Here is a 99,016-nt window from a genome sequence, read left to right as displayed (position 1 = left end):
ACACGGTCTACTCCTATGTCGACTACACCCTGGGGGCTAACGTCGAGGTGCTCAATCTGGTCGGCAACGCCGTAAACGGCACCGGCAACGCCTTGAACAACTCGCTGTACGGCAATGACGGCAACAACCGGCTCGATGGCGGCGCTGGGCTCGACACCATGGTCGGCGGCAAGGGCGATGATGAGTATGTCCTGGACCAGGCTGGAGAATTGGCGCTCGTCAGCGAAAGTGCAAATCAGGGTACGGACAGACTTCTCATCAGTTATGCGGCTGCGGCAACGGGCAGCCTGATTGATCTCAATCTAAGCAACCTGCAACAGATCGAGAACGTCACCGTACTGGCCGGCGGCGATTTCACTTTCGCCGGCAACGACCTGAACAACAATCTCGCCGGTGGCAGCGGTAATGACTTCATCAACGGCGGCAAAGGTGCCGACACCATGAGCGGTGCCGCCGGTAACGACACGTATATTGTCGACAACGTCGGCGACGTGGTGATTGAAAGCAGCATCTCGCTCTCTGAAATCGATACGGTGTATTCCTACATCGACTACACGCTGGGAGCGAATCTAGAAGTATTGAATCTGGTCGGAAGCGCTTTGAGTGCGACCGGTAACGCGCTGAACAACTCACTGTACGGTACCGCAGGCAACAACATCCTCGACGGGGGCACCGGCGCCGACTTCATGGCTGGCGGCACCGGTAACGACACCTACATTGTCGATAATATTGGCGATGTCGTTAGCGAAACCAGCACCCTCGCGAGCGAAATCGATACTGTTCGCGCATCCGTCAACTACACCCTAGGGGCCAACCTGGAGAACCTGATTCTTACTGGCAGCGGCAATATCTATGGCGTCGGTAACAGCCAGAACAACGTCATTACCGGCAACGAGGGGAACAACCAACTGATTGGTGGTGCTGGGCTCGACACCATGATTGGTGGCAAGGGCAACGATATCTACAGCATCGATCAGGCGGGTGAGCTCGCATTGGTTCAGGAGCTCGCCAGCGAAGGCACTGACTCTCTTTTCATTGAATACACAGCGACTGCACAGACCGGGACCGTCGACCTCAACCTCAACAATCTGAAGAATGTCGAGAACGTGGTAGTGACGGGCGCGGGCGACTTCACGCTGGCTGGCAACGATCTCGGCAACAGCCTGACCGGCAGCAGCGGAAATGATTTCATCAACGGTGGCAAAGGCGCTGACACCATGACCGGCGGCGGTGGCAACGACACGTATATCGTCGACAACATCGGCGATGTGGTCAGCGAAACCGGCACGTCGCTCTCGGAAATCGACAGCGTCTATTCGTACGTCGATTACACCTTGGGGGCCAACCTGGAGATTCTGAATCTTGTCGGGTCTGCCAGCAAAGGTACCGGCAACGGGTTGAACAACTCCATTTACGGCAACGACGCAGACAATATCCTGGATGGCGGCGCGGGGACGGACTCGCTCACAGGCGGTGCTGGCGCCGACACCTTCGTGTTCAGCTCGCGTACCGACATGGGCCTGGGCGCCAGCCGTGACGTGATCACCGATTTCAGCAGCCTGCAGGGCGACAAAATCGACCTGACGAAATTCGATGCGAACCTGCTGCAAGGTGGCATGGACGGTTTCACCTTCATCGGCGCCAATGACTTCACCGGTGCCGGGCAACTGCGCTTCGTCGACCACGTACTGTCGGGCAATGTCAGCGGCAATGCCGGCGCGGACTTCGAAATCCAGCTGGTCGGTGTGAATAGCTTCAGCGCCAACGATCTGGTGGCCTGACGCTCTGTTCACTTGCCAGGCCAGCAACCCCGGCCGGTGAACTGAAGACAAACGCCCCGACTGGTTCGGGGCGTTTGTTTTTCAGCATGCTGCGCTTTTGTTCAACTCAGTACGCCCAACTCCTTGGCGCGCGCCACGGCCTGCGTGCGCCGCTCGACTCCCAGTTTGCTGTTGATATGGCTGGCGTGGGTTTTCACCGTGTGCAGCGAAATGAACAATTGCTCGCTGATTTCCTGATTCGAACACCCCTGAGCAATCAACCGCAGGACTGCCAGCTCTCGACTGCTCAACTGCTCTGTGGCTGAACACTCGACGGTGGGGCGTACCTCGGTCACCGGAAAGCGCTCCAGCATTTGTTGCCCGACCGGATGTTGCGAGACCTGCATCAGTTGTCCGCGCACCCAATGCGGATGATCTTTGAACAAACCCTCAAAAGGTTGCAGCACGCCGCCATTGGCAGCCTCCAGCGCCAGAGCCAGCGCTTTGCGCGCTTCAGGCTCTCGTCCACTCGCCAGCAATAACGCCACCTTCTGCGTCAGTGCCATCACGCTGAGCAACTGCCGCCCGGTTCGCTGACCGTTTTCATGCAACACATTCAAGCGCCCTTCGGCGAGCATCGGTTGCCCTTGGATTAAATCGAGCAGTGCCTGTTGCAGCTCCACATGCAGTGGTAGCTGTGGATGAAACTCCGGCGGTGCGGCAGCATGCTCGCCGGTGTACGTCTGGCCCAGGCGCGCGAGCCACGCCTCGGCGAGATCGATACGCCCCTGCGCCAGCCACAGTTCGCATTTGACCAGCGTGATCATCGCCAGATAGTAGATCGGCGGCACGTCCCAGATGTGCATCAGGCGTTCGGCTTCGGCGAGTTCGGCAAAGGCCTTGGCGAACTCGCCGCTGGCCCCGTCCAGGCGGGCGATCACGCAGTGGCCGATCAGCACGCTGATGTCGCGACAGGCCCGCGCTTCGCCAATCCCGGCGAGCAGGCGTACGCGCGCGGCCTGAGATTGCAAACGCATCGCCAGCAGAAAACCTTCGTACAACGTGAGCCGCGCGCGTACGGCGTACAGTCGTTGCGGCGACAGACCACGCAAGCGCTCCAGCCCCTGATGCACTTCATCCAGCGCGCGCAGGATCTCGCCCCGCGATTGCAGAACCCGGGCCCGATCGTAATGCGCCAGGGCTTCGAATAATGGATTGCCGACCCGTTGCGCCAGTTCGAGGGATTCACGGTTCAGCCCGCGTGCGCGCCACAGATCGCCGTCGGCGATCGCCAGATTGGACAGGGTCGAGAGGCACATCAGCCGCTGGCCGTAACGCTTGGCCGGCAGGCTCTCCAGCGCCTCGCCGCAATAGCGCAGGGTCAGCTCGCGATGGCCGCGTCCGCGAGCGATGATCCCGCTCAACGCCAGCCACTGCGCCAGCATCGATTTCTGCGCGGTGGCCGAGGGCGCTGGCAGAAAGCGGCTCAAATGGCTGGCCAGCTCTTCGGCGGCATCGAGTTGGCAGGCCAGCCCCAGTGCCCAGCTGTAGAGCACGATCAGCCGTGGCGTGCTGATCAGCAGGCTGTCGGGCAAGTCCATCTTCCAGCGCAGCAGCATGCCGACGTTCTGCTCGGCGAGCAGTTGTTCTTCGGACAGGTTCTGTACCAGGTTCGCCGCGACATCGAGATGCCCGGCACGCAACGCCTGCTCCACCGCTTCATCGAGCAAGCCCTGCGCATTGAACCAGCGACAGGCGCGCAAATGCAGGGTGGCAGTCGGCACCATCGCCTGGGCGATCGGCCGGCTGCGCAACAAGTCGGAGAACAAATGGTGATAGCGATACCAGTGACCGTGCTCGTCCAGCGGTACCAGAAATACCTGGTGAGCGAGCAGAAAGCGCAGGATCTCGGCGCTGTCATGGGCTTCGCGGACGGCGTCGCACAGCTCGCTGCAAAAGCGTTCCTGCGGTGCGGTTTCGTAGAGAAAGGATTGCACGTCGGCGGGCAGGCAATCGATGACTTCTTCGAGCAGATAGTCGCGAATGAGCCCTTCCCCGCCGTTCAGCGCTTGCGGCAGCGCGGCATCGCTGCCCGCCTCGGCCACCGCCAGCAACCAGAAGCGCAGGCCGGCGACCCAGCCTTCGCTGCGCTGGATCAGGCTTTCCAGTGCCTCGCCGCGCAGTGAGCTGCTGTGCCGATCGAGCAGAGTCAGCGCTTCATCGTGGGTCAGGCGCAAATCCTGTTCGTGCAGCTCGAGCAACTGCCGCGACAGGCGCAGACGCGCCAGATGCCAGTCCGGGCGCTGCCGACTGGTAACCATCACCAGCAATCCATCGGGCAGATGATTGAGGAAAAATTGCAGGCAACGATCCAGCACCGGCCCTTGGGCGAGGTGGTAATCGTCGAGCACCAGCAGCAGCGGTGCAGCGGGATCGAGATGCAGCGCGAGCTCGTCGAGCAGTCCGTCGAGCCATTCTTCGAAGGCGAACGGCTGATGACGCTGACGCATTTTCAGCAGGCCAAGAGCACCGGCGCCCAAGGCCGGAAAATAGTCCTGCAGACCTTCGAGCAGGCGCTCGAGAAAACGCCCGGGATCACTGTCACGCGGACTCAAGCCCAACCACAGACTTTGCCAGTGCGCGGGCAGACTCTGACAGAACTCCACCGCCAGCGAGCTCTTGCCGAACCCTGCCGGGGCGCTGACCAACAGCAACCGGCCACCCAGCCCGGCCTGCAGACGCTGGCAGAGGCGCGGTCGCAGGACATAGCCGTCAGGCAGCGGCGGGCGGAAAAAACGCCCGTCCAGTGCTGCGACGGTGATGCTTGCGGGACCCGGAAGTGGGGACAGATCAGTCATGGCCGGCTCTTGTTCGAAGGCGATTGGCGGCGTTGCAGATGTCCGCAGCCTAGCCTTAATCGAACCGGTTATGAAGGTTGCTGCTACAAATGGCTACAAAAAGCCTACATCCACTGCGACCCTCCCCTGCAGGAGCTGCCGAAGGCTGCGATCTTTTGATCTCGCTTTTGCTGTTACAAAGGCAAAGTCAAAAGATCGCAGCCTTCGGCAGCTCCTACATGAGTGGTGCGGCGTAAACCCGCACGCAAAAAAACGCCCCGAACCAGTCGGGGCGTTTTCATGAGGATGCGGCCTCGGGTTCAAACAGCTTTAGCGCACACCGTCCTGACGCAGAGCGGCCGGGGTGAAGTCGCTGGTGGTGGCGGTGAAACCGAAGTCATACGCCTGCTTCTCTTCGTTCTTCATGCCCAGCGCCAGATAACGGCCGGACTGCAGGTCGTAGAGGGTTTCGAGGGCGTACCACGGCACTTGCTTGTCGTAGTAGTTTTCGGCATGCGCCTCGGCCACACGCCACAGTTGACCACGACCGTCGTAATGGTCGATCACCGCGGCTTGCCAGGTGTCCTCGTCGATGTAGAAGTCACGTTTGGCGTAGATGTGGCGCTGACCTTCCTTCAGGGTCGCTGTGACATGCCAGACGCGGCGCAGCTCGTAACGTGCCAGGTCCTGGTTGATGTGACCGGCCTTGATGATGTCCGAGTACTTCAGTTTCGGATCGTCGAGCTTGTAGCTGTCGGAGGCGATGTACATCTCCTTCTTGCCTTCGAGCTTCCAGTCGTAGCGATCCGGCGCGCCGTTGTACATATCGAGGTTGTCGGAAGTACGCAGGCCGTCGGCGGCGGTACCCGGGCCGTCATACGACACTTGCGGTGCACGACGCACCCGACGCTGACCGGCGTTGTAGACCCACGCTGAACGCGGCTCCTTGACCTGATCGAGAGTCTCGTGCACCAGCAGTACGCCACCGGCCAGACGCGCCGGCGCGGTCACTTTCTGCTTGAAGTAGAACAGGATGTTGCCCGGGTTCGCCGGATCGTAGTCCTTCATCTTGTCGCGGAACACGAACTGATCCTGGAAGTACACCAGGCTGTACGAGCCGTTCGGTTGCGGCGTGGCCTGGGTCACCAGACGGGTCACGCTGCCGCCGCGATAGCGGGTGATGTGGTTCCAGATCACTTCCACACCGGTTTTCGGGATCGGGAACGGCACGGCGGTATCGAAGTTTTCCAGGCCGTTGCCGCCGGACACCAGATTAGTGCTGGTCGCGTTCTTCTTGATGGCAGCGAATACGTCATCGGGCACGGTGGCGCCGCGATGGGACGGATAGACCGGCATCTTGAAGGTTTCCGGGTAGCGCTTGAACATCGCGTACTGGCCCGGGGCAAGCTTGTCCTTGTACTTGTCGACATCCTTGGCAGTGATGGTGAACAGCGGCTGCTCACTGGCGTAAGGGTTGGACAGGAAGCCTTTGCTGTCGACGCTGCCGGCATTTTTCGGCAGCGGTTTCCAGGCCGGGATCGAACCGTCGGCGTTACCGGCCATCTCCGCGCCCATCGGCGTCAGGCTCTTGCCCAGTTTATCCGCTTCGGCAGCAGGCACCGCCGCCATGACGCCGGTCGCCAGCAGCGACAGGCCCAGAACACCGGCGTGGAACAGACTCTTTGTTATTTTCATAAATTCGTTCGTCCTGAAATGCAGTGCTTAGAAGTTCACGCCGAAGCTGAGCGCCACGAAGTCGCGGTCATCCACGGTGGTGTACTTGCCGTCGAAGAAATTGGTGTAGGCCAGGCTCGCGGTGTAGGTGTTCTGGTATTCGGCATCGACGCCCAGGCTGACCGCTTTGCGACCTTCTTCGAAGTTGCCGCCAGGGCCTGGCGAGTAACCGCTGACGTCGTGGGACCAGGCCACGTTCGGCTTGAGGTTTACCCCGGCGAACACGTCGTTGTATTCCCAGATGGCACGACCACGGTAGCCCCAGGACATCGAGGTGGTGAAACCGTCGTTGTCGCAATTGCGGCTGCGGTTGTTCTGCGGCGAACCCGGGCCGGCGCCGTTGATGGTGCTGGCGTTGAGGATGTTGGCGCAGGTATTGGTGGTGCCAGTGGCCGGCAATTCGCCCGGGCCGTAGACCGGATCGCGGCCATAACGCATGTCGGAACGGCTTTCCAGCCCGCCGACGTAGGTCGCGCCGACTTCACCGACGAGGGTCAGACGGCTGGCGCCCATGACCTGATCGAAGAAGTGCGTGAAGGTCGTCTGGATCTGAGTGATTTCCTTGCGCTCATAGCCGTGCAGGTCCTGACCCGGTACGCCAGTGAGCAGCGAAGCGTTGGTCAGCGCGCCGCCCAGTGGACGCACGCCGGCAAACAGGATGTCGGTGGAGTTCAGTTGCACCGGCGCGTTCGGACGATAGCTGATCTCACCGCTCCACGCCGTACCGGTAGGCAGGGTGGTGGAGAAGCTCAGGCCGTAGAGACGAATGTCTTCCGGGTATTCGATGAAGTAATTGGAGTTGCCCGCAACCAGCAGCGGTGCGAGCGCGGCGAACGGCCCCGGCAGCGCGGCGGCGGTGTTGTACACCGACTGCGGCGCACCGGTGGCGCTGAAGATCGGCGCACGGCTGTGGTAGTTCATGAAGTAGGCGCCGAACTCGGTGTCGAGTGGCTCGAACATGTATTTGAGGGACGCGCCCCACTGGCCGCTGTCGCGGGCATCACGGTCCGGCCCACGGCGCACCAGTACGCCTTCTTCGTTGACATCCACGCCTGCGCCCGCCAACGGCCCGAGGGCGATGGCCGGAATCTGCGAACGCTTGTTCAGCACGCGCAGATTGCTGTCGCAACCGTCGGCAACGATGTCCGGCTGGGAGAAGAAGGTGCCGCAGTTGTCGACGACGGTCTGGTCCCATTCCAGTTGATAGAACGCTTCGGCCGAGAGGTTATCGGTGAGGCTCTGGGACACGTAGAACATGTTGACCGGAATCAGGCCTTCCTTGATCTCGGCGCCCGGACGACGGAACGCGGAGACGTCGATCGGGTTGATCGAGTTGATGCCGCCGCCGATGAAGGTACTTTCACCCCAGCTCACCACTTGCTTGCCCAGACGCACGGAACCCGGCTGATCGGCAATCGCGTAGTTGTGGTAGACGAAGGCGTCGAGGATCTGCCCGCCCGAGGACTTGGCGCCCTCTTTGCGGTTGCTGTCGCTGATGTCCTTGAACTGGCGGCTTTCGTCTTTGAGTTCAAAGTCGTACCAGTATTTGCCACGGACGAACACGCCGGTGTCGCCGTATTTCAGTTCAAGGTCATGGATGCCCTTGAAGATCTTCGAGAAGGTTTCGCCGCTCTTGAAGTTGGCGTGACCGTCATCGGAAGTCTGCGACAGGCCATGGCCGCCATTGTTGACGCCGATGAGGTTCTTGTTCGGGCTCTGCGTGGACCAACTGGCACCGATCGACAGGGACGAGTCGAACTGCCCTTCGATTTCACCGACGTTGAAACTGACGCCGAATGCAGGCCCGGCGAGCGAGGAGGCAAGACTGACCGCCAGAGGCAGTTTCGCCCGGCGCCAGAACTGGTTTGCTGAGGTCATCGACGCTACTCCATGTGCATTATTGTTATGGCAGTGAGTACTTTTAAAAACGCTGTGGAGGACCGGGCGCCAGGGCTGCCCGAAATCGTTCCAGAGTTGCTCGCCCCGATCAGTGCGTGTGCTCCGTTTTCAAAAAGTCCTTGAGCGGACTATAGCCAGCGGGTGGTAGTGCTTGATCCCTCTAAAGTGTGATTTGCAGCCGCCAACCACTCTGGAACAGTCCTTTCGCCAGTCCGACACAAGTCGGCACGGCAAGGATGGCTGATTTTTTCGATTTCACAAGCCAAGCGCTTGCTTGGTGGGTCTGGCGCGCCGGTTTCGGCGCGCCAGCAGGCACTCAAAGTGTCGAAAGGAAGGTGCTGTTATTGGCCTGCCACTCGGTGATGTCGAGGCGGATACGCTTCTTGTCGAGTTTGCCGACACTGGTCTTGGGAATTTCGGTAACAAGGGCGATCTGGCTGGGGATCGCCCACTTGCTCAGGTGCCCCAGCTCGACGAACGGCTTGAGGTGTTCCTTGAGCTCACGCGCGCCGATCACCTGCCCTTCGCGCACTACCAGCAAGGCAAACGGACGCTCGCCCCACTGCGGGTCGGCAATGCCCACCACTGCTACTTCGCGTACCGCCGCATGCCGACTGATCAGGTCTTCGAGGTCGAGGGAGGAGATCCACTCGCCGCCGGTCTTGATCACGTCCTTGATGCGGTCACGAATGTCGATCACGCCCATGCTGTCGAGCGTGGCGACGTCGCCGGTGTGCAGCCAGCCGCCGGCCCAGAGCTCAGCGCCCTTCTGCGGTTCATTGAAGTAGCCTTCGGTCAGCCATGGCGCGCGCAGCACCAGTTCGCCCTGGGTTTCGCCGTCGGCCGGAAGGAAGTTGCCCTCGCCGTCGACAATCGCCGCTTCGACCAATGGCCCCGGCACACCGGCCTTGATCCGGTAAGTGGTGCGCTCGTCTTCAGTCCCGGCCATCAATTCATCGTTGAGGTGCGCGCAGGACACCAGCGGCCCGGTTTCCGACATCCCGTATGCGGCCGTCAGCTGAATGCCGCGCGCCTTGGCGTTTTCATACAGGCTGCGATTGAGCGCGCTGCCGCCGATGACGATCTTCCAGCCGCCGAAGTCGGCATCCTGCGCGGCTTTGGCGTTGAGCAGCATCTGCAGGATGGTCGGCACACAGTGGGAAAAAGTCACCTTCTCCTTGCGCCACAACTCCACCAGATATTCCGGATCGTAACGCCCGGGATAGACCTGCTTGAGCCCGAGCATGGTCGCCACGTAGGGCAATCCCCAGGCGTGGACGTGGAACATTGGCGTGATCGGCATGTACACATCGTTGGTGCCGAGCAGGCGCACGCTGTCGATCGACCCCATGATCGTCGCCACGCCGATGGTGTGCAGCACCAGTTGCCGGTGGGTGAAATACACGCCTTTCGGATTGCCCGTGGTGCCGGTGGTGTAGAACGTGGTGGCGACCGAGTTTTCGTCGAAGTCCTGGAAATCGTATTGCGCACTTGCAGCGGCCAGCAGTTGCTCGTATTCACCGACGAGGTTGGGCAGCTCTGCGGTTTTCTCCGGAAGATCGGTCAGCAGCAGGGTTTTCTCGACGGTGGTCAGCTGCGGCGCGATGGCCTGGTAGAGCCCGACGAACTCGCTGTTGACCAGCACGAAGCGGTCCTCGGCGTGATTCATGGTGTAGAGGATCTGCTCCGGTGACAGTCGCACGTTGATGGTGTGGATCACCGCGCCGATCATCGGAATGGCGAACATGCATTCCAGGTAACGATGGCTGTCCCAGTCCATCACCGCCACCGTGTCGCCGGCCTTCACGCCAGCAGCGGTGAGCACATTGGCCAGCCGCGCAACACGTTCGATCAGGGTCGGATAGCTGTAGCGCAACTGGTCACGGTAGATGATTTCGCGGGTTTTCTCGTAACGGGCGCCGGACATCAGCAGCCGTTTGATCAGCAATGGATACTGGTAGGCCCCATCGGCCGGCGGAATGACCCGAGTCTGCAACATAAGAATCCCTTTTCTGACTGCACGGTGTTGGCGGAGAGATTCGTACTCTAGTGCGCCTGCAAGACAGTCAAATCAGCCAAAGGAATGATTTGCAGAACCGCACAAATGCTAGCTTTGCGCCAGCATTTCGGGCTGATCCGGAAGAAAACACTACTTGTGGGAGCGAGCCTGCTCGCGAAGGCGTCGGGTCAGTCGACATCTTTGGTGGCTGGACTAGCGCTTTCGCGAGCAGGCTCGCTCCCACAGGGATTAATGTGTTCCAGTTCTCAGTGCATCTCGGTAAACGCGATTTTCACGCCGAGCGCGATCAGCACCGCGCCCATGGTGCGGTCGAACCAGTGGCCCATGCGGGCGAAGCCGGCGCGCACGCGGTGTTGGCTGAACAGCATCGCCACCAGACAGAACCAGATCGCCGTCGCCACCGCCAGGTACACGCCGTAACCGGCCTGCACGGCCAGCGGCGTGTGCGGGTTGATCACCACGGTAAACAGCGAGAGGAAAAACAGCGTGGCTTTCGGATTCAGGCCGTTAGTGACGAAGCCCGAGGTGAACGCACCCCGCGCGGTACGCACGCCGGCTTCCTTGTGCAAGTCATCGGTGACGGTTTTCGCCGGTTGCGCGCGCAAGGCCTTGAAGCCGATGTACAGCAAGTAAGCTGCTGCCGCCCACTTCAGCGCGTTGAACAGCACGATCGATTGCGACACGATCAGACCGATGCCAAGCAACGAATAGCCGACATGCAGGAAAATCGCCGAGCCTACGCCCAGCGCGGTCCAGGTGCCGGCGCGACGCCCATGGGTGACGCTCTCGCGCACCACCACGGCAAAGTCCGGTCCGGGGCTGGCCACGGCGAGCAGATGGATCAGGGCAACGGTCAAGAACTCGGTCCAGTACATGGGGGCTCCTATTTTTCAGGGGTAAACATCCAATCGGCAGTCACCACCCATTTGTGGCGAGGGAGCTTGCTCCCGCTCGGCTGCGCAGCAGTAGTAAAACCGGTACACCGGATAGTGCTAAGACAACCTCATTGGGCTTGGGTCTGCTTCGCAGCCCAGGGGGAGCAAGCTCCCTCGCCACAGGTATTACAGCGGCTCATGCTGTCGAGTAACCAATTGTTTCATCTGGTAGGCTCGGCAGAGTACGCCCTCCGCTCACAGCACAAAAGGTACAGTTGATGACGAACACGCGCCGCGCGGTATTCCTGGATCACCCTTCGCTGGACCTCGGCGATCTGGACCTCGGTCCGTTGCGTGAATGCTTCAGCGATCTGCAGCTGTTCGCCCAGACTTCGCCGGAACAGGTCAGCGAACGCCTGCAAGGCGCCAGCGTGGCGATCACCAACAAAGTCGTGATCGATGCGGCGGCGATGACTGCCAATCCGCAACTGAAACTGATCCTGATCAGCGCCACCGGCACCAACAACGTCGACCTCACCGCCGCTCGCGCTCACGGCATCACCGTGTGCAATTGCCAGGCATACGGCACCCCGTCGGTGGCGCAACACACGATCATGCTGTTGCTCAACCTCGCCACCCGCCTGGCCGACTATCAGAAAGCTGTGGGCGAAGGCCGCTGGCAACAGGCGAAACAGTTCTGCCTGCTCGACTACCCGATCGTCGAACTGCAAGGCAAAACCCTCGGCCTGCTTGGGCATGGCGAACTCGGTGGCGCCGTGGCGCGGTTGGCCGAAGCGTTCGGCATGCGCGTGTTGCTCGGGCAGATTCCCGGGCGCCCGGCGCGGCCGGATCGTTTGCCACTGGAGCAACTGCTGCCGCAGATCGACGCCCTGACCCTGCACTGCCCGCTCAACGAGCACACCCGGCATTTCATCGGCGCCCGCGAGCTGGCCTCGATGAAGCCCGGCGCGTTTGTGGTCAATACCGCTCGTGGTGGCCTCATCGATGAGCAGGCGCTGGCCGATGCTTTGCGCAGCGGTCACCTCGGCGGTGCGGCAACCGATGTGTTGAGTGTCGAGCCCCCGACCCAGGGCAATCCGCTGCTCGCCAGCGATATTCCGCGCCTGATCGTCACCCCGCACAACGCCTGGGGCAGTCGCGAGGCACGCCAGCGTATCGTCAGCCAACTGAGCGAAAACGCCGAAGCGTTTTTCAGCGGTGAGGCGCTGCGGGTCGTCAGTTGATAAACTGCGGCACTTTTTTTCAAGGAGCAGTTATGGATCCGCGCAGTGAAGTACTGCTTCGTCAGGCCGAGTTATTCCAGGGGTCGCTGTTGTTGGCGGGCTTGCCTGCCGACGACTTGCTCGGGCGTCTGCCCAACGCGTTCGGCTGGTGCTGGCACGCTGGCGATCAAGCCGCGCTGGACGCACGTTTCGAAGGCCGTAGCCAGTTCGGCGTGAATGTCCCGGAGCGCGAATTCGACAGCGCCGTGGTGTTCCTGCCCAAGTCCAAGGACCTGACCGACTACATCCTCAACGCCGTGGCATCGCGTCTGGCCGGGCGCGAGGTGTTTCTGGTCGGGGAAAAACGCAGCGGCATCGAAGGCGCCTCCAAACAGCTCAATCCGTTCGGCAAGCCGCGCAAACTCGACAGCGCCCGCCACTGCCAGCTCTGGCAAGTCACCGTGGCCAATGCGCCGGAAGCGAAATCCCTGGAAAGCCTGGCGCAGACTTACGAACTGCCGCTGGCCGAAGGGCCGTTGAAGGTCATCAGCTTGCCGGGCGTGTTCAGCCACGGTCGGCTGGATCGCGGCAGCGCACTGCTGCTGGAACATCTGGACAAACTGCCGAGCGGCCATCTGCTCGATTTCGGTTGCGGCGCCGGCGTGCTCGGGGCTGCGGTGAAACGTCGCTATCCGCACAATCAGGTGACCTTGCTCGATGTCGACGCGTTCGCCGCCGCCAGCAGCCGTCTGACCCTGGCCGCCAACGGCCTTGAGGCTGACGTCCTGACCGGTGATGGCATCGACGCCGCACCGATGGGTTTGAGCGCAATTCTGAGCAACCCGCCGTTCCATGTCGGCGTGCACACCGATTATTTCGCCACAGAGAACCTGCTGCGAAAAGCGGCCAAACATCTGAAAAACGGTGGCGAACTGCGCCTCGTGGCCAACAGTTTCCTCAAGTATCAGCCGCTGATCGAGGAGCACTTGGGCGTGTGTGCGATCAAGGCTGAAGGCAATGGTTTCCGGATTTACCGGGCCAAGCGCGGTTGAAAATTTGTGCTTGCCCAATCGGATTTGCCTAGGCAGAATCCGCTCCGTCCTAGGGGAGTAGTCTCCCACGAGCGCCAAGCTCGTCCGGCATACGTCAACATACTTGATCCTCAGATCATGGCGTATGCGACCCAAGCGTCCGCAGCAGACGGATCGCAGGGTTTGACAAGACCTATGACACGCACACCTTACCCGGGGCGGGAAGGCTGTACGTGTCATAGCCGTGTCGACCCGCCCCTTAGGAAATTCCTGATGCTGGACTCGTTACTCGTTCCCACCGCTATCGTTGCCTTGGCCGAAATCGGCGACAAGACGCAACTGCTCGCGCTGATTCTCGCCGCTCGCTTCCGCAAACCCTGGCCGATCATTGCCGGGATTGTCGCCGCGACCCTGGCCAACCACGCAGCAGCCGGTGCGGTAGGTGCCTGGTTCGGCAGTTTCTTCTCCGACGCCGTCCTGCACTGGATCCTCGCCGCCAGCTTCGCGGCCACAGCACTGTGGACTCTGGTCCCGGACAAGATGGATGACGACGAAGCCAGCACGGCGCGCAAGTTCGGGCCGTTCCTGACGACCCTGATCGCGTTCTTCCTCGCCGAAATCGGCGACAAGACCCAGATCGCCACCGTGATGCTCGCCGCGCAATACCCGGAACTGTGGCTGGTGATCATCGGCACTACCGTGGGCATGTTGATTGCCAACGTGCCGGTGGTACTGGCGGGTAATTTCGCCGCGGACAAACTGCCACTGACCCTGATCCGCCGCCTCGCGGCTTCGGCGTTCATGATTCTGGCGATTGTTGCGGTGTACAAGGCCATGCAGAGTAGTGGCTGGGTTTAACCCTACTCCTGATCTGGAATGAACTGTGGCGAGGGAGCTTGCTCCCGCTGGGCTGCGAAGCGGCCCCAAACGCTGCAATCGCGGTGTAACAATGTCACCGCATTGCCTGCATTTACGACTCCTGCGCAGCCGAGCGGGAGCAAGCTCCCTCGCCACAATGGCCCCGTCAATCTCAGGATTTCGGGGCTTTTTCGTACAGCGGCATCACTTTCGGAATGGCTGCCTGCAACGCCGCAATGCGACTGCTCGATGCCGGGTGAGTGCTCATGAATTCCGGTGGCGCGCCCTCGGAAGCCTTGCTCATCTTGTCCCACAGGGTGATCGCCGCGTTCGGGTTGTAACCGGCGCGGGCAGCCAGCTCCAGACCAATCAGGTCGGCTTCGTTTTCGTTGGCGCGGCTGTTGGGCAAGGTCATGCCGTAGTTGGCCACGGTGTCGGCCAGCGCCAGGCTGTCCTGGCCCAAACCGAACAACGCACCGGCGCCCTGCTTGGCCATTTCCATGCCATAGGCCTTCGACATCGCCTCACGACCGTGCTCGCGCAGGGCGTGGGCGATCTCATGGCCCATGACCGCGGCAATTTCGTCGTCGGTGAGTTTCAGGCTGTCGATCAGCCCGGTGTAGAAAATGATCTTGCCGCCGGGACCGCAGTTGGCGTTGAGCTCATCGCTCTTGATCAGATTGACTTCCCACTGCCACTGCGCCGCGTCCGGGCGGAAGGTCGGTGCCTGGGCGATCAGCCGGTTGGCGATGGTCTGCACGCGCTTGGCTTCCGGGCTGGTCTTGTCCAGCACACCTTTGCTTGACGCCTCGCCGACGGTCTTCTGATACGACTGCGCGTACATCTGGTCGACCTCTTGCGAGGACAGCATGCTGAACATGTACTGCTTGCGCTCCACGCCCACGGCACCGCCGCTGGTGGTGTTGACCGACTGACAACCGGCCAGCAACAGCGCTGCGCTCAGTGCACTTGTAACCAATGTCTTGTTCATTCAAAAACTCCCTGGAAACCTGAGGCGTATCCTAGGCGGCTAATGGTATCGGCGCCAGATACACCGGACGCATTGCGCGTACATTCACCTATGGCCGCAAGACGCGGTGGAAATTCCTCAACGCGCATTGAATCCGCCGCGCACCGATCCATCCACGACATCGCGCGGCGATTCCGACCAACGTCTCTCATGGCCCTGCACGCGCCGCCGATAAATCCCTCGCAGATTGTCCTCTTGCGTGCGGAGCTCCCATGAAGTTCAAGTCGATCCAGTTTTCCGTCGCCGCCCTGGCCGGCGCCATCGTTCTCAGCGTGGTCGCGGCGCTGGTGCTGTATGCACTGTTCTCCGGCGCTCGCACTCAAGAAATGGTGCAACAGCGCACCCAGGCGCAGTTCGAGCAAGTGATCGAGCAGCGCCTGACCTCGTTGGCCCAGACTCAGGTCAGCCAGATCCAGCGCGAACTCGAAGCGCCGCTGCTGATCGCCGGCGGCCTGGTTCGCGTCAACGCTCTGCTCGGCACAAACGGCACCGATGGCCAGCCGCGCCTGAGCCTCAGCCGCGAACAATTGATCAGCCTGATCAAGGAAAACGTCGAAAAGAATCCGAAGATTCTCGGCACCTACATCGGCTGGGAAAAAAACGCACTGGACCACAATGACGCGGCCTACGTCGGCAGCGCCGTGGTCGGCATCGATCCGGCCAACGGGCGCTTCCTGCCGTGGTGGTTCCGCAATACCGACGGCAGCCTGGGCGTGGACAAACTGGCCGATGTCGACGATCAGAAAACCCTGTCCACGGGCGTGCGCGCCAGCGAGTATTACCTCTGCTCAAAAGAGACGAAAAAACCCTGCGTGATCGACCCGGCACCGTACAAGGTCGGCGACAAAATCGTCATGCTCGCCTCGTTCATTGAACCGATCATGGTCAACGGCGCGTTCCAGGGCATCGTCGGCGCCGACCTGTCGGTGAACTTCATCCAGGACATGCTCCTTGCCGCCAACCAGAAACTCTATAGCGGCGCCGGGGAAATGGCCCTGGTCGGCGGCAATGGTCGGATCGTTGCCTACACCAAGGATTCGAGCAAATTCGGCGAAAAGGTCAGCGACATCCTCGACGCCGAGCAGGCCAGCAACCTCGCAAATCTGAAGCGCGACGAGGTGACCTATTCGGTCAATCAGACCAAGGGCCGCATCGAACTGTACCTGCCGTTCGGCATCGGCCAGACCGACGCGCGCTGGACGCTGATGCTGCAATTGCCGCTCAACGCGGTAATGGCCGACCTGCAAACCCTGCAGGCCGACCTCGATGCTCAACGCAAATCCGACACCTTCGGCATGGCCATGGTCGGCCTGATCATCGCCGGCATCGGTCTGCTGGTGATCTGGCTGGTGGGTCACGGCATTGCCCGGCCACTCAAGCAAATGGTCGCCATGCTCGATGACATCGCTCAGGGCGAAGGTGATCTGACCCGGCGTTTGAGCAGTGACCGCAGCGATGAACTGGGTTCGATTGCCAAAGGCTTCAACACCTTCCTCGCCAAGTTGCAGGCGATGATTACGCAAGTGGTGACCTCGGTGCAGAGCGTCAGCGATTCCTCGGAACACACCGCCGACATCGCCATCCGCACCAACATCGGCGTGCAGAAACAAATGGCCGAGATCGATCAGGTGGCGACCGCCGTGCAGGAAATGACCGCCACCGCCCAGGACGTCGCGCGCAACGCCACGCAGGCGGCACAAGCAGCGAGCCACGCCGATCAAGCCGCCAGCCAGGGCATGCAGATCGTCCGCGACACCTCCAATTCGATCGGCGTACTGGCGGTGGAAATCGGCAAGGCTGTCGACGTGGTGCAGACGCTGGCCAAGGACAGCGAAAACATCAACGCCATCCTCACCGCCATTCGCGGGATCGCTGAACAGACCAACCTGCTGGCTCTGAACGCGGCGATCGAGGCCGCGCGGGCCGGCGAGCAGGGCCGCGGTTTTGCCGTGGTCGCCGACGAAGTGCGCAATCTGGCGCAGAAAACCCAGAAAGCCACCGAAGAAATCCAGGCGATGATCCAGCAATTGCAGCAAGGCACTCGCGATGTGGTGCGCGTGATGGAAGACAGCCAGAGCCGCACCGACGAGAGCGTACAGCACGCGGCGAAAGCGGCCGAGGCGCTGGAGACGATTACCCAGGCGGTGTCGGTGATCAACGACATGAACACGCAGATTGCCAGCGCGGCAGAAGAGCAAAGCGCAGTGGCCGATGACATTAACCGCAACGTGATCAATATCGGTCAGGTGGCGAATGAAGTGGCCGGCGGTGCAGATGAGTCGAGCTCGGCGAGCGCCGGGTTGACCAAACTGGCGGAACAGCAGCGGCGGTTGATCAATCAGTTCAAGGTCTGAAAAATCAAGAGCCCCTCACCCTAGCCCTCTCCTGGAGGGAGAGGGGACCGATTGGGGGATGCTTCAAAAGTCCGTCGACCCGCAGGTCCTCGCTGAATCCATAATCGACTGGTTCTTTCAGGTCGATGTCTGACGCGAGACACCTCGGTCGGCCCCCTCTCCCTCCGGGAGAGGGCTGGGGTGAGGGGCTTTTGATCCACGCAAATCAAGCCGGGGTCAGGCACTCCGGCCCATTCAATTTCGGATCATTCACCAGATTCGCCAGCACCCGCTCGCGCAGCGCCGCCGGCTCGCTGGCGAGCAACCCCTGCAACACATGCAGCGGCGTTGCGGGATCCAGCCATGCAGTCTGCCCGGCCTCATCAAGAATCAACGGCCGCCGCTGGCTCGCCGCCGACTGAGTGATCACCGCCGTGCTCAGCCAGACCTGCTCCTGCACCGGATACGCCTCCCAGATCGCCGCGAAATACAGCGACGAGCCCTCCCCCGGCGTCAGCCAATACGGGCGCTTGCGCTGGGTGCCGCGCCATTCGTAAAAGCCGTTGGCCGGCAGCAGGCAGCGCCGCAGACGCAAGGCCTCGCGAAACATCGGCTGTTCTGCGACGGTTTCAGCGCGGGCATGGGCCGGGGTTTTCGACAGATCGGTCAGCCACGGCGGCGTCAGGCCCCAGCGCGCACGGGCCAATGTGCGCTGGCCGTCTTCGTCGGCACGCAGCATCAACACCGAATCATTGGGGGAAATGTTCCACTGCGCCTGCTGATCGGCGGGAAAACCTGGCAGGGCCGCGAAGTCGCGGTTCCAGCGAAACAGGGCATAACGTCCACACATGGGGCAACACGACTCTTGATCAAACGAACGTCAGCCTAACAGACCAGCGTCCCGGGGAAGCTCTCCGGTTCGTCGCCGGGCAGCGGCAGCGCGGCATTGTACGCGGTGATCAGGTCACGGGCGTATTCGGCCTGATCGTTGTCCACCGACAACCCGAGCAGGCCGAAGATCGGCAGCTCCCCCGTACCGCCCACCAGATCACGGCCGATCAGGTGCGCCTCGATTCCTTCATTGGCGAGCATGCCCTTGAGCATCTCGCCTTCCATCAGGTTCGCCGGTTCGTAGATGCGCTGCATACGCGGCCCTCACTCGTTTTCGCTGAAGACTTCGAGAAACCAGTCTTCACCGTGCACCTGCAGAACAAAGGTGATCGGCCGGCAGCACACCTGACAGTCCTCAATGTAAGTCTGATCGCCACCGGACAGGTCCACGGATGTTTCAACCACTTCCCCACAATACGGACATTCATACTCAGCGGCTTCCAGCATCGCGGTCTCCCAAGTGACTTGTGCGTATAATCGCCGGTCTATTTGCAGGGCTATTTTTGTCTGACTACTTTTCAGACCGTGCCCCGCGGGTTTTCGATCAAAACCTTTACTTACCCTAGCCGTTTCCAACAAGAGAGCATGATGGGCGAATTCGATGCCATCCGACCTTACGACGACAGCGAAGTACCTGCGGTACTGGCAAGGCTGCTCGGCGACAAGGCGTTTCTAGATATCCTCACCCACTTCCGCTTCCCGCGTTTTGCCGGTGCCTTCGGCTGGATGCTCAAACCTCTTATAGCCCATCGGCTGCGTCGTGAGTTTGCCGACGTGAATTCCGTGGCTACCTTACAGGACAAAGTCGAGTTCTACGTCGACCACACCATCGAGCGCGCCACCGACGGCGTGACCTACACCGGTGTCGAGCAGTTCAAGTCCGGCAGCGCCTACCTGTTCATCGCCAACCACCGCGACATCGTCATGGACCCGGCCTTCGTCAACTACGCCGTGTATCACGCCGGCCTGCCGACACCGCGAATCGCGATTGGCGACAATCTGCTGCAGAAGCCGTTTGTCAGCGACCTGATGCGCCTGAACAAGAGCTTCATCGTCCACCGCTCGATCACCGGCCGTCGCGAGAAAATGGCGGCGTACCAACTGCTGTCGGCCTACATCAACCACTCGATCCGCAACGACTGCGCGTCGATCTGGATTGCGCAGGCTGAAGGTCGGGCGAAGGATGGCGACGACCGTACCGAGTCGGCGATCCTCAAGATGTTCCACATGAGCCGCAAGGACGAGCCGTTCGGCGAAGTGATCCGATCGCTGAACGTGACCCCGGTGTCGATCAGCTATGAATACGACCCGTGCGACCAGGCCAAGGCCCGCGAGCTGTACATCCGCGCCACCACCGGCACCTACGCCAAGGCGCCGGGCGAGGATGACGTGAGCATTGCCAAGGGCATCACCGGCTACAAGGGCCGGGTGCACGTGAACTTTGCCGCGCCGATCACCGAGGTGTTCGAGGACACCAAGCAATTGGCGATCGAGATGGACAAGCAGATTCTCGGCGGCTACCGGTTGTTCCCGGTGCATTACCTGGCGTACGCGCAGTGGGCGGATGCCGATCCGCAGTTGAACGTGCCGAAGGCGGCAGAGGTGTTCCCGGCCGACGAACTGGCCAAGGCGCAGGATGAATGGCAGAGCCGACTGGACGCCTGCCCCGCTGAGCATCGCCCGTATCTGGTGCTGCAATACGCGACGCCGGTGCGCAATCAGTATCGGGTCAAGGCTGGGTTGCCGCTTTAATAATTTGCAGCAGGATCAAAAGATCGCAGCCTGCGGTGCTCCTACATGGGAATGATGTACATCCTGTAGGAGCTGCCGAAGGCTGCGATCTTTTGCTTTCAGAAGCGGGTGCTGATCCACGAGACCAGCAGCGCCAGCCCCAGGCAAGCAAAACCAAAACGATAGAAAAACCGGTTCATGCGCAACGTTGCCCAATCGAGCATCGGCTCGGCATTCGGCTGCGCCTGGCGCTGGGCGGCGAGACTGGCCTGGGCACGTTGCTCACGGCGGCGGGTCGCGTGCAGCAGCCAACTGCCCGGAAACGCCAGCAGCAAGGCCAGCAGATTGATCAACTTGGCGGGATGGGCGGTAAACAGCGTCATCAAGTGCAGCGACATCACAGACCTCGAACTTAACCGGTGTGGCAGACGCCAGACCGACGACCGCGGCGCGGATTCTACCCAAACCGGCCCACCCTGCCCCAGCCTTTGCGACAAATAACCTGACAATCGACCGATGGCTGTCCTGTGTCATGGCACCGTCACGTGGATGCTGCACCCTGCGCGCCTCGAAACCCGAATGGAATGCGACATGCTGCACGCGGAAAACCAGGATCGCCTGTACCTCATCACCCCATACGACGACCAGCAAAGCCTGGTCGGCAGCCTTGCCTTCAATGTTCAGGACCGGCACTGGCTGGTGTATTGCGCGCTGGGCGGGCATCAGCATGCGGATTTGCCTGAGACCGATTTGCTCACGGGCGTAAGCGTGCTCGATTTCTATTCCCAGGCTGCCTGAACGTCAAAAGCACCCTCACCCTAGCCCTCTCCCAGAGGGAGAGGGGACTGACCGAGGTGTTTGCGGTAGATACGCCGACTTGAGATACCGAGCCGAACTCAGGTTTTGAACCATACGCGATCGGCTCCCTCTCCCTCGGGAGAGGGCTGGGGTGAGGGGAATCGGTTTCCCATACGACACAAATCTCAGACCTGACAGCCAAAAAAAAGCCCGAAATCATCAATGATCCCGGGCTTTTTCACATCCGCCGAAAATTACTCAGCGAGCACCTGACCCACCGTCGGGTCCTTGAACAGACGGGTCAACGCATCGCTCAATACATCGCTGACCAGTTTGGTATTGGTTTCCTGATTCGGCGCCATGCCGAAGCGCTGGTCCAGCGACGCACCGTAGCGACCGCTGTAACGGCGGTTGGCGTTCTGCACGTCGGAGCGGAAGGTCGCGCCGATGGTTGCTTCGGTCACGTACATGCCTTCTTTCGGCGACTGGTATTTCAGCTCGGCCAGGGTCACGGTCAACTGCGGCGCATTGGGTGCGCTGGTGGTCGGGGTGAAGCCGAGCAGGCGTACGGCGGCTTCGGCCTGGGCCTGCAACTTGGGCAGGATCTGCTCGCGCTGCACGGTGATGGCGCTGGTTTCCGGGTACAGACCGCCACGAGTGCCGAGGGTTGGCGACGGACGACCGTCGACCACACGCACCACGACCGGCTGACCGCGACCGACCGCTGGCAGTTGCGTGGTCAGCTTCGGCTCCGGATTCAGTTGTTGCGGGCTGTGGGCGCAGCCGGCCAGGGTCAAACCGGCGACAGTGATCAAACCGAACAACAGGCGTTGCAACATGCTCTTCTCTCCAGAATCAGGCACAAACAGGCCGGCAGTATAGCGGTGGGCCACTGCGCGTAACCAGCGCCGCACAGTGAATACTGAAATGTCTGACAAACCCCGCCGAAAGCGGTTCCTGTCACACATTCTTCACCGTCCATACACCGCGACGTCACGGCCCACCGGCAAGCTTCACAGCAGTCCTCCTTCAAGGAACTCTGCCATGCGATATCTGATCTCGCTGTTCGCCCCGCGCCCGCTGCATCGCAGCTTTGCCCTGCTCGACCGCAACGGCCACTGCCAGGCCTTCAAGCAGTGCAGCCTGCAACCGATGGGAGACGGCTGGGTGGAAATCGAAGAAATCCGCCTGACCTGGCTGCACCAGCCATTGCCCGCCAGCGCGCGGGTCGTACCGCGACAAATGCGCGCACGGGGTCAGGTGCAGTTGAGCATCTGACCGGATGCCTAATAAAAGTCATTAAACACGAGCAACTGCGCGCATTTCTTCGCTACAATCTCCCCCCGATTATAAGGACGTCTCCTGATCGGGCCCCGCAACAGCGTCAATGCGCATGCATCGACATCAAAATCGCCCACAGAGAGCCGCCCACACAGATCGAGTGAAGTTGGCGCGCTTGCCTGTTCTTCCGGCAAAACCCCGCTTTTCGCGAATCTGCAGAGCTGTCATTCGCTCGGCCACCGCGTTGTTTTGCCCTTGCGGGCAGGTGCCAGGCCAAGGCAGCCCTTTTTGAGGTTCACGTCTTCAAAAGAGCGTGAAAAAAACGGGTTTTCACAACTTCACAAGAGTGTGGCGAGCAAATGAATAGTTTTGCGTCTGAACATGCACCATTAGCGTCTGAAACAGCCCAACGACACAGGACCGGGTATACCTCGAATACCGGAGCCTGAAGCCTGTCCGCTACGGATTTGGTTGCACGAAAACGGATGTCTCGACCATAAGTCGAATTGCCAGCCCTCGGCGAAAATGCGTTCATGGAACGCTTGAAACCAGGCCGCATGCATCCGTCGAAGTTGCGAAAAATTGCGAAGATTCGGACATGGCCAACCTGACCACGGATAGCCCGGGCCCACTGACCTGCCCTGGAACGCCTGGCAGCCATGCCGACAATTTGGTGCTGCAGATTTGGGAGACGCGTTAAATGGCGCATAACGAAGCAGTCGACGTAGTTCTGGTAGGGGCCGGCATCATGAGTGCCACCCTGGCCGTACTGCTCAAAGAGCTCGACCCCGCGATCAAGCTGGAAGTCGTCGAGCTGATGGATTCCGGTGCTGCCGAGAGTTCCAATCCATGGAACAACGCCGGTACCGGCCACGCCGGCCTGTGCGAGCTGAACTACACACCGCAGGCCGCCGACGGCAGCGTCGACATCAAGAAAGCCGTGCACATCAACACCCAGTTCGAGGTGTCGAAGCAGTTCTGGTCGTACCTGACCAAAAAAGGCACGTTCGGCTCGTGCAAATCCTTCATCAGCCCGGTGCCGCACCTGAGTTTCGTTCAGGGCGAGAGCGGTGTGTCGTTCCTCAAGGAACGCTTCAATGTCCTGAGCAAGCACCACGCGTTTGCCGACATGGAGTACACCGAAGACAAAGGCAAGATGGCCGAGTGGATGCCGCTGATGATGCCGGGCCGCTCGCCGGACGAAGTCCTCGCCGCGACCCGCGTGATGAACGGCACCGACGTCAACTTCGGCGCCCTGACCAATCAGTTGCTCAAGCACCTGAGCAGCGCCCCGGACACTCAAGTCAAATACTGCAAGCGCGTAACTGGCCTCAAGCGTAACGGCGCCGGCTGGACCGTCAGCATCAAGGACGTCAACAACGGCAACACCCGCGAAGTCGACGCGAAGTTTGTTTTCCTCGGTGCCGGTGGCGCGGCCCTGCCGTTGCTGCAGGCTTCGGGCATCGAAGAAAGCAAAGGCTTCGGCGGTTTCCCGATCAGTGGCCAGTGGCTGCGTTGCGATAACCCGGAAGTGGTCAAGCACCACCAGGCCAAGGTCTACAGCCAGGCGGCCGTGGGTTCGCCACCGATGTCGGTGCCGCACCTCGACACCCGCGTCGTCGACGGCAAAAAATCCCTGCTGTTCGGGCCATACGCCGGTTTCACCACCAAGTTCCTCAAGCACGGCTCCTTCATGGACCTGCCGATGTCGGTGCGCGCCGGCAACATCGGGCCGATGCTGGCGGTGGCAAAAAACAACATGGACCTGACCAAGTACCTGGTCAGCGAAGTGATGCAGTCGATGGAGCAGCGCCTGGAATCCCTGCGCCGCTTCTACCCGCAGGCGAAAGCCGAAGACTGGCGCCTGGAAGTGGCCGGTCAACGGGTGCAGATCATCAAGAAGGACCCGAAAAAGGGTGGCATTCTGCAGTTCGGTACCGAACTGGTCGCGGCGAAAGACGGCTCCCTCGCCGCCCTGCTTGGCGCATCGCCAGGCGCGTCGGTGACCGTTTCGATCATGCTCGAGCTGATCGAGAAATGCTTCCCGGGCAAGGCGTCCGGCGAGTGGGCCGCTAAACTGGCAGAAATCTTCCCGGCCCGTGAAAAGGTGCTGGAAACCGATGCTGCGCTGTATCGCAAGATCAACACGCAGAACAACATCGCCCTGGAACTGGTTGAGGAAAGCAGCGAGACGCCAAGCTTTGCTTGATCTCCTTGCATAAAAAAACGCCCCATTCGGGGCGTTTTTTTTGCCTGCCAGAATCAAAAGATCGCAGCCTTCGGCAGCTCCTACAGGGTATACATCAACCCCGTGTAGGAGCTGCCGAAGGCTGCGATCTTTTGATCTTGTCTTTTGACCTTAACCGCGCGCCTTCTCGATCAACTCGATGTACTCGGCGGCATTACGCTGATCCTTGATGTGATCAACAAAAGTCTGGCCCTGCTCGTCCTTGCCATCGACGTCATAACCGGCCACGACGAAGAAGCCCAGAAAACGCTCGAAATCATCGATACGCAGGCCACGATAGGCCTTGATCAGTTTGTGCAGCGACGGCGAAGTGGCATCGACCGGTTCAAAATCGAGGAACAGCTTGATCTGCTCATCGCCGATCTCGTCACCAATCACTTGTTTCTTATCTTTACGCATTGCCGACTCCAGCTCGCAGACATGACACGGGGCGGGCAGTTTACCCCTGCCCGACCGCCCGGCTCAACGCGGACGAATCGCACCGGTGTGCAAATCCGCCCAGATATGGCCGTTGGCATAACTAAGGAACTGCACATACACCGTGTCGTTGCGCAGCAGATCCATCACCACACGGTATTGCGCCAGTGGATAGAACAGCGTCAGGGTTTTGCTTTTTTCGTCGTAGGCCGGTTTTTTCAGGCTCTTGCTTTCGCCGTCGAAACTCATCAGCACCTGAGAAATGCTCGCGCCTTTGTTCAGCGATTTGCCCTTGAGGCGGATCAACAAGGACGAGGTGACCGGAATCGGCTGCTGATTGGACTGGCGCTGCGCACCGACCACCACTGAATACTCGCTGACCTGCAGCAGTTGCTGCTGCTCAGGCTCGGCGTCGCGCAGGGTCAGATCGTCCGGCGGCAGGAACTGGCTGTGCATCGGCGCGGCGGACAGTGGCAGGCTGAGAATCAGCAACGAGGCGGCGAGACTGCGAATCAAGAGGCGCATGACGGACTCCGGAGGGCGGGGCCGGGCACTCTAGCATGGGTATCACACAAACAAATGTAGGAGTGAGCCTGCTCGCGATTGCGGTCTGTCAGCAACGTAACTGTTGGCTGGTATGACGCTATCGCGAGCAGGCTCACTCCTACAGGGGATGGTGCTTTGGATTACATGCCTTTAACGGCGTAAATCCCGTTGGCATTGCGCCAGTAGCCTTTGTAGTCCATGCCATAACCGAAGATATAACGGTCGATGCACGGCAGGCCGACGAAATCGGCTTTCAGGTCAGGGCGCGCCTTGCGGTCGTGATCCTTGTCGATCAGCACGGCGGTGTGCACTTTGCGCGCGCCGGCGTGTTTGCAGAAGTCGATGATCGCGCCGAGGGTGTGACCTTCGTCGAGGATGTCGTCGATGATCAGCACGTCACGGTCGATGAACGAGACTTCCGGCTTGGCTTTCCAGAACAGGTCGCCGCCGCTGGTTTCGTTGCGATAACGGGTCGCGTGCAGGTAGGACGCTTCCAGCGGGAATTGCAGATGCGTCAGCAGTTTGCCGGAGAAGATCAGGCCGCCGTTCATCACGCAGAACACCACCGGATTGCTGTCAGCCAGTTGTTCGTTGATTTGTGCACCGACGCGAGCGATGGCCGCCTCGACTTCAGACTCGGTGTACAGGCAGTCAGCCTCTCGCATGATTTGACGGATATGCTCGAGATCAGCGGACATGGCGCTCTCCAGGGGTTGGCGGAATTGGAAAAGCGGGCAAAGGTACGCATCCCGCGAGGTCGAATCAAGCTCTTATGGACTAACGTACAGAATGTCCTATAGGACATCACCCTCGGATAGATTAATCTAGGCCGGTTTTTTTGCCCGCCGCCGGAGCCTTTCCCATGCCCATCCTCGAGATCCGCCATCCGCTGATCCGTCATAAACTCGGCCTGATGCGCCGCGCTGACATCAGCACCAAGAATTTCCGCGAGCTCGCTCAGGAAGTCGGCGCCCTGTTGACCTATGAAGCTACAAAAGATTTGCCGCTCGAATCCTACGACATTGCCGGCTGGTGCGGCACTGTGTCGGTGGAGAAGATCGCCGGCAAGAAGATCACCGTCGTGCCGATCCTGCGTGCCGGCATCGGCATGCTCGAAGGCGTGCTCAGCCTGATTCCGGGTGCCAAGGTCTCCGCCGTGGGCGTGGCCCGCAACGAAGAAACCCTGCAAGCGCACACCTATCTGGAAAAACTGGTACCGGAAATCGACGAACGTCTGGCGATGATCATCGACCCGATGCTCGCCACCGGCAGTTCCATGGTTGCCACCATCGACCTGCTCAAGAAGGCCGGATGCCGCGACATCCGCGCCATGGTTCTGGTCGCCGCGCCGGAAGGCATTGCCGCCGTAGAACAGGCGCACCCGGACGTGACCATCTACACCGCATCCATCGATGAGCGCTTGAACGAGCACGGCTACATCATTCCTGGGCTTGGCGACGCCGGTGACAAGATCTTCGGCACCAAGCAGAAGGACGCGTAACCATGCAGCAAGAGTTCAACGATCCGCTCTGGCGCACGGTGCTGTCCGGCGCGCAGATGCTGTTCGTGGCTTTCGGCGCTTTGGTGCTGATGCCACTGATCACGGGCCTGGACCCGAACGTGGCACTGTTTACCGCAGGTCTGGGGACGATCCTGTTCCAGATCGTCACCGGGCGTCAGGTGCCGGTGTTCCTCGCGTCGAGCTTCGCTTTCATCACACCGATCATCCTCGCCAAGGGCCAGTTCGGCCTCGCCGCGACCATGGGCGGAGTGATGGCGGCCGGTTTCGTCTACACCTTCCTGGGCCTGGCCGTGAAGATCAAAGGCACCGGCTTCATTGACCGGTTGCTGCCACCGGTGGTGATCGGTCCGGTGATCATTTCCATCGGCCTGGCCATGGCGCCGATTGCCGCGAACATGGCGATGGGCAAGGCCGGTGACGGCACCGAGCTGATCCACTATCAGACGGCGATGATGATTTCCATGCCGGCGCTGCTGACCACGTTGATCGTGGCGGTGTTCGGCAAAGGCATCTTCCGGCTGGTGCCGATCATTTCCGGCGTGCTGGTGGGTTTTGCCATGTCGTTCTATTTCGGCGTGGTCGACACGGCGAAAATTGCTGCCGCGCCTTGGTTCGCCCTGCCGCATTTCACCGCGCCGGAGTTCAACTGGCAGGCGATTCTGTTCATCGTTCCGGTGGCACTGGCTCCGGCGATCGAGCACATCGGCGGTGTGATTGCCGTGGGTAGCGTGACCGGTCGCGATTACCTGAAGAAGCCGGGCCTGCATCGCACCCTGCTTGGTGACGGTATCGCCACCACCGCCGCCGGCCTGTTCGGTGGCCCGCCCAACACCACTTACGCCGAAGTCACCGGCGCAGTGATGCTGACCAAGAACTACAACCCGAAAATCATGACCTGGGCGGCGATCTTCGCCATCACCCTGGCCTTCATCGGCAAGTTCGGCGCGCTGCTGCAAAGCATTCCGGTGCCGGTGATGGGCGGGATTCTGTGCTTGTTGTTCGGTTCGATTGCGGCGGTGGGCATGAACACCCTGATCCGCCACAAGATCGACCTGGGCGAAGCGCGCAACCTGGTGATCGTCTCGGTGACGCTGGTGTTTGGCATTGGCGGCGTGCTGGTCGGCACCGGCACCGGTCCGGACGACTTCGGCCTCAAAGGCATCGCGCTGTGCGCGGTGGTGGCGATTGCGCTGAACCTGATCCTGCCGGGTAATGACGGCTGGAAGAACAAGAAAGCGGATGAGCCGCTGATTTAACGCCTGAAGATTTTTACTGCCTGACAGATAGCTATCGCGAGCAGGCTCACTCCTACAAGGTCAACGCAATACCTGTAGGAGTGAGCCTGCTCGCGATTTGCTTTAAAGGGCCAGCGGCGCTCTTTCGCAGAGGGTGGCCAAGGCCTTGGCCCATTGCGCGTCGTCGTTCAGGCACGGCACCAGCACCAGTTCCTCGCCCCCCGCTTCGCGGAATTGTTCCTTGCCGCGATCGCCGATCTCTTCCAGCGTCTCGATGCAATCGGCGACGAACGCCGGGCACATCACCAGAATCTTTTTCACCCCGCTTTTCGCCAGTTCATCCAGCCGCGCTTCGGTGTACGGCTCGATCCATTTCGCCCGGCCCAGGCGGGACTGAAACGACACCGACCACTTGCCGTCCGCCAGGCCCATGGTTTTGGCGAAGGCGGCGGCGGTGCGGAAACACTGCGCGCGATAACAGGTCGCCAATACCGCCGCAGAGGCGGTCTGGCAGCAATCGGCGCCCTTGAGGCAGTGATCGCCTGTCGGGTCGAGTTTGCTCAGATGCCGCTCAGGCAAGCCGTGAAAACTCAGCAGCAGATGGTCGTAATCCTGCTGCAGATGTGGGCGCGCGCTGGCGGCCAGTGCCTCGATGTATTCCGGCTGATCGTAGAACGGTTGCAGGATCGACAGCTGCACGTCGAGTTTCTTCTCGCGCAGCACGCGTCGGGCTTCTTCGATCACCGTGGTCGTGGTGCTGTCGGCGAACTGCGGATACAGCGGCGCCAGCGTGATTTTCCGGTGTCCGGCCTTCACCAGACGCAGCAGACAGGTTTCGATCGACGGCTCGCCATAACGCATCGCCAGATCCACCGGACCGTGTTTCCACGTTCGGGTCATCTGCTCCTGCAAGCGGCGGCTGAGCACCACCAGCGGCGAGCCCTCCTCCCACCAGATCGACGCATAGGCATGGGCCGATTGCTCGGGACGCTTGATCAGGATCAGCGACACCAGCAGCCGCCGCAGCGGCCACGGCAGATCAATCACGTACGGGTCCATCAGAAATTGATTGAGGTAGCTGCGCACATCGGCCACCGAGGTGGAGGCCGGAGAGCCCAGGTTGACCAGAAGCAAAGCGTGATCGGTCATGCAACGTCCTATTTCAGAGGCGGCTGGAGAGATCATCCAGGGCCGCGCGTAAATCCGTGAAGCGGAAGCTGAATCCCGCTTCCAGCAGGCGTGCCGGCGTCGCACGCTGGCCGCCGAGCAATAACAGTGACAACTCGCCGAGCATGACTTTCAGCGCCAGGGTCGGCATCGGCATGAACACCGGGCGGTGCAATACGCTGCCCAGGGTCTTGGCAAATTCGCGGTTGCGCACAGGTTTCGGCGCGCAGGCATTATAAGGACCGCTGGCCTGATTGCGGTGCAGAAGAAAATCAATCAGGGCGATTTGATCGTCGATGTGAATCCATGGCATCCACTGCCGGCCATTGCCCAACGGCCCGCCGAGCCCGAGCTTGAACGGCAGCAACAGCCGCGACAAAAAGCCGCCCTCGGCCGACAGCACCAGACCGGTTCGCACCAGCACCACGCGGATGCCGAGGTTCTCGGCGCGCAGCGCGGTTTCTTCCCAGGCGATGCACAACTGACTGGCGAAGTCGTCGATGCCGGGCGGCGACTCTTCAGTCAATTCGCGCTCGCCACCGTCGCCGTACCAGCCGATCGCCGAGCCGGAAATCAGCAGCGACGGTTTCTGCGCACGAGTTTCCAGCCACGCGAGCAGCGTTTCTGTCAGTGTGATGCGACTGCTCCAGAGCAATGCCTTGCGACGATGGGTCCAGGGGCGATCGGCAATCGGCGCGCCGGCGAGATTGACGATCGCATCCAGCGGCTCTTCGCCGAGGTCCTCCAGCCGCGCAATCCCGCGCACTTGCGGGCCGCAGATCTGCGCGACCTTTTCCGCGCGGCGACTCCACACCGTCAGGCGATGGCCCTGCTCCAGCCAGTGTCGGCAGAGCTGACGTCCGATCAAACCAGTACCGCCGGTCAGCAATATGTGCATGACATCTTCCTCGCGTGGCGTTTAACCCGGATCACTAGTCTATTTTTATAGGCAGGGATCTTTTCTATCGGGCAGGCTCTATGGTTTAACAATAGGCCAAGCTGTCAGAACGAGAACGCTAGAAGTTATACCAAAAAACAGAATTGTACAGGTTTCATCGACGGCGTAGTCTGTACAGAAAGGTAAACGAGGCCCCTATGACTGTACCTATCGCAATCATTGGCACCGGCATCGCCGGGCTCTCCGCCGCCCAGGCTCTGACAGAGACCGGGCATACCGTTCAACTGTTCGATAAAAGCCGTGGCAGCGGCGGGCGCATGTCGAGCAAGCGCAGCGACGCTGGCTCGCTGGACATGGGCGCTCAATACTTCACCGCGCGTGACCGGCGTTTCGTTACCGAAGTGCAGCGCTGGCAGAGCCAGGGCTGGGCCGCCGAGTGGACGCCGCAGCTATACACTTTCCAGGGCGGACAACTGAACATGTCGCCGGACGAGCAGACCCGCTGGGTCGGTACGCCGCGCATGAGCGCCATCACCCGCGGCCTGCTCGATGGTCTGGATGTGCAGTTTGCCTGCCGCATCACCGAGGTCTATCGCGGCGAAGAACACTGGCATCTGCAAGACGCCGACGGCTGTACCCACGGCCCCTTCAGCCATGTGGTGATCGCCACGCCGGCACCGCAAGCCACCGCGCTGCTGGCCGCCGCGCCGAAACTCGCCGGCGTTGCTGCCGGGGTGAAAATGGAGCCGACCTGGGCCGTCGCCCTCGCCTTCGAAACCCCGCTCGATACGCCGATCGAAGGCTGCTTCGTGCAGGACAGCCCGCTTGACTGGCTGGCACGCAACCGCAGCAAACCCGGGCGCGACACCACCCTCGACACTTGGGTGCTGCATGCGACCAGCGCCTGGAGCCGACAGCACATTGATCTGTCCAAGGAAGCGGTCATCGAGCATCTGCATGGCGCTTTCGCCGAACTGCTGCACAGTGCCATGCCTGCGCCAACCTTCAGCCTCGCCCACCGCTGGCTCTACGCGCGCCCCGCGACCGGCCACGAATGGACCACCCTGGCCGACGCCGATCTGGGTTTGTATGCCTGTGGCGACTGGTGTCTGTCGGGTCGCGTCGAAGGCGCCTGGCTCAGCGGTCAGGAGGCTGCACGTCGCTTGCACGAACACCTGCAATGAATCGGATCAATCCACGCAAACTGCTGCTGTCGAAATGGACAGCAGCCCACCCGCAGAATCGCGAAAAGCATTTTCTGGTCACCGAACTGATCCGCGATGAAGAAGGCACGGTACTCGAGGTCGAGTTGCAGGCGGTGCTGACCCAGCGTAGCGAGCGAATGGATTGGCGAACGCTTCAGGACAATGAAAACTGGGTACTGGGCTGGAAATAAATTCCCACTGTAGGAGCGAGCCTGCTCGCGAAAGAGCTGTATCAGATACGAAATCATTGACTGATCCACCGCTTTCGCGAGCAGGCTCACTCCCACAGATTCAGCGCCGCACGAAAAATCTTATACAAAACATTTGACTTGTACATCCATCGATCTATGCTGAGGAAAAGTTGTACAGAGATAACTCTCTGTACAGGTATAGATTCGAGGTGCTCATGTCTACAGCTTCCCTGTCCAAGCCGAAGATTGCGATCAGCGCCTGCCTGTTGGGCGAAGAAGTGCGCTACAACGGTGGGCACAAGGAATCGCGGCTGTGCAGCCGTACCCTCGCGGAATATTTCGATTTCGTCCCGTTGTGCCCGGAAGTCGCCATCGGCATGGGCATTCCCCGCGAGCCGATCCGGCTGGTCGGCGACCCTGAGCAACCCGAAGCCATCGGCACCGTCGACCGGACCATCAACGTCACCAGGCCGCTGGCCGAGTACGGCGAGAAAATGGCCGGCGAGCTGCAGGACCTTTGCGGCTACATCTTCATGCAGCAGTCGCCGTCCTGCGGACTGGAACGGGTCAAGGTCTATCACGCCAACGGCGCCCCGGTGAACGGCGGCGGACGTGGCATCTACGCGCAGGCGTTCTGTGCCCGACACCCGGACTTGCCGGTAGAAGAAGCCGGGCGCCTCAACGATCCGGTGCTGCGGGAAAACTTCATCACCCGCGTGCTCGCCTACAGCGCCTGGCAACAAGTGCTCGCTCAGGGCCTCAGCCGCCGCGCGCTCACCGAATTCCACTCGCGCTACAAGTACCTGCTGATGGCGCACAACCCGCTGCAATACAAAACCCTGGGCAAACTGCTCGGCAACATGGCCGACAGCGATCCCGCCGAACTCGGCCCGCGCTACTTCAGCGAACTGATGGCCGCGCTGAAGAAATGCGCCACTCGCGGCACCCATTGCAATGTGCTGCTGCACCTCAGCGGATATTTGAAACAATCGCTGAGTGCCGAAGACAAACAGGAAATGCAACAGGTCATCGGCCAGTACCGCCAGGGCATCGTGCCGCTGGTGGTGCCTCTGACGCTGCTTAAACACCACTTTCGACTCCATCCGGACCCGTACATCGCGCAACAGGTTTACCTGCAGCCGCATCCGGAAAACCTCAGTCTGCGAAATGCGATCTAATGAACGATAAAACCGACAGCAGCGCCCGGGAAGACCTCGGCGCCGACTTCAAGAAAGCCCTCGACGAGGGCTGGTTGCCGATTCGCGAAGTCGCGCGGCAAACCGGCGTCAACGCCATCACCCTGCGTGCGTGGGAACGTCGCTACGGGCTAGTGGTGCCCCAGCGCACGCCCAAGGGCCATCGACTGTATAGCGCTGAACATGTGCAGCGAATCATGGCCATTCTCACCTGGCTGAACCGTGGGGTGGCGGTCAGTCAGGTCAAGCCATTGCTCGACGCCCCGCAGGCCTTCACCGAGACCGTGGAGAACGACTGGCAGCGCCTGCGACAGACGTTGCTTTCGGCGGTCACCGCACTGAATGAGCGCACGCTGGATGACAGCGTCAATCAGGCCATCGCCCTGTACCCGCCCCGGACCTTGTGCGAGCAATTGCTGATGCCGCTGCTGGCCGAACTCGAACAGCGCTGGCAGGGCCAGTTCGGCGCGCAGATGGAGCGGACGTTTTTCTATTCCTGGCTGCGCAGCAAATTCGGTGCACGCATCTACCATAACAACCGCCAGCTGCATTCGGCGCCGCTGCTGTTGATCAATCATTCCGACCTGCCGCTGGAACCGCACCTGTGGCTGTGCGCATGGCTGATCAGCAGTGCCGACTGCCCGGTGCAAGTCTTCGACTGGCCGCTGCCGGCCGGTGAACTGGCACTCACCGTCGAGCATCTGCAAGCCCGTGGCGTGCTGCTGTATTCGAGCAAAGCCATGCAACTGGCGCAGTTGCCGAAACTGCTGGCGAACGTCAATTGCCCAACCCTGATTGCCGGCCCCGCAGTGCACATCCACCACAGCGAGCTGTCCGCTCGCACCGCTCAGACTGCCGAGCTGTTCCTCGCCGAAGATCCGCTTGCGGCACACCAGGCGCTGCTCGAACGCGGATTGATTTGATGATGGGTCTAATCACATGCAACTGATCTGGCTGCGCAGCGACCTGCGCCAACATGACAACACTGCCCTCGCGGCCGCTGCGGCGCGCGGCCCGACGGTGGCGGTGTATCTGTTGAGCCCCCAGCAGTGGCTGGAACACGACGATGCGCCATGCAAGGTGGATTTCTGGTTGCGCAACCTGCGCGAACTGAGCCAGAGCCTCGGCGCACTGAACATCCCGCTGTTGATTCGCAGCGCGCCGCACTGGGATCAGGCGCCGGCAGAACTGCTCAAGCTCTGCCGGCAATTGAAGATCGAAGCAGTGCACGTCAACGAAGAATACGGCGTTCACGAAAGCCGCCGCGATGATGCCGTCGCCGAAACGTTGCAGGCCGAGGGTATTGAATTCCACAGCTATCTGGATCAATTGCTGTTCAAACCCGGCACAGTGCTGACCAAGACCGGTACCTACTTTCAGGTGTTCAGTCAGTTCCGCAAGGTCTGTTACGAACGCCTGCACCGCTCGATGCCGGCGCTGGTCAAGGCACCCGGCAAACAGGCCGCGCTGGATATCGCCAGCGATGCCATTCCCGAGGCAGTCAAAGGCTTCGCCACGCCGAGTGAATCCCTGCGCACGTTGTGGCCGGCCGGTGAGCAAGAGGCGCAGCGCCGACTCGACACTTTCACCGATGCGCAGATCGATTATTACCGCAGCGAACGCGACTTTCCGGCCAAACCCGGTACCAGCCAATTGTCGGCGTACCTCGCCGCCGGGGTGATCTCGCCACGCCAGTGCCTGCACGCCGCTCTGCAAAGCAATCAGGGCGAGTTCGAAAGCGGCAAGGTCGGCGCGGTGACCTGGATCAACGAGCTGCTCTGGCGCGAATTCTACAAACATATTCTGGTCGGCTATCCACGCGTCTCGCGGCACCGCGCTTTTCGCCCGGAAACCGAGGCGCTGGCCTGGCGCGATGCGCCGGAGGAGCTCAAGGCCTGGCAAGAGGCACGCACCGGCCTGCCGATCATCGACGCGGCGATGCGTCAGTTGCTTGAAACCGGCTGGATGCACAATCGCCTGCGCATGGTCGTGGCGATGTTCCTGACCAAAAACCTGCTGATCGACTGGCGCGAGGGCGAACGCTTTTTCATGCGCCACCTGATCGATGGCGACCTGGCGGCGAACAACGGCGGTTGGCAGTGGAGCTCGTCGACCGGCACCGACTCGGCGCCGTACTTCCGTATTTTCAACCCGTTGAGCCAGTCGGAAAAATTCGACGCCGAGGGCGTGTTCATCAAGCACTGGTTGCCGGAACTGGCCGGGCTCAACAAAAAGGAAGTGCACAATCCGGCGGGCGCCGGAGGGCTGTTCGGCGTGGCGGATTATCCGGCGCCGATCGTCAACCTCAGCGCCTCACGCGAACGTGCGCTGACGGCGTTCAAGAACCTGCCGTCGCGCCAGCATGCGAGTGGCGGCGATGAGTGAATTCCTGCGCAGCTTCGCCCGCGAGTTTTCCGGGTTGAACAAAGACAATCTGCATCGCTTGGGCGAGCTGTACAGCGACGACATTCATTTCACCGATCCACTGCACGAAGTTCAGGGCCTGGCGCAACTGCAGGATTACTTCAAAGAGCTGTACGCCAACGTCAGTGATCTACGCTTCGACTTTCACGGTTTCGACCAGATCGGCGCAGGCGAAGGTTATCTGCGCTGGGTCATGAGCTATCGCCACCCGCGTCTGGCCAAAGGCCGGGAAATCCGGGTTGGCGGCTGTTCGCACCTGCTCTGGCGCGACAAGGTTTATCGCCATCGGGATTATTTCGATGCCGGGGCGCTGCTGTATGAACACTTGCCAATATTGGGCCGGGTGATTGCCTGGCTGAAAAGGAGAATGGGATGAGTCGTACACCTCCACGGCGGTATTGGTTGACCGGCGCCAGCAGTGGCATCGGTGCAGCATTGTGCGAGGACATTCTGAAAAGCGGCGCGCACCTGGCGGTCAGTTCGCGCTCGGTCGCGCCGCTGAAAGTCTTGTCGCAGCGTTATCCGGGCCAGGTACTGGTGGTGCCCGGCGATCTGACCAACAGTCAGACCGTGCGCGAAATCGGCGAGCGGATCGGCGACGCTTGGGGCTCGCTGGACAGCGTGATTCTCAACGCCGGCACCTGTGAATATGTCGACGCGCGCCAGTTCGACTCCTCGATCATCGAGCACGTGGTGCGCACCAATCTGCTCGCCAGCAGCTACTGCATCGAAGCCGCCCTGCCGCTGCTGCGCAAAGGCACCACGCCGCATCTGGTCGGCATGGCCAGCTCGGTGACCTACCTGCCCCTGCCACGGGCCGAAGCCTACGGCGCATCGAAGGCCGGGCTGCGTTACCTGTTCGAATCGCTGCGCATCGATCTGGCGGACGAAGGCATTGACGTCACTATCATCAGCCCGGGTTTTGTCGAGACGCCGCTGACCGAGAGAAACGATTTCCCGATGCCGCTGAGCTGGCCCGCGGATAAAGCGGCGCGGCACATCTTCGCCAAACTCAAGGACCGGCCGCTGGAAATTGCTTTCCCGGGGCTGTTCATGGCGGCGCTTTGGCCACTGTCGAAGCTGCCGGCCCGCGCGCAACTGGCGATCGGCAAACGCATGGTGCGCAAGAACCCACCGCAGCGGGACCCGATATGAAAATCGCCGTGATTGGCAGCGGTATCGCCGGGCTGACCTGCGCTTACCTGCTGAACCGCCGCCACGACATCACCGTCTTCGAAGCGAGTGACTGGGTCGGCGGGCATACCCATACCGTGCCGGTCAGCGTGGCCGGGCAGCCATTCGCCATCGACACCGGCTTCATCGTGTTCAACGACTGGACCTACCCGAACTTCATTCGCTTGCTCAACCAGCTCGGCGTGGCGTTCAAGCCGACCGAAATGAGCTTTTCGGTGACCGACCCGGACACCGGCGTCGAGTACAACGGCAACAACCTCAACAGCCTGTTCGCCCAGCGCAGCAATCTGTTGTCGCCGGGGTTCTGGGGCATGCTGCGCGACATTCTGCGCTTCAACAAGGAAGCCCAGCGTGACCTGATGGAACTGCGCATCGCCGCCGACACTACCCTCGACGATTACCTCAAGGCTGGCGGCTACGGTGAACGCTTCATCCTGCATTACATCGTGCCGATGGGCGCGGCGATCTGGTCGATGCCGATGGCGGAAATGCTTAATTTCCCGCTGCAGTTTTTCCTGCGCTTTTTCAAGAATCATGGCCTGCTGTCGGTCAGTGATCGCCCGCAATGGCAAGTCATCGAAGGCGGTTCCAGTGCCTACATCGCGCCACTGACCGCCTCATTCCACGACAGGATTCGCCTGAACTGCCCGGTCAGCCGCGTCGAGCGCAATCAGCACGGCGTGGTTATCCACAGCCCGGCCGGCCTCGAACATTTCGACAAAGTGGTGTTTGCCTGCCACAGCGATCAGGCCCTGAAGTTGCTGGGCAATCCGAGCGAGGCCGAGCGCTCGATTCTCGGCGCCCTGCTCTACGCCGACAACGACGTGGTGCTGCACACCGACACGCGCCTGTTGCCAGCGCGCAAACTGGCCTGGGCCAGCTGGAACTATCGCCTCGGCGGCGCCGGTCATACTCGCGCGGCGGTCACCTACAACATGAACATCCTGCAGGGCATCGAGAGCGACACTACATTCTGCGTCAGCCTCAACCAGACCGCCGGCATCACCCCGGACAAAGTGCTGGCCCGCTACACCTACGCCCACCCGCAATACACTTTGGCTGCCGCAGCGGCGCAAAACCGCTGGGGCGAACTCGATGGCGAGCAGCACACGCACTATTGCGGCGCCTACTGGGCCAATGGCTTCCATGAGGATGGCGTGGTCAGCGGCTTGCGCGTGGCCGCTGCGTTCGGTGAAACCCTGTGAACAGTGCTCTCTACAGCGGCGTCATCGGCCATCGACGTTTCTCGCCGCGCCGTCACGAATTCCGCTACCGCATCGGTTTGCTCTATCTCGACCTGAGCGAGCAGGACGCCGTATTGGGCTTGTCACCGCTGGCGGGGCGTAGTCGCTTTGCGCCGTTCTCGTTTCGAGAGACCGATTACCTGAAAGCTTTCACCGGCAAGGGCATCCGTCTGATCGACGCGGTGCGCCAGCAGGTGGGCGCGGCCATCGGTCATGAGCCACGGGGCGCGGTGTGCCTTTTGACTCAGCCGCGCAGTTGGGGGCTGTCGTTCAATCCGGTGAGTTTCTTCTATTGCCACGAAGCCGACGGGCAACTCGCGGCCATCGTTTGTGAGGTAACCAATACGCCATGGCGCGAGCGTTATCACTACGTGCTGCCGGCGCAGACACCGACCAGTCTGGTGGACTTTCATCAACATTTCGCCGTGGCCAAGGCCTTTCACGTCTCGCCGTTCCTGCCCCGCGACCTCGAATATCGCATGAGTTTCAGCCCGGCCGCGCAAAGCCTCGGCGTGCACATGGCCGATTGGCAGGGCAGCGAAAAACTGTTCGACGCCACGTTGAATCTGCGCCGCGAACCGCTCGATCGACGCAGCCTGCACCGCTATCTGCGCCGCTTCCCGTGGATGACCGCAAAAACCGCCCTGGCGATCTACTGGCAAGCGCTGCGACTGCTGCTCAAGCGCGCGCCGATTTTCGCTCATCAGCCTGCCGACGGCAGCTTTCAAACCGCCACCGTGCCTCCGAAGGAGCCGCACCATGAAATCCTCTAGCCTGCCGCTCGGTCGCTTCAGCACCAACGGCCTGACCGGCTCGCTGCTGCGCCGTGGCGTGCTGCGACAGCTGGCGCAGCTCAAACACGGACAATTGATGATCGTCGAGGATGGCGAACAGATGCTCTTTGGCACACCGGGCAGCGCCTTGCTCGGCGAGGTCCATGTGCTCGATCCGGCGCTGTGGGGCATGGTTGCCAGCAACGGCTCGATCGGCGCCGGCGAAGCATTCATCCACGGCTATTGGAGTTCGCCGGACCTGACCGCGGTGGTGCGCGTGTTCGTCAGCAATCTCGAGGTGCTCGACGCCATGGAGGGTGGCCTGGCGCGACTCGGCCGGCCCTTCGTGCAAGGCCTGCACTGGCTCAATCGCAACACGCGCAAGGGCTCACAAAAAAACATCGCCGCGCATTACGACCTCGGCAATGAACTGTTCGAACAGTTCCTCGACCCGACCATGATGTATTCCGCCGCCCAGTTCCTCTCCCCAAGCGACACCCTGGAACAGGCGCAACTGAACAAACTCGAACGCATCTGCCAGAAACTCGCGCTCAAGCCCAGCGATCACCTGCTGGAAATCGGCACCGGTTGGGGCAGCATGGCGCTGTACGCGGCGCAGCATTATGGCTGCCGCGTGACCACCACGACCCTGTCCAAAGAGCAGTTCGCGTTCACTGCCAAACGCATCGAACAACTCGGCTTGCAGGATCGCGTCACGCTCCTGCTCAAGGACTACCGCGACCTCAGCGGCGAGTACGACAAACTGGTGTCGATCGAGATGATCGAAGCGGTCGGCCATCGGTTCCTGCCGACCTATTTCAAGCAATGCGCGCAGTTGCTCAAGAGCAACGGCCTGATGCTGCTCCAGGCGATCACCATTCGCGAGCAACGCTACGAACAGGCGAAACGCCGCGTCGACTTCATCCAGCGCTACATCTTCCCCGGCGGCGCCCTGCCCTCGGTGCACAAGATGCTCGATGTGGTCAGTCGCGAGACCGACATGAACCTGCTGCACATGGAAGATTTCGGCCTGCATTACGCCAAGACATTGCGCCTGTGGCACGAGAACTTTCGCCTCGCCCATGGTCGCTTGAACGAATTGGGTTACGACGATTATTTCCTGCGCTTGTGGGAGTTCTACCTTTGCTACTGCGAGGGCGGATTCCTCGAGCGGACTATCGGCACCGCGCAATTGCTGCTGGCGAAACCGGCGGCGATGACCGCGCCGCTGCTCGGTCGCTTCGATGCTTGAGCGCCTCGCCAATGCCGTGCTGTTCCAGCTCGGCTGGCTGGCCTGCGTCATCGGCGGCAACAGTTTGTGGCTGTTGCTCGCACTGGCGGCGCTGGTCATTCATCTGCGCTGGATCAGCAGTTGGGCGGCGGAAGGTCGGCTGATGCTGTCCGTGGTGATTGTCGGCACGGCGGTAGACAGTGTTTTGCGTTACCTCGACGTGTTCCGCTTCGAAGATGCTGCACCGTTGATTCCGTTGTGGCTGATGCTGCTCTGGGCGCTGCTCGCCACCACATTGCGTCATTGTCTGGCCTGGAGCGCACGGCCATGGTGGCTGGCCAGCGCACTTGGCGCGGTGGGCGGTGCGTTGTCGTACTACGGCGGCGGACGCCTGGCCGGCGTGCACTTTCCCTACGGCGAAGTGCCGACGCTGATGGTGATCGGCGTGCTCTGGGCCGGGCTGTTTCCGCTGCTGCACATGATGGCGCGACGGCTGGCGCCATGAGCGTCCGTCAGCGCTTTCACACCCACAGCGATCACTGCCTTACACTGCCGCGATGAAAACCATCCCCCACACACAAATCGACGAACCGGCGGTCACCTGCTCGACCTGCGCCGCGTGCTGCTGCCAGCTCGAAGTCATGCTGATCACCGACACCGGCGTGCCTGATCGCTTTATCGATACCGATGAATGGGGCGGTGAAGTGATGCTGCGTCTGGACGACGGCTGGTGTGCGGCGCTGGATCGCGACAGCATGATGTGCACGATCTACGAACGGCGACCGTTGATCTGCCGCGAGTTTGAAATGGGCGCGCCGGAGTGCATCGAAGAGCGCCGGGGTATTGCAACAGCCTACCGCTGAAACAACTGTAGGAGTGAGCCTGCTCGCGATCGCGGTGTGTCAGTGCCAAATGTTTCGGCTGACACACCACGATCGCGAGCAGGCTCACTCCTACAAGAAGCGTGAAGCGTCGAACAATTACAGCGGCATTGTGTAATGCAGCGCGTAGCTTTCTACACCATCGTTGTCGCTGGACAGGCCAGCGTTGGAGTAGTGCGTGGCGCGGATGCCGACTTCGTGGCCGCCGTTGAAGCGCAGGCCGAAACCGATGCGGTCTTCGAACTGGAAGGAGCCGCCCAGCTTGTTGCTTTCGTATTCGGTGTTGGAGAAGAACGCCGCGCCGATACCCGCTTCAACGTACGGTTTGACGGACTGGCCGGCAAACTCGTAAACGAAGACAGGCGAGAACGACAGGCTGTTGTTGCTGGAAGTCTTGTCACCTTCCCAGTACGTGTAGGCACCGCTCCAGTAGCCGGTCAGGCGACCCACGTCGCTCTGCAGCCAGCTCTTGTCCCAGTCGAAATTCATGCCCAGGCGATACGTCATTGTCGAATCGCTGGTACCGCCGACGGCGAATTCAACGCCAGCGGCTTGTGCAGAAATGCTTTGCCCCATCAGTGCGGCCGCAATCGCGGCCAAGCAGAATAGTCGCTTCACTTTGAAACTTCCTTTTCCGGAACGATCGTTTGGTTTTAAGTTGCTGCTGTCGCTATAGAAATCTGCGCTTGGTCAGAAGTTCAGCGTATTTCGAGTTATTTCACATTTTTTTTACAAGTCGAAGTTTTGCACATTCGACGCAGTTTGGCCCAGCAGCGGTAGGATTTTTCTGAAGGATCGTGCATCGGCACTGGTCCAGAACCTTACAGGCAGGCTCGGACCTTGCGCCAGCAGATCACGCTCGGCGAGCAATCGTTGCAGCTGCCGGGCCACGGCAGCGCCGGTATCGATCAGGCTGACATCGTCGGCGATCATCGACCTAAGCAGCGGCTTGAGGAAAGGATAATGGGTACATCCCAGGATGATCGTATCGCAGCCCTGAGCCAGTAAAGGTGTGACGTAACCCTGCAGCAAAGTGCGCAATTGCGCGCTGTGCAGGTCGCCATTTTCAATCAGTTCGACCAACCCCGGACACGGCTGGGTGATGACTTTGACGTCAGCCGCAAAGCGATCGAGCAACGCGGCGAACTTGGCGCTCTGCAACGTACCTGTCGTTGCCAGCACGCCAACCACGCCACTGCGGGTCGCCGCTGCGGCCGGTTTGACCGCCGGTTCCATGCCGACAATCGGCCAGTCGGGGAAGTCGCGACGCAGATCGGCAACACCGGCCACAGTCGCGGTATTGCACGCCAGCACCAAAGCCTTGGCGCCCTGTTCGCGGAAAAAACCGGCCATCACACTGCAACGCTGACGGATGAATTCCGGGGTCTTTTCGCCGTAGGGAATATGCCCGCAATCGGCGACGTAGAGCAGCGATTCGTTGGGCAGCAAACGCTGGATTTCCGCGAGAACCGACAAGCCGCCGACCCCGGAATCGAACACGCCGATCGGCGCCTCACGCATGGCGCGCGCCACAGACGCTGCAACCCGGATCGCGCTTGACCCGCAGTTCACGGAAGCGCGAACCCAAGGCGTCGATCAGCAGCAGGCGCCCCACCAACGGTTCGCCAAAGCCGACCAGCACCTTCAGCGCTTCCAGCGCCTGCAGGCTGCCAACCAGTCCAACCAGCGGCCCGACGACGCCGGCCTCGCTGCAGGTCAGTTCGGCTTCGCTGCCGTGACCGTACAGACAGTGGTAGCAAGGACTCTCGGCACGCCGTGGGTCGAACACCGACAACTGCCCTTCCAGACGAATCGCTGCGCCGCTCACCAGTGGTTTGCGCGCGACTACACACGCGGCGTTGACCGCCTCACGGGTGGCGAAGTTGTCCGAGCAATCGAGCACCAGATCCACCGCCGCCACCGCTGCGGCAAGAGAATCCTCGTCCAGCGCCCGCCGATGGGCGATGAGTTGGATTTCAGGATTGATCGCGCCCAGGCGTTTGAGCGCCGAGTCGACCTTGGACATGCCGACGCTGTCTGTGTCGTGAATGATCTGCCGTTGCAGGTTGGTCAGATCGACCGTGTCGAAATCCGCCAGATGCAACTCGCCGACGCCCGCTGCCGCCAGGTACAAGGCCACCGGCGCGCCGAGGCCGCCGAGGCCGACGATCAGCACGAGGCTGGCCTTGAGCTTCAGTTGCCCGTCGATGTCGATGTGTTGCAGGAGAATCTGCCGGCTGTAGCGCAGCAATTCCTGATCATTCAGCACGGCAGGCGCCCCAGACTGATGCGTTGATGGCCGCCCAGATCGGTGCGGCTGTGGACTTCTTCAAAGCCACGGGTGAGCAGCAGATCACGCACGGCTTCGGCCTGATCATAGCCGTGTTCGAGCATCAGCCAACCAGCGCTTTCCAGATGATCGGGGGCTTGCGCAACAATCAGGCGCAGATCATCGAGGCCATCTTCACCAGCCACCAAAGCACTGGCCGGTTCGAAGCGCACATCGCCCTCGACCAGATGCGGATCGGCCGCAGCGATGTACGGCGGGTTACTGATGATCAGATGGAAGCGCTGACCTTCCAACGCACTGAACCAATGGCTGCTCAGCACGATGGCGTTGTTCAAATGCAGACGCTGGCGATTGCGCTCGGCCAAGGCCACGGCTTCGAGCACGCGATCGACGGCGGTGACTTTCCACGCCGGGCGTTCGCTGGCCAAGGCCAAAGCAATTGCGCCACTGCCGGTACCGAGATCGAGGACCTTGGCCGGGGTTGCCGGCAGCAGCTCAAGGGCTGCCTCCACCAGCAATTCGGTATCCGGGCGCGGGATCAGCGTGTGCGGCGCGACTTCCAGATCGAGCTTCCAGAAGCCCTGCTGGCCGAGAATGTAGGCCACCGGCTCACCGCTACGCCGCCGTTGCAGGTACTCGGCGAACGTCAGCGCAGCCTCGCTCGGGACGATGCGCTCGGGCCAGGTATGCAGAAAGCTGCGCGACTTGCCCAGCGCGGCGGCGAGGAGCAGTTCAGCGTCCAGGCGCGCAGTGGGCGAGTCCGGCAGTTCGGCGGCGCGCAACAGGCTGGCGATGATGGTCATTTATTCACCTATCGCTGCGAGTTGGTCAGCCTGGTATTCGGCCAGCAACGGCTCGATCACGGCTTCGACGCCACCGGCAAGAATTTCATCCAGCGAATACAGGGTCAGGTTGACGCGATGGTCGGTGACCCGGCCTTGAGCATAGTTGTACGTGCGGATGCGCTCGGAGCGGTCGCCGGAACCGACCAGCAATTTACGCTCACTGGCAATCGCGTTGGCCGCCGCAGCGTTTTGCTGATCGTTGAGCTTGGCCGACAACCAGGCCATCGCCCGGGCACGGTTCTTGTGCTGGGAACGTTCTTCCTGACACTCGACGACAGTGCCGGTGGGTATGTGGGTGATGCGGATCGCCGAGTCCGTGGTGTTGACGTGCTGACCACCGGCCCCGGAGGAGCGGAAGGTGTCGACGCGCAAATCCGCCGGATTGATCTCGATGGCTTCGCGTTCGTCCGGCTCGGGCAATACCGCCACGGTGCAGGCGGAGGTGTGAATCCGGCCCTGGGATTCGGTGGCAGGAACACGCTGGACACGGTGCGCGCCGGACTCGAATTTCAGCTTGCCGTAGACGTTGTCGCCTTCGATACGGGCGATGACTTCTTTATAGCCACCGTGTTCGCCTTCGTTTTCCGAGAGGATCTCGACACGCCAGCCACGCCGCTCGGCATAACGCGAATACATGCGAAACAGGTCGCCGGAGAAGATCGCCGCCTCGTCGCCACCGGTGCCGGCGCGGATTTCGAGGAAGACGTTGCGCCCGTCGTTCGGATCCTTGGGCAGCAACATGCGCTGCAGATCGGATTCCAGCGTGATCAGCAATTCCTTGGCTTCGCGGACTTCTTCCACGGCCATTTCGCGCATGTCCGGGTCGCTGTCCTTGAGCAGCGCCTGTGCGCCTTCAAGATCGCCTTGTACGCTGAGCAGCTTTTTATACGCAGCCACGACAGGCTCGAGTTCGGCGTATTCCTTGGAGTACGCACGAAATTTGGCCTGATCGGCAATGACTTCGCCGTCGCCGAGCAGCGCGGTCAGTTCCTCGAAACGGTCCTGGAGAATGTCCAGCTTGTTGAGCAGTGACGCTTTCATTGCGGTTTTTTATCCGAAAAACTATCCGGTGAGCCCTCGAGGGCGAAGAGTTCCTGGGCCATGGCCAGCGCATCGAGGCGGCCTTCGGCAGACAGCTTTTTCAACTGCACGCTGGGCGCATGCAAGAGTTTGTTGGTCAGGCCACGGGCCAGTTGCCCGAGCACGTCCTCGGCGTTGCCGCCGTTGGCCAGCAGACGCAGGGCCTTTTGCAATTCTTCGTCACGCAGGCGTTCGCTCTGTTGACGATAGGCCTTGAGCACATCGACCGCCGCCAGTTCGCGCAGGCGCACCATGAAATCGTCGGCGCCGACCGAGACCATTTCCTCCGCCGCTTGCGCTGCGCCCTGGCGGCTCTTGAGGTTCTCGGCGACCACTTCGTGGAGATCGTCGACGCTGTACAGGTAAACGTCGTCGAGTTCGCCGACTTCCGGCTCGATATCTCGCGGTACAGCAATGTCGACCATGAAGATCGGCTTGTGCTTGCGCAGCTTCAGTGCACTTTCCACCGCGCCCTTGCCGAGAATCGGCAACTGGCTGGCGGTCGAACTGATGACGATGTCGCTGCGCACCAGTTCCGCCGGAATGTCCGAGAGCAGCACCGCGTGAGCGCCGAACTGCTCAGCCAACTGACTGGCGCGCTCCAGCGTACGGTTGGCAACGACGATGCGCTTGACCCCCAGCTCATGCAAATGGCGCGCGACCAGAGTGATCGTCTCGCCAGCGCCGATCAGCAACGCCTGACTGCGTTGCAGATCACTGAAAATCTGTTTGGCCAGGCTGACTGCGGCAAATGCCACCGACACCGGGTTCTCGCCGATCGCAGTATCGGTGCGCACCTGCTTGGCGGCATTGAAGGTCGCCTGAAACAGCCGCCCCAGCAGCGGGCCGATGGTGCCGGCCTCGCGGGCCACGGCGTAGGCCGATTTCATCTGACCGAGAATCTGTGGTTCGCCCAGCACCAGCGAATCGAGCCCGGAGGCGACGCGCATCATGTGACGAACGGCCGCATCGTCTTCATGCACATAGGCACTGGCGCGCAGCTCGTCCAGGCTCAGATGGTGATAGTCGGCGAGCCAGCGCAGCACGACATCGGCCGAGAGCTGATCCTGTTCTATATAAAGCTCACTGCGATTGCAGGTGGAGAGGATCGCGGCTTCGCGGCTGTCGGTCAGTCGGCAGAGCTGCTGCAAGGCCTCAACCAGCTGCTCAGGGGTAAAGGCCACGCGCTCGCGGACGTCTACTGAAGCAGTCTTGTGGTTAATACCGAGTGCAAGGAAGGCCATTCAAGGTCGCTGGTGGTGACGTGAAGCCGGCAATTGTCCTACTTCGAAAGATCCAGAACAACTACCGCTGACTATTGTCCCAATTGTCAGACCCTATAATGAGCACAATTTGGCTCCTTGTAGGAGCTGCCGCAGGCTGCGATCTTTTGATTGTGGTTTTTCGAATCACCAGCAAGATCAAAAGATCGCAGCCTTCGGCAGCTCCTACGGTTATGTTTGGCCGAAGGCTTGTGTCATGATGATCCGACCGCAGGTTAGTCGTCCTCTTCCTATATGAATAGATCTTCCGCGTTGCTCCTCGCTTTTGTCTTCCTCAGCGGCTGCCAGGCCATGGCGCCCGTTGCGCCGGACGGTACCCCGCCGGTCGAAGACACCACGCCCGCGCCTGAAAAGCCCAAGGTTTACAGCTCGTTCAGCGAGGAAACCGTGTTCAGCCTGCTGAGTGCCGAACTCGCCGGCCAGCGCAATCGTTTCGACATTGCCCTGGACAACTACGTGACCCAGGCCATCAATACCCAGGATCCGGGCGTGTCCGAGCGTGCTTTTCGCATCGCCGAATATCTGGGCGCCGATCAACCGGCCCTCGACACCGCGCTGATCTGGGCCCGCAACGCTCCGGACGATCTCGAAGCGCAACGCGCCGCCGCCGTGCAACTGGCCCGCGCCGGGCGTTACGACGACTCCATGGTCTATATGGAGAAAGTCCTGCAGGGCAAGGGCGACACCCATTTCGATTTCCTCGCACTGTCGGCCGCCGACACCGATCAGGAAACCCGCAACGGTCTGATGAAAAGCTTCGACCGCTTGCTGCAGCGTCACCCGAACAACAATCAGCTGATTTTCGGCAAGGCGCTGCTGTTGCAGCAGGACGGCGACAATCAGGGCGCACTGACCCTGCTTGAAGACCATCCGCCGGAAGATGGCGAGATCGCACCGATTCTGCTGCGCGCGCGCCTGCTTCAGCTGCTCAATCGTGGCGACGAAGCGCTGCCGCTGTTGCAGAAAAACATCAGGAAGTACCCGGAAGACAAACGCCTGCGCCTGACTTACGCGCGCATGCTGGTCGAGCAGGACCGCATGGACGACGCCAAGGCCGAGTTCTCCACGCTTGTTCAGCAATACCCGGAAGACGACGAACTGCGCTATTCGCTGGCGCTGGTGTGCCTGGAAGCCAAGGCGTGGGACGAGGCCAAGGGTTATCTGGAAGACCTCATCGCTCGCGAAAGCCATGTCGATTCGGCGCACCTGAACCTCGGCCGGATTGCCGAAGAACGCAACGATCCGCAGGGCGCACTCATCGAGTACGCCCAAGTCGGCCCGGGCAACGACTATCTGCCGGCACAACTGCGTCAGGCCGATATCCTGATGAGCAACGGCAAAGCCGCCGAAGCGCAAAGCAAACTGGCGGCCGAGCGTGACGAACAGCCCGACTACGCCATCCAGCTTTACCTGATCGAATCGGAAACCCTGTCGGCCAACAAACAGGACGACAAGGCCTGGAAAGTCCTGCAGCAAGCCCTGCAGAAATACCCGGACGATCTCAACCTGCTTTACACCCGCGCCATGCTCGCGGAGAAGCGCAATGACCTGGCGCAAATGGAAAAAGACCTGCGCCTGATCATCAAGCGCGATCCGGACAATGCCATGGCGCTGAATGCGCTGGGCTACACCTTGTCCGACCGCACTACCCGTTACGCCGAAGCGAAAACGCTGATCGAGCAGGCGCATCAGATCAATCCTGAAGACCCGGCGGTTCTCGACAGCCTCGGCTGGGTGAACTACCGCCTGGGCAATCTGGACGACGCAGAGAAATACCTGCGCCAGGCGCTCGAGCGTTTCCCTGATCACGAAGTCGCCGCGCACCTGGGCGAAGTCCTCTGGGCCAAGGGCAATCAACGCGAAGCCAAACAAGTGTGGGGCAAGTTCCTCAAGGACCAGCCCGACAGCACCATTCTGCGCAGCACCATCAAGCGCCTGACCGGATCCGAGACTCTTTAACCCATGTTTTTGCGCCACGTTATTGTTTTCAGTTTCATCGCCCTGCTCGCCGGTTGCTCTGGTTTCGGCACTCGCGAATCCGTCGAGGGCCACGGCAGCCCGGCCCAGTGGGCGGCGAACAAACAGCAGCTCACCGGCCTCGACGGCTGGCAGATAGACGGCAAGATCGGCATTCGCGCACCGAAGGATTCCGGCAGCGGCACGTTGTTCTGGCTGCAGCGTCAGGACTACTACGACATTCGCCTGTCCGGCCCGCTGGGTCGTGGCGCGGCACGCCTGACCGGGCGGCCGGGCAAAGTGTCACTGGAAGTCGCCAACCAGGGCCGCTACGAATCGCAATCGCCCGAAGCCTTGCTCGAAGAACAGCTTGGCTGGAAATTGCCGGTGTCGAATCTGGCCTGGTGGGTTCGTGGCCTGCCGGCTCCGGAGAGCAAAAGTCGCCTGAACCTGGACGCCGACAGCCGTTTGGCCAGTCTTGAGCAGGACGGCTGGAAAGTCGAATACACCGCCTACACCGAACAGAATGGTTATTGGCTGCCCGAACGCATCAAGCTGCACGGCACGGACCTCGACGTGACGCTGGTGATCAAGACCTGGCAACCGCGCAAGTTGGGGCAATAACGCATGACCGCTGCACGCCTGACCCTGCCCTCGCCGGCCAAACTCAATTTGATGCTGCATATTCTCGGTCGCCGTGAAGACGGTTATCACGAGCTGCAGACGCTGTTTCAGTTTCTTGATTACGGCGATGAAATCACTTTCGCCGTGCGCGATGACGGCGCGATCCAGTTGCACACCGAGTTCGCCGGCGTGCCCCACGACAGCAACCTGATCGTGCGCGCGGCGAAAATGCTGCAGCAACAATCCGCGTGCTCGCTTGGCATCGACATCTGGATCGACAAAGTCCTGCCCATGGGCGGCGGCATCGGCGGCGGCAGTTCGAACGCGGCGACGACTTTGCTTGGCCTCAACCATCTCTGGCAGTTGGGCTGGGATGAAGATCGCCTGGCGGCGCTGGGCTTGTCACTGGGTGCCGACGTGCCGGTTTTCGTCCGTGGCCATGCGGCGTTTGCCGAGGGTGTCGGCGAGAAACTGACCCCGGTCGACCCCGAAGAACCGTGGTATCTGGTACTCGTGCCGCAAGTCTCTGTTAGTACGGCAGAAATTTTTTCCGATCCTTTGTTGACACGTAACACACCGCCCATTAAAGTGCGCCCCGTTCCCGAGGGAAACAGTCGAAATGACTGCTTGCCGGTGGTTGCAAGGCGTTATCCAGAGGTACGTAACGCATTGGATTTGTTAGGTAAATTTACCGAAGCAAAGCTCACCGGAACTGGAAGTTGTGTGTTTGGGGGCTTCCCAAGCAAAGCTGAAGCTGATAAAGTCTCGGCCCTTCTGACAGAGACCCTTACAGGGTTTGTAGCGAAAGGAAGCAACGTTTCGATGTTGCATCGCAAGCTGCAAAGTCTGCTCTAAAGGAATCAGGTGCCCGGCACTTGAAAGCAACAGATACAGGGGCGTCGCCAAGCGGTAAGGCAGCAGGTTTTGATCCTGCCATGCGTTGGTTCGAATCCAGCCGCCCCTGCCATTTTCTCTACTCATCCAGGTTACCCTCAGCCTCTAGGTACTGCGCGTGTCCAAGATGATGGTCTTTACGGGGAATGCCAACCCCGATCTGGCTCGGCGTGTCGTACGTCAGCTGCATATCCCTCTCGGTGACATCTCTGTCGGCAAGTTTTCCGACGGCGAAATCACAGCCGAGATCAATGAAAACGTTCGCGGTAAAGACGTCTTCATTATTCAGCCGACCTGCGCTCCGACCAACGATAACCTGATGGAACTGGTAGTGATGGCTGACGCCTTCCGCCGCTCCTCGGCTACTCGTATCACTGCTGTTATTCCTTATTTTGGTTATGCCCGTCAGGATCGCCGTCCGCGTTCCGCACGTGTGGCCATCAGCGCGAAAGTCGTCGCTGACATGCTTACCGTAGTCGGCATCGACCGTGTTCTCACGGTTGATCTGCATGCTGACCAGATTCAGGGCTTCTTCGATATTCCGGTAGATAACATCTACGGCTCCCCGGTTCTGGTGGATGACATTGAAGATCAGCGCTTCGAAAACCTGATGATCGTGTCCCCGGACATTGGTGGCGTCGTGCGTGCACGGGCCGTTGCCAAATCCCTGGGCGTCGATCTCGGGATCATCGACAAACGCCGTGAGAAAGCCAATCACTCTGAAGTGATGCATATCATCGGTGATGTCGAAGGGCGTACCTGTATTCTCGTCGATGACATGGTCGATACCGCCGGCACCCTGTGCCACGCGGCCAAGGCCCTGAAAGAGCATGGCGCAGCCAAGGTCTTTGCCTACTGCACACACCCTGTGCTGTCGGGCCGGGCCATCGAGAATATCGAAAATTCCGTGCTGGACGAGCTGGTGGTCACTAACACCATCCCGCTGTCCGCTGCAGCACAAGCCTGTGCACGTATCCGTCAACTGGATATCGCACCGGTTGTTGCCGAAGCGGTTCGCCGCATCAGCAATGAAGAATCGATCAGCGCGATGTTCCGTTAAGGGCCCTGCCCTTCACGAAATGTCTCGTTGACGAAAAGCGCCCCGCCCCGGCATTCCTGTCGGGGCGGGGCTTTTTTGCCCATACCGTGTTCGGCGCTGGTCGCAAACGCCACTCGGTCATGGCTATTTTGGAGATACAAAATGAACGATTTTACTCTGAATGCTGAAGTGCGTTCCGACCTGGGGAAAGGTGCGAGCCGCCGCCTGCGTCGTCTCGCAAGCCTGGTTCCAGCTGTAGTTTACGGTGGCGATAAAGCCCCTGAATCCATCAGCATGCTGGCCAAGGAAGTTGCCAAACTGCTCGAAAACGAAGCGGCTTACAGCCACATCATCGAGCTGAACGTTGGTGGCACCAAGCAGAACGTCATCATCAAGGCTCTGCAGCGTCACCCGGCCAAAGGCCACGTGATGCACGCTGACTTCGTACGCGTTGTTGCCGGCCAGAAACTGACCGCCATCGTCCCTGTGCACTTTGTTGGCGAAGAAGCTCCAGTCAAGAAAGGCGGCGAAGTTTCGCACGTTATTGCCGAGATCGAAGTTTCCTGCCTGCCAAAAGATCTGCCTGAGTTCATCGAAGTCGACCTGTCGAAAGCAGAAATCGGCACCATCATTCACCTGTCGGACCTCAAAGCTCCTAAAGGTGTTGAGTTCGTTGCTCTGGCACACGGCGATGACAAGGCTGTTGCCAACGTCCACGCTCCACGTGTTGCTCCAGAAGCTACCGAAGAAGGCGCAGCAGAGTAATTCACTCTGTCATGCCTGAGTGAGCAAGTAACATCGCGGACTGGAACGTAGCGAGAAAGCGGGCGAGAACGCGGAGTTTACATCCATGGTAAATGAGCATTTTTCGTCCACTTTCGCCGCTTTCCCTGATCGCGGCGATGTTACTCACCACTCAAAGGAAGGGCCCCTATCGTGACTGCCATCAAACTGATCGTTGGCCTGGGAAATCCAGGCGCCGAATACGACCAGACCCGGCATAACGCAGGGGCCCTTTTTGTTGAGCGCATCGCCCACGCACAGAATGTGAATCTCGTGGCCGATCGCAAATATTTCGGCCTGACCGGGCGCTATTCGCATCAGGGTCAGGATGTTCGTCTGCTGATTCCCACCACTTACATGAACCGCAGCGGCCAGGCCGTGGCGGCACTCGCCGGTTTCTTCCGCATCCAGCCTGAAGAAATCCTCGTGGCGCATGACGAACTCGACCTGCCTCCGGGCGTTGCCAAGCTCAAGCAGGGCGGCGGCCATGGCGGTCACAACGGGTTGCGCGACATCATTGCGCAACTGGGCAATCAGAATACGTTCTACCGCCTGCGGCTTGGCATTGGCCACCCGGGCGTCGCCAGTATGGTTTCAAATTTCGTCCTGGGTCGTGCGCCACGCGCCGAACAGGAAAAACTCGATGCCAGCATCGACTTTGCCCTCGGCGTGCTGCCGGATATCCTCGCCGGGGAATGGAACCGCGCGATGAAAAACCTGCACAGCCAGAAGGCCTGACTTTTACCCGAGGGGAAACACCATGGGATTCAATTGCGGCATCGTCGGCCTGCCTAACGTCGGCAAGTCCACCCTGTTCAACGCCCTGACCAAATCCGGTATCGCGGCGGAGAACTTCCCCTTCTGCACCATCGAGCCGAACAGCGGCATCGTGCCGATGCCGGATCCGCGTCTGGAAGCTTTGGCGGCCATCGTCAATCCAAAACGCATCCTGCCGACCACCATGGAATTCGTCGACATCGCCGGCCTCGTTGCCGGTGCCTCGAAAGGTGAAGGCCTGGGCAACAAGTTCCTCGCCAACATCCGCGAGACTGACGCGATCGCTCACGTCGTGCGCTGCTTCGAAGACGACAACGTGATCCACGTGTCCAACAGCGTCGACCCGAAACGCGACATCGAAATCATCGACCTGGAACTGATCTTCGCCGACCTCGACAGCTGCGAGAAGCAACTGCAGAAAGTCGCGCGCAACGCCAAGGGTGGTGACAAGGACGCCGTGGTTCAGAAGGCTCTGCTCGAACAACTGATCGCGCACTTCACCGAAGCCAAGCCCGCGCGCAGCCTGATGAAGAACATGAGCGCGGATGAAAAAGCCGTGATCAAGGGCTTCCACCTGCTGACCACCAAACCGGTCATGTACATCGCCAACGTTGCCGAAGACGGTTTCGAGAACAACCCGCACCTGGACGTGGTCAAGGCCATCGCCGAAGAAGAAGGCGCCATGGTCGTTCCGGTGTGCAACAAGATCGAAGCGGAAATCGCCGAGCTCGATGACGGCGAAGAGAAGGACATGTTCCTCGAGGCTCTGGGCCTGGAAGAGCCTGGCCTGAACCGCGTGATCCGCGCCGGCTACGAAATGCTCCACCTGCAGACCTACTTCACCGCCGGTGTCGAAGAAGTCCGCGCGTGGACCGTCAAGGTCGGCGCCACCGCACCACAGGCCGCTGGCGTGATTCACACCGACTTCGAAAAAGGCTTCATCCGCGCCGAGGTGATCGCCTACAACGACTTCATTCAGTACAAAGGCGAAGCCGGCGCCAAAGAAGCCGGCAAATGGCGCCTGGAAGGCAAGGATTACATCGTCAAGGACGGCGACGTGATGCACTTCCGCTTCAACGTCTAAGCAACAGCCGCACACGAAAAAGCCGCGTTTGATACGCGGCTTTTTTGTGCCTGAAATATTTTCCGCCACACCACCAATCCCCTGTAGGAGTGAGCCTGCTCGCGATAGCGGAGTGTCAGTGAATTCAACCGTAACTGACACACCACCATCGCGAGCAGGCTCACTCCTACAATGGGAAATGTGTGAATCAGTGCTTTTTGGTACGCGGCAAGAAGATCGCCAACACGCCAAACAACGGCAGGAACGAGCACAGGAAATACACATACTCAATCCCGTGCACATCCGCCAGATGCCCGAGCAGCGCCGCGCCAATCCCGCCGAAACCAAACATCAGGCCGAAGAAAATCCCGGCAATCATCCCGACATTGCCCGGCACCAGTTCCTGCGCGTACACCACGATCGCCGAGAATGCCGAGGCCAGAATGAAGCCGATCACTACGCTGAGAATACTGGTCCAGAACAGATCGACATGCGGCAGGATCAGGGTGAACGGCGCGACGCCGAGGATGGAAAACCAGATCACTGCCTTGCGCCCGATCTTGTCGCCAATCGGTCCGCCGAAGAACGTCCCCGCCGCCACTGCGCCCAAGAAGAGGAACAGGTGCAATTGCGAGCTGGCCACTGACAGGTCGAACTTTTCGATCAGGTAGAAGGTGAAGTAGCTGGTGAAGCTGGCCATGTAGAAATACTTGGAGAACACCAGCAGCCCCAGCACCACCAGCGCACTGGTCACCCTGCCCTTCGACAAGCCGTGCGTTGCCGCTTGACCGGCCTTGAGCTTGAACAGGTTCAGATGGTTGGCGTACCAACGGCTGATGCGGTACAGCACGAACAGCGCAAACACCGCGAACAGACCGAACCACGCCACATTGCCCTGGCCGAACGGAATGATGATCGCCGCCGCCAACAAAGGGCCGAACGCGGAACCGGCATTGCCGCCGACCTGGAACGTCGATTGCGCCAGACCAAAGCGCCCGCCCGAGGCCAGCCGCGCAACCCGCGAGGCTTCCGGGTGAAAGGTCGATGAGCCAATGCCGATCAGCGCCGCTGCCAGCAGAATCAACGGAAAGCTGCCGACCACCGACATCATCAGAATGCCGATCAAGGTACACACGGTGCCCGCCGGCAAAAGCCACGGTTTCGGGTGGCGATCAGTGTGATAGCCAACCCACGGCTGCAACAGCGACGCGGTCAACTGGAAGGTCAAGGTGATCAGGCCGACCTGGGTGAACGTCAGGCCATAGTTGGCCTTGAGCATCGGGTAGATCGACGGTAGCACCGACTGGATCAGGTCGTTGATCAAATGCGCCAGCGCCACCGCGCCAATGATGCGCATCACCAGTGGACTGCTTTGAGGAGCAGCGGTCGCCGAGGCAGCGGCGGTCTGAACGTTGCTGATAGCCATGGAAAATTCCGGACAGCAGATGGGTGCCCGCAGGCAGGTGCGTCAATGTGCCATTTTTCGGTGCGTAAGCGCTATCCCCTTAGCCAGCTAACTAAGTGATTGACGATTGATCACCGTGTAGGAGCTGCCGAAGGCTGCGATCTTTTGATCTTGCTTTTAAAAATCAAAGACAAAAGATCGCAGCCTTCGGCAGCTCCTACAGGGGGCCGTTCTAGGAGAAAGTGATAGCGCAACGCCATGGTCTGAATCTTGCCTTGCTTCTGCCCTTGAACACGATCGCCTTACAAAGGCGCTCGACAATGGGAAGTTTCGCTACAGAGCCGGCCTACAGAGCGGGCGAGGGTGAACTTTCGAGGCCTTTTAGAGGGCACGGGTCGCGGCGCAAAAGCTCGCGATGCACGCCAATGGTGCGTGGTGTCCAGAGGAGTCATGAGGCATGCAGGCTTTCCTTTCACCGGGGATCAAATTGCTGGGGCGGTTTGGCTTCGCTGGTAAATTCCAGTTGTTGTTTCTGCTGTTCATTCTGCCGTTGGCCGGCAGCCTGTTGATGATCGGCCATGATTATCGCGAGAAGCTCAACCTGATCGCCGGCGAGCGTACCGGCGTGGGTCAATTGCTTGCGCTGGATGCGCTGGACAACCTGCTCGCCGCTCAACGTGACCGCGCCGCCCGCTGGCGCGCCACCGAGACCAACCGTCAGCCGACACCGGCCACCCTCGCCGCCATGGCCGCATTCGACGGCGTGCAACCGGCGGTACTGCAAGCCACCACGGAGCTGGGCAATGCGCTGAACCAGCAAGGCGCCGACGGTGAAATTCTCGCTCGCTACCAAGCATTGCAAACCGCGCTCAATGGCCTGGACTCGAAAAGCCTCAGCAGCGTCGGTTGGTGGCCGGACGGTTACGACCGTTTCACCAATGCCCTGGGCGCGCTGCAAGCGTTGCGCGAGCAGATCGTCATGGACAATCGCCTGACCCTCGCGCCGTGGCTGGAAACCTACCTGCTGACGCAGATTTCCACGCAGCACGCGCCGGACCTGATCGAGCGGGTCGGGCGTCTCGCGGCGGTCGGTCAGGCCTCAGTCGTCTCCGGCCAGTTCACCCTGCAGAGCCGCTTGCAGTTGCGCGACCTGCGCAGCCGCATCGGCGACGCCCGCGAGCAACTGGTGAAAACCGCCGGCCTGCTGGAGGCGCGTCTGCCAGTCGAGCTGCAAGCCTGGGCTGACCAGTATCACGACAGCCTGAAACACCTCGACGGTGGCCTGAAAGTCCTCGACGACGGCGTTTTCGGCGGCAGCATCAACCTCAAGCCGGAAGACTTCGAACGCAGCCTCGACGCGTTGCTCAGCGACCTCGCCTCGCTGCGCCAGCAGTCGCTGGTGGCGCTGGATCAACGGCTCGATGCCTATTACAGCTCGGCGATCCGCCAGTTCATCGTTGTCGCGGCAATTTTCGGATGCCTGCTGTTGGCGGCGCTGTACCTGTTCGTCTGCCTGCAAGCCTCGATCCGCCGCAGCGCCAGCGGCATCACCCTGCTCGCCGAAGCTTTGCGCGACGGCAACCTGAGCCTGCAAGTGCCGGTGGTGGGCCGCGATGAGCTGGCGGCGATCAGCACTGCGCTCAACGTCGCCGTGGTGCAACTGCGCAGCAGCATGCTCGGCGTCGACCACGAGACCTCGCAGCTGAGCAACGCGGTGCGTAGCCTCAACCAACACTCCAGCGGCGCCCTAGGTGAAGTCGAGGCGCAGCAGTTGCAGATCAGCCAGATCGCCGCTGCCGCCACGCAATTGGCCGCCACCTCGCAAGGCGTCGCGCAGAGTTGCGAACAGGCCTCCGGCAGCGCCCAGCACACCCGGCGCATCGCCGCCGACAGCAGCCGCGACAGCCAGCGCACCACGGCAAGCATTCAGCAACTCAATCAGCGGCTGAACGACACCGCCGCCGCGCTCGGCCGGGTCAGCGAGCAAGGCCAACAGATTCAACTGGTGGTCGACACCATCCGTGGCGTCGCCGAGCAGACCAACCTGCTCGCACTCAATGCCGCCATCGAAGCCGCCCGCGCCGGGGAACAGGGTCGCGGTTTTGCCGTGGTCGCTGACGAGGTGCGCAGCCTCTCGCAACGCACGCAATCGTCCACCGCGCAAATCGCCGGCACCGTCGACAGCCTGCGCGCCACGGTCAACGAAGCCGTGAGCCTGATGGAGGCCGCCTGCGGCCAGGCCCAGTCGGATGCCGAAGCGGTCACCGGACTCGGCGAACGCCTGGGCGAAATCGCCAGCGCCGTTCAAAGCGTCACCGACACCCTGGCGCAGATCGCCACGGCGGTTGAAGAACAGGCCACCACCGCCGATGAAGTCAGCGGCAATATTCAGCAAGTCGATCAGGCAGCGATGCGTTTGCTTGAAGGCGCACGCGCGGTGAACCTCGCGGCGGATACCTTGAGCCAGGGCAGCGATGCCCTGAGCGCCAATACCGCCAGATTCCAGCTACGCTGACGCCCTCCCCGCCCCCGATTTTCGGGGCCCGAGGATAAGCGGTTGAAAACAGGAAGAAATATTTTCGATTTACGCTTGACGCTTTGCCAATTCAGGGGAATAATGCGCGCCACTTGGCTACATAGCTCAGTTGGTTAGAGCATAGCATTCATAATGCTGGGGTCCGGGGTTCAAGTCCCTGTGTAGCCACCAAGTACCTGTTTACAGATGTCTCCATGAGTCTCTAAACAACATCAAGAAGCCCGCCTAGTGCGGGCTTTCTTGTTTCTGGCTATCTCTCCCTGTATCCCTCTATACCTTCCCTCCGTGTATCCCCCTGTGTATCCTCGACAAATAATTGAACCGAGGGGATACAAGCCCAAATGAAGCGCTCCGAGATAAAACGCCGCCCCCTTTCTGATACCGCATTGGCCGGCCTTGAGCCTGACGCCAAGGAGTATCGCGAGCTCGACGGGAGCGGCCTTTATTTCCGCGTGAAACCTGACGGGCAAAAGTCTTGGCAGCTCCGGTACAAGAAGCCAGACGGCAAATGGTCATGGCTCGGGCTTGGCGGTTACCCAGAGGTGAGCGGATCGGCCGCCAGGCAGAAAGCTGCTGAGCTGCGCACCGATGCCGCCGACGGCAAAAACCCCATCGTCACGAAACAGGCTCGCAAAAAGGCAGATCGGGATATCGCCGGCGAGACGTTCGAGCCATTGGCGCGGGAGTGGTACGCGTCACGCCTGACCAATTGGGATGCCGGAACAGCGAAGCGGATCATCGGCGCCCTGGAGCGTCATGTCTTCCCTGTGTTCGGCAAGCGCCAGTTCGTGGATATCACCCCACTCGAATGGATGGAGTTTCTGCGCGGCATGGAGCAGAAAGGAATCCTTGAGCAAATGAGCCGGGTTCGCTCCTACTGCCGTGACGTTTACGACTTGGCCAGGGTGACTGGTCGCGCGACGCACAATCCGCTGGAAGGCCTGCAGAAGTATCTTCAGTCAGGCAAAGCCGAGAACTACGCGCACGTAACGCAAGACGAGTTGCCCGGCCTGATCCGCGCGATTGCCGCATATCCACATGCCCACGATGTCCGCCTCGGCCTGCGCTTGCTGAGCCTTTTTGCCGTGCGCCCCAGCGAGCTGCGCGAGGCGGAGTGGTCAGAGTTCGACCTTGATAAAAAGATCTGGACTGTCCCGGTGAATCGGAAGGGGCGGAAAAAGGGATTGGAGCATCTGGTCCCCCTCTCCACTCAGGCGATCGAGGCGCTGGAAGAGTTGCGCAAGTACACCGGTGGCAATCCCCTGCTTTTCCCCGGCCGCAGCGACCGCACGAAGCCCCGCAGCGACACGGTGTTCCTGATGGCACTGCGGCGAATGGGTTACGAGGGGCGCCAGACCGGGCACGGGTTCCGACACATCGCGTCGACTGTCCTCAATGAAAACGGGTTCGACGAGAACCACATCGAGGCCCAGCTATCCCACAAGAAGCCCGGCGTCGCTGGCGTATACAACAAAGCGAAGTACCTGCCGCAGCGCACTGTGATGATGCAATGGTATGCGAACTACCTCGACGGTCTCGCGGGCGGTGTTGTGGTTCAGGGACACTTCGGTAAACGCGCATGACACGGCGCTTTCATCTGATAGATAGACAGATATAGACTGGCCGCCATTACTGTTTGAATAGCCAGTATCTGGAGAGCATAGAGTTTTGGCTGATCTAGTCCGACGGGACGAAAAGCGGGATTCCCAACCGCCTGGTCAGCCAATCTAGCCAATTGGGGCTCCTGGGAGGGAGCGGCAGATGAAGCGTGAATACTACAACCACCAGCTCGGCCTTTTTCTTGCGGGCATGGTCGCCGGCATGATCCTGCTGTGCGTGTTTTTGGCTCTGAAACAGTACGGCTATGACACGCTGGGGTGGATAGTCATGGGCAGCACAAGCGGCATGTTGTGCGCAGCGTGGGGTATGTCGTACGTCCTCCGCCAATTCCACGCAATCGACGAGATAGAGGCAGCCGAATCAAGCGACGCGGTAGCGACTGCGCAGCCGGACAGCCCACTGCCGGGAGATAAGCCGCTGCTGATACCCATCACCCATGACAGCAATGGTCCAACCGATACTGGGGCGCTCACATTCCCATATACGACAAGAGCTCTGTCAGCCGCCCAACAGGCCACGATCAAATTCTGGATTGAGTACGATCCAGAGCGTCCGCCCTTGCAGAAAAGCATCCAGAGCTTCATTTCGGAGCGAGGCATCCCAGTGCGCCAGGCCGCGGAATTGGCGAGTGCGATCAAGCCTGACAATGTGTCAGACCGCTCTGACATCGCTGCCGGTAAGTGACAGATTGGTATGACGTGACGGCACGCCGGCATGTCATACATTTTCGACAATAGCCCTGCCGACGCAATGTGTTTCCTGTCTAAATCAGTATCGGGAAACGCAAAATGCACACCATTCATACGCCGCACCAGCCTTCCGCTGTCTCTGCACAGAACTTTGACCCGGCGATCACCCTGATTCGCATGCCGGACCTTGAGGCTATCACCGGCCTCGCTCGCCCCACCGTGTACAAACGCCTCAAAGACGATCCGACCTTTCCGCGCCCGGTGCCCCTGAGCAACAGCAAGTCGCGCGGCTCGCCGGTGGGCTTCGTGCTGGCCGAGGTCCAGGCATGGGTGCGCCAGCGCATCGCTCTGCGTGGAGAGGCCGCATAAATGACCGACCAAAAAAAAGGCCAACCCAAAAAGGCCGGCCCGGAAAAATCTCAAGCCGATATTACCACCAGCACCGGGAAAGCACCGACAAAGATCAGTCGCGTCCTGGGCCACTTCCTCAAAGACCTGAGCCTCAATCGCTTCGAGGCAGAGCGTTTGGGCGACCACTGCCTTCACTCGACCATCAGCAGTCTGTCCAACGGTTACGGGCTGAACTTCAACCGCCTGATGGAGCGTGTGCCGAACCATTGGGGTCTGCCTTGCCTGGTGACCCGCTACAGCCTGCCGGCCTCCGAACACAAGCGCGGGCACAACGTTCTGGCCATGCTTGAGAAGACGGGCGCATCCCGCCAAAAGGTGGCAGCATGAATACTCCCCTCATGATCAGCGATGAACGGTCGATAAGTCTTCTTGCCAGCAGTCACGCCCGCCGGTATGGTTCGCCAGTCGCTGCAAATTCAGCGACCGACCTTGGCGGGTCGAACGATTTCAGGCGCAACAGCGCCCCCATTACGATTGCAGGCGCTTTTTTTATGCCCGCGATCTCGATTTATGGCGGGTTGCGCAGGAGCACCCTCGGGTGCGCCGGGTTCCTGAATCTCCGGTCCGCCAATCCTGTGCAACTCGCCACCCTTCTCTGCTTGGCGGCAGGCCGTGGTGGCTCTCATGATTCGGGAGCTCCATCCATGCAACACGCCCTCATTCCGTCCAAAATTCGCGCATTTGCTCACCGCCGTATGGCGTTGAGCGCACTCCGCGCAAACTCGTCGTTAGCTACTCGCCTCGCCCGTTATAACGCACACATGGACATCGTCCGCGACCTGGAATCTGTCGGGGGTTTCGCATGACTGCCGTCGCCCGTTCCGCGCATCAAGTTGCCAGTGACGCCTTTGAGCACCTGAGGGGCTGTCAGGAAGTTCTGCAGCAGCTAGAAGCGCTGCTGATCGCCCTCAAAGAATCCTCCCCGCAACACTCCAACCAGTCGCACCTCGCCTCACTGGGTGCGTTCGTCGCGATGGACCACGCGAACTCGGTGGATTGCTTCATCGAGGACTATGAGCACCTGCTTGTTACAGGAGGTGCTCAATGAGCCGCGACCTTTGCCTCCTCGTGGACGCCTCCCCAATTGAAGGGGAAATCCTGAGCGAAGCAATGATCGATGCTCGTGATATGTGCTCTATGAATTTCGCCCGCGAAGAGCACAAAAAGCTGGAGAAAATCCTGCTGACGTTCGTGATTCCAGCAATGGGTGGTTACGACAATGAGCTGGCGTGTGACATTGCCCGCCATATTGAGCAGATCCGCACGTTCAGCGGGAATTTCTGCTGGCGCCATCGCCACCTGGGCGCCTCGCACGGCGTGGTAGGCAAGCGAGCCGAAATGGGCGAAGGGGGTGCGCAATGACGAGCAAATCGAAAGCCGGCACCTGCCAGCAGGTGGCCCAAGAGGCGCTTTTCCAGCTCGATTGCTGCCGCGAATTCAGCGACTGGATGCTGGCCCTGATGACTGCCATTCGTGACGACCAAAAACACTCCGATGGGAAGAACGTTCCCGGTCTGTCGAGCCTCGGCGTGTACCTGGCGGAAACGCATCTTGGGGATGTCGAGCAGTCGTTCGAGCTGCTGAGTGACAATTTGTCGAGCCTCGGGGGTGCGGCATGACTGGCGTACTCCAGACCAACACAGGCGTGGTGGACGATCTGCGGGACGCGCAGGACATTCTTGTGCTTCTGGCGATGTCGCTGGCGCTGATCGCCTCGCCCTCGACTCACATCCTTGTGGCCCGCGTGACGGCCGTGTTCGCCCAGCACACAGCCATGGCTTGGGCCGATCTCCTAGGTGATGTCATCGCCGAACAGGAGGCGTCCCAATGATTCAGCCAATGATATTCAAACGCCGCAGAACCCTTCCGGCTCACCGCCTCCCCTACGTCGGCAACACCGTCTATACCGACCCGATGGGGCGCATCGGGTACTGGGATGTTCCCTTGATCGGTGGTTATAGCGGTGGCTGGGCAACTGGCGGCGCGCTGGCGCTGATCGCCTTGAAACACATGAGCAATTACGCCCAGCGAGCTGATGGCGACCACCTCAAATACATCGCCGCTTCGTGGATCGATCGCGCCAGCCAGGCGTCCCCTGAGGAGCTGGAAACGCTCAAGGCCCAAGTCATGGGGTTCATGGCAGAGATCGGCAAGTTCACCGAGGCGTCGGCTGTTGGCTCGCGATGGCGGCTTTCCCAGGTCGACGACAAGGCCGCGCTCAAAAAGGGGAATGAAGGGCTTGGATTTATGGCTGCGGAACGGGCACGCCGGACGCAGACGATCGACGCGCACTCGGCGCGAAACGCTGATTCGATAAAGGGTTAAGACCATGAAATTTCAAAACGGCGCATCTGCGTCGACGGGATCGGCTTGCCTGAAGAAAGCCAACGAACTGTTTTATGTGACCCATCCGAAGGCGCCCAAAGCGCTGCTGGGTCCGTTCCTGACTGAGGCCGACGCCGAGTGCGGGCGCGTAGTTATGCGTAGCGCCGGCGCCCAGGTCACGGCGTGCCTGGTCGACTCCATTGACGACTTCACCCGTTGGCACGGTGTAAACAACGGTCAAGTTTGCCGGGCCTTTGCTGGCGCTGATCGACGGGAGGTCAGCCATGGGTGACGTGACCCCAATCAATCGCAAGAGCAGTGGCGGCCCACCCGCTGCCGGCGCTCATATCGACAGCGCCAGCTATGTGCTGCTGGTGGAAACGCTCGTCGGCTTCCTCGAGCTGGGCATCTCGGAAGGCGACCAAGGCCGTCACTGCGATGAGCTGGAGCGCCTGACTGAGAAACTGGAGAACTTGGCCAAGCGGTTTACCCCACCGAAGGGGGTCGCATGACTGACGCAGCGGTCCTTTTTCGTGATGCGCTTCAGGACGCCTATGGCCCCCTCGACTGGATTCCAGAGCCCGACGGTGAAATCCACCGATTCCGTGTGCCGGAAGATAAGCCTGGTTCGCTCAACGGCTGGTATGTGCTGTACCTGGACGGCATCGCATCCGGTGCTTTCGGGAGTTGGAAAGCCGGTGGCGCCAGCACCTGGTGTAGTCGCGACCCAGTGGACGCCCGCGAAGCGGCGCAAATCCGCGAACGTGTTGAGCTGGCCAGGCGCCAGCGAGAGGCCGAACAGCGCCAGCGCCATGAGCGAGCGGCGGCAAAAGCCAATAACTGGTGGCGCAACGCGCGCCGCGCATCACCCGAGCATCCGTATCTGGTGGCGAAGGGCGTTCGCTCCTACGGCTTGCGCCAGCGTGGGGCGGAACTGCTCGTCCCGCTGTATCTGGACAGTCGTCTGGTCAACCTGCAACGCATTGCACCGGACGGCGGCAAACGCTTCCTCTTCGGCGGGCGCATCAAGGGCACCTATTCCCCGCTGGGCATCATCCAGCCCGGCGCGGTGCTTTGTATCTGCGAAGGGTGGGCAACCGGCGCCAGCCTCCATCAGCACGGCGGATACGCGGTTGCCGCAGCCATGAACGCGGGCAACTTGATGCCGGCCGCTATGGGTCTCCGCTCGCGCTATCCAGCCCAGCCAATTGTGGTAGCTGGCGACGATGATCGCCTTACCGAAGGCAACCCAGGCCGCGCCGCTGCAAACGCAGCAGCCGCAGCCGTGGGTGGTGAGGTCGCTTTCCCTGACTGGCCAGACAACGCACCTGAATCCCTGACTGACTTCAACGACCTTGCAAACTGGAAACTCGCCAATGGCCAAGCCTGACGCCAACGTGATCACCCTTCGGCCGGAAGCCGCCACCATTGCGCCAGCGCGTCCCTGCTGGGCGGTGTACGAGCATTGGGTAACCAACGAGAACGGCCGCAAGCTGCGCCCCGGAGTGTACTGGCACAGCTTCAAGCGCACCGCCGCCGATCAGGACGACGCGGAGAGCGACGCCACGGACCGCCCCATCACCGACGAATGGATCTCCAGCCCTGTCACGGTTGTGGCGCGCACGACCAACAGCGACGACGGCAGCGAAGGGCGTCTGCTCCGCCTGGTCACGGAGGGCGGCATCAAGGAATGGATCATCGCCATGGAGGTGTTCGGCGGGAGCGGCGAGGACGCTCGCCGGGCACTCTTCGGCATGGGCGTAATCATCGCGCTCAAGAAGCGCGGCACGTTCATGGAGTACCTGCTCGACCAGCACCCCGCCGAGGTGTTCGCCACCACCGGCCGGCCTGGCTGGCATGAGTCAGGCGCGTTCGTGCTACCCGGGCGAACGATCGGCACCGCCAACGTGCGATATCAGGCGAGCAACAGAGCTCAGGTTTTGTTCAGTCAGCGCGGCGAGCTGGCGCGGTGGCAGGCCGAAGTGGCAGCCAAATGCGCGGGCAATCCAGTGCTGACGTTGGCGATCGGCTGCTCGCTGGCCGGGCCTCTCCTGAGTCTGGTCGGCGTGCTGGGCGGCGGTGTTCACTTGGTCGGTGACAGCTCGAGCGGCAAGTCGCTGGCTCAACTGATCGGCTCCTCCGTGTGGGGTGACCCTGGCGTGTTCGCCGCCAGTTGGGACATGACCAAAGGCGGCCTTGAGATCGAGGCATCCAGTCGTAACGACACCATCCTGCCCTTGGACGAGATCAAGCGCGCCGACCCGAAGCGGGTACAGGAAATGGCCTACTCCCTCGCCAACGGTCAGGGAAAAGGCACCATGACGCGAGAGCGTGAAGGCCGTGCGAAACTGAGCTGGCGGCTTCTCACCCTCTCCAGCGGCGAGCGATCGCTGTCCGAGCACGCTGCCATATCCGGTAACGCTGCCCATGCTGGCGCCGAACTCCGCATGGTCGACGTGAACGCCGGTACCCGCACCCACCGCGCCTTCGATGAATTGCACGGCCTTGAGGGCGCGGACTTCCACCGGCAGCTGACCGTCGCGGTTGGCGCGCACCACGGACATCTCGGCCCGGCATTCGTCGAGCATCTGGTCGCGGCCGATGACAAGCCTGGACTGCTCAGTGACTTTGACGGCATCCGCGCGCAGTTCGTCGAGGACAATGCCCAGGCCGGCCGGGTGGCTGACCGGTTCGCCGTGATCGCGCTGGCTGGCGAAATGGCCATCGCCTACGGACTGCTCCCGTGGGAGCCCGGTACCGCCCTCGCCGACTGCCGCCTGCTTTACGGCGAATGGCTTTCCCGTGTCGGCGGAGGGAATGCCGAAGACCGCCAGATTCTGGCCGGCATCATCGACTTTATCGACAAGCACGGCAGCAGCCGATTCTCCGACGTGGACGCCCCAGAGGCGGACGCAAAGGTTTTCAACCGCGCCGGGTACTGGGAGGTGGTCGCCAACAAGCGACTGTTCCTATTCAACAAGTCCGCGCTCATCGAAGCCGCCCACGGGTTCGGCCTTACCCGCGTCATCAAGGCGTTGGAGGTTGGCGGAGCCCTGGCCAAGCGCGACACCGATCGGGATAGCCGCAAAACCAAAAAGTACCGAATCCCCGCGGGCGGATCTGCTCGGTTGTACGTCATCGACCCAGAAGCTCTGGATGGCGAAGGCGGTGCCGTATGACCTCCACCAACATCAGAGACGAATGCCCGACTTCACAGGAACCTACAAACGTGGGGAACAGGGGGAACGGGGGAACGACCAGCAAAGACGCGGTCTGTAGCCGTTCCCCCTTATTTGTTGTTTGGGGAACAGGGGGAACACAGACATGTTTTTGAATATAAGCGAGCAACGCTTTCCTGACGTTTGGTTATCACTGTTCCCCACAAAAAAACGTGGGGTACAAAATCCCCCTCTGAAAGCCCCGGAATCATTGGGTGTTCCCACTGTTCCCCCGTTCCCCCGTTTTTTTTTCACAGACACATTTGGGCAATGGTGCAAATCGGGCGAGGTGAAGCCGTGAGCCTCCTTTCCAGTCTGCTCGATCACATGCCGCCAACCATCGCGAATACCTCCACGGAGAACCCGCGACGCCCTGCGCCTCGTCCGTCGCTAGCGCTGATCACCCATGCCGAGCGTCGCCCCCAGTTCGTGACTGAGCCTCACGCAAGCGCCGCGACAGCAACGCCTGAGTGGCGGCGGGCGCGCGACGCATACCTCAACCACATCATGGCCTGCCGATTGTGCTACGCGCCCACCAATCGCTATTGCGGCGCTGGTGCCGAGCTGCGCGCTGATTACGACCGCACGCCCATGGAGACACAGCCATGAAGACCAATATCGTCATAGCCCTGCTGGAAATCGCGCAAAAGCCAGGCGCCAGCATGAGTACGAGCCTGATCACCACCCGCCGGATCTGCCGAATCTTCGGACAGAGGGCGGACGCCATCCGAAACGAGCGCCGGGATATACGGCGGGAGGCCGGGAAACTTCGCGCCTTCCTACCCTTCACCACCAGCAGGATCGACGAACTCCAGCAGCAAGCCACGGAGCATCGGCGGGCCGAGTTGGACGACTTACGCAAGGTGCTCGGCGCCTTTGGCAGATCGTTGATGCTGGACACCGAAGGCCTGATGGATGGCTTGGGATTCGACCGGGTGTGCGATCTGCTGGCGGTAAACACCGTGGAGCGTGAGGCGGCGAGGAAAGACGGCGTGAACGGTTTGGCGGAGTTGGTGTTCGCCCGCTCCCTGGAAGACAGCGCCGCGCGTCGCAGGCAGGAATGGAACGACGCGCCCTTGTTCGACGCCTGTCAGATCGCGACTGCCAATTTCATCAGGGACTGCCCAGCACACTTGCGGCCAGCCCCCTTCGCGCCCGGCGCACCGTTTGGCCCAAAACTCCCGCCCACCCTGAGCATTGTCGGCAAGTAGGTAACCCATACGCGACACGTTTTGCGAATCACGAAAACGTGTCGCGACACGAAGCAACACAACCGGGCATCCACCCCATCAATGGCGCCACGGCGTCGAAGGAGGCAATACATGTCACACCACATACGCTTCGCGGAAGCGTGCAAGGACACAGATTTCACCACTGACCCCGGCATGATCGGCGGGTACATCGTCTGGACGGTAGAGCACGTGCGTGACGGCCAGCGGGTGGAGATTGAGGGGCCTTTCTACACCGAGGAGGAGGCCAGGATCTCAGCCGAACTGATGCGCATCGAATACCCGGGAGCCCGGGCGTACAAATCGACTCACTGCTCGGCCTGGAATCCAGACGTGAAGCGCGAGATCGCAATTCGAAACGACGCATTGGCCGCCCGCATGATCCTCGCCGGCCAGCTCGGCATGGAAATCCCCAAACACAGCGCCCAAGGCGCCCAGGAGTAACAAATGGCGATGGCAACAAATTTTGGCAATAAAACCCTGATCCTGCTCGGCGGTAGCGCTGGGAAACTCTTTGGTCGGGAACACTTGTACGAGCTCTCGACGGGTGACGTTCGCGAAGCGGTGAAGGCCGTCGACGTGAATCACCCTGGCTTTGTGAAGTACCTGGCTAATGCCAAGAGTAAAGGCTTGGAGTTCGCCGTTTTCCGTAATCGGAGGAATATTGGCGAGCGCGACTTGAAGCTGGGAGGGGCACAGGAGATTCGAATTGTTCCTGTAATAGCCGGCAGTAAGCGCGCCGGCGTTCTGCAGACAGTGATCGGAGTTGCGCTTATCGTCATAGCGTCATTCATGACTGCTGGCGCTGCGGCGACCGCGGTCATGGGTGCGGGGATTGGCACGGCCGCCGGCGGCGTTATCCAGATGCTCAGCCCGCAGGCTGCCGGGCTCAAGCAAAGCGCCGGCCCTGAAAACTCCCCGTCCTACGCCTTCGGCAGCGCCAAGAACACCACAGCCAGCGGCAACCCGGTACCGATCTGCATCGGCGAGCGTCGGTGGGGCGGGATGATCATCTCGGCCTCGATCTACGCCGAAGATAAGGCATAACTCGGTTATTGGGCTTTTATTGAGCGCATGGTAGCTTCGCGACTTTATCAGTTACGGATAACGCCACCATGCGCTCTTCAATAGCAGTCATACTCACAGCCTCGACGCTCGTTTTGGCAGGTTGCTACTCTCCAGGCGCCCTCGTCCAAAAAGGACCAGTGTTTTCAGCCCCCTCCAGCAAGACGCCTAAGAATTATGCGCTTTGTGTCTTCCCGCAGTGGCAGGAGCATCGACCAGACGCCACCATGTCCGAAACAGAAATGGGCTATCGACTGGTCAGCGGCAACGACATGAACACGAATGAGATTCTGAGCATCAGTAAAACCGTGTCTGGCAGCTCTGTGAAGTTTTACCAGCGCGCATACCTCGACTTCGGATCAGGCAAAGAGAGCGCGCTGAGATCGACAAAAGAGTGCCTTTGAAAATGTGTCAGAGATAGGAGACAGAGCGCACTACCCAGCAGCCCATATGTTCCGCTCCGCCGGGTGGTAACCAAGCATGGTAACCACCATTGGTAACCACTCCAGTAGCGCCGCCGCAGGCCTACAGGAACCCGACGTGGCTCAATCGATGTCAGGTTTTGGCTTGGTCGAATACACGCTACTCAATGTCTGTTTTAGGAGAGCGTCATGGAACGAACGACATTCGAATTCGCGCTTTGCGGTGTTTGGGCGAGATTCAAACAATCTGACCAAAACCAAGTGATCTTGGAAGACGTTGAAAGCTGGGCGGTGGCGAAAGGGTTAGCAGTATCTAAAGTTGAGCGCAAAGAAGTTGGTAGATTCGGGAAAACGGATTGCGTGGTAATTCATACTGATCATGGAAGCGCTTGCTTCCCGGTTGAGAGCGAGAACAACCAATTAAACTGGAACAAGAGGAATGATGCATATTTAAAAACAGCAGAAACTTGGGCAAAGCTAGAGTGGTTCTCACCATTTTGGGTCTGCAGAAAAGATGTGACAACAATTCTCGCTGACTGCGAACACCGCCCCGCCGAAGATGCGATTAAGTTATTTAACTACCATACATCCACCATTTACACGCTTTCCTACGAGGCCGTATGCATAGAACAAATAATGGGCGGTTCTCCGTGTCTCGCTGACATCCGGCCTCTGGCTCGAGAAGCGTATTTGGCCTTTTATGCCGGGTACAAATCGGCGAGTATCGCGGCGTTAATCCCTGCCATTGAGGGTGCGATCTCTGCGATGCTACCTAAGGAAACGCACTCTCTACCCACGATGGAGAGAGTAAACAGAGCCATCGCTGGCGCTATCAACACAGCCGCAGAGCTTCACTTTGAGGGCATGTGGATTCCTAGCGCGTACAAAACAACTGCATATCTTTTCGGCTTGGACGAGATGGTTTTCGCATTTGAAACGTTTCGCCGATGGTTACAGGACTCGTTCTTCCAAAACTCCGACGTCTACAAGGGCGCTGCTCGTCTGAACAGACACCACTTTGCTCATGGGCTGTCCCCCGAATGGCAGCAAGCCAACTTATCGAGGTTAATAGTCGCTATTGCCACCATCGGCCTTGTCGAAGCGTGGTATCACCAAGATAGCTCCACGTCAGACTTTTTCCCGACCGTGAACAAAGAAAGTACACTTTTATGGGAACAGGCGCTTCTTCATGGATCGGCACAGATGATGATCAAGCTGCTGGAAGAAAAGCAATATCGCCAAAACGGATTATTGGTCCCAAAATTGCCAACCGATGACGGATCTACGCTACGAAAAGCTTTACTGATGGATGAGTGTATAGCGGACTTGGTGCGCCCTCTTAGAAACGCCGGATGGGCCATTGAGTTTATTGATGATTCAAGCGATCTATATCTGAAAGTTAAGGCGACAAGCGGAACTTGCTCATTCAACGTGGCGCTCCTCCACAGCTGTGGGAGCGATAACAGCTTGTACAAGGAACTGGAAAAGGATTGCGCAGCCATCCTGTACAGAGGCGGCCCCTACCTCCAAGAATATTTCGCCAGAGATGTGAAAATCCATGTCGGTCCAGTTACAGGCTGGCAGCCGCCGGCCCCCGTCTCTCATGGCGAGGAAGATTTGGGCACCGAATCTCAATAACTCAGGCCGTCATGGCCGATCCGCTAGGCAACGGTGCCAGCCTCATGGAAGCGCCCTTTTCGTTCAAGTGTGCATATGCGCGCAATTTACGCTCATGACCTCGGATCCTCGCTGAGAATATGTGCCTCGAGGTTGTGAAGCGTATACGAGAGATCCCCAGCGGGGTCGTACAGTTCGCGAACCCACTTATCACTAGTTGGATTCGCATTAACGGCGAGCCTGAAATTGGCCGACGCGGAACGGAGCCCTGGGCCAAAGTACATTTCTTCCAAACGGGTTTGTGCTTGTTTTCGCCGGGACATGGTTCCGTGCTTAGCAGCGGTTTTTATTTCTTCCTTGATCGACTTCAGCCGAGATTGAAGGGAGGCAATCTCATTTGGGGAGAATGACTTTCCAACTCCTCCCTCCCGCATAAGGCCCTCCAACTGATCGTGCAAACGGCGAATCTCGTCGGCCATTTTCCGAGCTTCAACAAGATCGATTGTTTCTGTGGGCATGCGTCGCTTCCTGCTTTGATTGAAGACTACCAATAGCGGCATCCCTCACAGGTTTCAACCATCAAGCAATAGATCCGCCGGTATCCACGCCGGTATCCACCGATTGCGAGGGCGCGCAGCGTCACCCAGGGGCCTCGTCGAGACACGCATCCAGTCAGTGACCATTCACAGTGACCACCAGCAGTGACCACTTCGCCTGCGCACCTCCTCCTGCTTCTACGTCAGCGGTTATTCCTTGAGCAAAGACAATAAGCGGCACCGCCGGACAGCATGTTCGGCTGCTATATTGCGAGCCGCCCCAGCCCTCCTCATACAAGGAATGTGAAAGTGAAGCTCGCTCCTGCCCTACTCCTCGCCCTGTTGACGTCTGGCTGCGCGACCGGCCCCGCCGTCGAATGGGTGACCGTCCGAAATACAGACCAATTCACCGACAAATCGAGTTGCGCCGTGACCGTAGGTGCCTATTACACAAAGCACGGGGTATACACGGTCCGCAATCAATACTACCCATACATCGAGGTAGCTAACGGTGATCTGCGGGTGGGTGTGAAAAGCGGAGGACGATTCTCTATCCCCGTCGGGGATGTCCAATTGAGGATTGATCAGAATAAGGCGTGGACCATCAGCACCAGCGAAACACCGCTGGATTACGTGCCGGAGGGTCAGCTTAAGGCAATGCAAACCTTAACCAATGATCCTCAGCAGCAACAAATCGTCGGGAACGCTTACAAAACAGCCATGGAGGCAACTGCGCGATCAATGTCTCCGTTTACCGCAGCAACGGGTGAAAAAGCTCGTTCAATTCTCAATGAGATGCGTGCCGGGAAAACGGTGATCTATCGCACCGTTGGTTTAAACCAAGCCGCCTCCACGACCGGTGAATATGCTCTCGACAAGTCTCTTGAAACCGCTCTCCACCAGTGCGGCATCAAGTAGCTTTCAGGCAGTATTTCACGCACGATCGTCACGCACTCAGAGGCGCGCGAAATTCCAGTGGGAGCGAGATTTCTAGCGCAGGTACGCAGTAACGGTACCCGCTCGCCGATGCTTGGCGGCAGCAAGTTCGCAGCCGAGGTTCGCACTTTTGGTTCGCACCCTCTTACGCGAAGCTGGCGCGAACCAGGCCAGCGGTTACCACACTCGGTCACCACGGAAAGTTACCAGTGCGAGCAGTTGCCAATCGCTGGTTTCCACTGTGGTTTCCAGGGTTTTGCAGTGTTTTCCACTGGCAACCTAGTCAGTTGCCGAACAAACCCACGGAGGTGGTGTGGCGAGCTTGGAGGTTCTTCACAAAAGTCGGCGGACGCGTAAGATCAGGATGCGCAAATTGGAGGGCGCCCCTATGAAATTGATCATGGATTTCAAGGCCGACTGGCACGACACACTCAAGGAGATCATGAGCAAGGAATGGGGGATGGACACGACCGGACTTACTACAGACGTCCCCGTTCATTACTTCAACGCAGCACAGAGACGAATATCCGCGAGGACTAGGACGCTACGAGTATCGGATACCTTCAAGTGCCCCGAAGAACACCAGGCTGGCTGGGACCTAATTCAGCAAAAAGTGAAAGATGGTCAAGATTTAACTCCACACCTGAGCAAGCTGATCGAAAAAACAACAAAAACAGATCTGATGCTGAACGATTGGGGTGTCTATCACTTACACCTCGGAACTCAGATCAAAAACGGTTTTGTCGAAAGGGCAGGCCCTTTGCTCTTCGCCAGAATCACTGACGAGTACTTTTTTGCGATCGGTGTGTACGACCATGCTTCATGGACTAACGGCGAAATAGTGGAAACTGTTCATCGAAACTGGCCGGAGTCAGTTGCCCGTTGGGTCATACAAGGCGTAAAGGGGAAGAGGCTCACCGGCGAGGAGCGAGCTGCGTTAAGGAAAGTACACATGAACGCATTTTTCCTTACCGAGGATGAGACAACATACGGCCCTTTGGGCGGCGGCACAGTGGCGTCAGGCCACAACGTATTCTCAGTTATCCAAATGGACATCGAGCATGACCGCCTTGAATGCTTGGAGCGTCGCCTGGTTGAAATTACCGACCAAGTGATGCCAGAGCTCAAAAAAGCTGGCTACACAGACGCGGCGGAAGTGACTGCCAAGCTCGTTCTAACAGAAGGGTTTTACGCTGCGTTCTTCCCGGAATACCGGCTCCTGGTGAATTTCTATCCCCGTACCGCTTGAGCGATTCGCCTGCCGGTCCCGAATGTTTGATTGACTGCGAACACTTTGACCACACTTTGACGGAATGTGAGACAGGCATGAGACGGAATCCAGACATGGTGGGCGTCTGAGGCTTATTCCGGACGGGTTCCGTCAAAGTAGGCCGTGTGGTCGTCTCATACCCATGGCAGACCCCAGACGGATTCTGGACAGGCTCTGGACAGCCGGAGAGGCCATAGATCATCCCGTCTCGACCCAGCAGCCAACGCTAGCGCCGGCTGGCGGCAAATCGGGTAGGCGACCGGATAGCTACCGCGTCCAGAACCAGGGAGAACTGCGGACGGTCACTCGCGAGACCAGTGGTCTAGGACCGCACCAGGTAAACGCCTCCAGAATACTTGACTAGCCTTGACGGCACCTTGACGAAATTCTTGACAGGTACTGACAGATTTATCTGACGCCATCAGCAGCTGGAGCGTTGAACGCCACACAGACCAACGCTTTGCTGACATTCACGCAACTTGGCCAGCACCAGGCTCGTCAAAAAATCAGCAGGATGCCGTCAAGGAGATCGCTCAGCATTTGGTAGCCTCTATGAGCGCCGATGCTGGCTCCCCAAGTGCTCGAGAAAGGATTCGCCGAACCGCGATCCAGCGTCTAGCATCAAATCCAGCGATCAGGCGTTTCGAAGCGGCCGGCGATTCAGGTCGGGGAGAGTCAATACAATGGAAGTCTTTACCACAATATTTTCAATATGCCCGGGTACACGGGGAGGTTGATGCGAAATGGCTTTCATCACCCCAATCATCGTAGGATGGGTAGCGCCGTGATATCAGAAAAAAAAACTCAACAGCCCATCCGAGACGGATTTCATGAAAAAACAGAACCTGACACTACCAGCGGTGTCATATGTGTTGTAGAGTCACCGCCGCGATTGAGGACTTACGGTCGCGTAAGGCGAACGTCAGATGCCGTGAAATGCGGGTGATTCTCGAAAGTTTGGGATTCACCATCAAGGAGGGTCGAGCGAACCACAAAATCGTTTTTCACGACGGAATACAGAGTTTTTTGTCGACGAGTTACGACTGTGGGCATGGAAAGGACGCCCTCATCAAGCCCGTTTACGTGGGCAAGATGGCTAGGGTTCTGAGTGATCACACCAGGGACCTTGTGGAATATTTGGAGAGAATGAAATGATCGACGCAAGCAGCTACTCCATTGAAATTCGGAAAGGGAATTTTGAGGGCGAGATTTGCTTCCAAGCTCGAGTTAAAGAAATACCGTATTTAGAGGAGTACGCCGACTCCTATGAAGATGCTTATGCATTGGTGATTGACAGCATTGAAACAACCGCGATGCAAATGGCTGAAAAAGGCAAAACAATGCCAGAGCCGCTAGCGATGGTTGAAGATTACAGCGGGAGAGTAACTTTGCGGCTCCCGAGAACACTACATCGTTATCTTTCACACTGTGCTGAAAATGAAGATGTAAGTCTCAACGCTTTATTAGTTTCAGTTCTCGCAGATTTTCGAGGCTTTGATGCTGCCCATGATCTTTCAAGCAAAGATTATTATCAAGCAGTAGCAACGAAATACAGAACTTTGACTGGCCCGGTAGAGCACAAAGTTACACGGCAATCCAATCTTAGGATTGTCGCCAGCAATGCTTATCAGCCGGCACAAGTAGCATGAACCAAGAAGCACTGCAGAGAGCTATAGCAAGCCTGAAATTTGTAGATATTTTTATAAACGAATCTACGTCTAAACTAGCTGAAGGCTTTGACCCTAAGTTTGATGTCAGAAGTGAAAGCCTTATTTTTCAAACGAAAAATTTAGTAACCTCCTCCGCGGTGATCGAGGGGGGCGAAGATGAGGACTCGTTTATTTTGTTCAGAGTTACCTCGGAACTCGGAATAAGAATTTTCTGTAAGGACGACAAAGTAACGGATACGGATGAACCGGATGTACTTGCGATGATAGAAGCAACTATGCATGCTGACTATGAAATATCGGATAAATCCATTACGGAAGATCAGCCTGCACTGGATGAGTTTGCTCTAAACAACGTCTCATACCACGTCTGGCCTTATTGGCGCGAATATGTAACATCACAATTGATGCGTATGAATATGCCAAAAGTCATTCTGCCAATGTTTTTACGACCATCCAATCAAAACTAAACCCCGCAAATGCGGGGTTTTTTTGCAATTCGAAATTAATCACGAATTGCAGTGGAACGCAGTGTTCTGAACATCTGACCAAGCAAGCAGCCGAGGATAGAGCCGTGTCCGTTATTGACTGCGATTATCTACCTGCCGACAAGATGGTGTTACCGCCGGAGCTGGCGCTGCTGATTATGACGAAGGCCAGCGCAATGGCGGCGGCGTTCGAGGAGCAAGCGCTCGACCAACTCACCAAGGATGCCAGGCGAGCACTCACCCAGGGAGCGGAGCCTCGGCGAGTCATAAGGGATATGCGTTTGTAGCGCTGCCCGCAACTACCAGAATACCGGTAGCCCCAATACCTGACCTACCGAAATGGTAGCTCAGTGTTACCGCGAACCTTGAGCAGCTACAGGCGGAGTTGGCGATCGATGTCCAGGCCATGCAAATAGCCACAGAGCAGGTACCTCTAATTATCACCACCCCGTATCAGGGGAGCGTTTCAGAAAGGACCAGATTAATCGATCCAACTGAAAAACTGGCTCGTCCCATCCCATTTGGTATAAAGATTTCTGCCGGTCCAATAAGAAACATTTCCGCCGCAATCAACTTCGCGCGTCACCCGCAAAACGTGCGCTTCGGTTTTCCATGCTAGAACTGTGTCATCTAGCACTGGCACTTCGTGCCCTTCCAAGCCATGAGCGTCACCTGATATTCGATGCTTAGGCAGGACCATGAGAAGCGCAGCGTGCTTGCTCTCTTTCAGCACGAGAGCGAAGGAGTTTTGCATCATCGTGTAGCCAGTCGATGCGTGAACAATCCGATAGTCCGGACCTCCTCCAACCTGCCTAATCTGATTCAGAACGTGAGCATCGGAAATCAATTTTGACTTGTCCGCGATCACGCCGTTCGTCGCATCACGACACCAGTTAGCAACGTCACTAGAGGTTCGGAGCTCAATCTGTGCCGTTGAACGTGCGGCGAACTTTCGAGCGCTTGGTAGATATTCGGACGTAGTGACAAATATGCCATGCTCAACATCTGAATCAGCCATTACACCTCGAAGGGCGGCGACAGCCTCAACATTTATCTTTCTGCGCTGCGCGTACCTCTTTGCTTGAACAAATGTCATTACGTCACCTAGCGGCCCTCGCTGAAACAATCGAACGTCCACCCCTCCATCACCAGAGCCCGGTCCAAGTTCCGCTTCAAATCCGTGATTCTGAAATATTCGAAAGAGCAGTATCTCGAACTGGCGATGTCCCAGGCGCCGCAGATCTTCCGGGCGCTTGGCAAAATGGGCATAAAGTTCTTCATGAACATCCCCACAATCCTCTTTCACCAGCCCGCACACCCACTGCCAATGAAAGTATTCATCAAATGCATCAGCCCAATCCTGCTCGAAAGGATAGAAGTGGACGGAGACACCATCAATGTTCTCAAACCAAAAGCCATGAGATTCGACAATTGCTTCATATTCCGAGTACAGCCGCTGATCAGCAGAGCCATCAACTACGTCGCGTAGGTGGCCTTCAAAATGCTGAATGAACGCTACAGCTTGATTCCCGGGCTCTCCCCCAACACGATGTGCATAAGTTTGAAATCCAGTGCTTTGCCATAGATCATTTGAAACGGCCCAATCCTGGATAGCGCCTTGCACCGATTTGATTTTTTCCTCGAGCTGAAAATCGGTAAATGCCGCCATGGTCACTCCTTGTATTCAGCAATCGCTTGCATTAATCCGTCACCTGACGTCGACCGAAACTAAACAGATCCTGGAATCATAGCTCTCACTGCCGACCGCTCGTCGGTATGAATTTGGGCCCGCGTTACCGTCAACGTAAGAGGTTCTCGGAGAGCCAGCAGAAGGCGCCCTGTATCCCCTGGTGTATCCCTTGAATATCATCACTTACAGATATTCAGTAAATACAGTAGGTTAGTAGTCCAGTTCAATTGCCTGTGTAGCCACCAAGTACTAAAAACGGCTTACCGAAAGGTAGGCCGTTTTTTTATGCCTTGAGAAAAGTTGCGCTTTGCTTCACTCGTAAACTACCGCTTACCTCAGCGGATCAATGGCGCGCATCCCAACAGAAAAACTCCGCGGGGATCGCTTTCGCGAGCAGGCTCGCTCCCACAAGGGCATCGTTTTCGGCCAATCGATTGGCGCCGCCGCTGAGCGGGGGGGCAGTAATCCCCACCCGGTTTGCACCCCACCCGCCCGCTCGATAAAGTCCCTCAAGACTTCTACCCCACGGACGGAGAGCCCGCGTGTTTCCAACCCAGCCCTTGAGCCGCTTTCGCCTGCCAGCCCTGACACTGCTTGTCAGCGCCCTGACCCTCACCGCATGCAATGCCCCGCCCTCTTCTTCCTTGCCGCTGGCACCGGAAGCCGCTTCCGGTTACCGCACTGATCTGCAAACCCGTCACGCCGATAAACACATGGCCGCCGCTGCCAATCCGCTGGCGGCTGAAGCCGGGCGGGAAATGTTGCGTCAGGGTGGTTCGGCGATTGATGCGGCGATTGCGATGCAGGCGGTGTTGACGCTGGTTGAGCCGCAGTCTTCCGGGATCGGTGGCGGGGCGATGATTGTGTTGTGGGATGGCAAGCAGGTGCGCACCTATGACGGCCGCGAAACGGCGCCTGCCGGGGCCACCGAGGAGCTGTTCCTGAAGACTGATGGTAAACCGATGGCCTTCACGCAAGCGCAGATCGGCGGGCGCTCGGTCGGTACGCCGGGGGTATTGCGCGCGCTGGAGCTGGCGCATCGAAAGCACGGTCGCCTGCCGTGGCCGAAGCTGTTTGAGCCGGCGATCGAACTGGCCGAGCAAGGCTTTGCGATTTCCCCGCGCCTGCATTCGCTGCTGACCGCCGACCCACTAATACGCCAGTCGCCAGACATGGCCGCGTACTTTCTCAATGACGATGGCAGCGTCAAAGCTGTCGGCACGCGCCTGCAGAACCCGAAGTTGGCCGCCGTGTTCAAGCGCATCGCCAGCGAAGGTGCCGATGCGCTGTACAAAGGTCCGATCGCCGAAGAAATTGTCGCCAAGGTTCAACAGCACGCCAACCCAGGCAGCCTGTCGCTCAGCGATTTGCAGCGCTATCAGGCCAAGGAACGCGCGCCGCTGTGTACCGATTACAAACGCTGGCAGGTCTGCGGCATGCCGCCGCCGTCGTCGGGAGGGATCGCCGTGGCGCAGATTCTCGGCACGTTGCAGGCGCTGGAAACTCGCGACCCACGCCTGTCACTTACCCCGCTCAAACCAGTGCAAACCAATAAGCCGGCCGGCATCGAACCGAATCCGCAAGCGGTGCATCTGATTGCCGAGGCCGAACGCCTGGCCTATGCCGACCGCGCGCAATACGTCGCCGACACCGACTTCGCCCCGGTGCCGGTAAAAGGGCTGCTCGATCCGGCCTATCTGGCCAGCCGCGCCAGCCTGATCAGCGAACGCAGCATGGGCAGCGCCAGACCGGGTACACCGCCGGGCGTGCAGGTGGCCTATGCACCGGATCGCTCGCCGCTGCGCATCTCGACCTCGCAAGTGGTGGCGGTGGATGACCTCGGCGGCGCCGTGTCGATGACCACCACCATCGAAGCCGCGTTCGGCTCGCACCTGATGGTTCAGGGTTTTCTGCTGAACAACCAGATGACCGACTTCTCGTTCATCCCCGAAGAGAACGGGCAGAAAGTCGCCAACCGCGTCGAACCGGGGAAACGCCCACGCTCGTCGATGGCGCCGACATTGATCTTTGATCGCAACACTGGCGAATTCGTCGCCACAGTCGGCTCGCCCGGCGGTTCGCAAATCATCGAATACGTCGCCAAAACCACTATCGGCCTGCTCGACTGGAATCTCGACGCGCAAAGTGCGATCAACCTGCCCAACTTCGGCAGCCGCAACGGCCCGACCGAACTGGAACAGGGACAGTTCAGCCCGGCGCTGATTCAGGCACTCAAGGACAAGGGTCACGCGGTCAGCGAAATCGACATGACCAGCGGCACCCAGGCGATCGTGCGGGTGAAGGATGCGCAAGGCAAAGCGACGTTGACGGGGGGAGCCGATCCTCGGCGTGAGGGAGAAGCGTTGGGGGATTGAGTATTACGAAGTGGGGAGAAAAGGCTTACCGGGAGGTAAGTTTTTTCTCCTCACGGCTACTGTCTTATCGATCAGCGATTCGCCACCAAATGCACCCCAAACAGCAAATAGCACCCACCTGCCAACCGATCCAGCCACTGGCGTGACCGCTCGTAGACACCGGCAACCCGGCGGCTGGCGAAGAACAGGGCGACACTGCAATACCAACTGAACGACAGCGTGGCCATGGTTAGCACGGCCAGCGCCAGCAGGAGCGGCGGTACGTGGGCCGGCATGGCGGTGGCGAAGATGGTGGCGACGAACAGTGCCGATTTCGGGTTGGTCATGTTGCCGAGGAAACCGCGAGCGTAGACGCCGAAATAAGTCTGCCGGGGCGCAGCCGGCGTACCCGGGGCAATCGCAGCCTTGCGCTTGAATTGCTTCACTCCCAGATAAATCAGGTAGCAACCGCCGGCAATCTTGAAGCCCAGATAGAGGGTCGGCGCGGCGCTGAACAGCGTCTTGATTCCCAAGCCGCCGGCAAGGCCCCACAGCACCGTGCCGGTGGCCACGCCCAGCGCAGCCACCACGCCATGTCGGCGCGAGTGACTGGCCGCGAGTTGCGCGATGTTGAAGAAATTCGGTCCGGGCGTGACCACCGCCACTGTCCACAACAGCGTAAGCGACAGCAAAGGGGCCAGATAACCGGCAACAGAAACGTCCATGAGCGTTGCGCCTGTCAGGTGAAATGAGACGTCTACCTTGCTACATCCGCTGACGGTTTTCCATCAACACCCGTTAAACCGCAAGCGTCTTGCCGTCCACTCCGTCACCAATCTTCAGGAAATGCCCGCCCGCCACATGATGCAGCGTGCGCAAACCATCCTGCCCTTCGAAATGCCAGCGGCCGTCGCTGAACACACGCTCGTCGGCCTGGGCGGCGATGACTTCGGCGAGGAACAGGTCGTATTGCTCGTGATTGCGCGGCTCCGGCAGCAGGCGGCATTCGAGCCAGGCGACACAGCCTTCCAGCAACGGCGCTTCAATGTGTTCGCCCGCGAAGGTGTGCAGACCATACGCCTGAAATTTGTCTCGTCCTTGGTCTCGGTTGATTTCCAGGCCGGACGTGTTGCCGACGGTTTGCACGATATCGGCCTGATTGACGCACGGCACGTTCAGCACAAAGGTGCCGGAGGCTTCGAGCAACTGGCGGGTCCAGGTGGATTTGTCGAGGACGACGGCGACTTTCGGCGGTTCGAAATCCAGCGGCATGGCCCAAGCGGCGGCCATGATATTGCGTTGCCCGTCGTGAGCGGCACTGACGAGAACGGTCGGCCCGTGATTGAGCAGGCGATAGGCTTTGTTCAGGGGTACCGGACGGCGGTGGGAGTCGCTCATGGGATCTGCTCCGGGGGAAAAGGAGCCGATTGTAGCGTTGTCACTGGAGAATCACAGAACCTGTAGGAGTGAGCCTGCTCGCGATAACGGTCTGCCAGTCAACATCAATGTTGAATGTCAGACCGCTATCGCGAGCAGGCTCACTCCTACAAGGGAACGATCAGTGCGGTGTCAATGGGAGAGCTGATTGGCAAACTGCCCCACCGCATCCACCACTTTCTGCGCACCGTCCTGAATCTCAACGATCACCGTGCCCGCCTCCGCTGCCAGTGCCAGGCCTTGTTCAGCCTGAAGCTTGCCGTCGGTCATCAATGCCACCGCGCTGCGGGCCATTTCCTGGTTCTGCCGCACCACGCCGACGATTTCATCGGTTGCCTGGCTGGTGCGCGAGGCCAGTTGCCGGACTTCGTCCGCGACCACGGCAAATCCGCGGCCCTGTTCGCCGGCACGGGCGGCTTCGATGGCGGCGTTGAGCGCCAGCAGGTTGGTCTGTTCGGCAATGCCGCTGATGGTTTTGACGATGGTGCCGATCACCAGCGACTGCTCGTTCAGCGCCTCGATCCCTTCACCGGCCGCTTGCATGTGCCGTGACAGGTCACGCATCACGTTCACCGCTTCGGTGACCACCGTGGTGCCGCGTTGCGCGGTGCTATCGGTTTGTTGCGAAGTGCTGTAAGCGATGCTCGCTGCGTCGGCAACCGCTTGCTCGCGATTGACCTGATCGGTGATCACCGTGGCGAACTTCACCACTTTGTACAGTTTGTCGTTGGCATCGACCACCGGGTTGTATGACGCCTCAAGCCACACCGTACGACCATGGCTGTCGATCCGCTTGAAGCGGCCTGCGACGAACTCACCGCTGTTCAGGCGCCGCCAGAAATTCTGGTATTCGGCGCTGTTGTATTCTTCCGGGGCGCAGAACGTGCGGTGATGTTTGCCTTTGATCTGCGCCAGGCTGTAACCCATGCCGTTTAGAAAGCGATCATTGGCGCTGAGCACATTGCCGCTGAGGTCGAACTCGATCACGGCAGTGGAACGCACCAGCGCACCGATCAGGTTTTCATGCTCGCGTGAGGCTTCGATGGTGCGGGTGAGGTCGCTGGCGTAGAAGGAGATGTGTCTGATCCGGCCATCGGAGGCGCGTACCGGTTGCACGATCGAACGCAGCCACGCCTCGCCACCATTGCCGCGCAACAGGCGCACGGCGCCGGCGAAATGCTCGCCGCGGCTCATCGAGTTCTTGAAGCGCTGGTGGAATTCGTCGGTTTTGACGTGAGCCGGCACGATGTCTTCGATCGCCCGGCCGATCAAATCCTGGCTCTTGTAGAACATTTCATTGAGGAAGTTCTGGTTGACCGAACGAATCCGCCCGTCGGGCTCAAGGGTCAGCGCGAGCATTTCGCTTTCCAGGCTTTCCTTCACTTGTTCAAGGCTGGAGAGTTCTTCACGGAGAGCGGCCAGCTCTTGCTTCAAGCGAGTATTGAACATGGGAAAGCACCGATGGCAGGTAGTAAGCGGATACAACCTAGCCATCGGCCTGGCGGAGTTTTTCTGAAGCGGGCTCAAGACCCGCCAGTCGAAAATAGTCCGGCGCTTGCGGCTCAGGCAGCGCCCGCAACCTGACATGGCCCCGTGCGCGGCATGCGCGCAGCGAAATACGCCGCCGTCAAAATCCCCACCGCGCCCATCACTGCACAGAACATCACGCAGATCCATGGGCTCCACGGCATCAGACCAATCAGCAACAGAGGTGTGATACTTGCCCACGCCGCGTAGGCAATGTTGTAGGTGAAGGAAATGCCCGACACGCGAATCCGCGCCGGGAACAACCCGACCATTACCGAAGGCACCGCACCCACTACCCCACAAGCCAGACCTGCGACCGCATAGGCAATGCCAATCCAGTGCCCGCCCGTGTTCAAACAGCCATACAACACGCCAATGCCCAATGGCAGCAACAGGCTGTAGAGCATGACCGTACGCCAGGCGCCAATGCGGTCGACCAGCAGCCCGGCGATCACGCAGCCGATATTGAGAAAAACGATGCCCAAGGCACTGAGGCCGAAGGTGTGGCTGGCGGTCATGCCGAAGGTTTTCTGCATCATGGTCGGGGTGATGACCACGAACACCACCACTGCCGAGGTCAGCACGCAGGTGAGCAGCATGGCCGGCAGCATGGCCAGCCGATGCTCACGCAACACCGTGCGCAGCGGCAGCTCGACCCGCGCCTCGCGTTGCGCTTCCATGGCCATGAACACCGGGGTTTCGCTGAGCCAGCGACGCAGATAAACGCCCACCACGCCGAACACGCCACCGAGCAGAAACGGGTAGCGCCAGGCGTAGTCGAGAATTTCGGCGGAGGTAAAGACTTGCGCGAGGAAAGTCGCGGTCAGTGCGCCGATCAGGTAACCGAAAGTCAGGCCAGCCTGCAAAAATCCGAGGGCGTAACCGCGATGCCCGATAGGCGCGTGCTCGGCGACGAACACCCAGGCACTCGGCACTTCGCCGCCCACGGCCGCGCCTTGCAGAATGCGCAGCGCCAGCAACAGCAAGGGTGCGAAATAGCCGATCTGTGCGTAGGTCGGCATGATTCCGATCAAGAGGCACGGCAGCGCCATCATCAGAATGCTCAGGCTGAAGACTTTTTTGCGGCCCAGGCGGTCGGCGAAATGCGCCATCAGAATCCCGCCCAGTGGCCGCGCCAGATAACCGGTAACGAAGATGCCGAAGCTCTGCAGCAACCTCAGCCACTCGGGCATTTCCGGCGGGAAGAACAGCTGACTCAGGGTCAGCGCGAAGAACACGAAAATGATGAAATCGTAGATTTCCAGCGCCCCGCCGAGCGCCGCAAGGCCGAGGGTCTTGTAGTCGGAACGGCTGAATGGCGCCGGTCGGGCTGGGGAGTGGGCAGTCATGACAAAGAACTCAGGCATCGGCAAAAACCAAGGCGCCCATGGTCTACGCAAATGCGTGGATCGACAACCCGTCAGACCATAGTCTCGGTTTGCGAAAACCTGCTCAACAAAAGCGCTGCGCTTGATTTACTGTTAGGGCCTGTCTGCCGGGCGAATGCGACCCCCTGTAGGAGTGAGCCTGCTCGCGATAGCGCCGTCACATTCAACACAAATGGTGACGAACGCGCTCTATCGCGAGCAGGCTCACTCCTACACGGGATCTGTATTTCGCCAGAAGACCAAAAATAACCATAAAAATCCGAGGTACATCCCGTGGCCGTTGATATCGAAGATAGCCGCTCCGCGCGCTTTGCCCTGCGCTGTTCCAGTTTTGCCGAACGCTGGTTTCCCGATTCCTGGGTATTCGCCGCGCTGGCCGTCATCATCGTCGCCCTGGCCACCCTGGCCATGGGCGCCAAACCCACCGCTGCGGCGATGGCCTTCGGTGACGGCTTCTGGAGCCTGATCCCGTTCACCATGCAGATGGCCTTTGTGGTGATCGGCGGCTATGTCGTCGCCAGTTCACCCCCTGCGGTCAGACTGATCGACAAACTCGCCCGCATCCCGAAGAACGGCCGTTCCGCCGTGGCTTGGGTGGCATTGATCTCGATGGTTGCATCCTTGCTCAACTGGGGTCTGTCGCTGGTGTTCGGCGGATTGCTGGTGCGCGCCCTCGCCCGTCGCACCGATCTGAAGATGGATTACCGCGCCGCCGGCGCCGCTGCGTATCTAGGTCTGGGCGCGGTGTGGGCGCTGGGCTTGTCATCCTCGGCCGCACAGCTGCAGGCCAACCCCGGCAGCCTGCCGCCGTCGATCCTGTCGATCACCGGCGTGATCCCGTTTACCGAAACCATTTTCCTCTGGCAGTCCGGCGTCATGCTGCTGGCGCTGATCGTGATCTCGATCATCATCGCCTACGCCACCGCGCCCGGGCCGAACTCGGCACGCGACGCCGAGGCCTGTGGCATCGATCCGGCCTTCAACCTGCCACCGCTGCAACCGCGCACTCGCCCCGGCGAATGGCTGGAACACAGCCCGTTGCTGATCATCGTGCTGGTGCTGCTGGCCGCGGGTTGGCTGTTCCACGAGTTCTCGACCAAACCGGCGATTACCGCGATTTCCGGCCTGAACACTTACAACTTTCTGTTCATCATGCTCGGCGCGCTGTTGCACTGGCGCCCGCGCAGCTTCCTCGATGCGGTGGCCCGTGCGGTGCCGACCACCACTGGCGTGTTGATCCAGTTCCCGCTGTACGGCTCGATCGCCGCGCTGATGACCACGGTCAAAGGCGCCGATGCGCAAACCCTCGCGCACCACATTTCGACCTTCTTCGTCAGCATCGCCTCCCACGACACCTATGCGCTGCTGATGGGGGTGTATTCGGCGATTCTCGGGTTCTTCATCCCGTCCGGCGGCGGCAAGTGGATCATCGAAGCCCCCTACGTGATGCAAGTCGCCAACGACCTGCAATACCACCTCGGCTGGGCGGTGCAGATCTACAACGCGGCGGAAGCGTTGCCGAACCTGATCAACCCGTTTTACATGCTGCCACTGCTGGGCGTGCTCGGGTTGAAAGCGCGGGACCTGATCGGCTTCTCGTTCGTGCAACTGCTGGTGCACACGCCGCTGGTGCTGCTGTTGCTGTGGGCGCTGGGGACGACATTGGCGTATACGCCTCCGGTGATGCCGTAGGTAAACTTTAATACGCCTGTCTGCGGACAGGCGTATTCAACCTTGAGCGGTCGGAAGGGACTTCAACAGTGCAGGCAACGCAACCTGAACGGTTTCCCAGACAACGTCCAGATTGATATCGAAATAACCGTGAGCAATTCGATTACGCATCCCACGCATGCTGCGCCACGGCACCTGCGCGTTTTCAACAGTGAGCTCAGGGTAACGATCCATGATCCTGGTCGCTGCCTCTCCAATGATGATCAGGCTCATGATCACCGCTTGTTGCGTTCTCTTATCTTCAGCGAATTCATCTTTGTTCAGGCCCTCGACGAAGATAAGCGCATCGCTCGCGGCCTGACGAATATGTTCAAGATAATCATCTCGCCGGTTCTCTTTCATACGGGTCGCGCCTGATCAAGCACCTGCTGACGAAATTTCACTGGCAGGTCGCCGGGGGTCAGCACCTCGACCGCAACACCCAGCAGGTCTTCAAGCTCAACCTGAAGTCCGCCCAGATCAAAAAGCGTCGTGCCGGGCAGCGGGTCAACCAGCAGATCGAGATCGCTACCGTCCAGATCCGTCCCCAGCAATGCTGAACCAAATACACGCGGGTTGGCCACACGAAAGCGCCCGATCACTTCGCGGACGGCGGACCTTTGCATGTCGAGAGCAGTAGAAGGCTTCATGACTCACCCTTGGAAAATTCAATGTCGCTGCAGTCTAGCAGTGCGGACGCACACCAGGCAGCGTGCTTGTTGGCACAGCCGTAACAATATGTGCGCTGCCTGGTAATACCGCATTCAGGCAAGGATCCACACTCAACCGCTTTTCTGTCAAACACCACTGATCCACTATGAAGCGCCCCCAAATCGGGGGGAACCCACGCTGAAAAGGATCTGAGCATGCTCAAACTAGCAGGACTTACCCTCACCGCGCTCGCGCTAAGCGCCGCCGCCCACGCCGATGTCGACGTGAAACTGGGCAGCACCGAGCGCGTCACGCGCCTCTTCGCCTACCCCAACAATTGCAGCGTGATCTGCTTCCGTAACTGGACGCTGGAGCAGACCGTCGCTCACTACTTGAGCCAGAGCGTGCAGCGCGATGGCTACGCCGATGCCAAGGTGCTGGTGAAAACCGACAACGATCAGCTTTACGCCGAGATCAGCGGCGTGCCCGATGGCTACGACAAGCCACTGTCAGCGTTGCTGGACGCCGGGGATCTGGCCTTTACCGGCGCCAGCAAGCTGAATGCCGATGGCAAATGGGCCTATAGCTGGTATCTGTTCCTGCCGCTGGGCATGGCCCTGGAAAATCGTAAAAGCGTCGAGCTGCTGCACTTCCCGCCGGATTACTCGCTGACGCAGGCGCAGGATTACCTGCGCTCCAATACCACCGATCGCTGGGCAACCTTGCTGACCGATAACGGCATCCCCGCCGAGCAGACGCCGGCTTACCAGACCATCATCGACATCGCCCCGATCGCCGCGCCGTCCAATGCCGGCGGTGATCTGGAGGACGTCTACGACTACTTCAAGGATTACCAGACCACGCTGGTCAAGCAGTTCAGCCAGACCGCCAGCGGCACGACGCTGCCAATGGTTGCGTTTGGTGCGCCGGTGCGTAACTGGATCAAGGAGCAATACGGCCCGACGGTGGGCGTGCTCGGGCTGGCGACCATCAGTCCGAGCGAAGGGGTGAAAGTGCCGGTGCTCGGTTCCAACCATCCGAGCTACATCTGGTACGCCGCCGATTCGAAGAGCTATACCGGCGACGATGCCCAGGCCAAGGCTGACGCGGCAGGCCTGAAAGTCATGGGCCAGGATTTGAGCGCCGCCTGCTGGCAGGCCGGCATGGGCAGCAAACCGGGCAGCGATGCGCAGGCCACGCTGAGCAGTTGCACGCAAACGTGGCAGGTGACGCAGAAGGTCAAAACCTGCGAGTTGTTCTATACCTCGATCCGTGATCTCAACGCCGAAGAAGCGGCTGCCAAGTGCGCCACGCCACCGGTCAAGACACAACTGCAGCAGTTGAAAGCGCCCCTGCCCGCGGCCGCTGTGCCCGCACCGGCTCTGTAATCCTGGCTGGAGCGACCCCGCGTCAGTCAATGCTGACGCGGGATAACGTCGATCACGCCTGTCAGGTTTGACAGTAGACCTGATGTGGCAATTGCGCGACGCTTGGATCCAATCATGCATCGCCAGGCGAGGCATGGGCACAACCCGGAGGCACTCCCCACCAACAAGGATCGTTATGAACAATCAAGCCATGGGCCGGCACCCGCCCCGCGATACCGAAGGCATATATCCCTTCGTCGGACTTCCCGTGCGGCTGGGCTTTCCATCCTGCGACGACTTTCAGATCATCCGCGACGAACAGGGCATGGCCACGGCGGTGGTCGCGCGCCGCGAGTTTCTGCGCATCAGCCGAATGTGCCGGGTTTCCGGGCAGTTACTGCCCTACCGCAGTCGACAGACCCGTCAGCTGCAATCCGGCATCCACGTTTACGATCCGCGCTTTTGCGGTGTCCTTGAACACGCCTGCGACCCGAATGTATTTCTCGACATGAGTGAGTTGTGGCTGTGGGCCTTGAAAGATATCCACAGCGGCGAGCGCCTGAGCATTGATTACGCATCGACCGAAGACAAGCTGCTGCGCCAGTTCGCTTGCGATTGCGGCTCGCCGCGCTGCCGTGGCTGGATCACCGGTTACGACGAACCACCCACGCCTGAAGGCCAGCGCTTTTTACAGCGCTGGCGTCATGCAGGCCGGCGCTGAGCGCCGCGGTTACGGCGCACCGACCGGACGCAAGCGGTATTGCGGCGGCAGTTGCTCGAAACCACTGATGGTGGTGTTCAGACTTTTCCAGCGGCCGTCCTTGATGCCGTAGATGCAGCCGTGGATCGACAGCGGCTGCCCGCGGTGCCAGGCGTTCTGGATGATGCTGGTGTGCGCGACATTGGCCACTTGCTGGATCACATTGAGTTCGCACATCCGGTCAACCTGCTCTTCTTCGGTCGCCAGCTTGGCCAGTTCCTCACGTTTCTCGTAGTACAGATCGCGGATCGAACGCAGCCAGCCGTCGATCAGGCCGAACTGACGGTCCTGCATCGATGCGCGCACGCCGCCGCAGCCATAGTGGCCGGTGACGAGGATATGTTTGACCTTGAGCACGTCGACGGCGTACTGGATCACCGACAGGCAGTTGAGGTCGGTGTGAAGGACAACGTTGGCGACGTTGCGGTGCACGAACAGATCACCCGGGAGCATGCCGACGATTTCGTTGGCCGGTACCCGTGCGTCGGAACAGCCTATCCATAGATATTCAGGAGTCTGCTGACGCGCCAGTTTGGCGAAGAAATCCGGGTCTTCCTTGGTGATCGCGTCAGCCCAACGCTCGTTGTTATCAATCAAGTCTTGTAGATCGTGCATGGATAAGGCCTCAAGAAAGATGCGCAGGTTTGATAGACGACCACCCGTCGAAGTCACGCCGCCAGCGCAAAGTGTTTCCGTTGGAATTCTCGCGCGCCCGGTGAGTCCACTCAGTAAGGCCCACAGTATGAGGAATTGCCATGACTGATTCACGACGCCCTTATGATGCGGTGCAACCGGAACCCATCGATGATAACGAAGACCGCATGGGTTCGGTGCACGAGCTGGATTTCGACGATGAAGAGCCCAGCGCGAAGATCGGTGATGAGCTGCCCGAGCGTGAACGTGAACAGCTGATGCCGGCTGAGCGGGTGCGCGAGGCGGGCATGACTGGAGCTTCGGTGGATGATCACCAACCGACTGACGATGACCTGAGCCCGGAAACGCTGATTCGCGAGGATGGTGCGCGTGACGCCGATGAACTCGGCGAGGGCAATCCAGCGGATTGGGATTTGAGCGAAGTCGGTGAAAACGACATCGGCGGCGGTGACGGGCTGGATGAGGCGGAACTGGCGGATCTGGATCCGCTGGATGGCAAGCGGTGATCGTTGTTGCCTGATGGATTGCTATCGCGAGCAGGCTCACTCCTACAATTGGAACGCGCTCACCTGTAGGAGTGAGCCTGCTCGCGATGCCTTTAAGCCTCAGTCAACCAGGGTGCAGGCCATTACCACCGCATCCTCACGCCCACCCACCGCCGGATAATAATCGCGACGCCGGCCAATCTCGTTGAACCCATAACGCTCGTACAATTTGAAAGCGGCCGTATTACTGTCACGCACTTCCAGAAAACATTCCCGAGCCTGAGCCTTGTAGGCAATCGACATCAGGTGCTCAAGCAGCGTCAACCCCAACCCACGCCCCTGATTTTCCGGCTTGACCGTGATATTGAGCAGATGCGCCTCATCAAGAATGATCTGCACCACGCCATGGCCGACTTGCTGCTGACCTTCGAACATCAGCCAGATCTGGTATTTGCCCAGGCCATCGAGAAAGATCCCCCGGGTCCACGGATGGCTGTACGCGGCGTATTCGATCTTCAGCACAGCGTCCAGGTCCGCCTCGGTCATCGGGCGAAAGGTTACAGCCTCACTCATCGGATTGTTTCCAGCGCGCCATCAGCCGACGCATGGCTTGCCACACAGCAGCCTTGCGCTGTGGCTCTTCCATTAACAGTTCCAGACCGGGAATTGCCCAGGCCAGGCCCAGACCTTCGATCTGCAATTCACTATTGAACGCTTCGGCGTCCGCCTCCCCGGCAAACTTCACCGCCGGCAAACCGATCAGCCATAAACAGGCGCAGGGTGCTGCTTCCATCTGGACCGAGAGGAAACCCTGCACGAAGTCGCGCGCCGCTTCCGGGCCCTGATCCAGCGTGCCGCGATTGAGCCACGGCCAGCGCACCGGCTCGCCGACGATCTGCGGCGCATCCGGCAGACCGGCGGCGCGCAGCATGTCCTTGAGCAGCAGGTAGGCTGGATCGCGACTTTGAAACGCTTCGCCTGTGGGTAACTCGACCAGCAGCAGGCACCGTCCGGCACGCAGCAGTTGCAGGGCGAAACGCGGCGGAGGCACGGGCGCAGGCTTGACCACCACCGGCGTCTCGTCGACTTCTTCCACCGGTTTGGCGCCGTTGCGGGTGCTCGCCAGCGACGGACGCGGCACTTCGATTTTCGGCCGCTCGGCCGGGCGCGCGGCAGGCTGCGCCGGTGCTTCGGCCTGAGGCACCGGCGCAACCGGCACCTCGACCTCAGGCTCGGGCATCTCCAGCAGCTCGGGCCGCGACGGTGCGGCGAAAGGCAGTTCGGTGCGCGGCAACCAGTTGACCACCTGCATGGCGTTCAGATAGGCGCGGCGGCGGGACTCGATAAGCAAAGGTCGGCCACTTGTGGATAACGAAAAGTGCGCTGATTCTACCGCCCTTCGCACAAGATCGCTCGCTGTTGATCGACGGCCTGCGATGCGACGGGCCGCTACGTGTTGGCCAAAGAATGCGACAGCCCGTCCCGAGAGTGAATCGCCACGCCTGTGATGCAGTACAATCGCCGCTTTTAATCGCCAACCAGCCGGCCATTCCGATGATCGAACCCAAGCGCGTCTTGCGCGCCCTCGCTGAACACTGGGCACTTCTGGAGCCACTGTGCGAGCACTTCGACCAAGGCACCCTGAGCCTCAACGAACTGCGCACGCAACTGGCCGCCCAACAACTCGACAGCACGCCGCAGGACATCACCAGCCTGCTCGACGTGTGGATTCGCCTCGATATTCTCGTTCCGGTGGCGAAAAGCCCGAACCGTTTCGAGCTCAACGCGCAGATCCACGACTTCCTCGCCTACCTGCGCCGGGAACACCGCCTCGGCTTGTGCCTGGAAATCGAAGCCTACCTGCGGCATCTCGAGCGCCTGGCCGGTTACATCCAGGATGCGTTCGACGTTCGAGACGGCAACGACCTGGCCCGCCAGTTGCGCTTGCTCGACATGCGCGTGCGCGACGTACTGAAGAAACTCGACAACGATGAGCAGGCGCTGGTGGCCGTGGCCGAACGCGCGAAGACCAGCGACCGGCAGATTCCGCTGCGCCAGCGTTACGCCGAAGTACTGGCGACGTGGGACGAATACGTCGAGCCGATGATCGATCTGGTCAACGCCGACGGCGCCTTCGAACAAGGCGTGCGCAAGGTCGAAACCGTGCTGCTGAAGATGCTCAGCGAACAGCAGCGCCTCGGCCATCTGGTCGATGACGACATGCTCCTGCGCACCCACGCGCGCATCCTCGAAATGCAGACCAGCGCGCAATTGACCCTGCGTCATGCCCGCGAACTGCTGCTGCCGTTGCGTGAAGAAGCGCGCCGGCATAACGCCGTGACCCGCGGCGCCGCACTGGCGCTGGCGGCAATTCGCCGTAAAGGCATCGACGCCGTGCCGCAAGCGGCGATGCCACTGTTCACCCGGCCGCAAAGCACCTTCCTTGGCAGCGCCAGTCAGGTCGAAGCCTATGTTTACGCCCTGGCGCGTTTCGAACCGAAACCGGCGCGCTTTCCCAAGGCGCACAAAACCCAGAAGGCTGGCGACGCTCCGCGTGCACCACGCACCGTGCGCGAGATGGTCGATCGTTGCGAAGAGTCATTGCCGATGCCAGACCTGATGACCTGGCTGCTGGAGCAGGAACCGGACGGCGCCACCGACGAATTGCTTTACTGGTTCTCGCGCCTGTCGCGGGAAAAACGCTTCAAGCGCGAGCGTCTGGAACGTCGCGAATACCACACTCACGAGCACCAGGTCAGCCTGCGCTCCTTCGCCCTGCTCTCGGCCAGCGATAACGCCGCCGAGGATTCTGCGAGCATCCCCCATGCATCTTGATCTATCCGAACTGTCGCAACTGGCGCCGATCTTCCGCGAGTTGTTCAAGGGTTACCACGTCAGCCGCCGCGATCCCGAGCTGTACGCACAGCTGTCGAATTTCCAGGACCAGTACCGCACGCTGTTCAAGGCGCTGGGCTTTGAACTGGTCTGCGACACCCGTGGTTTCTACTACTTCGTGCCGGACATGGCCGCCGCGGCAGTGAACAAGACCGCCCAGCGTCTGGCGCTGTTCACCTTCATCCTCGTCGAGCACCTGGCCGATCAGGGCCGCGACCCGATCGCCGTGCTCGATGGCGGCAGCCTCGGCCGCGAAGAGTTGCCGTCGTTGCTGGATAAATACCGCGACCTGTTCATTCAGGCCGAAGTGCAGACCGTCGAAGAACTCGAAGAAAAAATCATGCGCCGCATGACCCAGCTCGGTTTCGCCGGCGAAGAAAACGGTGTCTACCGCTTCCTGCCGCCGATGCATCGTTTCCTCGATGTGTGTCTGTCGGTGCAGCAGGACCGCGATCTGGCGGCCAGCGTGCACAGCGTTCTGCCGCTGCCGGCACCGGTGCTGATCGACGAAGAAGCCGAAGCCAAATTCCTCGAAACCGACGATCCACTCGATCTCAGCGAGTTTGAAGAAGAAAGCGAAGAAGATGCACTGGCCCGCGCCATTGCCGAAGAACAGGAGTCCGACGCATGAGCCAGGAACGCTACGGCATCCGCCGCTTTGCCCTTTTGAACACCGCCGGTTACAGCCTCGGCCTGTTCCCGCTGGAAGAACCGCTGTCGGTCTACGGCGCGAACAACCTCGGTAAGTCGGCGTCGATCAACGCTTTGCAGTTCCCGATTCTGGCGCGTATGTCGGACATGAGTTTCGGCAAGTACAGCCTCGAACAATCGCGGCGCTTCTACTTCGCTTCCGATACCAGTTACATCCTCGTCGAAGTCAACCTGCCCCACGGCCCGCACGTGATCGGTGTGGTCGGTCGCGGCCCTGGCGGTGGTTTCGGTCACCAGTTCTTCGCCTATGCCGGCAAGCTCGATCTGGCCCACTACCAGAAAAACGACACCTGTCTGCGCCAGAAAGAACTGTTCAGCAATCTCGAAAAAGAAGGCCTGAAAGCTTACGAACTCAAGCCCGACGAGTTGCGTCGCTTGCTGGTGGGCGGTCACACATCGATCCCGCTCGACCTGACGCTGATCCCGCTGCGCTCCACCAGCGAGCAGAGCCTGAAGACCTTCCGCGCGTTGTTCATCAACCTGCTGCACATGCGCGAAATCACCGCGGCCAAGCTCAAGCAACTGTTCCTCGATGCCTTCGAGCACAGCCTGCGTTCGGGCAGCGTCGACTACATCGCCGCGTGCGAAGAAGCCTTCCGCGATGTGCGTCGTATGGAACAGGACTACAACTCGCTCGTCGCCGCCGGCCCATTGGTCGAGGCGCTGGCCAACGGCGTGAAACAGCGTGACGTGCTGCGCGGCAAACTGCATCGCCTGTCGCCGCTGCTCGATTCCTTGCTCGGCACCTGGTCGGACTACGCCACTGCGCGCAAGGAAGAGCTGACGATTCAGGCCGAGCACTACCGTCGCGAACAGGACGATCTGCAAAACGATCAGCGCGGCGGCACCCAGGAACTGATGCGTCTGGAGCGGGAAATTTCCGGCATTCAGCGCTGGCTTGGCGAGCTGTCGGTGCTGAAGAACCGCTTCGCCTTGGTCGATGACGTCAAGGTGCTTGAGCAACAATTACTCGCCGCCAAGGATGCCCACGACGAATTGGCGGGGGCCTTGGCACAGTCGCGGCAGTTCAGTGCCGAAGATCTGGAAGAGCGTTTGCGTGATCTGGAAAAACGCCTGAAGTCGGTGAAGCAGCAACTCGATCACGCCGACAACAACAGCTACGCCCGCCTGCGCGAGGAGTTCTCGCAACAGGACGTCGAGCGCCTGATGCGTCTGTTCAACAGCGCGCTGTTCAGCCTGCCGCTGGGCGAGCACGGCATCACCCTCGACGAGAACGGCGAGTGGGTCAAATCGGTCGAGCTGATTCTCGATGGCTTCAAAGGCGAGCGCTTCGAAGTGCCGGGCCTCTCCATCGACATCTCGCACATCGAGCCGCCGGCCTTGCAGGCTTTGGCCGACCGCGCCGCGTTGCGCGATCAGAAAGAGCGTCTGGAAAAAGAGCTCAAGCAACTGAAAACCCAGCAAGCCGTGGCCGCCGACCGTGCCGCGAGCAAGACCCAGACGGAAGCGCTGTACCAGCAGGTACTGGACGCACAGAAGGCGCTGGAAGATTTCCGTCGCACCCAGACGCTGAGCGCCGAAGAAGGCGACAAGCTCGAGCAACTGGCGCAGATGGAAGCCGCGCAGGACGAACTCAAGCGCTCCAGCGATGCCTTCACCGAGCGCGTCCAGCAACTGTCGGCCAAGCTGCAATTGGTCGGCCGGCAGATCGCCGATATGGAGGCCAAGCAACGCACGCTCGACGATGCCTTGCGCCGTCGTCAGTTGCTGCCAGCGGATCTGCCATTCGGTACACCGTTCATGGATCCGGTCGATGACTCGATGGACAACCTGCTGCCACTGCTCAACGACTATCAGGACAGCTGGCAGGGCCTGCTGCGTGCCGATGGCCAGATCGAAGCGCTGTACGCGCAGGTGCGCCTCAAAGGTGTGGCCAAGTTCGACAGCGAAGACGACATGGAGCGCCGTCTGTCACTGCTGATCAACGCTTACGCGCACCGCACCGATGAAGCCCTGACCTTGGGCAAGGCGCGGCGCGCAGCGGTCACCGACATCGCCCGCACCCTGCGCAACATTCGCAGCGACTACGACAGCCTCGAGCACCAATTGGCGCTGTTCAACCGCGAGATCAACAAGCGTCAGGTCTCCAACCTGCAAAGCTTCCGTATTGTCCTCGCGCCGAACAAGGAAGCGCTCAAGCACATCGACCAGATCATCCACAGCGCCGGCCAATACGAGGAAGGCGAAACCCTGTCGGTGTTCGACCTGAGCCAGAGTGCCGAACAGGACAACAAGAACGAAGAGGCCAAGGAATACCTGGCGCGGCTGGTGGCGGCGAACCACAACCAGCTCGGTCTCAAGGATTTGTTCGAACTGGCCTTCGAGATCACCAAGGTCAATGGCCAACCGGTCATCCACACCGACATCGACGGCGCCGCCTCCAACGGCACGACCATGACCATCAAGGCGCTGACCAACATGTATCTGTTGCTGCACTTGATGGATCGCGATCTGGCCGGTCGTGTGCGTCTGCCGTACTACCTCGACGAGGCAGCGGACATCGACGAGAAGAACCAGGCAGCGTTGCTGGAAACCAGCCTGCAACTGGGCTTCGTGCCGATCCTGGCGAGCGTCAAGCCGCAGGTCTGCGCCAGTGTCGCGATCGACCTGGAAGGCGGCAGCGGTCCGGCGGGGATCTACATTGATGAAGCGGACTGGAAGTACATCCGCCGCCATGATGTGGTCAAGGCCACGCTGAATGTGCAAGCGGATGAGCCGGAGCTGGATGCGGTTTGATCGGCTTTAGCTGAAGGCAATAAAAAGGGCCGCGATCTGATGGGATCGCGGCCCTTTTTTATCCCTTGGATTTTGTGTTGATTTGACTGGCCCCTTCGCGAGCAGGCTCGCTCCCACAGTTGGAATGCGTTTCCCCTGTGGGAGCGAGCCTGCTCGCGAAGACGTCTCAACAGACGCCACTATTTACCAAGCTGAATCTTCGGCGCCCAGGTCAGCCATTCTTCCTCGAACTTGTCGAACAGCGGGAACGTCTGCTCGGCCCGCGCCGGACTGCCCATGCGCTCGCCCTCCGGTGTGGCGAAGGCGATGCCGCCCTGAATCAGTGTCTCCAGCGACTCGGTTCGCACCGTCACGCCCTTGAACAACCCGTAATCGAAGCCCACGCCGCTGGTGTTCCAGAAGCGGCTGCCGCTGCGCACCAGTGGCGCGTACTTCGGCTCGATCAGGATGTGCACCAACACCCGGTCAGCCGTCTGGCCCAACTCATAACCGGTGACCTTGCCGACGGTGATTTCACGGTAAGTCACTGGTACGCCGGGCTTCAGCGAACCGCGACGTGCGGCGCTCAACACCAGACTCAAACCGGCTTCCTGTTTAGTGACTTCCGGCGCCTCGGCCAAGGCAACGAAGTTCTTCTGCGGGCCGAGATTCTTCGCCGCTGGCTGGACTTCGATGTACTTACCGGTGACCAGTGTTTCCAGGTTCTGCGTCTTGATCAGACCCAGTTCCGGCTTGACCACCCAGAACTGACTGCCGATTCGGGCAATCTTCTCCGGCACTTCGGTGATGCGCGCGGTGAGGATCACTGACTGCATGTCATCGGTAAGATCGACGCTTTCAATCTTGCCGACATCCAGCCCCTTGAAACGCACCGGCGTACCGCTGCTCAAACCGTCGGCGCGATCGACTTTGATGGTCACCACTGCGCCTTTCTTGTTCGCCTCGTCGTGATCGGCGTACAGACGGAAGCGCGGGATGCGTTTCTTCAACGGCGCATTGGCCTGCGGCGTTTCGAATGCGATACCGCCAGCCATCAGGGTCTGCAGGGATTCACTCTTCACCTGAATCCCGCCGGTCAAGCCACCCGTGAGGGTGATGCCGCTGACGTTCCAGAAACGGGTCGAAGCGTTGACCAGGTTTTCGTATTCCTTCTCGATATGCACGCCAATGACCAGTTGCTTTTTGGTTCTGGAGAACTGGTAGCTCTGCACAGAACCGACCTTGACCTGCTTGTACAGAATCGGGCTGCCGACGTCGATCGAGCCCAGCGAATCAGTGAACAGTACCAAATGCAGCCCCGGCGAACGCAGATCCAGCGGCGGCGCTTTTGGCCGCGCCTCGAACTCGCGCTTCGGCGCAGCGCCCTTATCGCCCGGACGCACGGCGATGTAGTTTCCTTTCACAAGTGCTTCGAGGCCAGTGATGCCGGCCAGGGAAATCGATGGTTTGACCACCCAGAACTGCGTGCCCTCCACCAGGTAGTCCTCAGCCAGCGGATCCAGAGTCAGCTCGGCTGTCGCGCTGTTCAGGTCCGGATCGACCTTCAGCGCTTTCAGGTTGCCGACCTGAATGCCTTTGTACATCACCGGCGTGCGACCGGCCTGCAGGCCTTCGAAGTCGCTGAGTTTGACCTTCACGCGAATCCCGGCAGCGGCGGCGTCGAAATCCTCATAGAGACGGAACGGCAGGCTCGGGTCGGTCGGCGGGCTGTCCTTGCGATTCTCCGGTGTCGCGAAGGCGATACCGCCAGCGACGATGCTGGCCAGGGATTCGCTGCGCACTTTCACACCGGAGAGGTTGGCGTCGATGCTGATGCCGCTGGCGTTCCAGAAACGTGTATGTTTGCGCACCAGTTTGGCGTAGGTCGGCTCGATGAATACCTTCAGTTCAACGGTGCTCTGATCCTCGGAAAGCACATAGCTTTTCACCTGGCCGACCTTGATCTGCTTGTAGAACACCGGGCTGCCGCGATTCAAAGAGCCGAGGCGATCGGCCTTGATGGTCAGGTGCAGACCGGGCTTGGCGTCGGACAGTGGCGGCTCTTCGGCGAGTGCCTTGAACTTGCGTACCGGTTCGCCCTCTCCAGGACTGATCGCCACGTAATTACCCGAGACCAAGGTTTCCAGCCCGGTGATACCGGCCAGGGTCACGCTCGGTTTGACCAGCCAGAACCGCGTACTGGTTTTCAGGTACTGCTCGACATCCTTGTTCATTTCGATGGTAGCGATCACTCCTTTGGAGTTGCCTTCATCGTCGAGCTTGAGCGTCTTGACCTTGCCGACCGGCATGCCTTTGTAGACCACTTCAGTCTTGTTGACCTGGATACCTTCGCCACTTTCAAAACGTACCTGAATCTCGATGCCGGTTTCCGACCAGGCACGCCAGCCGAGCCAGCCGCCGATGATCAGCGCAATCAGAGGCAGCACCCAAATAGCCGACCAGTTCGAAGCCGGTCGGGTTTTCGCTACAGGCAAATCAGTCATGGTCGTCGTCCGACTCCGTGTTATCCCAAATCAGTCGGGGATCGAAAGTTACTGCGGCGAGCATCGTCAGAATCACCACAGTGGCGAAGGCGACGGCGCCCAGATTGGCTTCGACACTGGCTATCCGGCCGAAGTTGACGACCGCCACGAGAATGGCGATCACAAAAATATCGAGCATCGACCAACGGCCGATGAACTCGATGAAACGGTACATCCAGATGCGTTGACGGGCCGACAATGGCTGCCGGCGCTGCACGGAAAACAGCAACAACGCGATGCCGACCAGTTTGAAGGTCGGCACCAGAATACTGGCAATGAACACTACGGCGGCGATCGGAATCATGCCGTGCTGCACCAGTTGAATCACCCCGGACATGATGGTGCTCGGATCACCCTGGCCCAGAGAACTGACCGTCATGATCGGCAGGACATTCGCCGGGATATAGATGATGGCTGCCGTGATCAACAGCGCCCAGGTTCGGGTCAGGCTGTTCGGTCGGCGAGCGTGAACCTGAGCGCCGCAACGGCTGCAGTTTTGCTCATCGACGTCAGCGTCCTGCCTGTTCAGCTCGTGGCATTCGGTGCACACCAGAATGCCCGCATCAATCGCCCGCATGGGCATCCTCTCCTGATAATGCCTGCCAGATCTGATGCGGTGACATCACCACCTCCAGCCAGACTTGCACCAACAACAAGCCAATAAAACATGCCAGCCCGAGGCCGACGGTGATCGCTGCCATATCTGCCAGCTTCACGATCGCAACGAGGACGCCCATGAGGTAGACCTCGAGCATGCCCCAGTCTCTGAGGTGGTGGTAAATACGATAGAGCAGCAAGCCATAGCCGCGGCCGACATTGAAGCGAATCGTCAGTAGTACAAACAGCTGGCACAGCAACTTGAGCAACGGTATCGCCATACTGCAGAGGAAGACGACAATCGACACTCCTTGCATATCGGTATTGAACAGACCGACCACGCCACTCCACACCGTATCCTGTGACGATTGCCCGAGGATATTGAGTTGCATGATGGGTAAAAAGTTTGCCGGTACGTAAAGTAATAACGCGGCAATCACCAAGGCGAGGCTGCGCTGCACCACATTGTGGCGGTGCGCATACAACTCGTAGCCGCAGCGCGGGCAGAGAGCTTTCTCACCATGGGCAAGTGTCGGCTTGCGCATCAGCAGGTCGCACTCGTGACAGGCTATCAAGTCTTCCAGCGGTAAATCTGACAGCCCGGGGGCGTCAACCGATTCTGACATACAGGCTCTGACTCCGAAAAAGATGGGGCTATTCTAGTGTTCTGATTCGAAAATAACTGTGCAATTTTGTTCACCGCAGCTCTCAAAACTTTCTTGCAGGCAAAACAAAACCCCAACTGCTTTCGCAATTGGGGTTTCGGAATT

97 protein-coding genes, 2 tRNA genes, 3 pseudogenes and 1 riboswitch are annotated in these 99,016 nt (G+C 59.9%); of the genes and pseudogenes, 64 read left to right on the top strand and 38 right to left on the bottom strand.

What is annotated here, in order from left to right; translation table 11 throughout:
* Positions 1 to 1,781: pseudogene (locus QRN33_RS22355) on the top strand (calcium-binding protein); the annotation flags it as partial.
* A gap of 101 nt (positions 1,782 to 1,882) precedes the next feature.
* On the opposite strand, the gene QRN33_RS22350 reads toward QRN33_RS22355, so the two are convergent.
* From QRN33_RS22350 to QRN33_RS22330, 5 genes are all read right to left on the bottom strand, one after another.
* Positions 1,883 to 4,618, bottom strand: a complete 2,736-nt coding sequence (locus QRN33_RS22350; protein WP_285410145.1) for a winged helix-turn-helix domain-containing protein — start codon at positions 4,616 to 4,618, stop codon at positions 1,883 to 1,885.
* Between the two features lie 309 nt (positions 4,619 to 4,927).
* A complete protein-coding gene (locus tag QRN33_RS22345) occupies positions 4,928 to 6,292 on the bottom strand; it encodes a DUF1329 domain-containing protein (RefSeq protein ID WP_042609737.1) in 1,365 nt (454 codons plus the stop codon).
* A 27-nt stretch (positions 6,293 to 6,319) separates the two neighbouring features.
* Positions 6,320 to 8,209, bottom strand: a complete 1,890-nt coding sequence (locus tag QRN33_RS22340; protein ID WP_042609736.1) for a DUF1302 domain-containing protein — start codon at positions 8,207 to 8,209, stop codon at positions 6,320 to 6,322.
* A gap of 337 nt (positions 8,210 to 8,546) precedes the next feature.
* On the bottom strand, positions 8,547 to 10,229 hold the full coding sequence (locus QRN33_RS22335) for a fatty acid--CoA ligase (RefSeq protein ID WP_064362151.1): 1,683 nt from the start codon (positions 10,227 to 10,229) through the stop codon (positions 8,547 to 8,549).
* A gap of 266 nt (positions 10,230 to 10,495) precedes the next feature.
* The gene (locus QRN33_RS22330) at positions 10,496 to 11,125 is read right to left on the bottom strand and encodes a LysE family translocator (protein WP_042609734.1); all 630 of its coding nucleotides are present in this window, start codon (positions 11,123 to 11,125) and stop codon (positions 10,496 to 10,498) included.
* A gap of 278 nt (positions 11,126 to 11,403) precedes the next feature.
* Between QRN33_RS22330 and QRN33_RS22325 the strand changes: the two genes are divergently transcribed.
* The 3 genes from QRN33_RS22325 to QRN33_RS22315 all read left to right on the top strand — a co-directional run bounded on the left by QRN33_RS22325 (position 11,404) and on the right by QRN33_RS22315 (position 14,237).
* The gene (locus QRN33_RS22325) at positions 11,404 to 12,369 is read left to right on the top strand and encodes a 2-hydroxyacid dehydrogenase (protein WP_285410141.1); all 966 of its coding nucleotides are present in this window, start codon (positions 11,404 to 11,406) and stop codon (positions 12,367 to 12,369) included.
* Positions 12,370 to 12,401: 32 nt separating this feature from the next.
* On the top strand, positions 12,402 to 13,400 hold the full coding sequence (locus tag QRN33_RS22320) for a methyltransferase (protein ID WP_116657777.1): 999 nt from the start codon (positions 12,402 to 12,404) through the stop codon (positions 13,398 to 13,400).
* Between the two features lie 39 nt (positions 13,401 to 13,439).
* Positions 13,440 to 13,564: riboswitch (yybP-ykoY riboswitch) on the top strand.
* Positions 13,565 to 13,652: 88 nt separating this feature from the next.
* Positions 13,653 to 14,237: a TMEM165/GDT1 family protein gene (locus QRN33_RS22315; RefSeq protein WP_042609731.1), complete on the top strand. Its 585-nt coding sequence runs from the start codon at positions 13,653 to 13,655 to the stop codon at positions 14,235 to 14,237.
* A 172-nt stretch (positions 14,238 to 14,409) separates the two neighbouring features.
* On the opposite strand, the gene QRN33_RS22310 is transcribed toward QRN33_RS22315, so the two are convergent.
* Entirely contained in the window at positions 14,410 to 15,228 is an 819-nt protein-coding gene (locus tag QRN33_RS22310) for a M48 family metallopeptidase (RefSeq protein ID WP_039761327.1), read from the bottom strand.
* Between the two features lie 251 nt (positions 15,229 to 15,479).
* On the opposite strand from QRN33_RS22310, the gene QRN33_RS22305 reads away from it, so the two are divergent.
* The gene (locus QRN33_RS22305) at positions 15,480 to 17,621 is read left to right on the top strand and encodes a methyl-accepting chemotaxis protein (RefSeq protein ID WP_285410138.1); all 2,142 of its coding nucleotides are present in this window, start codon (positions 15,480 to 15,482) and stop codon (positions 17,619 to 17,621) included.
* Positions 17,622 to 17,826: 205 nt separating this feature from the next.
* Here the strand turns inward: QRN33_RS22305 and QRN33_RS22300 are convergent, their stop codons facing one another.
* From QRN33_RS22300 to QRN33_RS22290, 3 genes are read right to left on the bottom strand one after another with little or no spacing between them, the layout of a single operon-like run.
* A complete protein-coding gene (locus QRN33_RS22300) occupies positions 17,827 to 18,450 on the bottom strand; it encodes an SOS response-associated peptidase (RefSeq protein ID WP_285410136.1) in 624 nt (207 codons plus the stop codon).
* Positions 18,451 to 18,485: 35 nt separating this feature from the next.
* A complete protein-coding gene (locus tag QRN33_RS22295) occupies positions 18,486 to 18,746 on the bottom strand; it encodes a putative signal transducing protein (RefSeq protein ID WP_285410135.1) in 261 nt (86 codons plus the stop codon).
* 9 nt (positions 18,747 to 18,755) lie between these two features.
* Complete coding sequence (locus tag QRN33_RS22290; protein WP_042609727.1) at positions 18,756 to 18,938, bottom strand: CPXCG motif-containing cysteine-rich protein; 183 nt, start codon at positions 18,936 to 18,938, stop codon at positions 18,756 to 18,758.
* A gap of 141 nt (positions 18,939 to 19,079) precedes the next feature.
* Here QRN33_RS22290 and QRN33_RS22285 point away from each other — a divergent pair, with 141 nt between their 5' ends.
* A complete protein-coding gene (locus QRN33_RS22285) occupies positions 19,080 to 20,243 on the top strand; it encodes a 1-acyl-sn-glycerol-3-phosphate acyltransferase (RefSeq protein ID WP_174823868.1) in 1,164 nt (387 codons plus the stop codon).
* Between the two features lie 98 nt (positions 20,244 to 20,341).
* Here the strand turns inward: QRN33_RS22285 and QRN33_RS22280 are convergent, their stop codons facing one another.
* On the bottom strand, positions 20,342 to 20,620 hold the full coding sequence (locus QRN33_RS22280; RefSeq protein ID WP_064362140.1) for a hypothetical protein: 279 nt from the start codon (positions 20,618 to 20,620) through the stop codon (positions 20,342 to 20,344).
* 193 nt (positions 20,621 to 20,813) lie between these two features.
* Between QRN33_RS22280 and QRN33_RS22275 the strand changes: the two genes are divergently transcribed.
* The gene (locus QRN33_RS22275; RefSeq protein WP_016770662.1) at positions 20,814 to 21,020 is read left to right on the top strand and encodes a hypothetical protein; all 207 of its coding nucleotides are present in this window, start codon (positions 20,814 to 20,816) and stop codon (positions 21,018 to 21,020) included.
* 254 nt (positions 21,021 to 21,274) lie between these two features.
* Here QRN33_RS22275 and QRN33_RS22270 read toward each other — a convergent pair whose 3' ends face one another.
* Entirely contained in the window at positions 21,275 to 21,859 is a 585-nt protein-coding gene (locus tag QRN33_RS22270) for a YajG family lipoprotein (RefSeq protein WP_042609724.1), read from the bottom strand.
* Between the two features lie 205 nt (positions 21,860 to 22,064).
* Here QRN33_RS22270 and QRN33_RS22265 point away from each other — a divergent pair, with 205 nt between their 5' ends.
* Positions 22,065 to 22,298: a hypothetical protein gene (locus tag QRN33_RS22265; protein ID WP_064362138.1), complete on the top strand. Its 234-nt coding sequence runs from the start codon at positions 22,065 to 22,067 to the stop codon at positions 22,296 to 22,298.
* A 703-nt stretch (positions 22,299 to 23,001) separates the two neighbouring features.
* Entirely contained in the window at positions 23,002 to 24,510 is a 1,509-nt protein-coding gene (gene mqo, locus QRN33_RS22260) for a malate dehydrogenase (quinone) (RefSeq protein WP_064362137.1), read from the top strand.
* A gap of 150 nt (positions 24,511 to 24,660) precedes the next feature.
* Here mqo and QRN33_RS22255 read toward each other — a convergent pair whose 3' ends face one another.
* From QRN33_RS22255 to QRN33_RS22245, 3 genes are all read right to left on the bottom strand, one after another.
* Positions 24,661 to 24,948, bottom strand: a complete 288-nt coding sequence (locus QRN33_RS22255) for a PA4642 family protein (RefSeq protein WP_285410130.1) — start codon at positions 24,946 to 24,948, stop codon at positions 24,661 to 24,663.
* A 63-nt stretch (positions 24,949 to 25,011) separates the two neighbouring features.
* Positions 25,012 to 25,491: a hypothetical protein gene (locus QRN33_RS22250; RefSeq protein ID WP_285410129.1), complete on the bottom strand. Its 480-nt coding sequence runs from the start codon at positions 25,489 to 25,491 to the stop codon at positions 25,012 to 25,014.
* Positions 25,492 to 25,652: 161 nt separating this feature from the next.
* Positions 25,653 to 26,210, bottom strand: coding sequence for a hypoxanthine-guanine phosphoribosyltransferase (locus tag QRN33_RS22245; RefSeq protein WP_016773231.1), 558 nt, complete (start codon positions 26,208 to 26,210; stop codon positions 25,653 to 25,655).
* Between the two features lie 164 nt (positions 26,211 to 26,374).
* Here QRN33_RS22245 and upp point away from each other — a divergent pair, with 164 nt between their 5' ends.
* Together upp and QRN33_RS22235 are read left to right on the top strand one after the other, a co-directional pair.
* Positions 26,375 to 27,013: a uracil phosphoribosyltransferase gene (gene upp / locus QRN33_RS22240; protein ID WP_024014279.1), complete on the top strand. Its 639-nt coding sequence runs from the start codon at positions 26,375 to 26,377 to the stop codon at positions 27,011 to 27,013.
* A 2-nt stretch (positions 27,014 to 27,015) separates the two neighbouring features.
* A complete protein-coding gene (locus QRN33_RS22235; RefSeq protein WP_027612217.1) occupies positions 27,016 to 28,290 on the top strand; it encodes a uracil-xanthine permease family protein in 1,275 nt (424 codons plus the stop codon).
* Between the two features lie 102 nt (positions 28,291 to 28,392).
* On the opposite strand, the gene hemH is transcribed toward QRN33_RS22235, so the two are convergent.
* Complete coding sequence (gene hemH / locus QRN33_RS22230; protein ID WP_227973057.1) at positions 28,393 to 29,418, bottom strand: ferrochelatase; 1,026 nt, start codon at positions 29,416 to 29,418, stop codon at positions 28,393 to 28,395.
* 13 nt (positions 29,419 to 29,431) lie between these two features.
* Positions 29,432 to 30,334: a TIGR01777 family oxidoreductase gene (locus QRN33_RS22225; protein ID WP_042609718.1), complete on the bottom strand. Its 903-nt coding sequence runs from the start codon at positions 30,332 to 30,334 to the stop codon at positions 29,432 to 29,434.
* Between the two features lie 197 nt (positions 30,335 to 30,531).
* On the opposite strand from QRN33_RS22225, the gene QRN33_RS22220 reads away from it, so the two are divergent.
* The 12 genes from QRN33_RS22220 to QRN33_RS22165 all read left to right on the top strand — a co-directional run bounded on the left by QRN33_RS22220 (position 30,532) and on the right by QRN33_RS22165 (position 40,655).
* Positions 30,532 to 31,518 (top strand): NAD(P)/FAD-dependent oxidoreductase, encoded by a 987-nt coding sequence (locus QRN33_RS22220; RefSeq protein WP_042609717.1) that lies wholly within the window; start codon positions 30,532 to 30,534, stop codon positions 31,516 to 31,518.
* Positions 31,515 to 31,730 (top strand): TIGR02450 family Trp-rich protein, encoded by a 216-nt coding sequence (locus QRN33_RS22215; RefSeq protein ID WP_042609716.1) that lies wholly within the window; start codon positions 31,515 to 31,517, stop codon positions 31,728 to 31,730. The genes QRN33_RS22220 and QRN33_RS22215 overlap by 4 nt, the downstream gene beginning before the upstream one ends.
* A gap of 215 nt (positions 31,731 to 31,945) precedes the next feature.
* Positions 31,946 to 32,908: a YbgA family protein gene (locus tag QRN33_RS22210; RefSeq protein WP_042609715.1), complete on the top strand. Its 963-nt coding sequence runs from the start codon at positions 31,946 to 31,948 to the stop codon at positions 32,906 to 32,908.
* Complete coding sequence (locus QRN33_RS22205) at positions 32,908 to 33,849, top strand: MerR family transcriptional regulator (protein ID WP_281923634.1); 942 nt, start codon at positions 32,908 to 32,910, stop codon at positions 33,847 to 33,849. The genes QRN33_RS22210 and QRN33_RS22205 overlap by 1 nt, the downstream gene beginning before the upstream one ends.
* Before the next feature lie 16 nt (positions 33,850 to 33,865).
* Positions 33,866 to 35,311, top strand: coding sequence for a deoxyribodipyrimidine photo-lyase (gene phrB, locus QRN33_RS22200; protein ID WP_285410128.1), 1,446 nt, complete (start codon positions 33,866 to 33,868; stop codon positions 35,309 to 35,311).
* Complete coding sequence (locus tag QRN33_RS22195) at positions 35,304 to 35,726, top strand: nuclear transport factor 2 family protein (protein ID WP_042609712.1); 423 nt, start codon at positions 35,304 to 35,306, stop codon at positions 35,724 to 35,726. Before phrB ends, QRN33_RS22195 begins: the two co-directional genes overlap by 8 nt.
* Positions 35,723 to 36,505: an SDR family NAD(P)-dependent oxidoreductase gene (locus QRN33_RS22190; RefSeq protein WP_227973059.1), complete on the top strand. Its 783-nt coding sequence runs from the start codon at positions 35,723 to 35,725 to the stop codon at positions 36,503 to 36,505. The genes QRN33_RS22195 and QRN33_RS22190 overlap by 4 nt, the downstream gene beginning before the upstream one ends.
* A complete protein-coding gene (locus QRN33_RS22185) occupies positions 36,502 to 37,749 on the top strand; it encodes an NAD(P)/FAD-dependent oxidoreductase (protein WP_285410127.1) in 1,248 nt (415 codons plus the stop codon). Before QRN33_RS22190 ends, QRN33_RS22185 begins: the two co-directional genes overlap by 4 nt.
* Positions 37,746 to 38,561: a DUF1365 domain-containing protein gene (locus QRN33_RS22180; RefSeq protein ID WP_285410126.1), complete on the top strand. Its 816-nt coding sequence runs from the start codon at positions 37,746 to 37,748 to the stop codon at positions 38,559 to 38,561. The genes QRN33_RS22185 and QRN33_RS22180 overlap by 4 nt, the downstream gene beginning before the upstream one ends.
* Positions 38,548 to 39,813, top strand: coding sequence for an SAM-dependent methyltransferase (locus QRN33_RS22175; RefSeq protein WP_285410125.1), 1,266 nt, complete (start codon positions 38,548 to 38,550; stop codon positions 39,811 to 39,813). Before QRN33_RS22180 ends, QRN33_RS22175 begins: the two co-directional genes overlap by 14 nt.
* A complete protein-coding gene (locus QRN33_RS22170) occupies positions 39,806 to 40,297 on the top strand; it encodes a DUF2878 domain-containing protein (protein ID WP_285410124.1) in 492 nt (163 codons plus the stop codon). The genes QRN33_RS22175 and QRN33_RS22170 overlap by 8 nt, the downstream gene beginning before the upstream one ends.
* Positions 40,298 to 40,349: 52 nt before the next feature.
* Positions 40,350 to 40,655 (top strand): YkgJ family cysteine cluster protein, encoded by a 306-nt coding sequence (locus QRN33_RS22165; RefSeq protein WP_042609706.1) that lies wholly within the window; start codon positions 40,350 to 40,352, stop codon positions 40,653 to 40,655.
* A gap of 117 nt (positions 40,656 to 40,772) precedes the next feature.
* On the opposite strand, the gene QRN33_RS22160 is transcribed toward QRN33_RS22165, so the two are convergent.
* The 6 genes from QRN33_RS22160 to hemA all read right to left on the bottom strand — a co-directional run bounded on the left by QRN33_RS22160 (position 40,773) and on the right by hemA (position 46,132).
* Positions 40,773 to 41,291: an acyloxyacyl hydrolase gene (locus QRN33_RS22160; protein ID WP_024014291.1), complete on the bottom strand. Its 519-nt coding sequence runs from the start codon at positions 41,289 to 41,291 to the stop codon at positions 40,773 to 40,775.
* 111 nt (positions 41,292 to 41,402) lie between these two features.
* Positions 41,403 to 42,194 carry a glutamate racemase gene (gene murI, locus QRN33_RS22155; RefSeq protein WP_042609705.1) on the bottom strand — a complete coding sequence of 264 codons (792 nt, stop codon included), beginning with the start codon at positions 42,192 to 42,194 and terminating at the stop codon, positions 41,403 to 41,405.
* Positions 42,187 to 42,942: a molybdopterin-synthase adenylyltransferase MoeB gene (locus QRN33_RS22150; RefSeq protein ID WP_285410123.1), complete on the bottom strand. Its 756-nt coding sequence runs from the start codon at positions 42,940 to 42,942 to the stop codon at positions 42,187 to 42,189. Before QRN33_RS22150 ends, murI begins: the two co-directional genes overlap by 8 nt.
* Positions 42,936 to 43,766 carry a peptide chain release factor N(5)-glutamine methyltransferase gene (gene prmC / locus QRN33_RS22145; RefSeq protein ID WP_116657786.1) on the bottom strand — a complete coding sequence of 277 codons (831 nt, stop codon included), beginning with the start codon at positions 43,764 to 43,766 and terminating at the stop codon, positions 42,936 to 42,938. Before prmC ends, QRN33_RS22150 begins: the two co-directional genes overlap by 7 nt.
* On the bottom strand, positions 43,767 to 44,849 hold the full coding sequence (gene prfA, locus QRN33_RS22140; RefSeq protein ID WP_042609702.1) for a peptide chain release factor 1: 1,083 nt from the start codon (positions 44,847 to 44,849) through the stop codon (positions 43,767 to 43,769). It abuts the gene before it with no gap.
* Positions 44,846 to 46,132, bottom strand: coding sequence for a glutamyl-tRNA reductase (gene hemA, locus QRN33_RS22135; protein WP_016773209.1), 1,287 nt, complete (start codon positions 46,130 to 46,132; stop codon positions 44,846 to 44,848). The genes prfA and hemA overlap by 4 nt, the downstream gene beginning before the upstream one ends.
* Positions 46,133 to 46,405: 273 nt before the next feature.
* Here hemA and QRN33_RS22130 point away from each other — a divergent pair, with 273 nt between their 5' ends.
* From QRN33_RS22130 to ychF, 8 genes are all read left to right on the top strand, one after another.
* Positions 46,406 to 48,130, top strand: coding sequence for a tetratricopeptide repeat protein (locus QRN33_RS22130; protein WP_042609701.1), 1,725 nt, complete (start codon positions 46,406 to 46,408; stop codon positions 48,128 to 48,130).
* A gap of 3 nt (positions 48,131 to 48,133) precedes the next feature.
* The gene (gene lolB / locus QRN33_RS22125) at positions 48,134 to 48,751 is read left to right on the top strand and encodes a lipoprotein insertase outer membrane protein LolB (RefSeq protein ID WP_042609700.1); all 618 of its coding nucleotides are present in this window, start codon (positions 48,134 to 48,136) and stop codon (positions 48,749 to 48,751) included.
* 3 nt (positions 48,752 to 48,754) lie between these two features.
* The gene (ispE, locus tag QRN33_RS22120) at positions 48,755 to 49,606 is read left to right on the top strand and encodes a 4-(cytidine 5'-diphospho)-2-C-methyl-D-erythritol kinase (RefSeq protein ID WP_064362119.1); all 852 of its coding nucleotides are present in this window, start codon (positions 48,755 to 48,757) and stop codon (positions 49,604 to 49,606) included.
* A 37-nt stretch (positions 49,607 to 49,643) separates the two neighbouring features.
* Positions 49,644 to 49,718: transfer RNA gene (locus tag QRN33_RS22115), tRNA-Gln, on the top strand.
* 45 nt (positions 49,719 to 49,763) lie between these two features.
* On the top strand, positions 49,764 to 50,705 hold the full coding sequence (locus QRN33_RS22110) for a ribose-phosphate pyrophosphokinase (protein ID WP_003171603.1): 942 nt from the start codon (positions 49,764 to 49,766) through the stop codon (positions 50,703 to 50,705).
* Positions 50,706 to 50,846: 141 nt separating this feature from the next.
* Complete coding sequence (locus QRN33_RS22105) at positions 50,847 to 51,449, top strand: 50S ribosomal protein L25/general stress protein Ctc (protein ID WP_064362118.1); 603 nt, start codon at positions 50,847 to 50,849, stop codon at positions 51,447 to 51,449.
* Between the two features lie 171 nt (positions 51,450 to 51,620).
* The gene (pth, locus tag QRN33_RS22100) at positions 51,621 to 52,205 is read left to right on the top strand and encodes an aminoacyl-tRNA hydrolase (RefSeq protein ID WP_042609697.1); all 585 of its coding nucleotides are present in this window, start codon (positions 51,621 to 51,623) and stop codon (positions 52,203 to 52,205) included.
* Positions 52,206 to 52,227: 22 nt separating this feature from the next.
* On the top strand, positions 52,228 to 53,328 hold the full coding sequence (gene ychF, locus QRN33_RS22095; protein ID WP_016773202.1) for a redox-regulated ATPase YchF: 1,101 nt from the start codon (positions 52,228 to 52,230) through the stop codon (positions 53,326 to 53,328).
* Positions 53,329 to 53,515: 187 nt separating this feature from the next.
* Here ychF and QRN33_RS22090 read toward each other — a convergent pair whose 3' ends face one another.
* Complete coding sequence (locus QRN33_RS22090) at positions 53,516 to 54,733, bottom strand: MFS transporter (protein ID WP_285410119.1); 1,218 nt, start codon at positions 54,731 to 54,733, stop codon at positions 53,516 to 53,518.
* A 436-nt stretch (positions 54,734 to 55,169) separates the two neighbouring features.
* Between QRN33_RS22090 and QRN33_RS22085 the strand changes: the two genes are divergently transcribed.
* The 20 genes from QRN33_RS22085 to QRN33_RS21985 all read left to right on the top strand — a co-directional run bounded on the left by QRN33_RS22085 (position 55,170) and on the right by QRN33_RS21985 (position 69,865).
* Positions 55,170 to 57,227: a methyl-accepting chemotaxis protein gene (locus QRN33_RS22085; RefSeq protein ID WP_285410117.1), complete on the top strand. Its 2,058-nt coding sequence runs from the start codon at positions 55,170 to 55,172 to the stop codon at positions 57,225 to 57,227.
* 115 nt (positions 57,228 to 57,342) lie between these two features.
* A tRNA-Met gene (locus QRN33_RS22080) sits at positions 57,343 to 57,419 on the top strand.
* A 170-nt stretch (positions 57,420 to 57,589) separates the two neighbouring features.
* Complete coding sequence (locus QRN33_RS22075; RefSeq protein ID WP_285410115.1) at positions 57,590 to 58,831, top strand: tyrosine-type recombinase/integrase; 1,242 nt, start codon at positions 57,590 to 57,592, stop codon at positions 58,829 to 58,831.
* Between the two features lie 178 nt (positions 58,832 to 59,009).
* Positions 59,010 to 59,552 carry a hypothetical protein gene (locus tag QRN33_RS22070; RefSeq protein ID WP_285410114.1) on the top strand — a complete coding sequence of 181 codons (543 nt, stop codon included), beginning with the start codon at positions 59,010 to 59,012 and terminating at the stop codon, positions 59,550 to 59,552.
* Between the two features lie 104 nt (positions 59,553 to 59,656).
* Entirely contained in the window at positions 59,657 to 59,926 is a 270-nt protein-coding gene (locus QRN33_RS22065; protein WP_101161876.1) for a helix-turn-helix transcriptional regulator, read from the top strand.
* Positions 59,927 to 60,295 (top strand): hypothetical protein, encoded by a 369-nt coding sequence (locus tag QRN33_RS22060; RefSeq protein WP_285410112.1) that lies wholly within the window; start codon positions 59,927 to 59,929, stop codon positions 60,293 to 60,295.
* Between the two features lie 475 nt (positions 60,296 to 60,770).
* Positions 60,771 to 61,016 (top strand): hypothetical protein, encoded by a 246-nt coding sequence (locus QRN33_RS22055; RefSeq protein ID WP_285410110.1) that lies wholly within the window; start codon positions 60,771 to 60,773, stop codon positions 61,014 to 61,016.
* A complete protein-coding gene (locus QRN33_RS22050) occupies positions 61,013 to 61,330 on the top strand; it encodes a hypothetical protein (protein WP_285410108.1) in 318 nt (105 codons plus the stop codon). The genes QRN33_RS22055 and QRN33_RS22050 overlap by 4 nt, the downstream gene beginning before the upstream one ends.
* Positions 61,327 to 61,587: a hypothetical protein gene (locus QRN33_RS22045; protein ID WP_285410106.1), complete on the top strand. Its 261-nt coding sequence runs from the start codon at positions 61,327 to 61,329 to the stop codon at positions 61,585 to 61,587. Before QRN33_RS22050 ends, QRN33_RS22045 begins: the two co-directional genes overlap by 4 nt.
* The gene (locus QRN33_RS22040; protein WP_258603617.1) at positions 61,584 to 61,799 is read left to right on the top strand and encodes a hypothetical protein; all 216 of its coding nucleotides are present in this window, start codon (positions 61,584 to 61,586) and stop codon (positions 61,797 to 61,799) included. The genes QRN33_RS22045 and QRN33_RS22040 overlap by 4 nt, the downstream gene beginning before the upstream one ends.
* Positions 61,796 to 62,293, top strand: a complete 498-nt coding sequence (locus QRN33_RS22035) for a hypothetical protein (RefSeq protein ID WP_285410102.1) — start codon at positions 61,796 to 61,798, stop codon at positions 62,291 to 62,293. The genes QRN33_RS22040 and QRN33_RS22035 overlap by 4 nt, the downstream gene beginning before the upstream one ends.
* Positions 62,294 to 62,297: 4 nt before the next feature.
* A complete protein-coding gene (locus QRN33_RS22030) occupies positions 62,298 to 62,585 on the top strand; it encodes a hypothetical protein (protein ID WP_101161861.1) in 288 nt (95 codons plus the stop codon).
* Positions 62,578 to 62,805, top strand: a complete 228-nt coding sequence (locus tag QRN33_RS22025) for a hypothetical protein (RefSeq protein WP_285410100.1) — start codon at positions 62,578 to 62,580, stop codon at positions 62,803 to 62,805. Before QRN33_RS22030 ends, QRN33_RS22025 begins: the two co-directional genes overlap by 8 nt.
* A complete protein-coding gene (locus tag QRN33_RS22020; protein WP_285410099.1) occupies positions 62,802 to 63,683 on the top strand; it encodes a toprim domain-containing protein in 882 nt (293 codons plus the stop codon). The genes QRN33_RS22025 and QRN33_RS22020 overlap by 4 nt, the downstream gene beginning before the upstream one ends.
* Positions 63,670 to 65,472: a DUF927 domain-containing protein gene (locus QRN33_RS22015; RefSeq protein WP_285410098.1), complete on the top strand. Its 1,803-nt coding sequence runs from the start codon at positions 63,670 to 63,672 to the stop codon at positions 65,470 to 65,472. The genes QRN33_RS22020 and QRN33_RS22015 overlap by 14 nt, the downstream gene beginning before the upstream one ends.
* A 644-nt stretch (positions 65,473 to 66,116) precedes the next feature.
* Positions 66,117 to 66,722: a hypothetical protein gene (locus QRN33_RS22005; RefSeq protein ID WP_285410095.1), complete on the top strand. Its 606-nt coding sequence runs from the start codon at positions 66,117 to 66,119 to the stop codon at positions 66,720 to 66,722.
* A 111-nt stretch (positions 66,723 to 66,833) separates the two neighbouring features.
* On the top strand, positions 66,834 to 67,184 hold the full coding sequence (locus QRN33_RS22000) for a hypothetical protein (protein WP_285410093.1): 351 nt from the start codon (positions 66,834 to 66,836) through the stop codon (positions 67,182 to 67,184).
* A 3-nt stretch (positions 67,185 to 67,187) separates the two neighbouring features.
* Complete coding sequence (locus QRN33_RS21995; RefSeq protein ID WP_285410091.1) at positions 67,188 to 67,787, top strand: tail assembly protein; 600 nt, start codon at positions 67,188 to 67,190, stop codon at positions 67,785 to 67,787.
* 68 nt (positions 67,788 to 67,855) lie between these two features.
* Positions 67,856 to 68,209: a hypothetical protein gene (locus tag QRN33_RS21990; RefSeq protein WP_285410090.1), complete on the top strand. Its 354-nt coding sequence runs from the start codon at positions 67,856 to 67,858 to the stop codon at positions 68,207 to 68,209.
* Positions 68,210 to 68,416: 207 nt separating this feature from the next.
* Positions 68,417 to 69,865 (top strand): hypothetical protein, encoded by a 1,449-nt coding sequence (locus QRN33_RS21985; RefSeq protein WP_285410088.1) that lies wholly within the window; start codon positions 68,417 to 68,419, stop codon positions 69,863 to 69,865.
* Positions 69,866 to 69,957: 92 nt separating this feature from the next.
* Here QRN33_RS21985 and QRN33_RS21980 read toward each other — a convergent pair whose 3' ends face one another.
* The gene (locus QRN33_RS21980; RefSeq protein ID WP_150691806.1) at positions 69,958 to 70,362 is read right to left on the bottom strand and encodes a hypothetical protein; all 405 of its coding nucleotides are present in this window, start codon (positions 70,360 to 70,362) and stop codon (positions 69,958 to 69,960) included.
* A 327-nt stretch (positions 70,363 to 70,689) separates the two neighbouring features.
* Between QRN33_RS21980 and QRN33_RS21975 the strand changes: the two genes are divergently transcribed.
* The 5 genes from QRN33_RS21975 (at position 70,690) to QRN33_RS21955 (ending at position 75,028) form a co-directional block, all read left to right on the top strand.
* Entirely contained in the window at positions 70,690 to 71,298 is a 609-nt protein-coding gene (locus QRN33_RS21975; protein WP_285410085.1) for a hypothetical protein, read from the top strand.
* A 406-nt stretch (positions 71,299 to 71,704) separates the two neighbouring features.
* A complete protein-coding gene (locus QRN33_RS21970) occupies positions 71,705 to 72,565 on the top strand; it encodes a death domain-containing protein (RefSeq protein ID WP_285410083.1) in 861 nt (286 codons plus the stop codon).
* Between the two features lie 1,172 nt (positions 72,566 to 73,737).
* On the top strand, positions 73,738 to 74,235 hold the full coding sequence (locus QRN33_RS21965) for a toxin-antitoxin system HicB family antitoxin (protein ID WP_285410082.1): 498 nt from the start codon (positions 73,738 to 73,740) through the stop codon (positions 74,233 to 74,235).
* Positions 74,232 to 74,723 (top strand): hypothetical protein, encoded by a 492-nt coding sequence (locus QRN33_RS21960; RefSeq protein ID WP_285410080.1) that lies wholly within the window; start codon positions 74,232 to 74,234, stop codon positions 74,721 to 74,723. Before QRN33_RS21965 ends, QRN33_RS21960 begins: the two co-directional genes overlap by 4 nt.
* Before the next feature lie 104 nt (positions 74,724 to 74,827).
* Positions 74,828 to 75,028: a hypothetical protein gene (locus QRN33_RS21955; RefSeq protein ID WP_285410079.1), complete on the top strand. Its 201-nt coding sequence runs from the start codon at positions 74,828 to 74,830 to the stop codon at positions 75,026 to 75,028.
* Between the two features lie 194 nt (positions 75,029 to 75,222).
* Here the strand turns inward: QRN33_RS21955 and QRN33_RS21950 are convergent, their stop codons facing one another.
* On the bottom strand, positions 75,223 to 76,410 hold the full coding sequence (locus QRN33_RS21950; protein ID WP_285410078.1) for a restriction endonuclease: 1,188 nt from the start codon (positions 76,408 to 76,410) through the stop codon (positions 75,223 to 75,225).
* Positions 76,411 to 76,973: 563 nt separating this feature from the next.
* Between QRN33_RS21950 and ggt the strand changes: the two genes are divergently transcribed.
* Complete coding sequence (gene ggt / locus QRN33_RS21945) at positions 76,974 to 78,806, top strand: gamma-glutamyltransferase (protein WP_285410076.1); 1,833 nt, start codon at positions 76,974 to 76,976, stop codon at positions 78,804 to 78,806.
* Between the two features lie 71 nt (positions 78,807 to 78,877).
* Here the strand turns inward: ggt and QRN33_RS21940 are convergent, their stop codons facing one another.
* The 5 genes and pseudogenes from QRN33_RS21940 to QRN33_RS21925 form a co-directional block, all read right to left on the bottom strand.
* Complete coding sequence (locus QRN33_RS21940; protein ID WP_083353567.1) at positions 78,878 to 79,510, bottom strand: LysE family translocator; 633 nt, start codon at positions 79,508 to 79,510, stop codon at positions 78,878 to 78,880.
* A gap of 73 nt (positions 79,511 to 79,583) precedes the next feature.
* Positions 79,584 to 80,183: a flavin reductase family protein gene (locus QRN33_RS21935; RefSeq protein WP_042609691.1), complete on the bottom strand. Its 600-nt coding sequence runs from the start codon at positions 80,181 to 80,183 to the stop codon at positions 79,584 to 79,586.
* A 171-nt stretch (positions 80,184 to 80,354) separates the two neighbouring features.
* A pseudogene (locus tag QRN33_RS26765) lies at positions 80,355 to 80,792 on the bottom strand (methyl-accepting chemotaxis protein); the annotation flags it as partial.
* Positions 80,793 to 80,942: 150 nt separating this feature from the next.
* Positions 80,943 to 81,581, bottom strand: a pseudogene (locus tag QRN33_RS26760) (PAS domain-containing protein); the annotation flags it as partial.
* 203 nt (positions 81,582 to 81,784) lie between these two features.
* Positions 81,785 to 83,098 (bottom strand): MFS transporter, encoded by a 1,314-nt coding sequence (locus QRN33_RS21925; RefSeq protein ID WP_123420090.1) that lies wholly within the window; start codon positions 83,096 to 83,098, stop codon positions 81,785 to 81,787.
* 312 nt (positions 83,099 to 83,410) lie between these two features.
* Between QRN33_RS21925 and QRN33_RS21920 the strand changes: the two genes are divergently transcribed.
* Positions 83,411 to 84,829 (top strand): short-chain fatty acid transporter, encoded by a 1,419-nt coding sequence (locus tag QRN33_RS21920; protein WP_042609688.1) that lies wholly within the window; start codon positions 83,411 to 83,413, stop codon positions 84,827 to 84,829.
* Positions 84,830 to 84,865: 36 nt separating this feature from the next.
* On the opposite strand, the gene QRN33_RS21915 is transcribed toward QRN33_RS21920, so the two are convergent.
* Positions 84,866 to 85,210: a HepT-like ribonuclease domain-containing protein gene (locus tag QRN33_RS21915; RefSeq protein ID WP_285410070.1), complete on the bottom strand. Its 345-nt coding sequence runs from the start codon at positions 85,208 to 85,210 to the stop codon at positions 84,866 to 84,868.
* Positions 85,207 to 85,497, bottom strand: a complete 291-nt coding sequence (locus QRN33_RS21910) for a nucleotidyltransferase family protein (RefSeq protein ID WP_042609686.1) — start codon at positions 85,495 to 85,497, stop codon at positions 85,207 to 85,209. Before QRN33_RS21910 ends, QRN33_RS21915 begins: the two co-directional genes overlap by 4 nt.
* A gap of 216 nt (positions 85,498 to 85,713) precedes the next feature.
* Between QRN33_RS21910 and QRN33_RS21905 the strand changes: the two genes are divergently transcribed.
* Positions 85,714 to 86,886, top strand: a complete 1,173-nt coding sequence (locus tag QRN33_RS21905) for a hypothetical protein (RefSeq protein WP_116658622.1) — start codon at positions 85,714 to 85,716, stop codon at positions 86,884 to 86,886.
* Positions 86,887 to 87,061: 175 nt separating this feature from the next.
* Positions 87,062 to 87,586: an SET domain-containing protein gene (locus QRN33_RS21900; protein WP_285410067.1), complete on the top strand. Its 525-nt coding sequence runs from the start codon at positions 87,062 to 87,064 to the stop codon at positions 87,584 to 87,586.
* Between the two features lie 9 nt (positions 87,587 to 87,595).
* Here the strand turns inward: QRN33_RS21900 and can are convergent, their stop codons facing one another.
* A complete protein-coding gene (gene can, locus QRN33_RS21895) occupies positions 87,596 to 88,240 on the bottom strand; it encodes a carbonate dehydratase (protein WP_039761245.1) in 645 nt (214 codons plus the stop codon).
* Positions 88,241 to 88,380: 140 nt separating this feature from the next.
* On the opposite strand from can, the gene QRN33_RS21890 reads away from it, so the two are divergent.
* The gene (locus QRN33_RS21890; RefSeq protein ID WP_116658621.1) at positions 88,381 to 88,785 is read left to right on the top strand and encodes a serine kinase/phosphatase; all 405 of its coding nucleotides are present in this window, start codon (positions 88,381 to 88,383) and stop codon (positions 88,783 to 88,785) included.
* A gap of 99 nt (positions 88,786 to 88,884) precedes the next feature.
* Here QRN33_RS21890 and rimI read toward each other — a convergent pair whose 3' ends face one another.
* Together rimI and QRN33_RS21880 are read right to left on the bottom strand one after the other, a co-directional pair.
* The gene (rimI, locus tag QRN33_RS21885; RefSeq protein WP_064362104.1) at positions 88,885 to 89,337 is read right to left on the bottom strand and encodes a ribosomal protein S18-alanine N-acetyltransferase; all 453 of its coding nucleotides are present in this window, start codon (positions 89,335 to 89,337) and stop codon (positions 88,885 to 88,887) included.
* Complete coding sequence (locus tag QRN33_RS21880) at positions 89,330 to 90,076, bottom strand: energy transducer TonB (protein ID WP_116658624.1); 747 nt, start codon at positions 90,074 to 90,076, stop codon at positions 89,330 to 89,332. Before QRN33_RS21880 ends, rimI begins: the two co-directional genes overlap by 8 nt.
* A 242-nt stretch (positions 90,077 to 90,318) precedes the next feature.
* Between QRN33_RS21880 and mksB the strand changes: the two genes are divergently transcribed.
* The 3 genes from mksB to mksF are packed head-to-tail and all read left to right on the top strand — an operon-like array spanning position 90,319 to position 95,127.
* Entirely contained in the window at positions 90,319 to 91,599 is a 1,281-nt protein-coding gene (mksB, locus tag QRN33_RS21875; RefSeq protein WP_185054091.1) for an Mks condensin complex protein MksB, read from the top strand.
* Entirely contained in the window at positions 91,589 to 92,290 is a 702-nt protein-coding gene (gene mksE / locus QRN33_RS21870; protein ID WP_016773189.1) for an Mks condensin complex protein MksE, read from the top strand. Before mksB ends, mksE begins: the two co-directional genes overlap by 11 nt.
* Positions 92,287 to 95,127 carry an Mks condensin complex protein MksF gene (mksF, locus tag QRN33_RS21865; protein ID WP_039761238.1) on the top strand — a complete coding sequence of 947 codons (2,841 nt, stop codon included), beginning with the start codon at positions 92,287 to 92,289 and terminating at the stop codon, positions 95,125 to 95,127. Before mksE ends, mksF begins: the two co-directional genes overlap by 4 nt.
* Before the next feature lie 179 nt (positions 95,128 to 95,306).
* On the opposite strand, the gene QRN33_RS21860 is transcribed toward mksF, so the two are convergent.
* From QRN33_RS21860 to QRN33_RS21850, 3 genes are read right to left on the bottom strand one after another with little or no spacing between them, the layout of a single operon-like run.
* Complete coding sequence (locus QRN33_RS21860; protein ID WP_285410064.1) at positions 95,307 to 97,610, bottom strand: PqiB family protein; 2,304 nt, start codon at positions 97,608 to 97,610, stop codon at positions 95,307 to 95,309.
* Positions 97,603 to 98,226: a paraquat-inducible protein A gene (locus QRN33_RS21855; protein ID WP_064362100.1), complete on the bottom strand. Its 624-nt coding sequence runs from the start codon at positions 98,224 to 98,226 to the stop codon at positions 97,603 to 97,605. The genes QRN33_RS21860 and QRN33_RS21855 overlap by 8 nt, the downstream gene beginning before the upstream one ends.
* The gene (locus QRN33_RS21850) at positions 98,213 to 98,872 is read right to left on the bottom strand and encodes a paraquat-inducible protein A (protein WP_042609676.1); all 660 of its coding nucleotides are present in this window, start codon (positions 98,870 to 98,872) and stop codon (positions 98,213 to 98,215) included. Before QRN33_RS21850 ends, QRN33_RS21855 begins: the two co-directional genes overlap by 14 nt.
* Between the last annotated feature and the right edge of the window lie 144 nt (positions 98,873 to 99,016).

This window comes from Pseudomonas sp. FR229a (genome assembly GCF_030209115.1).
Classification (GTDB): Bacteria; Pseudomonadota; Gammaproteobacteria; order Pseudomonadales; family Pseudomonadaceae; genus Aquipseudomonas; species Aquipseudomonas moraviensis_A.
This window is presented reverse-complemented; position numbering and strand designations above follow the sequence as displayed.

Coding starts and splice junctions, on each gene's coding strand:
- QRN33_RS22030 (WP_101161861.1), top strand. CDS start 62,298: ATGAAATTTCAAAACGGCGCATCTGCGTCGACGGGATCGGCTTGCCTG.
- QRN33_RS22305 (WP_285410138.1), top strand. CDS start 15,480: ATGAAGTTCAAGTCGATCCAGTTTTCCGTCGCCGCCCTGGCCGGCGCC.
- QRN33_RS21935 (WP_042609691.1), bottom strand. CDS start 80,183: ATGAGCGACTCCCACCGCCGTCCGGTACCCCTGAACAAAGCCTATCGC.
- QRN33_RS22210 (WP_042609715.1), top strand. CDS start 31,946: ATGTCTACAGCTTCCCTGTCCAAGCCGAAGATTGCGATCAGCGCCTGC.
- upp (WP_024014279.1), top strand. CDS start 26,375: ATGCCCATCCTCGAGATCCGCCATCCGCTGATCCGTCATAAACTCGGC.
- QRN33_RS21880 (WP_116658624.1), bottom strand. CDS start 90,076: ATGCAGGTGGTCAACTGGTTGCCGCGCACCGAACTGCCTTTCGCCGCA.
- QRN33_RS22320 (WP_116657777.1), top strand. CDS start 12,402: ATGGATCCGCGCAGTGAAGTACTGCTTCGTCAGGCCGAGTTATTCCAG.
- QRN33_RS21910 (WP_042609686.1), bottom strand. CDS start 85,497: ATGAAGCCTTCTACTGCTCTCGACATGCAAAGGTCCGCCGTCCGCGAA.
- QRN33_RS21905 (WP_116658622.1), top strand. CDS start 85,714: ATGCTCAAACTAGCAGGACTTACCCTCACCGCGCTCGCGCTAAGCGCC.
- QRN33_RS22040 (WP_258603617.1), top strand. CDS start 61,584: ATGACTGGCGTACTCCAGACCAACACAGGCGTGGTGGACGATCTGCGG.
- QRN33_RS22020 (WP_285410099.1), top strand. CDS start 62,802: ATGACTGACGCAGCGGTCCTTTTTCGTGATGCGCTTCAGGACGCCTAT.
- QRN33_RS22270 (WP_042609724.1), bottom strand. CDS start 21,859: ATGTTGCAACGCCTGTTGTTCGGTTTGATCACTGTCGCCGGTTTGACC.
- QRN33_RS21890 (WP_116658621.1), top strand. CDS start 88,381: ATGACTGATTCACGACGCCCTTATGATGCGGTGCAACCGGAACCCATC.
- QRN33_RS21860 (WP_285410064.1), bottom strand. CDS start 97,610: ATGACTGATTTGCCTGTAGCGAAAACCCGACCGGCTTCGAACTGGTCG.
- QRN33_RS22275 (WP_016770662.1), top strand. CDS start 20,814: ATGCTGCACGCGGAAAACCAGGATCGCCTGTACCTCATCACCCCATAC.
- QRN33_RS22290 (WP_042609727.1), bottom strand. CDS start 18,938: ATGCTGGAAGCCGCTGAGTATGAATGTCCGTATTGTGGGGAAGTGGTT.
- QRN33_RS21960 (WP_285410080.1), top strand. CDS start 74,232: ATGAACCAAGAAGCACTGCAGAGAGCTATAGCAAGCCTGAAATTTGTA.
- QRN33_RS21855 (WP_064362100.1), bottom strand. CDS start 98,226: ATGCGGGCGATTGATGCGGGCATTCTGGTGTGCACCGAATGCCACGAG.
- prfA (WP_042609702.1), bottom strand. CDS start 44,849: ATGAAAGCGTCACTGCTCAACAAGCTGGACATTCTCCAGGACCGTTTC.
- QRN33_RS22175 (WP_285410125.1), top strand. CDS start 38,548: ATGAAATCCTCTAGCCTGCCGCTCGGTCGCTTCAGCACCAACGGCCTG.
- hemA (WP_016773209.1), bottom strand. CDS start 46,132: ATGGCCTTCCTTGCACTCGGTATTAACCACAAGACTGCTTCAGTAGAC.
- QRN33_RS22060 (WP_285410112.1), top strand. CDS start 59,927: ATGACCGACCAAAAAAAAGGCCAACCCAAAAAGGCCGGCCCGGAAAAA.
- QRN33_RS22295 (WP_285410135.1), bottom strand. CDS start 18,746: ATGCAGCGCATCTACGAACCGGCGAACCTGATGGAAGGCGAGATGCTC.
- QRN33_RS22035 (WP_285410102.1), top strand. CDS start 61,796: ATGATTCAGCCAATGATATTCAAACGCCGCAGAACCCTTCCGGCTCAC.
- phrB (WP_285410128.1), top strand. CDS start 33,866: ATGCAACTGATCTGGCTGCGCAGCGACCTGCGCCAACATGACAACACT.
- QRN33_RS22105 (WP_064362118.1), top strand. CDS start 50,847: ATGAACGATTTTACTCTGAATGCTGAAGTGCGTTCCGACCTGGGGAAA.
- QRN33_RS21980 (WP_150691806.1), bottom strand. CDS start 70,362: ATGCCCACAGAAACAATCGATCTTGTTGAAGCTCGGAAAATGGCCGAC.
- QRN33_RS21915 (WP_285410070.1), bottom strand. CDS start 85,210: ATGAAAGAGAACCGGCGAGATGATTATCTTGAACATATTCGTCAGGCC.
- hemH (WP_227973057.1), bottom strand. CDS start 29,418: ATGACCGATCACGCTTTGCTTCTGGTCAACCTGGGCTCTCCGGCCTCC.
- rimI (WP_064362104.1), bottom strand. CDS start 89,337: ATGAGTGAGGCTGTAACCTTTCGCCCGATGACCGAGGCGGACCTGGAC.
- QRN33_RS21965 (WP_285410082.1), top strand. CDS start 73,738: ATGATCGACGCAAGCAGCTACTCCATTGAAATTCGGAAAGGGAATTTT.
- QRN33_RS22330 (WP_042609734.1), bottom strand. CDS start 11,125: ATGTACTGGACCGAGTTCTTGACCGTTGCCCTGATCCATCTGCTCGCC.
- QRN33_RS22045 (WP_285410106.1), top strand. CDS start 61,327: ATGACGAGCAAATCGAAAGCCGGCACCTGCCAGCAGGTGGCCCAAGAG.
- QRN33_RS22025 (WP_285410100.1), top strand. CDS start 62,578: ATGGGTGACGTGACCCCAATCAATCGCAAGAGCAGTGGCGGCCCACCC.
- QRN33_RS21990 (WP_285410090.1), top strand. CDS start 67,856: ATGCGCTCTTCAATAGCAGTCATACTCACAGCCTCGACGCTCGTTTTG.
- QRN33_RS22225 (WP_042609718.1), bottom strand. CDS start 30,334: ATGCACATATTGCTGACCGGCGGTACTGGTTTGATCGGACGTCAGCTC.
- QRN33_RS22255 (WP_285410130.1), bottom strand. CDS start 24,948: ATGCGTAAAGATAAGAAACAAGTGATTGGTGACGAGATCGGCGATGAG.
- QRN33_RS22345 (WP_042609737.1), bottom strand. CDS start 6,292: ATGAAAATAACAAAGAGTCTGTTCCACGCCGGTGTTCTGGGCCTGTCG.
- QRN33_RS22215 (WP_042609716.1), top strand. CDS start 31,515: ATGAATCGGATCAATCCACGCAAACTGCTGCTGTCGAAATGGACAGCA.
- QRN33_RS22220 (WP_042609717.1), top strand. CDS start 30,532: ATGACTGTACCTATCGCAATCATTGGCACCGGCATCGCCGGGCTCTCC.
- prmC (WP_116657786.1), bottom strand. CDS start 43,766: ATGACCATCATCGCCAGCCTGTTGCGCGCCGCCGAACTGCCGGACTCG.
- QRN33_RS22265 (WP_064362138.1), top strand. CDS start 22,065: ATGCGATATCTGATCTCGCTGTTCGCCCCGCGCCCGCTGCATCGCAGC.
- QRN33_RS21970 (WP_285410083.1), top strand. CDS start 71,705: ATGAAATTGATCATGGATTTCAAGGCCGACTGGCACGACACACTCAAG.
- QRN33_RS22000 (WP_285410093.1), top strand. CDS start 66,834: ATGTCACACCACATACGCTTCGCGGAAGCGTGCAAGGACACAGATTTC.
- murI (WP_042609705.1), bottom strand. CDS start 42,194: ATGCGTGAGGCGCCGATCGGCGTGTTCGATTCCGGGGTCGGCGGCTTG.
- can (WP_039761245.1), bottom strand. CDS start 88,240: ATGCACGATCTACAAGACTTGATTGATAACAACGAGCGTTGGGCTGAC.
- QRN33_RS22350 (WP_285410145.1), bottom strand. CDS start 4,618: ATGACTGATCTGTCCCCACTTCCGGGTCCCGCAAGCATCACCGTCGCA.
- QRN33_RS22340 (WP_042609736.1), bottom strand. CDS start 8,209: ATGACCTCAGCAAACCAGTTCTGGCGCCGGGCGAAACTGCCTCTGGCG.
- QRN33_RS22185 (WP_285410127.1), top strand. CDS start 36,502: ATGAAAATCGCCGTGATTGGCAGCGGTATCGCCGGGCTGACCTGCGCT.
- lolB (WP_042609700.1), top strand. CDS start 48,134: ATGTTTTTGCGCCACGTTATTGTTTTCAGTTTCATCGCCCTGCTCGCC.
- QRN33_RS22190 (WP_227973059.1), top strand. CDS start 35,723: ATGAGTCGTACACCTCCACGGCGGTATTGGTTGACCGGCGCCAGCAGT.
- QRN33_RS22250 (WP_285410129.1), bottom strand. CDS start 25,491: ATGCGCCTCTTGATTCGCAGTCTCGCCGCCTCGTTGCTGATTCTCAGC.
- QRN33_RS21985 (WP_285410088.1), top strand. CDS start 68,417: ATGGAACGAACGACATTCGAATTCGCGCTTTGCGGTGTTTGGGCGAGA.
- QRN33_RS22315 (WP_042609731.1), top strand. CDS start 13,653: ATGCTGGACTCGTTACTCGTTCCCACCGCTATCGTTGCCTTGGCCGAA.
- QRN33_RS22300 (WP_285410136.1), bottom strand. CDS start 18,450: ATGTGTGGACGTTATGCCCTGTTTCGCTGGAACCGCGACTTCGCGGCC.
- QRN33_RS21940 (WP_083353567.1), bottom strand. CDS start 79,510: ATGGACGTTTCTGTTGCCGGTTATCTGGCCCCTTTGCTGTCGCTTACG.
- ychF (WP_016773202.1), top strand. CDS start 52,228: ATGGGATTCAATTGCGGCATCGTCGGCCTGCCTAACGTCGGCAAGTCC.
- QRN33_RS21950 (WP_285410078.1), bottom strand. CDS start 76,410: ATGGCGGCATTTACCGATTTTCAGCTCGAGGAAAAAATCAAATCGGTG.
- QRN33_RS22170 (WP_285410124.1), top strand. CDS start 39,806: ATGCTTGAGCGCCTCGCCAATGCCGTGCTGTTCCAGCTCGGCTGGCTG.
- QRN33_RS22065 (WP_101161876.1), top strand. CDS start 59,657: ATGCACACCATTCATACGCCGCACCAGCCTTCCGCTGTCTCTGCACAG.
- ispE (WP_064362119.1), top strand. CDS start 48,755: ATGACCGCTGCACGCCTGACCCTGCCCTCGCCGGCCAAACTCAATTTG.
- QRN33_RS21850 (WP_042609676.1), bottom strand. CDS start 98,872: ATGTCAGAATCGGTTGACGCCCCCGGGCTGTCAGATTTACCGCTGGAA.
- QRN33_RS22280 (WP_064362140.1), bottom strand. CDS start 20,620: ATGTCGCTGCACTTGATGACGCTGTTTACCGCCCATCCCGCCAAGTTG.
- mqo (WP_064362137.1), top strand. CDS start 23,002: ATGGCGCATAACGAAGCAGTCGACGTAGTTCTGGTAGGGGCCGGCATC.
- QRN33_RS22335 (WP_064362151.1), bottom strand. CDS start 10,229: ATGTTGCAGACTCGGGTCATTCCGCCGGCCGATGGGGCCTACCAGTAT.
- QRN33_RS22285 (WP_174823868.1), top strand. CDS start 19,080: ATGGGCGAATTCGATGCCATCCGACCTTACGACGACAGCGAAGTACCT.
- QRN33_RS22325 (WP_285410141.1), top strand. CDS start 11,404: ATGACGAACACGCGCCGCGCGGTATTCCTGGATCACCCTTCGCTGGAC.
- mksE (WP_016773189.1), top strand. CDS start 91,589: ATGCATCTTGATCTATCCGAACTGTCGCAACTGGCGCCGATCTTCCGC.
- QRN33_RS22235 (WP_027612217.1), top strand. CDS start 27,016: ATGCAGCAAGAGTTCAACGATCCGCTCTGGCGCACGGTGCTGTCCGGC.
- QRN33_RS22090 (WP_285410119.1), bottom strand. CDS start 54,733: ATGGCTATCAGCAACGTTCAGACCGCCGCTGCCTCGGCGACCGCTGCT.
- mksF (WP_039761238.1), top strand. CDS start 92,287: ATGAGCCAGGAACGCTACGGCATCCGCCGCTTTGCCCTTTTGAACACC.
- QRN33_RS22130 (WP_042609701.1), top strand. CDS start 46,406: ATGAATAGATCTTCCGCGTTGCTCCTCGCTTTTGTCTTCCTCAGCGGC.
- QRN33_RS22195 (WP_042609712.1), top strand. CDS start 35,304: ATGAGTGAATTCCTGCGCAGCTTCGCCCGCGAGTTTTCCGGGTTGAAC.
- QRN33_RS22085 (WP_285410117.1), top strand. CDS start 55,170: ATGCAGGCTTTCCTTTCACCGGGGATCAAATTGCTGGGGCGGTTTGGC.
- QRN33_RS21900 (WP_285410067.1), top strand. CDS start 87,062: ATGAACAATCAAGCCATGGGCCGGCACCCGCCCCGCGATACCGAAGGC.
- QRN33_RS22245 (WP_016773231.1), bottom strand. CDS start 26,210: ATGTCCGCTGATCTCGAGCATATCCGTCAAATCATGCGAGAGGCTGAC.
- QRN33_RS22070 (WP_285410114.1), top strand. CDS start 59,010: ATGAAGCGTGAATACTACAACCACCAGCTCGGCCTTTTTCTTGCGGGC.
- QRN33_RS21995 (WP_285410091.1), top strand. CDS start 67,188: ATGGCGATGGCAACAAATTTTGGCAATAAAACCCTGATCCTGCTCGGC.
- QRN33_RS21925 (WP_123420090.1), bottom strand. CDS start 83,098: ATGACTGCCCACTCCCCAGCCCGACCGGCGCCATTCAGCCGTTCCGAC.
- QRN33_RS22055 (WP_285410110.1), top strand. CDS start 60,771: ATGACTGCCGTCGCCCGTTCCGCGCATCAAGTTGCCAGTGACGCCTTT.
- QRN33_RS22205 (WP_281923634.1), top strand. CDS start 32,908: ATGAACGATAAAACCGACAGCAGCGCCCGGGAAGACCTCGGCGCCGAC.
- mksB (WP_185054091.1), top strand. CDS start 90,319: ATGATCGAACCCAAGCGCGTCTTGCGCGCCCTCGCTGAACACTGGGCA.
- QRN33_RS22005 (WP_285410095.1), top strand. CDS start 66,117: ATGAAGACCAATATCGTCATAGCCCTGCTGGAAATCGCGCAAAAGCCA.
- QRN33_RS22015 (WP_285410098.1), top strand. CDS start 63,670: ATGGCCAAGCCTGACGCCAACGTGATCACCCTTCGGCCGGAAGCCGCC.
- QRN33_RS22165 (WP_042609706.1), top strand. CDS start 40,350: ATGAAAACCATCCCCCACACACAAATCGACGAACCGGCGGTCACCTGC.
- QRN33_RS22310 (WP_039761327.1), bottom strand. CDS start 15,228: ATGAACAAGACATTGGTTACAAGTGCACTGAGCGCAGCGCTGTTGCTG.
- QRN33_RS22050 (WP_285410108.1), top strand. CDS start 61,013: ATGAGCCGCGACCTTTGCCTCCTCGTGGACGCCTCCCCAATTGAAGGG.
- QRN33_RS22075 (WP_285410115.1), top strand. CDS start 57,590: ATGAAGCGCTCCGAGATAAAACGCCGCCCCCTTTCTGATACCGCATTG.